General features: G+C 62.0%; 108 protein-coding genes (2 of these 108 only partly in view). 58 read left to right on the top strand and 50 right to left on the bottom strand.

The features are described from left to right. On the top strand, positions 1 to 245 hold the end of the coding sequence (locus tag SynMEDNS5_RS12325; RefSeq protein ID WP_186583629.1) for a hypothetical protein. Its footprint begins 481 nt before the window's first position; the window shows 245 of its 726 coding nt (coding positions 482-726); its start codon lies beyond the left edge, outside the window; its stop codon occupies positions 243 to 245. Here SynMEDNS5_RS12325 and SynMEDNS5_RS12320 read toward each other — a convergent pair. After that, the gene (locus tag SynMEDNS5_RS12320) at positions 233 to 1,144 is read right to left on the bottom strand and encodes a fatty acid desaturase (protein ID WP_186583628.1); all 912 of its coding nucleotides are present in this window, start codon (positions 1,142 to 1,144) and stop codon (positions 233 to 235) included. The two genes, SynMEDNS5_RS12325 and SynMEDNS5_RS12320, sit on opposite strands and share 13 nt — an antisense overlap. Before the next feature lie 120 nt (positions 1,145 to 1,264). Between SynMEDNS5_RS12320 and SynMEDNS5_RS12315 the strand changes: the two genes are divergently transcribed. The 4 genes from SynMEDNS5_RS12315 (at position 1,265) to SynMEDNS5_RS12300 (ending at position 6,347) form a co-directional block, all read left to right on the top strand. After that, positions 1,265 to 2,584, top strand: a complete 1,320-nt coding sequence (locus tag SynMEDNS5_RS12315; protein WP_186583627.1) for a methionine gamma-lyase family protein — start codon at positions 1,265 to 1,267, stop codon at positions 2,582 to 2,584. A 21-nt stretch (positions 2,585 to 2,605) separates the two neighbouring features. Further along, positions 2,606 to 2,995 (top strand): glycine cleavage system protein GcvH, encoded by a 390-nt coding sequence (gene gcvH / locus SynMEDNS5_RS12310; RefSeq protein ID WP_186586008.1) that lies wholly within the window; start codon positions 2,606 to 2,608, stop codon positions 2,993 to 2,995. Between the two features lie 57 nt (positions 2,996 to 3,052). Further along, positions 3,053 to 5,989, top strand: a complete 2,937-nt coding sequence (gene gcvP / locus SynMEDNS5_RS12305; RefSeq protein WP_186583626.1) for an aminomethyl-transferring glycine dehydrogenase — start codon at positions 3,053 to 3,055, stop codon at positions 5,987 to 5,989. A 97-nt stretch (positions 5,990 to 6,086) separates the two neighbouring features. Continuing rightward, positions 6,087 to 6,347: a hypothetical protein gene (locus tag SynMEDNS5_RS12300; protein ID WP_186583625.1), complete on the top strand. Its 261-nt coding sequence runs from the start codon at positions 6,087 to 6,089 to the stop codon at positions 6,345 to 6,347. A 6-nt stretch (positions 6,348 to 6,353) separates the two neighbouring features. On the opposite strand, the gene SynMEDNS5_RS12295 is transcribed toward SynMEDNS5_RS12300, so the two are convergent. From SynMEDNS5_RS12295 to SynMEDNS5_RS12270, 6 genes are all read right to left on the bottom strand, one after another. Further along, positions 6,354 to 6,560, bottom strand: coding sequence for a hypothetical protein (locus SynMEDNS5_RS12295; RefSeq protein WP_186583624.1), 207 nt, complete (start codon positions 6,558 to 6,560; stop codon positions 6,354 to 6,356). Positions 6,561 to 6,797: 237 nt separating this feature from the next. Next, positions 6,798 to 7,811: a DMT family transporter gene (locus SynMEDNS5_RS12290; RefSeq protein WP_186583623.1), complete on the bottom strand. Its 1,014-nt coding sequence runs from the start codon at positions 7,809 to 7,811 to the stop codon at positions 6,798 to 6,800. 5 nt (positions 7,812 to 7,816) lie between these two features. Beyond that, positions 7,817 to 8,566 carry a pirin-like bicupin family protein gene (locus SynMEDNS5_RS12285; RefSeq protein ID WP_186583622.1) on the bottom strand — a complete coding sequence of 250 codons (750 nt, stop codon included), beginning with the start codon at positions 8,564 to 8,566 and terminating at the stop codon, positions 7,817 to 7,819. Between the two features lie 23 nt (positions 8,567 to 8,589). Continuing rightward, positions 8,590 to 9,117, bottom strand: a complete 528-nt coding sequence (locus tag SynMEDNS5_RS12280; protein ID WP_186583621.1) for an NAD(P)H-dependent oxidoreductase — start codon at positions 9,115 to 9,117, stop codon at positions 8,590 to 8,592. 74 nt (positions 9,118 to 9,191) lie between these two features. After that, the gene (locus SynMEDNS5_RS12275) at positions 9,192 to 11,021 is read right to left on the bottom strand and encodes a diflavin flavoprotein (RefSeq protein WP_186583620.1); all 1,830 of its coding nucleotides are present in this window, start codon (positions 11,019 to 11,021) and stop codon (positions 9,192 to 9,194) included. Beyond that, positions 11,021 to 12,775 (bottom strand): diflavin flavoprotein, encoded by a 1,755-nt coding sequence (locus SynMEDNS5_RS12270; protein ID WP_186583619.1) that lies wholly within the window; start codon positions 12,773 to 12,775, stop codon positions 11,021 to 11,023. The genes SynMEDNS5_RS12275 and SynMEDNS5_RS12270 overlap by 1 nt, the downstream gene beginning before the upstream one ends. A 72-nt stretch (positions 12,776 to 12,847) precedes the next feature. Here SynMEDNS5_RS12270 and SynMEDNS5_RS12265 point away from each other — a divergent pair, with 72 nt between their 5' ends. Next, the gene (locus SynMEDNS5_RS12265; RefSeq protein ID WP_186583618.1) at positions 12,848 to 14,152 is read left to right on the top strand and encodes an NRAMP family divalent metal transporter; all 1,305 of its coding nucleotides are present in this window, start codon (positions 12,848 to 12,850) and stop codon (positions 14,150 to 14,152) included. Positions 14,153 to 14,226: 74 nt separating this feature from the next. Here SynMEDNS5_RS12265 and SynMEDNS5_RS12260 read toward each other — a convergent pair whose 3' ends face one another. From SynMEDNS5_RS12260 to SynMEDNS5_RS12240, 5 genes are all read right to left on the bottom strand, one after another. After that, entirely contained in the window at positions 14,227 to 14,640 is a 414-nt protein-coding gene (locus tag SynMEDNS5_RS12260; RefSeq protein WP_186583617.1) for an Hsp20/alpha crystallin family protein, read from the bottom strand. A gap of 174 nt (positions 14,641 to 14,814) precedes the next feature. Then, positions 14,815 to 15,294, bottom strand: coding sequence for an MEKHLA domain-containing protein (locus tag SynMEDNS5_RS12255; RefSeq protein ID WP_186583616.1), 480 nt, complete (start codon positions 15,292 to 15,294; stop codon positions 14,815 to 14,817). Further along, positions 15,287 to 16,189: an SWIM zinc finger family protein gene (locus tag SynMEDNS5_RS12250; protein WP_186583615.1), complete on the bottom strand. Its 903-nt coding sequence runs from the start codon at positions 16,187 to 16,189 to the stop codon at positions 15,287 to 15,289. The genes SynMEDNS5_RS12255 and SynMEDNS5_RS12250 overlap by 8 nt, the downstream gene beginning before the upstream one ends. Further along, positions 16,186 to 19,398, bottom strand: a complete 3,213-nt coding sequence (locus SynMEDNS5_RS12245; protein ID WP_186583614.1) for a DEAD/DEAH box helicase — start codon at positions 19,396 to 19,398, stop codon at positions 16,186 to 16,188. The genes SynMEDNS5_RS12250 and SynMEDNS5_RS12245 overlap by 4 nt, the downstream gene beginning before the upstream one ends. Next, positions 19,395 to 19,820, bottom strand: a complete 426-nt coding sequence (locus SynMEDNS5_RS12240; RefSeq protein WP_186583613.1) for a hypothetical protein — start codon at positions 19,818 to 19,820, stop codon at positions 19,395 to 19,397. Before SynMEDNS5_RS12240 ends, SynMEDNS5_RS12245 begins: the two co-directional genes overlap by 4 nt. Before the next feature lie 35 nt (positions 19,821 to 19,855). Between SynMEDNS5_RS12240 and alaS the strand changes: the two genes are divergently transcribed. Further along, the gene (gene alaS, locus SynMEDNS5_RS12235; RefSeq protein ID WP_186583612.1) at positions 19,856 to 22,534 is read left to right on the top strand and encodes an alanine--tRNA ligase; all 2,679 of its coding nucleotides are present in this window, start codon (positions 19,856 to 19,858) and stop codon (positions 22,532 to 22,534) included. Here alaS and SynMEDNS5_RS12230 read toward each other — a convergent pair. Genes SynMEDNS5_RS12230 through speA form a run of 3 tightly spaced genes read right to left on the bottom strand, consistent with a single transcriptional unit; the run spans position 22,520 to position 25,740 of the window. Next, positions 22,520 to 23,104, bottom strand: coding sequence for a Crp/Fnr family transcriptional regulator (locus tag SynMEDNS5_RS12230; protein ID WP_186583611.1), 585 nt, complete (start codon positions 23,102 to 23,104; stop codon positions 22,520 to 22,522). The two genes, alaS and SynMEDNS5_RS12230, sit on opposite strands and share 15 nt — an antisense overlap. Before the next feature lie 59 nt (positions 23,105 to 23,163). Next, the gene (locus SynMEDNS5_RS12225) at positions 23,164 to 23,826 is read right to left on the bottom strand and encodes a Coq4 family protein (RefSeq protein WP_186583610.1); all 663 of its coding nucleotides are present in this window, start codon (positions 23,824 to 23,826) and stop codon (positions 23,164 to 23,166) included. A 3-nt stretch (positions 23,827 to 23,829) separates the two neighbouring features. Beyond that, positions 23,830 to 25,740, bottom strand: coding sequence for a biosynthetic arginine decarboxylase (gene speA, locus SynMEDNS5_RS12220; RefSeq protein WP_186583609.1), 1,911 nt, complete (start codon positions 25,738 to 25,740; stop codon positions 23,830 to 23,832). A 137-nt stretch (positions 25,741 to 25,877) separates the two neighbouring features. On the opposite strand from speA, the gene ndk reads away from it, so the two are divergent. Further along, the gene (gene ndk / locus SynMEDNS5_RS12215; protein WP_186583608.1) at positions 25,878 to 26,336 is read left to right on the top strand and encodes a nucleoside-diphosphate kinase; all 459 of its coding nucleotides are present in this window, start codon (positions 25,878 to 25,880) and stop codon (positions 26,334 to 26,336) included. 113 nt (positions 26,337 to 26,449) lie between these two features. Further along, entirely contained in the window at positions 26,450 to 27,751 is a 1,302-nt protein-coding gene (locus SynMEDNS5_RS12210) for a glutamine synthetase (protein ID WP_255440172.1), read from the top strand. Here the strand turns inward: SynMEDNS5_RS12210 and SynMEDNS5_RS12205 are convergent. Further along, entirely contained in the window at positions 27,744 to 28,871 is a 1,128-nt protein-coding gene (locus SynMEDNS5_RS12205; protein WP_186583606.1) for an FAD-dependent oxidoreductase, read from the bottom strand. The two genes, SynMEDNS5_RS12210 and SynMEDNS5_RS12205, sit on opposite strands and share 8 nt — an antisense overlap. A 68-nt stretch (positions 28,872 to 28,939) precedes the next feature. Here SynMEDNS5_RS12205 and gatB point away from each other — a divergent pair, with 68 nt between their 5' ends. Next, a complete protein-coding gene (gene gatB, locus SynMEDNS5_RS12200; RefSeq protein WP_186583605.1) occupies positions 28,940 to 30,424 on the top strand; it encodes an Asp-tRNA(Asn)/Glu-tRNA(Gln) amidotransferase subunit GatB in 1,485 nt (494 codons plus the stop codon). Between the two features lie 7 nt (positions 30,425 to 30,431). Here gatB and coaE read toward each other — a convergent pair whose 3' ends face one another. Further along, positions 30,432 to 31,043, bottom strand: coding sequence for a dephospho-CoA kinase (coaE, locus tag SynMEDNS5_RS12195; protein WP_186583604.1), 612 nt, complete (start codon positions 31,041 to 31,043; stop codon positions 30,432 to 30,434). On the opposite strand from coaE, the gene argJ reads away from it, so the two are divergent. Continuing rightward, positions 31,042 to 32,334 carry a bifunctional glutamate N-acetyltransferase/amino-acid acetyltransferase ArgJ gene (gene argJ, locus SynMEDNS5_RS12190; protein ID WP_186583603.1) on the top strand — a complete coding sequence of 431 codons (1,293 nt, stop codon included), beginning with the start codon at positions 31,042 to 31,044 and terminating at the stop codon, positions 32,332 to 32,334. The two genes, coaE and argJ, sit on opposite strands and share 2 nt — an antisense overlap. Here argJ and SynMEDNS5_RS12185 read toward each other — a convergent pair. After that, the gene (locus tag SynMEDNS5_RS12185) at positions 32,322 to 32,480 is read right to left on the bottom strand and encodes a hypothetical protein (protein ID WP_186586035.1); all 159 of its coding nucleotides are present in this window, start codon (positions 32,478 to 32,480) and stop codon (positions 32,322 to 32,324) included. The genes argJ and SynMEDNS5_RS12185 overlap by 13 nt on opposite strands. Here SynMEDNS5_RS12185 and SynMEDNS5_RS12180 point away from each other — a divergent pair. From SynMEDNS5_RS12180 to SynMEDNS5_RS12170, 3 genes are read left to right on the top strand one after another with little or no spacing between them, the layout of a single operon-like run. Continuing rightward, positions 32,479 to 33,021, top strand: a complete 543-nt coding sequence (locus tag SynMEDNS5_RS12180; protein ID WP_255440171.1) for a hypothetical protein — start codon at positions 32,479 to 32,481, stop codon at positions 33,019 to 33,021. The genes SynMEDNS5_RS12185 and SynMEDNS5_RS12180 overlap by 2 nt on opposite strands. A 56-nt stretch (positions 33,022 to 33,077) precedes the next feature. Next, entirely contained in the window at positions 33,078 to 33,392 is a 315-nt protein-coding gene (locus SynMEDNS5_RS12175; protein ID WP_186583601.1) for a hypothetical protein, read from the top strand. Between the two features lie 17 nt (positions 33,393 to 33,409). Next, on the top strand, positions 33,410 to 35,071 hold the full coding sequence (locus SynMEDNS5_RS12170) for an AarF/ABC1/UbiB kinase family protein (RefSeq protein ID WP_186583600.1): 1,662 nt from the start codon (positions 33,410 to 33,412) through the stop codon (positions 35,069 to 35,071). On the opposite strand, the gene SynMEDNS5_RS12165 is transcribed toward SynMEDNS5_RS12170, so the two are convergent. From SynMEDNS5_RS12165 to eno, 3 genes are read right to left on the bottom strand one after another with little or no spacing between them, the layout of a single operon-like run. Then, a complete protein-coding gene (locus tag SynMEDNS5_RS12165) occupies positions 35,060 to 35,824 on the bottom strand; it encodes a hypothetical protein (RefSeq protein ID WP_186583599.1) in 765 nt (254 codons plus the stop codon). The two genes, SynMEDNS5_RS12170 and SynMEDNS5_RS12165, sit on opposite strands and share 12 nt — an antisense overlap. A gap of 3 nt (positions 35,825 to 35,827) precedes the next feature. Further along, entirely contained in the window at positions 35,828 to 36,349 is a 522-nt protein-coding gene (locus SynMEDNS5_RS12160) for a hypothetical protein (protein WP_255440169.1), read from the bottom strand. A 58-nt stretch (positions 36,350 to 36,407) separates the two neighbouring features. Next, positions 36,408 to 37,700, bottom strand: a complete 1,293-nt coding sequence (gene eno / locus SynMEDNS5_RS12155; RefSeq protein ID WP_186583598.1) for a phosphopyruvate hydratase — start codon at positions 37,698 to 37,700, stop codon at positions 36,408 to 36,410. A gap of 146 nt (positions 37,701 to 37,846) precedes the next feature. Here eno and gloA point away from each other — a divergent pair, with 146 nt between their 5' ends. The 8 genes from gloA (at position 37,847) to rplL (ending at position 44,601) form a co-directional block, all read left to right on the top strand. Continuing rightward, positions 37,847 to 38,248 carry a lactoylglutathione lyase gene (gloA, locus tag SynMEDNS5_RS12150; protein ID WP_186586006.1) on the top strand — a complete coding sequence of 134 codons (402 nt, stop codon included), beginning with the start codon at positions 37,847 to 37,849 and terminating at the stop codon, positions 38,246 to 38,248. A gap of 11 nt (positions 38,249 to 38,259) precedes the next feature. Continuing rightward, complete coding sequence (locus SynMEDNS5_RS12145; protein WP_186583597.1) at positions 38,260 to 40,995, top strand: ATP-dependent Clp protease ATP-binding subunit; 2,736 nt, start codon at positions 38,260 to 38,262, stop codon at positions 40,993 to 40,995. Between the two features lie 93 nt (positions 40,996 to 41,088). Next, the gene (gene secE / locus SynMEDNS5_RS12140; RefSeq protein WP_186583596.1) at positions 41,089 to 41,337 is read left to right on the top strand and encodes a preprotein translocase subunit SecE; all 249 of its coding nucleotides are present in this window, start codon (positions 41,089 to 41,091) and stop codon (positions 41,335 to 41,337) included. A gap of 63 nt (positions 41,338 to 41,400) precedes the next feature. After that, positions 41,401 to 42,069, top strand: a complete 669-nt coding sequence (gene nusG / locus SynMEDNS5_RS12135) for a transcription termination/antitermination protein NusG (RefSeq protein WP_011934262.1) — start codon at positions 41,401 to 41,403, stop codon at positions 42,067 to 42,069. Between the two features lie 110 nt (positions 42,070 to 42,179). Next, complete coding sequence (gene rplK / locus SynMEDNS5_RS12130) at positions 42,180 to 42,605, top strand: 50S ribosomal protein L11 (protein ID WP_186583595.1); 426 nt, start codon at positions 42,180 to 42,182, stop codon at positions 42,603 to 42,605. Between the two features lie 80 nt (positions 42,606 to 42,685). After that, positions 42,686 to 43,393, top strand: a complete 708-nt coding sequence (gene rplA / locus SynMEDNS5_RS12125) for a 50S ribosomal protein L1 (protein WP_186583594.1) — start codon at positions 42,686 to 42,688, stop codon at positions 43,391 to 43,393. A gap of 240 nt (positions 43,394 to 43,633) precedes the next feature. Then, a complete protein-coding gene (rplJ, locus tag SynMEDNS5_RS12120) occupies positions 43,634 to 44,161 on the top strand; it encodes a 50S ribosomal protein L10 (protein WP_186586005.1) in 528 nt (175 codons plus the stop codon). A 47-nt stretch (positions 44,162 to 44,208) separates the two neighbouring features. Continuing rightward, on the top strand, positions 44,209 to 44,601 hold the full coding sequence (rplL, locus tag SynMEDNS5_RS12115) for a 50S ribosomal protein L7/L12 (protein WP_186583593.1): 393 nt from the start codon (positions 44,209 to 44,211) through the stop codon (positions 44,599 to 44,601). 260 nt (positions 44,602 to 44,861) lie between these two features. On the opposite strand, the gene SynMEDNS5_RS12110 is transcribed toward rplL, so the two are convergent. Next, a complete protein-coding gene (locus SynMEDNS5_RS12110) occupies positions 44,862 to 45,566 on the bottom strand; it encodes a DUF3747 domain-containing protein (RefSeq protein WP_186583592.1) in 705 nt (234 codons plus the stop codon). Between the two features lie 60 nt (positions 45,567 to 45,626). On the opposite strand from SynMEDNS5_RS12110, the gene SynMEDNS5_RS12105 reads away from it, so the two are divergent. The 6 genes from SynMEDNS5_RS12105 (at position 45,627) to SynMEDNS5_RS12080 (ending at position 52,355) form a co-directional block, all read left to right on the top strand. Then, positions 45,627 to 46,349, top strand: a complete 723-nt coding sequence (locus SynMEDNS5_RS12105) for a ribonuclease H (protein ID WP_186583591.1) — start codon at positions 45,627 to 45,629, stop codon at positions 46,347 to 46,349. Positions 46,350 to 46,363: 14 nt separating this feature from the next. Beyond that, a complete protein-coding gene (locus SynMEDNS5_RS12100; protein ID WP_186583590.1) occupies positions 46,364 to 47,542 on the top strand; it encodes a quinone-dependent dihydroorotate dehydrogenase in 1,179 nt (392 codons plus the stop codon). A 51-nt stretch (positions 47,543 to 47,593) separates the two neighbouring features. Next, positions 47,594 to 48,505, top strand: coding sequence for a hypothetical protein (locus SynMEDNS5_RS12095; protein ID WP_255440167.1), 912 nt, complete (start codon positions 47,594 to 47,596; stop codon positions 48,503 to 48,505). Next, on the top strand, positions 48,505 to 49,197 hold the full coding sequence (locus SynMEDNS5_RS12090; RefSeq protein WP_186583588.1) for a PilN domain-containing protein: 693 nt from the start codon (positions 48,505 to 48,507) through the stop codon (positions 49,195 to 49,197). Before SynMEDNS5_RS12095 ends, SynMEDNS5_RS12090 begins: the two co-directional genes overlap by 1 nt. Then, positions 49,194 to 49,940 carry a hypothetical protein gene (locus SynMEDNS5_RS12085; RefSeq protein ID WP_186583587.1) on the top strand — a complete coding sequence of 249 codons (747 nt, stop codon included), beginning with the start codon at positions 49,194 to 49,196 and terminating at the stop codon, positions 49,938 to 49,940. The genes SynMEDNS5_RS12090 and SynMEDNS5_RS12085 overlap by 4 nt, the downstream gene beginning before the upstream one ends. 90 nt (positions 49,941 to 50,030) lie before the next feature. Next, positions 50,031 to 52,355 (top strand): type II secretion system protein GspD, encoded by a 2,325-nt coding sequence (locus SynMEDNS5_RS12080; protein ID WP_186583586.1) that lies wholly within the window; start codon positions 50,031 to 50,033, stop codon positions 52,353 to 52,355. Positions 52,356 to 52,364: 9 nt separating this feature from the next. On the opposite strand, the gene SynMEDNS5_RS12075 is transcribed toward SynMEDNS5_RS12080, so the two are convergent. Next, the gene (locus tag SynMEDNS5_RS12075; protein ID WP_186583585.1) at positions 52,365 to 53,189 is read right to left on the bottom strand and encodes a pentapeptide repeat-containing protein; all 825 of its coding nucleotides are present in this window, start codon (positions 53,187 to 53,189) and stop codon (positions 52,365 to 52,367) included. A 94-nt stretch (positions 53,190 to 53,283) separates the two neighbouring features. Here SynMEDNS5_RS12075 and SynMEDNS5_RS12070 point away from each other — a divergent pair, with 94 nt between their 5' ends. Beyond that, positions 53,284 to 54,393, top strand: a complete 1,110-nt coding sequence (locus SynMEDNS5_RS12070; protein WP_186586004.1) for a histidinol-phosphate transaminase — start codon at positions 53,284 to 53,286, stop codon at positions 54,391 to 54,393. On the opposite strand, the gene SynMEDNS5_RS12065 is transcribed toward SynMEDNS5_RS12070, so the two are convergent. Beyond that, complete coding sequence (locus SynMEDNS5_RS12065; protein WP_186583584.1) at positions 54,390 to 55,466, bottom strand: glycosyltransferase; 1,077 nt, start codon at positions 55,464 to 55,466, stop codon at positions 54,390 to 54,392. The genes SynMEDNS5_RS12070 and SynMEDNS5_RS12065 overlap by 4 nt on opposite strands. A 55-nt stretch (positions 55,467 to 55,521) precedes the next feature. Here SynMEDNS5_RS12065 and SynMEDNS5_RS12060 point away from each other — a divergent pair, with 55 nt between their 5' ends. Next, a complete protein-coding gene (locus SynMEDNS5_RS12060) occupies positions 55,522 to 56,265 on the top strand; it encodes a hypothetical protein (protein ID WP_255440166.1) in 744 nt (247 codons plus the stop codon). A 2-nt stretch (positions 56,266 to 56,267) separates the two neighbouring features. Here the strand turns inward: SynMEDNS5_RS12060 and SynMEDNS5_RS12055 are convergent, their stop codons facing one another. Further along, positions 56,268 to 57,176: an NAD(P)-dependent oxidoreductase gene (locus SynMEDNS5_RS12055; protein WP_186583583.1), complete on the bottom strand. Its 909-nt coding sequence runs from the start codon at positions 57,174 to 57,176 to the stop codon at positions 56,268 to 56,270. Between the two features lie 44 nt (positions 57,177 to 57,220). On the opposite strand from SynMEDNS5_RS12055, the gene SynMEDNS5_RS12050 reads away from it, so the two are divergent. Continuing rightward, complete coding sequence (locus SynMEDNS5_RS12050; protein ID WP_186583582.1) at positions 57,221 to 57,631, top strand: hypothetical protein; 411 nt, start codon at positions 57,221 to 57,223, stop codon at positions 57,629 to 57,631. 13 nt (positions 57,632 to 57,644) lie between these two features. Here SynMEDNS5_RS12050 and pgk read toward each other — a convergent pair whose 3' ends face one another. Next, the gene (gene pgk / locus SynMEDNS5_RS12045) at positions 57,645 to 58,853 is read right to left on the bottom strand and encodes a phosphoglycerate kinase (protein WP_186583581.1); all 1,209 of its coding nucleotides are present in this window, start codon (positions 58,851 to 58,853) and stop codon (positions 57,645 to 57,647) included. Positions 58,854 to 58,953: 100 nt separating this feature from the next. Here pgk and SynMEDNS5_RS12040 point away from each other — a divergent pair, with 100 nt between their 5' ends. From SynMEDNS5_RS12040 to SynMEDNS5_RS12030, 3 genes are read left to right on the top strand one after another with little or no spacing between them, the layout of a single operon-like run. Then, on the top strand, positions 58,954 to 59,337 hold the full coding sequence (locus SynMEDNS5_RS12040) for a universal stress protein (RefSeq protein ID WP_186583580.1): 384 nt from the start codon (positions 58,954 to 58,956) through the stop codon (positions 59,335 to 59,337). After that, positions 59,334 to 60,200, top strand: coding sequence for a ribosome biogenesis GTPase YlqF (ylqF, locus tag SynMEDNS5_RS12035; RefSeq protein WP_186586002.1), 867 nt, complete (start codon positions 59,334 to 59,336; stop codon positions 60,198 to 60,200). The genes SynMEDNS5_RS12040 and ylqF overlap by 4 nt, the downstream gene beginning before the upstream one ends. Then, positions 60,197 to 61,195: an RluA family pseudouridine synthase gene (locus SynMEDNS5_RS12030; RefSeq protein WP_186583579.1), complete on the top strand. Its 999-nt coding sequence runs from the start codon at positions 60,197 to 60,199 to the stop codon at positions 61,193 to 61,195. The genes ylqF and SynMEDNS5_RS12030 overlap by 4 nt, the downstream gene beginning before the upstream one ends. Positions 61,196 to 61,231: 36 nt before the next feature. Here SynMEDNS5_RS12030 and SynMEDNS5_RS12025 read toward each other — a convergent pair whose 3' ends face one another. The 3 genes from SynMEDNS5_RS12025 to SynMEDNS5_RS12015 form a co-directional block, all read right to left on the bottom strand. Further along, entirely contained in the window at positions 61,232 to 63,781 is a 2,550-nt protein-coding gene (locus tag SynMEDNS5_RS12025) for a cellulose binding domain-containing protein (protein ID WP_186583578.1), read from the bottom strand. Positions 63,782 to 63,972: 191 nt separating this feature from the next. Continuing rightward, positions 63,973 to 64,665, bottom strand: a complete 693-nt coding sequence (locus SynMEDNS5_RS12020) for a response regulator transcription factor (protein WP_186583577.1) — start codon at positions 64,663 to 64,665, stop codon at positions 63,973 to 63,975. Between the two features lie 4 nt (positions 64,666 to 64,669). Beyond that, positions 64,670 to 66,274: an ABC transporter ATP-binding protein gene (locus SynMEDNS5_RS12015; protein WP_186583576.1), complete on the bottom strand. Its 1,605-nt coding sequence runs from the start codon at positions 66,272 to 66,274 to the stop codon at positions 64,670 to 64,672. A 58-nt stretch (positions 66,275 to 66,332) separates the two neighbouring features. On the opposite strand from SynMEDNS5_RS12015, the gene SynMEDNS5_RS12010 reads away from it, so the two are divergent. Further along, on the top strand, positions 66,333 to 68,666 hold the full coding sequence (locus tag SynMEDNS5_RS12010) for a bifunctional (p)ppGpp synthetase/guanosine-3',5'-bis(diphosphate) 3'-pyrophosphohydrolase (protein ID WP_186586001.1): 2,334 nt from the start codon (positions 66,333 to 66,335) through the stop codon (positions 68,664 to 68,666). Positions 68,667 to 68,732: 66 nt separating this feature from the next. Here the strand turns inward: SynMEDNS5_RS12010 and SynMEDNS5_RS12005 are convergent, their stop codons facing one another. Further along, a complete protein-coding gene (locus SynMEDNS5_RS12005) occupies positions 68,733 to 69,182 on the bottom strand; it encodes a DUF2062 domain-containing protein (RefSeq protein ID WP_186583575.1) in 450 nt (149 codons plus the stop codon). A 77-nt stretch (positions 69,183 to 69,259) separates the two neighbouring features. On the opposite strand from SynMEDNS5_RS12005, the gene mnmE reads away from it, so the two are divergent. Beyond that, positions 69,260 to 70,642, top strand: a complete 1,383-nt coding sequence (gene mnmE, locus SynMEDNS5_RS12000; RefSeq protein ID WP_186583574.1) for a tRNA uridine-5-carboxymethylaminomethyl(34) synthesis GTPase MnmE — start codon at positions 69,260 to 69,262, stop codon at positions 70,640 to 70,642. A 6-nt stretch (positions 70,643 to 70,648) separates the two neighbouring features. Here mnmE and def read toward each other — a convergent pair whose 3' ends face one another. Then, positions 70,649 to 71,182, bottom strand: a complete 534-nt coding sequence (gene def / locus SynMEDNS5_RS11995) for a peptide deformylase (protein WP_186583573.1) — start codon at positions 71,180 to 71,182, stop codon at positions 70,649 to 70,651. A gap of 24 nt (positions 71,183 to 71,206) precedes the next feature. Next, a complete protein-coding gene (locus SynMEDNS5_RS11990; RefSeq protein WP_186583572.1) occupies positions 71,207 to 72,796 on the bottom strand; it encodes an NCS2 family permease in 1,590 nt (529 codons plus the stop codon). A gap of 139 nt (positions 72,797 to 72,935) precedes the next feature. On the opposite strand from SynMEDNS5_RS11990, the gene SynMEDNS5_RS11985 reads away from it, so the two are divergent. Genes SynMEDNS5_RS11985 through SynMEDNS5_RS11970 form a run of 4 tightly spaced genes read left to right on the top strand, consistent with a single transcriptional unit; the run spans position 72,936 to position 77,139 of the window. Continuing rightward, positions 72,936 to 73,442, top strand: coding sequence for a hypothetical protein (locus SynMEDNS5_RS11985; RefSeq protein WP_186583571.1), 507 nt, complete (start codon positions 72,936 to 72,938; stop codon positions 73,440 to 73,442). After that, complete coding sequence (gene nadC, locus SynMEDNS5_RS11980; RefSeq protein WP_186583570.1) at positions 73,442 to 74,317, top strand: carboxylating nicotinate-nucleotide diphosphorylase; 876 nt, start codon at positions 73,442 to 73,444, stop codon at positions 74,315 to 74,317. The genes SynMEDNS5_RS11985 and nadC overlap by 1 nt, the downstream gene beginning before the upstream one ends. Positions 74,318 to 74,347: 30 nt before the next feature. After that, positions 74,348 to 76,141 carry an arginine--tRNA ligase gene (gene argS, locus SynMEDNS5_RS11975; RefSeq protein WP_186583569.1) on the top strand — a complete coding sequence of 598 codons (1,794 nt, stop codon included), beginning with the start codon at positions 74,348 to 74,350 and terminating at the stop codon, positions 76,139 to 76,141. Then, positions 76,138 to 77,139, top strand: a complete 1,002-nt coding sequence (locus SynMEDNS5_RS11970) for an asparaginase (RefSeq protein WP_255440165.1) — start codon at positions 76,138 to 76,140, stop codon at positions 77,137 to 77,139. The genes argS and SynMEDNS5_RS11970 overlap by 4 nt, the downstream gene beginning before the upstream one ends. Here SynMEDNS5_RS11970 and SynMEDNS5_RS11965 read toward each other — a convergent pair. Beyond that, complete coding sequence (locus SynMEDNS5_RS11965) at positions 77,131 to 78,840, bottom strand: protein adenylyltransferase SelO family protein (RefSeq protein WP_186583568.1); 1,710 nt, start codon at positions 78,838 to 78,840, stop codon at positions 77,131 to 77,133. The genes SynMEDNS5_RS11970 and SynMEDNS5_RS11965 overlap by 9 nt on opposite strands. Positions 78,841 to 78,912: 72 nt before the next feature. Between SynMEDNS5_RS11965 and SynMEDNS5_RS11960 the strand changes: the two genes are divergently transcribed. Continuing rightward, complete coding sequence (locus SynMEDNS5_RS11960; RefSeq protein WP_186583567.1) at positions 78,913 to 80,385, top strand: peptide ligase PGM1-related protein; 1,473 nt, start codon at positions 78,913 to 78,915, stop codon at positions 80,383 to 80,385. Between the two features lie 12 nt (positions 80,386 to 80,397). Next, positions 80,398 to 81,510, top strand: coding sequence for a histidinol-phosphate transaminase (locus tag SynMEDNS5_RS11955; RefSeq protein WP_186583566.1), 1,113 nt, complete (start codon positions 80,398 to 80,400; stop codon positions 81,508 to 81,510). A gap of 7 nt (positions 81,511 to 81,517) precedes the next feature. Here the strand turns inward: SynMEDNS5_RS11955 and SynMEDNS5_RS11950 are convergent, their stop codons facing one another. From SynMEDNS5_RS11950 to SynMEDNS5_RS11915, 8 genes are all read right to left on the bottom strand, one after another. Further along, positions 81,518 to 82,261, bottom strand: a complete 744-nt coding sequence (locus tag SynMEDNS5_RS11950; RefSeq protein ID WP_186583565.1) for an MBL fold metallo-hydrolase — start codon at positions 82,259 to 82,261, stop codon at positions 81,518 to 81,520. Positions 82,262 to 82,286: 25 nt separating this feature from the next. Further along, a complete protein-coding gene (locus SynMEDNS5_RS11945) occupies positions 82,287 to 82,895 on the bottom strand; it encodes an aminodeoxychorismate/anthranilate synthase component II (RefSeq protein ID WP_186583564.1) in 609 nt (202 codons plus the stop codon). A gap of 3 nt (positions 82,896 to 82,898) precedes the next feature. Continuing rightward, positions 82,899 to 83,372: a diacylglycerol kinase family protein gene (locus SynMEDNS5_RS11940; RefSeq protein WP_186583563.1), complete on the bottom strand. Its 474-nt coding sequence runs from the start codon at positions 83,370 to 83,372 to the stop codon at positions 82,899 to 82,901. Continuing rightward, the gene (ybeY, locus tag SynMEDNS5_RS11935; RefSeq protein WP_186583562.1) at positions 83,350 to 83,952 is read right to left on the bottom strand and encodes an rRNA maturation RNase YbeY; all 603 of its coding nucleotides are present in this window, start codon (positions 83,950 to 83,952) and stop codon (positions 83,350 to 83,352) included. Before ybeY ends, SynMEDNS5_RS11940 begins: the two co-directional genes overlap by 23 nt. Continuing rightward, the gene (locus SynMEDNS5_RS11930; RefSeq protein WP_186583561.1) at positions 83,949 to 84,122 is read right to left on the bottom strand and encodes a DUF3285 domain-containing protein; all 174 of its coding nucleotides are present in this window, start codon (positions 84,120 to 84,122) and stop codon (positions 83,949 to 83,951) included. Before SynMEDNS5_RS11930 ends, ybeY begins: the two co-directional genes overlap by 4 nt. Positions 84,123 to 84,124: 2 nt before the next feature. Beyond that, a protein-coding gene (prfB, locus tag SynMEDNS5_RS11925) for a peptide chain release factor 2 (protein ID WP_186583560.1) occupies positions 84,125 to 85,253 on the bottom strand; the annotation gives its coding sequence in 2 pieces (ribosomal slippage) (positions 84,125 to 85,177 and positions 85,179 to 85,253; 1,128 coding nt in all). A gap of 33 nt (positions 85,254 to 85,286) precedes the next feature. After that, positions 85,287 to 86,318: an aromatic acid exporter family protein gene (locus SynMEDNS5_RS11920; RefSeq protein ID WP_186583559.1), complete on the bottom strand. Its 1,032-nt coding sequence runs from the start codon at positions 86,316 to 86,318 to the stop codon at positions 85,287 to 85,289. Continuing rightward, positions 86,315 to 87,109: an FUSC family protein gene (locus SynMEDNS5_RS11915; RefSeq protein ID WP_186583558.1), complete on the bottom strand. Its 795-nt coding sequence runs from the start codon at positions 87,107 to 87,109 to the stop codon at positions 86,315 to 86,317. The genes SynMEDNS5_RS11920 and SynMEDNS5_RS11915 overlap by 4 nt, the downstream gene beginning before the upstream one ends. Before the next feature lie 52 nt (positions 87,110 to 87,161). Between SynMEDNS5_RS11915 and grxC the strand changes: the two genes are divergently transcribed. From grxC to SynMEDNS5_RS11900, 3 genes are all read left to right on the top strand, one after another. Then, complete coding sequence (gene grxC, locus SynMEDNS5_RS11910; protein ID WP_186583557.1) at positions 87,162 to 87,416, top strand: glutaredoxin 3; 255 nt, start codon at positions 87,162 to 87,164, stop codon at positions 87,414 to 87,416. 23 nt (positions 87,417 to 87,439) lie between these two features. Beyond that, a complete protein-coding gene (gene gshB, locus SynMEDNS5_RS11905; protein WP_186583556.1) occupies positions 87,440 to 88,363 on the top strand; it encodes a glutathione synthase in 924 nt (307 codons plus the stop codon). A 110-nt stretch (positions 88,364 to 88,473) separates the two neighbouring features. Further along, positions 88,474 to 90,420: a S9 family peptidase gene (locus SynMEDNS5_RS11900; RefSeq protein ID WP_255440164.1), complete on the top strand. Its 1,947-nt coding sequence runs from the start codon at positions 88,474 to 88,476 to the stop codon at positions 90,418 to 90,420. Here SynMEDNS5_RS11900 and SynMEDNS5_RS11895 read toward each other — a convergent pair. Then, the gene (locus tag SynMEDNS5_RS11895) at positions 90,373 to 91,812 is read right to left on the bottom strand and encodes an isochorismate synthase MenF (protein WP_186583554.1); all 1,440 of its coding nucleotides are present in this window, start codon (positions 91,810 to 91,812) and stop codon (positions 90,373 to 90,375) included. The genes SynMEDNS5_RS11900 and SynMEDNS5_RS11895 overlap by 48 nt on opposite strands. Before the next feature lie 70 nt (positions 91,813 to 91,882). Here SynMEDNS5_RS11895 and menA point away from each other — a divergent pair, with 70 nt between their 5' ends. The 3 genes from menA to SynMEDNS5_RS11880 are packed head-to-tail and all read left to right on the top strand — an operon-like array spanning position 91,883 to position 95,155. Continuing rightward, positions 91,883 to 92,863 (top strand): 2-carboxy-1,4-naphthoquinone phytyltransferase, encoded by a 981-nt coding sequence (gene menA, locus SynMEDNS5_RS11890; RefSeq protein ID WP_186583553.1) that lies wholly within the window; start codon positions 91,883 to 91,885, stop codon positions 92,861 to 92,863. 4 nt (positions 92,864 to 92,867) lie between these two features. Then, positions 92,868 to 93,884 carry an o-succinylbenzoate synthase gene (locus SynMEDNS5_RS11885; RefSeq protein WP_186583552.1) on the top strand — a complete coding sequence of 339 codons (1,017 nt, stop codon included), beginning with the start codon at positions 92,868 to 92,870 and terminating at the stop codon, positions 93,882 to 93,884. Next, complete coding sequence (locus SynMEDNS5_RS11880) at positions 93,881 to 95,155, top strand: AMP-binding protein (protein ID WP_186583551.1); 1,275 nt, start codon at positions 93,881 to 93,883, stop codon at positions 95,153 to 95,155. The genes SynMEDNS5_RS11885 and SynMEDNS5_RS11880 overlap by 4 nt, the downstream gene beginning before the upstream one ends. A gap of 27 nt (positions 95,156 to 95,182) precedes the next feature. On the opposite strand, the gene SynMEDNS5_RS11875 is transcribed toward SynMEDNS5_RS11880, so the two are convergent. Then, positions 95,183 to 95,644 carry a thioesterase family protein gene (locus SynMEDNS5_RS11875; RefSeq protein ID WP_186583550.1) on the bottom strand — a complete coding sequence of 154 codons (462 nt, stop codon included), beginning with the start codon at positions 95,642 to 95,644 and terminating at the stop codon, positions 95,183 to 95,185. Next, complete coding sequence (locus tag SynMEDNS5_RS11870) at positions 95,634 to 96,818, bottom strand: NAD(P)H-quinone oxidoreductase subunit H (protein ID WP_011934201.1); 1,185 nt, start codon at positions 96,816 to 96,818, stop codon at positions 95,634 to 95,636. The genes SynMEDNS5_RS11875 and SynMEDNS5_RS11870 overlap by 11 nt, the downstream gene beginning before the upstream one ends. 44 nt (positions 96,819 to 96,862) lie before the next feature. Here SynMEDNS5_RS11870 and rsmH point away from each other — a divergent pair, with 44 nt between their 5' ends. Beyond that, entirely contained in the window at positions 96,863 to 97,801 is a 939-nt protein-coding gene (gene rsmH, locus SynMEDNS5_RS11865; protein WP_186583549.1) for a 16S rRNA (cytosine(1402)-N(4))-methyltransferase RsmH, read from the top strand. Here the strand turns inward: rsmH and SynMEDNS5_RS11860 are convergent. Continuing rightward, positions 97,787 to 98,545 (bottom strand): hypothetical protein, encoded by a 759-nt coding sequence (locus SynMEDNS5_RS11860; protein WP_186583548.1) that lies wholly within the window; start codon positions 98,543 to 98,545, stop codon positions 97,787 to 97,789. The genes rsmH and SynMEDNS5_RS11860 overlap by 15 nt on opposite strands. A gap of 88 nt (positions 98,546 to 98,633) precedes the next feature. Then, positions 98,634 to 99,812, bottom strand: a complete 1,179-nt coding sequence (locus tag SynMEDNS5_RS11855) for a cysteine desulfurase family protein (protein WP_186583547.1) — start codon at positions 99,810 to 99,812, stop codon at positions 98,634 to 98,636. A gap of 23 nt (positions 99,813 to 99,835) precedes the next feature. On the opposite strand from SynMEDNS5_RS11855, the gene SynMEDNS5_RS11850 reads away from it, so the two are divergent. Genes SynMEDNS5_RS11850 through SynMEDNS5_RS11835 form a run of 4 tightly spaced genes read left to right on the top strand, consistent with a single transcriptional unit; the run spans position 99,836 to position 102,653 of the window. Then, on the top strand, positions 99,836 to 100,351 hold the full coding sequence (locus SynMEDNS5_RS11850) for a hypothetical protein (RefSeq protein ID WP_186585999.1): 516 nt from the start codon (positions 99,836 to 99,838) through the stop codon (positions 100,349 to 100,351). Between the two features lie 33 nt (positions 100,352 to 100,384). After that, positions 100,385 to 101,098 (top strand): response regulator transcription factor, encoded by a 714-nt coding sequence (locus tag SynMEDNS5_RS11845; protein ID WP_186583546.1) that lies wholly within the window; start codon positions 100,385 to 100,387, stop codon positions 101,096 to 101,098. Positions 101,099 to 101,148: 50 nt separating this feature from the next. Then, positions 101,149 to 102,039: an RluA family pseudouridine synthase gene (locus SynMEDNS5_RS11840; RefSeq protein WP_186583545.1), complete on the top strand. Its 891-nt coding sequence runs from the start codon at positions 101,149 to 101,151 to the stop codon at positions 102,037 to 102,039. A gap of 41 nt (positions 102,040 to 102,080) precedes the next feature. After that, positions 102,081 to 102,653 carry a hypothetical protein gene (locus tag SynMEDNS5_RS11835; RefSeq protein WP_186583544.1) on the top strand — a complete coding sequence of 191 codons (573 nt, stop codon included), beginning with the start codon at positions 102,081 to 102,083 and terminating at the stop codon, positions 102,651 to 102,653. Here SynMEDNS5_RS11835 and bchM read toward each other — a convergent pair whose 3' ends face one another. Next, complete coding sequence (gene bchM, locus SynMEDNS5_RS11830) at positions 102,654 to 103,370, bottom strand: magnesium protoporphyrin IX methyltransferase (RefSeq protein ID WP_186583543.1); 717 nt, start codon at positions 103,368 to 103,370, stop codon at positions 102,654 to 102,656. Positions 103,371 to 103,396: 26 nt separating this feature from the next. After that, positions 103,397 to 104,551 (bottom strand): N-acetylglucosamine-6-phosphate deacetylase, encoded by a 1,155-nt coding sequence (locus tag SynMEDNS5_RS11825; protein WP_186585998.1) that lies wholly within the window; start codon positions 104,549 to 104,551, stop codon positions 103,397 to 103,399. A gap of 115 nt (positions 104,552 to 104,666) precedes the next feature. On the opposite strand from SynMEDNS5_RS11825, the gene purE reads away from it, so the two are divergent. Both purE and SynMEDNS5_RS11815 read left to right on the top strand, forming a co-directional pair. After that, complete coding sequence (gene purE, locus SynMEDNS5_RS11820) at positions 104,667 to 105,188, top strand: 5-(carboxyamino)imidazole ribonucleotide mutase (RefSeq protein WP_186583542.1); 522 nt, start codon at positions 104,667 to 104,669, stop codon at positions 105,186 to 105,188. Next, entirely contained in the window at positions 105,185 to 106,264 is a 1,080-nt protein-coding gene (locus SynMEDNS5_RS11815) for an AI-2E family transporter (protein WP_186583541.1), read from the top strand. The genes purE and SynMEDNS5_RS11815 overlap by 4 nt, the downstream gene beginning before the upstream one ends. Here SynMEDNS5_RS11815 and cysC read toward each other — a convergent pair. Next, a complete protein-coding gene (gene cysC, locus SynMEDNS5_RS11810; protein ID WP_186583540.1) occupies positions 106,245 to 106,868 on the bottom strand; it encodes an adenylyl-sulfate kinase in 624 nt (207 codons plus the stop codon). The genes SynMEDNS5_RS11815 and cysC overlap by 20 nt on opposite strands. A 38-nt stretch (positions 106,869 to 106,906) precedes the next feature. Continuing rightward, positions 106,907 to 107,233, bottom strand: a complete 327-nt coding sequence (locus SynMEDNS5_RS11805; protein WP_186583539.1) for a translation initiation factor — start codon at positions 107,231 to 107,233, stop codon at positions 106,907 to 106,909. Positions 107,234 to 107,271: 38 nt separating this feature from the next. Here SynMEDNS5_RS11805 and SynMEDNS5_RS11800 point away from each other — a divergent pair, with 38 nt between their 5' ends. The 3 genes in view from SynMEDNS5_RS11800 to SynMEDNS5_RS11790 are tightly spaced (at most 45 nt apart) and all read left to right on the top strand, a layout consistent with a single transcriptional unit that may run on beyond the window. After that, positions 107,272 to 108,231, top strand: coding sequence for a class I SAM-dependent methyltransferase (locus SynMEDNS5_RS11800; protein WP_186583538.1), 960 nt, complete (start codon positions 107,272 to 107,274; stop codon positions 108,229 to 108,231). Positions 108,232 to 108,269: 38 nt separating this feature from the next. Continuing rightward, complete coding sequence (gene trpB, locus SynMEDNS5_RS11795; protein WP_186583537.1) at positions 108,270 to 109,520, top strand: tryptophan synthase subunit beta; 1,251 nt, start codon at positions 108,270 to 108,272, stop codon at positions 109,518 to 109,520. Positions 109,521 to 109,565: 45 nt separating this feature from the next. Next, positions 109,566 to 110,109: the 5' portion of a hypothetical protein gene (locus SynMEDNS5_RS11790; protein WP_186583536.1), read on the top strand. It continues 680 nt past the right edge of the window; 544 of the gene's 1,224 nt are visible here — the first part of the coding sequence; the start codon lies at positions 109,566 to 109,568; its stop codon lies off the right edge, out of view.

Below are 110,109 nucleotides of genomic sequence, written 5' to 3'. Positions count from 1 at the left end.
GACTCTGCCGCGGGCAGTCCTGGCGTCAGTGCCGTGATCTGGTGATGGAGGCTTATCCAGTTAGCAAAAACCAGCGCCGCGAGCGTTTTGCGGAGGTGATGGCGGGGATGCGTGACTACAGCGCTGAGGAACTCGACGGCGAGTTCCTCGATCTTTATGCCACGCACCTCAAGCTGGAGGGCCGCCAGGGCCTCAGTGCTGAAGCCTTTCTCGCCGAGCTTCGCGCGACCACTCAGCCGGGGTAACGCGCCTGGCGAACACGGCGGGTCAGTCCCAGTTTCTGCAGCAGACGAATATGCAGCCAGGTGATGTCCACTTCGAACCAGCGCAGGCCATGACGGGCGCTGGCCGGATGGGCGTGATGATTGTTGTGCCAGCCTTCGCCGAAGGACAGCACTGCCACCCACCAGCAGTTGCGGGAAAGGTCTGGGCAATCGAAATTGCGGTAGCCAAATGCGTGGGTGGCGGAATTCACAAGCCAGGTGACGTGATACACGACCACCAGGCGAAGAGGAATGGCCCAGAGCACAAGTCCGAGTCCGCCGCCGTGCACGTCGGCCGCATTGCCATACCAGTACAGCGCTAGACCCAGGGGGATCTGCAGCAGCAGGAACCAACGGTCGAGCCACACATAAAACGGACTGCTGAGCAGATCCCCGGCGTAACGCTCCTTGTGTTCCAACGCCGGGATGTCGTGAAGCATCCATTCGCTGTGACTCCACCAGAGGCCGCGACCGGCGTCGTGGTGATCATTGGGCTGGTCGGAGAAGCGATGGTGATGGCGGTGGAGTGCAATCCACTCGATCGGCCCGCTCTGGCAGGCCAGGGTGCCCATGAGCACCAATGTTTTCTCTAGCCATGACGGCACCTCGAAGCTGCGGTGTGCCACCAGGCGGTGCAGACCCAGGGTCACACCGAGCACCGTCATCCAATAAAGAACAGCGAAGGTGGCGATGCCTTGCCAGCTCCAAAACCGGGGAAGCAAGGCCACGGTGGCGAGCACGTGCATCACCACCATGAAGCTTGTGGTTCCTCCCTTCAGACGTCGCTGCCGGCGCGGCAACGGCGCTCTGGGCGCCATGACGGCTGCGCGCATGCGCAGGTCCCGTTGGCTGCCGGTGTCGGCTGGGCTGGTGGTAACCAAGAAGAATCTCCATGATCCGTTCCAGCTGCAGTCCGAACGGACACAGAAGGAAAGGAAACAGACGGTTGGAGATGTGAATGTAAAAGAACGCAGCAGGTTCTCCGCGGGTTTCCGATGGCAATGGATTCAGAATCGTGGGGGATACACCCCCCCCAACCTCCTTTGGAACCCAGCGAGGCACTGGCTTTAGCGCGAGCACGCGTTCAAGCTGTTCGCGAGCGCTTGGAACCAATCGCCAGAACGCGAACCGCCGCTGTTGCTCCCCGGTTGCGACGGGTTCTGGACGCTTTTGCGGCGGAACGGGTGGGGGTTCAGCACTTCGCCTCGGTGAGCGGTTATGGCCACGGCGATCAGGGGCGGGAGGTGATCGATCGGGTGTTCGCCCGGGTGTTAGGTGCAGAAGCCGCAGCGGTCCGATTGCAATTCGTCAGCGGTACCCATGCCATTGCTGCAGCCCTGTTTGGAGTGCTTCGTCCGGGCGATCGCATGGTGTCCATCACTGGGCGTCCCTACGACACCTTGGAAGAGGTGATCGGTCTGCGGGGTGAGGGGCAGGGATCCCTTCGGGACTTCGGCGTTGCCTACGAGGAACTGCCTCTGCGTCCGGATGGTTCGGTGGATGAGCAGGGAGTGGATCACATGCTCGATCAGCCCTGCGGATTGGTGTTGATTCAGCGCAGTTGTGGGTACAGCTGGCGCCCCTCTCTCAGCGTGCAGACCATCGGCAGGCTTTGTGAGCGGATCCACCGCCGGCAGCCCGACTGCATCTGCTTCGTCGACAACTGCTATGGCGAGCTCGTGGAAGAGCAGGAGCCGCCTGCAGTGGGAGCGGATCTGGTCGCCGGTTCACTGATCAAGAACCTCGGAGGCACGATCGCTCCAGCAGGTGGTTATGTGGCCGGCCGCAGCGATCTGGTGGAGCAGGCCTGTTGTCGTCTCACGGCTCCAGGAATCGGCCGTGAGGGCGGCACAGGCTTCGATTTGCATCGGTTGCTGCTCCAGGGGCTGTTCCTGGCTCCGCAGATGGTTGCGGAATCTCTGATCGGTGCCGATCTGGTGGCCGGAGTGTTCGCGGATCTTGGCTTTCGCGTGCAGCCTGTTGCCGGAGCCTTGCGCAGTGATCTGATCCAAGCTGTGCAGTTGGGTGATGCTGAGGCGTTGAAGGTGGTGTGCCGTGCCTTTCAGGCCTGTTCACCGGTGGGCTCCTATCTCGATCCGGTGCCTGCAGCGATGCCTGGTTATGCCAGTGATCTGGTGATGGCTGGCGGCACGTTCATCGATGGCAGCACCAGTGAATTTTCCGCTGATGCCCCCTTGCGGGAACCTTTCAATCTCTATGTGCAGGGCGGCACGCACCGAGCCCACGTTGAGTTGGCTCTGATCGATGCCCTGCAGGCACTGGCTGCGGCAGGACGGCTAGATCTGGCCCACACTGGGTGAACATTGCCCAATGCCGGCCCGATGGCCTTCGACTTCCCCGATTCGTACCGTTACGCCGACAGCCACGAATACGCCTGGCAGGATGCCGATGCAGTCCGGATCGGACTCAGTGCCTACGCCGTCGACCAGCTCGGGGACATTGTGTTTGTGGATCTGCCAGAGGTAGGGGCTGAACTCAACCGCGGCAGCAGCTTCGGAACCGTGGAGTCGGTCAAGGCCGTTGAAGAGATGTACGCGCCCCTCACTGGTGTCGTGCTGCAGCGCAACGATGCCTTGTTGGCGAATCCGGAAGAACTTCAAAACGACCCCCATGGCGAGGGTTGGCTGCTGGTGATCCAACCCAGTGACCAGGATCAGATGGATCAGTTGATGGATGCGGCCACCTACGCAGCCAAAGTGGCGGCCATCTGACGCCCCGAGCCGTTCGATCTGGAAGTTTCTTACAGTTCCGGCGATTGCTTGGGCCCCATGACCCTGCTCGACCAGCGGACGGTGGCCTCCAGCGCTGTTGAACCGATTTCTCCTTTTGTCCGCCGCCACATCGGACCTGAATCCCAGGCTGTGGATCGGATGCTGCAAGCCCTTGGATTTGCAGACCTTGATGCTTTTATCCAAGCGGTAGTTCCCGGCGACATTCTCGACGCTCAACCGCCCTGTGCTGATCTGCCTTCAGGGGTCGATGAGGCTCCTGCCCTGGCTGAATTGAGAACGATTGCCAGTCGCAACCAGCTGACCCGTTCCCTGATCGGTCTGGGTTATTTCGATACCGTCACCCCGGCTCTGATTCAGCGTCAGGTGCTGGAAAATCCCTCCTGGTACACCGCCTACACCCCTTATCAGGCAGAGATTGCTCAGGGGCGCCTGGAGGCACTGCTGAATTTTCAGACCCTGATCAGCGAGCTGACGGGACTGCCGATCGCCAATGCGTCCCTGCTCGATGAAGCCACGGCCGCTGCTGAGGCGATGTCGATGAGCTTTGGTGTGTGCAAACGCGAAGGGGCATGCCGTTTCCTAGTGGATGCTGCCGTGTTGCCGCAGACCTTGGCAGTGCTGCGTACCCGCTGTGAGCCCATCGGTGTGCAGCTGGAGGTTGCTGAGCCGGATGCCTTCCGCTGGGGAGACGACGTTTTTGGGGTTTTGCTCCAGCTTCCCGGACGTTGCGGGCGGCTTTGGGATCCCCGCACCTGCATTGAACAGGCTCATGCGCACGGAGCTCTGGTCACCGTTTCAGTTGATCCACTGGCGCAGGTTCTTCTTGAGCCAGTGGGTGCACTTGGTGCGGATATCGCTGTGGGCAGTGCCCAACGCTTTGGAGTTCCGATGGGAGGGGGCGGACCCCACGCAGCGTTCTTCGCCACCCGGGATGCCTACCGCCGTCAGGTGCCTGGCCGGTTGGTGGGCCAGTCCCGCGATGCTGAGGGGCGTCCTGCTTTGCGCCTGGCCTTGCAAACCCGCGAGCAGCACATCCGCCGGGACAAGGCCACCAGCAACATCTGCACCGCCCAGGTTTTGCTCGCGGTGATGGCGTCCTTCTACGCCATCCATCACGGCCCCGAGGGTCTTGAGACCATTGCCAGCCGGATTGTGTTGTTGCGTTCCCGTCTGGAGCTGGGGTTGGCTGCGCTTGGTTTTCCTTTGCCAGGTGGTGCTCGCTTCGACAGCCTCGACGTGCATTGCCCCCAGGCTCCCGAAGTGCATCGCCTGGCGGCCTGCGAGGGTTTCAACCTGAGGGTGCTGCCTGACGGTGTGCCGGCGGACCAGGCCCTCGGGTTTGGGATCAGCCTCGATGAGCTCAGTGATGAAGCCGAGATTCAGAGCCTGCTCTCCATCTGCGCGGAGGTTGTTGAGAAGGTTCCACCGGCATCGGCGCAGCCATCAACTCCAGCGGAGGTGATGGCCGGGGTTCCCTTGCGCCAGCGTCCCTGGCTTCAGCAGAGCGTGTTTCATCGCTACCGAAGCGAGACCGAATTGATGCGCTACATCCAGCGTCTCGTCAGCAAGGATCTGTCGTTGGTGCACGGCATGATCCCCTTGGGGAGCTGCACGATGAAGCTCAACGCGGCGGCTGAACTGGCCCCTGTGAGTTGGCGTGAGTTCGCTGCGATCCACCCATTTGCCCCCTTGGCGCAACAGGAGGGATTCCAGGCGCTGATCCGTGATTTAGAGCGTTGGCTTGCAGCCCTGACAGGTTTCGCCGATGTTTCATTGCAACCCAATGCCGGATCCCAGGGGGAATATGCCGGTTTGTTGGTGATCAGGGCGTGGCATCGGTCCCGCGGGGAGGCTCAGCGGGATGTGTGCCTCATTCCAACCAGCGCCCATGGCACGAACCCCGCCAGTGCAGTGATGGCTGGACTGCGCGTGGTGGCCGTGGCCTGTGATGACGACGGCAACGTGGATGTTGAGGACCTCCGATCAAAAGCCATGGAGCACGCCGATGTGCTCGCTGCCCTGATGGTCACCTATCCCTCCACCCATGGTGTATTCGAAACCAGGATTCGAGAGATCTGCTCTCTCGTTCATGAACATGGCGGCCAGGTGTATCTCGATGGCGCCAACCTCAATGCTCAGGTGGGGCTGTGCCGCCCCGGTGCCTTCGGTGCTGATGTCTGCCATTTGAATCTGCACAAGACCTTCTGCATTCCCCACGGTGGCGGTGGCCCCGGGGTGGGTCCGATCGGGGTCGCTGCCCATCTCCAGCCTTTTCTGCCAGGCCATCCGCTGATGCAGTGCGGAGGCGATCAGCCGATTTCATCGGTGTCAGCAGCAGCCTGGGGGAGTGCCGGAATCCTGCCGATCAGTTGGATGTATCTGCGCATGATGGGCGCTGAAGGCTTGCGCACCGCCACGGCGGTGGCCCTGCTGTCAGCCAACTACCTGGCCCATCGCCTTGATGCGCACTATCCCGTGCTGTTTCGTGGTGAGGGAGGCCTGGTGGCCCATGAATGCATCCTTGACCTGCGTGGACTCAAACGCACTGCAGGGCTTGAGGTGGATGATCTCGCTAAGCGTTTGATGGATTACGGCTTCCATGCCCCCACCGTGAGCTGGCCTGTGGCCGGCACTGTGATGGTGGAGCCCACAGAGAGCGAGAGCCTGGAAGAACTCGATCGTTTCTGTGACGCCATGATTGCCATCCGGGCGGAGGTGGCTCGCATTGAGAGCGGAGAAAGCGATCGTGACAACAATCCCCTGAAACGCTCCCCCCACACTCTGGCGGCAGTGACAGACGATCACTGGCAGAGGCCCTATTCGCGACAAGAAGCCGCTTTCCCGTTGCCTGGCCAGCAGCAGATCAAGTTCTGGCCTGCCGTGGCCCGCATCGACAATGCCTTTGGTGATCGCAACTTGATTTGCACCTGCCCGAGCGTGATGGATCTGGCTGAATCGCCCTCAGTGCGATAAATTTTCATTGAAATCGAAAATTAAACGTTCGATTTTTGTTTGTGCCGATGGTTTCATCACCACACTGCACAGCATCTCGTCGCATTCAAGAGGATTCATGATCAGCGACACACCCAACGATTCATTGTCTGCCAAGCAGGAGGGTGAGGGGCTCCAGCTTCCTGAAATCCCAGGATGCCTCGAGGAAGCGCTCGGTCGCGGTCATACCCTCCCCATCGAGGGCACCAATGTGTTGCGGGTGCCGTTTGGTGTGCGCCAAGCCCGTCGTCAGCGCCCTCAGCGTCCCGAACGTTGGGCCACCTTGGTGCTCCCTTTCCAGCCCCAGGGTTCACCCACCCCGCCCCCGCAAGCCGCCTGAGCGGCTTCAGGCAGCTGAAAGCAGGCTTGTTTCCTGCTGAAGTCGCCAATCAACCAGTGCTTTGACATCCTCTAGCGAGCAGGTGGGTGTACGGAAGGGAAGAAGCGTCATCGGGCTGCGTTCTGGTCGGACCAGCCAGCTGTGGTTGCGCTGTTGCAGCAAAACAAAACCGCGGTAACGAACCGCGTACTGAGGCTCTTCCTGGAATCCCATGCTCGAGGGGACAATGTGTGGTGACGATGCCATTTCAGGGCACAACATGTGGCGTGTGTGCGAATTACCGATTCTCTTTGGGATCGGGTTTAGATTTGTTTATCACCTCCCCGCTGGCTTGCTATGAAGCCGTGCTATCTCGTGTTTGCTGATTAATTCCTGGCAAAAATTGCTTGTCTTGCTGGCTGGAATTTCGGAGGCACTTTGGGGATGGAGGCTCTACAGGTAGTGTCCTGATCAGGGGCATGCGCATCCGCCAATCGGGTGGTGCGAATCCGCCAGAGTCACTTTCTTTTCAAGCGCTTCGTCATGGCTGCTCGACTCAGGGCGGGTCGGTCTGAATGTGGTGATCGTTACGCCGAGGATGATCACGGCCGCTCCAAGTAGTTGTGCTGTCGTCGGTCGGTCCCCAGTGACCAGGAAAGCTGCCAGCAGTCCGATCAGCGGCCCTGGTGCGGCCCACCGGCCCATGCTGATTGTGCTTAGAGACCGAGAAGAGTGGTACCAGAGGTATTGCGAGACAACGATCAGAAGCGCTGCATACAGAAGCATGATCAGCCAAAAGAGTCCATGGCTGAGGGGCTCAAACTGTTGAAAACCAAGCAGTGATCCGGCAACTACAAAGAACAACAGGCTGGACACAACATTGCGTGCGAACAGCAGCAGTTCAACCTCCACAGCATCTTTGACAGCCGCTTTGCCGATGCTGGACGAGAGTGCAAACACAACGGTGGAGACCAGGATCAGGAGATCTCCCCGGCGGATCATCTCGTGATTGCCGATCAGCACGATTCCCATCACCCCCACGATGATGAAGCCATAGCCGAACCATTCTTGGGCCAACACCCGAGAGCGGAAAAACACAGCACCAAGCAGGGCATAGAGCACTGGAGCCAGGCGGCCGATGAGGATGGCATTGCTGGCTGTGGTGGACTCCAGCCCCACGAAGATCAAGGCTGATAAAGAAGAGGCCAGTGCGGCATCAATCAAGATCAACAGCCAGGATCGCCAGGATGTTTGGCGAGCTTGTTGCAGCATCAGGCGCGGTTTGTGCCACACCAGCAGGAGCAAGGCAGCACAGAGGTTTCCAGCGAGCAAGGCGTTCCATGGGTTCCACGGCACAAGTACATGGGCCACACCAGGGCCCAGCGCCATGGCATTGATCACAAACAAGGAGATCACCACCGGTCGCATTGATGCCATGGAGCGCGACACCAGCACTTCGAGCTGAGGCGAGATCAGCCCTTTCATCGCCATCACTGCAGTGCGAACAGCAGCACATCGCTGTTGTCGCTCTGGTTTTGCAGGATCTTGAGGTCGGAAGATGATCCCTTGAATCCCAGCCCGTCACCTTTGCGCAAGCGAATGCTTGCTGCCGATGGTCGCGGCAGCTCAATCTCGCCCTCAATCATCTGGATCCAGCCATGCTCGATGGATTTGGCAGGCCACGGCAGGCTCTGACCAGCTCTGGGCTGCGCGCGCCAAAGGCTCACTGGTCGTTCGATTGCCATCACCGAGGGGTCGTTCGGCGCCAGCAGTGGTGTCCAGGTGTCAGATCTGATGCTGAGCGTCCGCTGGTCGTAGGCCGGTGAGAGTCCTGCTGCGCTGGGCTCGATCCAGATCTGCAGCAGTCGGCAGGCTTCGTTTCCTTCATTCATCTCGGAGTGAACGATGCCGGTGCCAGCACTCATGCGCTGAACATCGCCGGCTCTGATCACTCCGGTGTTTCCCATCGAATCCCGATGGTTCAACTGGCCCTGGATCATCACCGTGATGATTTCCATCTCGCGGTGCGGGTGCATGCCGAAGCCACGACCCGCAGCAATCGTGTCGTCGTTGATCACGCGCAGGGGGCCATAGCCCATCCAGTCAGGGGAGTAGTGGCCCGCGAAGGAGAAGCTGTGCCAAGACTCGAGCCAGTCGTGCTGGCTGTGGAAGCGTTCCGCGGCGGGGCGAAGCAGCACATCGGGAACGCGATCGGCTGGAGTTGGATCCGGTTCACGCATGGGGGAGTGGAGGAATCGATCGCTCAGAGACTCAGCGGTGCCATCTGCATCAGCCGGTTCAGCAGATCCTGCAAGGAGCTGTCCCTGGGCGGACGGTTCTGGTTGCCCGCCAGGGTGCGGCCCACAACCTGGGCGCCGAGATGGGTGAGCTGGGTGCGCAGCACCATCAGCAGTTCGATGCCAGGGCCTCCGGAAAAGCTGGCCATGGCCATGGGACGGCCGTTGAACAGGGAACGGAAATCGTCCCCCTGCACCGACAGCCAGGCAATGGCGCTGGTGAGCACCGGGGGAATGGACCCGTTGTACTCAGGGGCGCAGATCACCCAGCGCGGGGCTCCCATCAGTTGCTCATGCAGGGGACGCACACCATCAGGGATGCCTGCTTCTTTCACCCGAGGGGTAAACAGCGGCAGATCCAGGGTGGTGAGATCCAGCAGGTCAGCGGACTTGCCTTGCGCTTTGGCTTCGTCGACAAAACGCTGCGCCAGCTTGAGGTTCTCGCCATTGCTGGCAGCGATCACCAGAACATCTGGATGGCTGGTGGTGCTCATGGCCGGATGATCCATTGAAGACACTGCATTTTGTCGGGTTTTGCCAAGGCCTGCCCGATTTCATTCAGCCAGGCTCAGTAGTTCGCGCCACTACGGCGATGGTGCACGGCTGTGTTGGCGTCATTGTCAAACAGGCCCCCATGGAGAACCTCCGCATACACAAGCCAGTGATCACCGCATTCCATCCGCTGCTTCACCTCCCCTTCCATCCAGGCCAGGGCCTCGGGCAAGAGCGGTTGCTCGGAAGGACTCGACTGCAGGTCAAGCCCTTCAAAACGGTCGGCTCCGGGTTCGAAGGGTTGGAGGAACTGCTTCATCGGCCCACTCTCCCGACCTTCCGCCAGCACGTTGAGGGCAAAGCGATCGCCTTTGTGAAGCAGGGCCTCCACAGCCCGATCTTTGGCCACCGCCACGGTGATCCCCGGAGGCGCAAAGCTGGCCTGACTGACCCAGCTGGCCACCATGGCGCCACTGAGGGAGCCCTTGCGCGTCGTGAGCACGCAAAGGGAGCCCACCACGCGTCCGAGGGCTAGCACTGCCGGGTCACTGCGACTCTCACGCAGACCACCACCACCGCGCCGCTGTTGTTTGCGCTGTTCCTGGCGCAGGGAACGGCCGAAGCGCGTTCCGGTTTCCTCCAGGGTGCGCACGGTGGCCGCATCAGGGCTGAATTTGATCCGGATCGGCTCGAAGGCGAAACGGAACCCCCCGTCCCTGAGTTTGGTTTCCAGGAGGTCGATGGCCTCGCCGCTCCAGCCGAAGCTGCCGAATACACCAACGGGCTTGCTGCGGTCTCCTTCAGCCAGAAGGGTGCCGAGGGCCGAGACGATCGGCGTGGGGGCATGACCGCCCAGCGTGGGCGAGCCGATCAACAAGCCATCGGCTGTCTGAATCGTGCGCACCAGTTCATCCGCTGGGGTGAATTCGCAGTTCAGGCTTGTGACGCGTACCCCTGTTCGGCTGACGCCCTGGGCGAGGGCATCGGCGATGGCCGCGGTGTTGCCGTAGGCACTGGCAAAGAGAAGAGCCACCGAGAGCGAGGCCTGCTGCTGGCTTTCACCCCAGCGCCGGTAGTCGTTGAACAGGCTGCGCCAGCTGGTGTCGATCACCGGTCCATGGCCGGGGGCCACGGTGCGGATGTCCAGTTCCTCAAGGCGCTCCACCAGGGCATCCACCTGGCTGGCCATCGGTGCCATGAGGCAGTCGTAGAAATGGCGGCGTTCCTCTTCGGTCTCGCTGCGGTTCAACTCGGCCCATTCCGATGTACAGATGTGGGCACTGAAGAGCTTGTCGCTCATCAGCAATCCGAGGGTCTCCTCAAAGGCCAGCAGTCCACCGGGCCAGCGAGGGGTCGGGGCTGGAAGCACATGCAGTTGATAATCGTGGCTCACGGAGAGCGTCTGCTCCTGACGGATCACCTGGATCTCCGGTAGATCCGGCAGCGGCGGCTGGGGGGTGTCATCCCCGGGGGCCGGCGGGCGGCGCAGGTTCCACAACTCCCTGAGCAGCTTCGCCCCTGCATTGGAGGCCACCAGTTTCAGGCCGGAATAGGCCGAGGCCAGATCCCTGAGCAGAGCCACGCGGTTGGGATTCACATGACCTACAACCACAACCAGCTTGAACGCTGGGTCTGGCAGGGCCTGGTGAAGCACCGGCAGGAAGACGGATGCATAGGCCGCTCCCGGTGGGTGCACCAGAACGGCGGTTTGGGTGACTCCTGTCCTGTCAGGACCCGCTGCAAACAGAAAGCTATTGGCCGTGCTTCCCCGTTCCAGCGCGTATTCCAGTTCAAACCGCGACCGCTTGGGGCTCAGGCCGCGAAAGCAGGTGAGACCCTCTGCGATCGGCAGTGTGATCATCTGCCGCTCCGCGCTGGCCGCTGCGGGAGACACGGATGTCGCCATCAGTAGTGATTCCCCACTTTGCGGTGGTGCACCGCTGTGGTGGCATCGGCATCGGCCACATTGCCCTGCTCCACCTCGGCGTAGATGATCCAGTGATCTGGACCTTCGAGACGCTGCTCAACCCGGCACCCCAGGAAGGCGAGTGCATCACCCAGCACCGGTCCGCCTTTGGCCTCATGCTCAAGCAGATTCACCCCTGCAAACCGATCGGCCCCGGGTGGGAAGCGCTTGAGGAAATGCCGCATCAGCTGTTGGTGGTTGTCTTCGCGCAGGATGTTGAGCACAAAGCGGTCGCCGACCTGCATGAGCGCTTCGATCGCCCGGTCCTTGGCCACCGCCACAGTGATTCCCGGTGGCGAGAAGCTGGCCTGACTGACCCAGCTGGCCACCATGGCGCTGCGCCGCAGGCTTTCACCTTCCCCCTGACTGGCGGTCACCACGTAAAGCCCACCACTGAGACGGCCCAGGGCCTTGTCCAGGTCACCATCGAGACTTTTCATGGCCGCGATGGTTTTCTCCCGCGTGAGCAGTTGTCCGAGATCGGTCCCCGCTTCTTCGCAGCGTTGGTAATCCCCTCCTGAGGGGAGCTGACGGATCCGCAGGGGGGCAAAGGCCGTTTTCTGGCCCTGGGCCCGCAGCTGATCCGCCACAGCATCGATCGGCTCGTCGTTGCCGCCGAAGGCGTCATACACACCCACCAACTGCTTGCTGTGAAGGGCCGCCAGCAGGGTGCCAATGCTGCTCTGCAGCTCCGCATCCGGCTCTGCCGGCCAGGTGGGAACGACCACCGCTTTGGCTTCTCCCACCAGGGCCGTCAGTTCCTGGGCATCGGTCGCACGCAGATCGACGAGCTGAACCTGGGCGTCGGCCTTGCCGATACCGTGGGCGATCGCCTGACTGAGGCGATCACTGAATCCGTATTGACTCACGTAACAGACCGCCGCGTAACTGTCGCCCTTGCTGCGCTGGCTGCTCCATTCCCGGTAGTCATTGAGCCAGTGACTGAGATGCTGACGCAGCAGTGGCCCGTGGCCTACAGCGATGGTATTGATCGCTGGCAGTGAATCCATGCGTTTCATGGCTTGCAGCACGCTGCGGGCGTTGGGACCCATCAGGCACTCGTAGTAGAAGCGAAAGTCCGGTGCGATGGCACCGGGATCACTGTCGAACAGATCCTCTGAGCAGTAATGCAAGCCGAAGGCGTCACAGGTGTAGAGGATGCCGCTGCCGTGATCAAAGGAAAAGATCGTGTCGGGCCAATGCAGGTTGGGAGCGCTGAGAAACTCGAAGCGATGCTCCACCCCGCTCTCTGGATTCGTTCCGAGATCCAGGGTGTCGCCACTTTTCACGGCAAGGGAGCGGAACGGACGGTGCACCTGATCTTTCAGGAACTGAAGCGCCACCTTCGATCCCACAATTTCGATGTCGGGATTCAGATCGAGCAGATCACCGATCAGACCCGAGTGGTCGGGCTCCGTATGGCTCACGATCAGATGGTCGATGGCCTGCGGGTCGATTTGCTCCTGAAGCAGGGGAAGCCAGGTGTCCCGGAATTTGGCGTGACTGGTGTCGATCAGCGCCGTGCGCTCGCCCTGCACCAGAAAGGCGTTGTAGGTGGTGCCGTTGCGGAGGCCGAACTCGATGTCGAAGCGGCTGCGATCCCAGTCAAGGGAACGGATGGCTGTGCTGTCGGATGCGATGGTCTGGCACTGAAGGCTCAAACGTCCGGCGACGGCCTGAGTGGAGGCGGCCATGGCAGCAATCTCGACGGTTCTCGACTGTAAGAACTCCGGGTTGGAAGATGGCATGCAGTGCGATTTGCTGTCATGACCTCAAGCGCCGCTGCCGCGATCTCGGGATTGCGGCGCAGCATTGGCCCCGGGATCCTGCTTGCGGGGGCCTGTATCGGCGGATCCCACCTGATGTCCTCCACCACGGCAGGGGCCCGTTTCGGCTTCGCACTCTTGGGCCTGATCCTGCTCACCAACCTGATCAAGTACCCCTTTCTCAGGGTGGGCAGTCGTTTCACTGCCGCGACAGGTCTCTCGCTGCTGGAGGGATTCCAGCAGCGCAACAGGACCTACCTGCCTGTGTATTTGCTGGTGAGTCTGTTCACCGGCACATTCACGATCGCTGCGGTGAGCTTTGTGGCCGGCCTGTTGCTCACCAATGTGCCGGTTCTGGCCCAGTTCGACCCTTTTGCCTTGGCGATTGCCGTGCTGGCTGGCTGCGGATTGATCCTGCTCATGGGCCACTACAAGGTTCTGGATCGGCTCTCGAAGCTGCTGGTGGCTCTCCTCACCCTGCTCACCGGAGTGGCGGCGTTGTCGCTGCTGGTGCGGGGGCCTGCAGGGGATGTGGCGTCCAGTTGGCTGGCGGCCGATCCATCCCCCTGGCAGATGGCTGATCTTGGTTTTCTGATTCCCCTGATGGGCTGGATGCCAGGGCCTGTGGAAATGTGCGTATGGCCGTCGCTTTGGATGTTTTCCAGGGCTCGTGACAGCCAGCACACCGCTTCACTGCAGGAAGCGGAAACGGATTTCAATCTCGGTTACGGCATCACGGTGCTCACGGCAGTCTTTTTCGTGATCCTGGGTGCTTACACCATGTATGGCAGTGGCGACGGCCTGCTCCAGGGCAGTGGAGTTGCCTTTGCCCAGAATCTCATCCGCCTTTACACCGAGGCGATGGGTTCCTGGGCGGCCTGGATCATCGTTCCAGCTGCCTTCGCCGCCATGTTCAGCACCACGTTGACCTGCCTGGATGCCTACCCCCGCAGCATCTCAGCGATTCAGGGGATCTTGCAGGGAGTGGACCGGGGCGATTCCGCTCCAGGGCCCCAGCGTCGCCGTCTCGGACTCTGGATTGGTCTGCACCTGCTGGCGGCCCTGGCGGCGCTGCTCTGGGCCTATAGCGGTGGCATCGGTGTGAAGGATTTTGTGTTCGGGGCGATGACGGGCAGCTTCCTGGCGGCTCCAGTGTTCGCCTGGATGGCGATGGACACGATGAACTCTGAGCTCGTGGCACCAGACCATCGCGATGGGCCATTGATGCGCGGTCTCAGTTGGTTTGGTCTGGTGTTTCTGATCGGTTTCAGCTTGCTGTTTCTCATTTGGTCCCTGACGCGCTGAGACCCAAAAAAAAACCCATCGTGCGATGGGGGTTTGGATCTCTCGTTCTCAGGCCTCCACCTCAGGTTTCCATTTCAAGCGTCCACGGCCACCGTCACACTGGTGTGGCTCTGGGCCTTGGCGGCGGTGATCTCCAGCACGCCATCCCGGTAATTGGCCTGAACGGCATCCCGGTTCAACCCCTGGCCGAAGCGGAAGCTGCGGCTCCAGGTGCCGTAGCGGAATTCGCTCAGCCGGGCCGTGTCCTCGCTTGGCTTCTCCTCAGCAGCGTTCTTGCTGTTGGGATGACGGCGTTCGGCGCTGACGCTGAGCGTGCGATCGGTGGCTTTGACCTCGATCGATTCGCGGCTCACTCCGGGCAGCTCCAGGCGCACGGTGTAGTGATCGGCCGTCTCGTGGATCTCTGCTGCTGGAACACGCTCAGCTTGCGACAGCTGCTGGTCCAGCCGTTCAAATAGATCAAATGGTGATTGACGAAGGGTGATCATGAGTGACTCCTCAGGAAGGGTGTGTGGTGGGTGTTTGCATCACCCGCAACGACAATCTGCGTGTTGTTGATCAATCTGATCAGGATGAGAACCGTCCTTTTTTGTACGGTCTCAACCACTCAGTTCGGTTGTCACGACTGGGATGTCGTGTGAACCGAACAGTTGATGAGCTGATTACAGCCACCACCAACTGGAGAAAGCAGCCGCCTGGCCACAACGACGTCCTTCCTCATCCCAGAGCGTCCAGATCCGGGCGTTGCGGATCATGAATGGATGCCCGTGGCGATCAACGCGAAGGCCTGAGTAATTTTTGATTGCATCGTGCGCGAGGGCCTGCTTGAGAGAGGCCGCCCGTTCCCGCCTCTCCGACTGCGCTGCGGTCAGGCGCGAGGGCATGCCGATCATCTGCGTCCAGGTGCGTTGCCAGAGTTTCAGGGCGGTGGAATTGGCGTAGGTCAGGGCTGGGTCGCCCGTGTTGTCGTGAGCCAGCACGGCCATGCTGCTGTTGAAGAGCTCCTGTGCGTTCAGGCGCCGCGATGTTCCCGGTCGGTCGCTGGCCAGCAGGGGGCTGTCGAAGGCACGCCGATGGGAGAGCAGAAGAATCGTCACAAGGCCCTGGATCTCCAAGGTCTGCCAGGGGGCGGATTCAGTCACCTGCTGTCATTGCTTCCACCATGGCCCGTTGCGCAAGCGCTTGTCCTTGCTCCCGTAGATGCGAGAGGAAGCGAGGCCGCGCCTCTGGAAAGCGCGGCTCTTCAGCGAGGGGCAGATCTCCAGCTGCATCAAGGCCGGTGTCGCCCTCCATGGCCGGTGTGATCACCACCAGATCGCCGTCCAAGGCGGCGTCGTAACGCCACCAGAGCGTGGGATCGAGCACGGCGGGATGGGGAGGCGGCGGTGTGTCGTCCGTTGGGGTTGTGGCCTCCGTGGTTAAGCCACCGCTTTCTTGCTCATCGCTGGCCAGCCTGGTGTTGAGAGCCTGCAGCCGATGTGCGGCCAGGTCTTCCAGCAACTTCGCCCGTGTGCGTCCCCGCAACTGGAACAGCACGAACGGATCCTCGCTGAACCGCTCCCCCATCAGGAAATACACGGCACTGATGTGTTTGCAGGGATTGGCTTTGTCGGGGCAACTGCACTCGCTGCGCACCTCCTGAAGCTTGAAGGGAAACAGACGCCGGCCGCTGGCGGCAAAGGCACGCTCGATGTCGGAAGGCATGATGCCGGCGAGCAACTGGGCGGACCAACGGGCCTTCTGGGTCAGAGCCTCCAGCACGTAGCCCCAGTCCTCGTCGCTGAGCACGTCGAGCCAGAGCTTCACCTTGTAAGGGTCTTCGCCGGTGCCCTGCACCCTGGCGTGCACCCGTCGCCCCTCGAAGCGAATCGAGGTCACATGTCCCTCCCGGGCATAGGCCCAGGCGCGCTCCAGCCGTTTTTTAAAGCGGTATGAGTTGATCAGCTCCATCCACTGCTCTACCCACCAGGGCTGCTGACCGAGGCCGTCGTCCCCGAGTGAAGTGTTGATGCCGTTTCCGTTGGGAGTGATGGTCATGGGTTGCGCGTCTCGTTGTCCTCCAGGCTCACCAGCTCCTTGAGTTGGCCCATATCGAAGCCACCGAGCCACTCCTCGCCGGAACCGACGATGTCTTCCGCCAGCCTGGACTTCTCCCGGATCATCCGGTCAATTTTCTCCTCAACGGAGCCGCTGGTGATGAACTTATGCACCATCACCCGGTTCGTTTGGCCGATGCGATAAGCACGGTCCGTGGCCTGGTTTTCAACCGCAGGATTCCACCAGCGGTCGATGTGGAACACGTGGCTGGCCCGGGTGAGGTTCAATCCCACTCCGCCGGCCTTGAGGGACAGCAGGAAGAGCTGGGGGCCGCGCGGGTCGTCCTGGAAGCGATCCACCATGGCCTGACGTTCTCCTTTGCTGGTGCTGCCGCTCAGGAACGGCACCTCGCTGCGCCAGCGGCGCTGCAGGTAGCCCTGGAGCAAGTGCCCCCATTCCGCAAATTGGGTGAACAGCAGGGCCCGATCCCCCGCTTCGATCACCTCATCGAGGATTTCCTCTAGCCGCTGCAACTTGGCCGAACGTTGAAGGAAGTCATCGCCGGCTGCTTCTTCCTTCAACGCAAGCGCGGGATGGTTGCAGATCTGCTTCAGCTTGGTGAGTAGGCCCAGCACCTGGCCATGGCGCTTGCCGCGGGGGGCTCGGGCGATGGCATCGAGGGTGTCCTCCACGGTCTTCGCGTAAAGGGACTTCTGTTCCTTGCTCAGACCCACCCATTCACTCAGCTCCACTTTTTCGGGGAGGTCGGAGATGATCGCCTTGTCGGTTTTCAAGCGCCGCAGGATGAACGGCCCCACCCGCGATTTGAGATCGCGCAGGGACGACATATCGCCGTAGCGCTCGATTGGCATGCGGTAGCGCTGCCGGAAAAATTCCTCTTCCCCAAGCACGCTCGGATTGAGGAAATCCATCAGGGCCCAGAGTTCACTCACCCTGTTCTCAACCGGTGTGCCGGTGAGAGCGATACGAAACCTGGAGCCCTTGCGGGTTCGAGCCAGATCACGGGCCGCCTGGCTTTGCTTGGCCGAAGGGTTCTTGATCGCCTGGGCTTCATCGATCACGGTGCCCTGCCAGTCGAAACTATCAAGCAGCTCACTGTCTCTCTGCAGGAGCCCGTAGCTGGTGAGCACCAAGTCAACGTCTTTCAGGGCTTTTTTGAGTGCCGCGGGAGTGGAGGGGCGCTTGGGGCCGTAGTGCTCATGGACAGAGAGCTCGGGGGTGAAGGCCGCGGCTTCCCGCTTCCAGTTGGTGAGCACGGAGGTGGGAGCCACCAGCAGCACCGGCCGTTTCAGTTCTTTCTCCATCTTCAGGTGCTGGAGGAAGGCCAGCAGCTGAATCGTCTTGCCTAAGCCCATGTCGTCCGCCAGGCAGGCTCCTTGATCGAAGCGGTGCAGGAAGGCCAGCCATCCCAGGCCACGTTCCTGGTAGGGACGAAGCTGGCCGCAGAAGCCCTCGGGCGCAGGCAGCGGATCCGGTGCTTTCTGCTGGTGGTATTGCTCCAACACCCCTTGAAGGCGAGGGCCAGCATCAAAGGCATGCACGGGGAGGCGCATCAGCGTGTCCCCTTCGCTGGCCGTCAGGCGAAGGGCATCGTCCAGGCTCAGATCAGGGTTGGCGGCACAGAACCGTTCTGCGTTCTTGAGATCATTGGGCCTGAGTTCGATCCAGGCTCCCTTGTGGCGCACCAGGGGGCTGCGCTTGCCGGCCAGCCGTTCCAGCTCCCGCAGCGTCAGGGTGACGCCGCCGATCATCAGCTCCCAATCCCAATCGAGATTTTCCCCGAGCGTGAACCCCCGTGAGCGTTTGGGAAGCTCGGCCTTGATCGCCAGACCGAGGCGGCTGGCCAGGCCTCCCGAGAGGCTTGGGGGAAGGTCCACACCAACACCCACGTCCCGGAGTTGACGGGCGGCGGTGCGCACCAGCACGAAGGCTTCCGCAGGGGTGAGCTGCATCGCTTCCGGTGTGGCGCTGTCCAGGCCCCGTTCGATCGGTGCGAACACCGTGAGAGCACGACCCATGCCCTCGAGCAGCACCTCGCCGGGATGCTCCACAGGAATCTCTCCGAGTTGAAGGCCTTCGGGTCCAGCGGCCCAGGCTGCTCCCGCAGGCACTTTCAGCGTGGGATCGGCTTCGGCCTGCAGGTAGAAGCGCAGATCCCAGAGGTCCTCACCGTCGTTGGGGGTGGCGAGTTCAAGGCAGGCTCTGGCTGCCGCCACATTGCCAGCGACTCCCTCGCGCCAGTGGTGGCTGGCCGTGGCCAGTCGTTCGGCATCTTCGTCGTTCAGATCGATCACCCCGTTGTCTGAACTCAGGGCGTTTTCCCAGGCGCAGAGCAGGGGGTCGAGCCCTTCGTCATCGGGGTGGAAGCCCTTACGCAGCTGGGCATCTACCAGATCCTCAAGCAACGTGGCCACCCGCAGGCGACCGCTGCGGGGACGACAGCAGGCCACGGGATTGGCAGCGCGCATGGCCTCTGGGCGCAGCCTTGTGATGCGATTGCTGCGTTTCCCTGTGGGCTCTCTCCAGGGCAATGCACAGGTAGCCACCAGGGGCAGCCGGGCGGCGAGGTCCTCCAGGCGGCGCCTGTCGTCCTCACGGTTGAGAAGCGCGACCCAGCGAGCGCGGTGGGGATACCCTTCACCCCGACTCAATTCCACCTGGGGCAGCCAGCGCCCCCGGGCTACCAGGCTGAGGGCCCATCGCTGCATATGACTCCACCAGCGCAGCTCATCGGCCAGGTCGGGGTGATGGCCAGAGAGAGGAAGTTTGGCCAGCCATGCTGTGGCCGCCATCGGTTCGATCGCCAGCCCCTGCACCTGCCAAGGCCACCATTCGGTGGTTTTCGGAATCGGTTCGCCGGCTTGCAGCGGCAGCCCGCACCAGGGGGGCTGCTCCTCTGATGAGGGGGTGGCGGCAGCTGAGCCACGGGGCCGCCGTGGTTTCACACTGCGGCTCGGCAGGGTGAGGCATGCGGTCGCATCGATGATTCCTTCCGGAAGGAGATCGCGCTCTGTGAGCCAGGCGCGCAGATCCTCCGCGCTCAGGGTGAACGGATGAAGGGCGGGTGTGGCCCCGGGGCCGAGGGGCTCGGCCACACGCCAGGTATCAGCCCATACCAGCAAAGCAGCCCTTCCGGAGCTGCTGGGGGTGCGGATGGCGGGTAGCCAGGTGGCGTGCAGCAGGCTCATGGCCGCGACGCAGACAACATGCGTTGGGTTCCGTGGAGCAGGAGTGCGCTGCCGATCAGAGGCAGCCACCCCACGAAAAGATCCACTCCTAATGATGCCAGGGCGCCGGAACCCCCCCAGGGAACCGCAAGGGGCATGCCAAGGCTGCGCACCCCGCAGATCGCGCCCACCAATCCAGCTTGCAGGTGGGAATCCTCTGGATCAACCCGTTCGAGATGAAAGGCGAGCAGCCCATAGAAGAGCCCACAGCCCGTGGATCGAACAGCTTGCTCCAGTCCAAAGGGGAGGCTGATCAGTCCCGCGCTGAGTCCGGCCAGCAGGGCCCAGCACAGGGAGCGCCAGCGCAGGTTCGCCCGGTTCAATTCTTTGCTGCTTTCCGCGCTGCTATCGGCCAACGTCATCGGCGGCTGAAAGGCGATCATGGCTGCTGGACCCGCTTTTCGAGCCCGAACCCGCCATGGCTGTTGCACGACCGTCGCGAACCGAGTCCGCGAGTCCCCGCACAGGTGCGGAGATCCGAGAAGCATTTCTGTCTTTTTTCGAGCAGCGCGGTCACCGGCGCATGCCCAGCGCCTCCTTGGTGCCGGAAGACCCCACGGTGCTGCTCACGATTGCAGGGATGCTGCCGTTCAAACCGATTTTCCTTGGCCAGCAGGAACGGCCAGCACCCTGTGCCACCAGCTCCCAGAAGTGCATCCGCACCAACGACATTGAGAACGTGGGGCGCACCGCCCGTCACCACACCTTCTTCGAGATGCTCGGCAACTTCTCGTTTGGTGACTACTTCAAGCAGCAGGCGATCGAGTGGGCCTGGGAGCTGAGCACCCAGGTGTTTGGTCTGGATCCCAAGAATCTGGTGGTGAGCGTCTTCCGCGAGGACGACGAAGCCGAGCAGATCTGGCGTGAGGTGGTGGGGGTGAACCCCAAGCGGATCATCCGCATGGATGAGGAAGACAACTTCTGGGCCTCCGGTCCCACCGGACCGTGTGGGCCCTGTTCGGAGATCTATTACGACTTCAAGCCGGAACTAGGTGATGACGGCATCGATCTGGAAGACGACGACCGCTTCATCGAGTTTTACAACTTGGTGTTCATGCAGTCGAATCGCGATGCGCAGGGAACGCTCACGCCGCTGGCGAACCGCAACATCGACACCGGCATGGGCCTGGAGCGCATGGCGCAGATCCTGCAGAAGGTTCCCAACAATTACGAAACCGATCTGATCTTCCCGCTGATTCAGGCGGCGGCTGATCGGGCGGGTGTGGACTACCACCAGCTCGACGAGAAGGGCAAAACCTCACTCAAGGTGATCGGTGATCACAGCCGTGCGGTCACCCAGCTGATCAGCGATGGTGTCACCGCCAGCAACCTGGGCCGCGGCTACATCTTGCGCCGTTTGCTGCGCCGGGTGGTACGCCATGGCCGCCTGCTTGGCATTGACAAGCCCTTTCTCCAGGCCATGGGTGAGGCATCGATTGCCCTGATGCAATCCGCCCACCCGCAGCTGATTGAGCGCCGTGAGGTGATCCTGGCCGAACTGCAACGGGAAGAAGCCCGTTTCCTGGAAACGCTGGAACGCGGCGAGAAGCTGCTCGCAGATGTGCTGGCTGCCAAGCCGAAGCAGATCAGTGGTGAACAGGCCTTTGAGCTCTACGACACCTATGGCTTCCCCCTGGAGCTCACCCAGGAAATCGCTGAAGAGTATGGCCTGGTGGTGGACCTTGCCGGCTTTGAAACGGCGATGGAGCAACAGCGCCAGCGTGCGAAAGCCGCTGCGGTGAGCATTGATCTCACCCTGCAAGATGCGATCGATCAGGTGGCTGCAGGTCTGCAAGACACCGAATTCCGGGGCTACGAGCAGCTGGAGCAGAGCAGCAGCATTCAGGCTCTGGTGGTGAATGGTGACCCGGCCCAGAGCGCTGCAGCGGGTGATGCCGTTCAGGTGGTGCTGGATGTCACGCCGTTCTACGGCGAAGGTGGTGGCCAGATCGGTGATCGCGGCACCCTGGTGGCGGATGGCCAGGCCGGTGATGGCCTGATCGTGATGGTCGAGTCCGTGAGCCGCAATCGCAGTGTGTTCGTGCACAGCGGTCGTGTGGAGAGGGGCTCGCTTTCGGTGGGGGATGTGGTGCATGGCCGGGTCGATCGTGCCTGCCGCCGCCGGGCCCAGGCCAATCACACCGCCACCCACCTGTTGCAGGCAGCGCTCAAGCAGGTGGTGGATCCCGGTATCGGTCAGGCTGGCTCTCTGGTGAGTTTTGATCGCCTGCGTTTTGATTTCCACTGCCCGCGTGCCGTCACTGCCGAAGAGCTGGAGCGCATTGAGAGCTTGATCAACGGCTGGATCGCCGATGCCCATGCTCTTGAGGTGCAGGAGATGGCGATCGAGAAGGCCAAGGCTGCCGGAGCTGTGGCGATGTTTGGTGAGAAATATGCCGATGTGGTGCGTGTGGTGGATGTGCCGGGCGTGTCGATGGAGCTCTGCGGCGGCACCCATGTGGGCAACACCGCGGAAATCGGCCTGTTCAAGATCGTGAGTGAAAGCGGTGTCGCCGCCGGGATTCGCCGTATTGAAGCGGTGGCTGGCGCTGCGGTGCTGCCCTATCTCAATGAGCGTGATGGGGTGGTAAAGCAGCTGGGTGAGCGCTTCAAGGCCCAGCCGGCCGAGATCATCGAACGGGTGACGGCCTTGCAGGACGAACTCAAGGCCACCGGCAAGGCTCTGGCCGCGGCGCAGGCCGAACTGGCGGTGGCCAAGTCAGCGGCGCTGGCGTCGAAGGCGCTGGCGGTGGGCGACTTCCAGCTGCTGGTAGAACGGCTTGATGGTGTGGATGGCACTGGGCTGCAGGGGGCTGCGCAGAGCCTTGCTGATCAGCTCGGTGATGGTGCTGCGGTGGTGCTGGGTGGTCTGCCGGACCCTGCCGATCAAGGCAAGGTGATCCTGGTGGCGGCCTTCGGCAAGGCGGTGATTGCCGCCAAGCTCCAGGCCGGCAAATTCATTGGTGGCATCGCCAAGCTCTGTGGCGGCGGAGGCGGCGGTCGGCCGAACCTGGCGCAGGCGGGTGGTCGCGATGGTGCCGCCCTCGATGGCGCGCTGGAGGCGGCACAGGAGGAGCTTTATTCAACGCTGGCCTGAGCCCCAGGCTGCGCCCTGCTGGTGCAAACGCTGTAACTGACGACTGGCTTTAGCAATGCAGAAATGGATGCCTCCCAGCTCCTGGGTTGTCTGTTCGAGTCGCTCTGTTTCGTTGTAATGCACTGCTTCGATGCCGCTCAGCAGCAGCCCGATTACCCGGTTGCCCCGTCGGCAGCGCTCACTCACCAACGCGAGCATCTCCACAGCCAGGTCGCTGTCGAAGAGCATCGCTCGTAGGAGATCTTCACCAGGCATCGCCAGGAGCTCAGCGGGACCATCCACAACGCGGAAATCGGCGTAGTGCCGGCCGTTTGCGAAAAAGCCCACTTCTCCTAGTAATTCCAGGGCTTCCACCACGGCCAGGGTGTGCCGCTCATTTCCTTGGTGCACTTCCACAGCCACCTTTCCACTGGTGAGCAGCAGCAGAGTGTCAACCGGCTCACCCTGGCGAAACAGCACATCTCCTTCTGCAGCGTTGATTCGCTTTGGATTGAGCTCCTGCTGGTGCGCCTCAAGCAGCAGTTTCAAACGCTCCCGGAACGCCTGAAGCTGTGGTTCATCTCCCCACATGAGTGGATGTCGGCTTTTCCTTTGATAGACCCGGCATGGGTGGACCATGCATTTTCACGCTAGAAGGTCATTGCGGAAGGAAGTTTGAGCTCTTTGCGCCAGTCGGCCAGCGGCCGATCCCAGCCATCTTCAAGTTTCCGGGCAATCACCAGGTCTGCATCCAGGCCCATCTGAAAGCCCTGTGCCAGGGCCCGCAGCATCGGCGCCAGCGGTTCGTTGTTCTGAAGGGCTGAGAGCATCCCGCCGAAGATCAGCATCACGGCCAGCGGTGAGCGGTTCTGGGCAAGGTTGAACCCCTGAAGCCCTAGTTCACTGGCTCCATCGATGCCGAATCCCGTCAACACATGGGCGATGTCGTGAGTTTCCTTGAGCCGGTGCACGACAAACTCCTGGGCGTTGGTCACCGGAGCGGGATCGATCAAGCTGTCGGGTGTGATGCCCTGGCTGATCAGTTGATCCGCATACACCCGACCCAAGCTGCCCTCGGGAAGCTGTTGCAGCTGCTCGAGATTGATCGGCGCTGGTCGCCAGCCCTCGTCCACCAGTGATCGGAACTGTTTGTCAGCCAGCAGATGTTGCACCATTTGCTTGCCGAGAGGGCTGTCCTTGAGGCTGGCTCCCACAGCAAAGACGCTCTCTAGGGATCCTGGATTTTTGAGAAAAGCAGCAAGACCGGCCAGCAGTTTCAGGCTCTGGAGGCGTTCCTGCAGTTTGATGCGCATGGATCAGCTCTGGAGATAGGTGGCCTGCTGGAGACTGCTGGCCACGTGGCTGATCAACAGCCTGGCATCGTTGACCGACAACCGCTGTTCGCGGATCGCCTCCTCGCTGGCCAGGCGGAGGCGTTCGAGCATCAGATCAGGGTCGTGCTCCATCGCTTCGAGCACATCGGAATTGGTGTCGCCGCGGACCACGTGGTCCAGCAGGTAGCCACCGCCTGGGGCCAGGCGGATATGCACGGCATTGGTGCTCCCGAACAGGTTGTGCAGGTTGCCCATCACCTCCTGGTAGGCACCGGCCAGAAACAAACCAATGAGGTAAGGCTGATCCGGCTGGGGGCTGTGCAGTTCCAGTAGGGGTTTGCTTTGCCCGCCCTGAATGAAGCGCGCCAGCTTGCCATCGGAGTCACAGGTGAGATCCGCAATGCTTCCGAGCTGGTCGGGCTGTTCATCAAGCCGATGGATCGGCATCACGGGAAACAGCTGATCGATCGCCCAGGTGTCCGGTGCTGATCGAAACACCGAAAAATTGCCGTAGTAGGTGCTGGCCAGGCTGGCGCGCAGGTTGCGCAGCTCCTCGGGGCTGCTGTCATCAGCGGGCAACAGGCGACTGATGCGCCGCGCACAGGCCCAGGCCAGTTGTTCGGCCCGCGCCCGTTCCGGAAGGCTCAGGTATCCGAGGCGGAAGGCGCTCAGTGCATCGCCCTTGAATTTCAGAACGTCGTTCCAGGCTTCCTGCAGGTTCGCTGTGGTGATGCCATCAAAGGTTTCATGCAGATTGCGCAGGATCAGCGGATCGTTGTCCATCGGTTCCGGCCGCTCATCCGGTGCGGCACCGGTGCCGAGGATGTCGAACACCAGCACGCTGAAATGGCTGGCCAGGGCGCGACCGCTTTCGCTCACGAGCGTGGGCATGGGAACACCGCTGGGTTCACAGCATTCCTTCACGGTGGCAACCACGTCGTTGGCGTAGTTCTGGAGGGAGTAATTGGTGGAGGCAGCGGTGGCGCTGCGGCTGCCGTCGTAGTCGATCCCCAGGCCACCACCCACGTCGAGGAAGCCCATCGGAGCACCCAGCCGGTGAAGTTCGCCGTAAATCTGTCCCGCCTCCTGCAGGGCATCTTTCAGCACGGCGATGTCGTTGATCTGGCTGCCGATGTGGAAGTGCAGCAAGCGCAGCTCCTTCAGAAGGCCTGCGTCGCGCAGGGCTTCGGTGGTGTCGAGCAGTTCGGGGACGGAGAGTCCGAACTTGGCGCGATCTCCCACGGAGCTGCCCCAGCGGCCAGTACTGCGGGTTGAGAGGCGTGCCCGGATTCCGATCATCGGAGCGGCACCCAGGTGATCGCTCGCCCGGATGATCCGTTCCACCTCGTCGGGCTGTTCGATCACCACCACGGGCTGACGCCCGAGTTTGCGCGCCAGGATGGCCGTTTCCAGGTACCGCTGATCCTTGTAGCCATTGCAGATCAGTAGAGCTTCTGGATCCTTCAGCAGCGAGAGGGCGATCAGCAGTTCCGCCTTGCTCCCAGCCTCCAGGCCGAAGTGCCAGCGCTGGCCGCTCTCCACAAGCCGTTCAACCACATGGCGCTGCTGGTTGCACTTCACAGGGAAAACGCCCTGATACCGGCCCGCGTAGCCGTAGTGAGCGATCGCTCGGTCGAAGGCTGCGTGCAACCGCTCGAGCCGATCTTCGAGGATGTCGTCAAAGCGGATCAGGAGGGGAAGGCCGAGATCCCGTGCCTGCAGGCCTTCCACCAGCTCGATCAGGTCGATGCTGCCGCCGCGATCACCCTGGGGTTGCACAGTGATGTGTCCGCGGGAGTTGGTCGAGAAGTAAGGATCCCCCCATCGATCCAGTCCGTAGAGATCGGCACCGTCCTGAACGGTCCAAGGGCCAGCGGTGCTGGTGTGGGCCATCAGCGTCAAACGGTGGTCTCCAGTTTCTGTGCCGCGAATCTAGGTGGGGTTCATGGCTTCAACAGCTCGGCGCAGCCTGCTTGCTTGCCAGGCGGGCCGGCTGCCACGGACGATGGCGACGGTTTTTTTGTTTTTCCATGGCCTCGGAACGCACCTTCATCGCCATCAAGCCCGACGGGGTTCAGCGCGGACTCATCGGCGAGATCCTCGGGCGTTTTGAGCGCAAGGGCTTCAAGCTCGTGGGCCTCAAGCAGCTCACCCCCAGCCGTGAGCTGGCGGAGCAGCACTACGGCGTTCACAAGGAGCGTCCCTTCTTCGCTGGACTGGTGGACTTCATCACCTCTGGCCCTGTGGTGGCCATGGTGTGGGAAGGCGACGGTGTGATCGCCAGTGCCCGCAAGCTCATCGGCGCCACCAAGCCTCTGGAGGCAGAACCCGGCACCATTCGCGGTGATCTGGCGATCAACATCGGCCGCAACGTGATTCACGGGTCTGATGCTCCTGAAACCGCTCAGTTCGAGATCGGTCTCTGGTTCCAGGCTTCTGAGCTGAGCGACTGGATTCCGGCTGATCAGGGATGGCGCACTGAGGGCTGAGTCATCAGCCTTCGCCGGATCCTCTCCATGAGTGCAACGCATCATGAGAGGACTCGGCAGACCGCGTTTTGAGTAGTGCTCATTCCCACGCGCTGCAGCCCTGGCTGAAGCGCGTGGCGATCACATTCGTGAATCACGCCGGGGCCCCGTTGGTGAAGGTGGTGCCCCGCCGCAATCTCGACAAGGCTGCCGATCTGGGTGTGGGGTTTTCGCCAGTGGCCGATGCCTTCCGGGTGGATGGATGCATCGCTGCTGCGCACCGTTGCGCCCGACCGGATGAAGACCTGCGTCTCCATGCTGTGGTGGAGGCGTTGGTTCCGCTCGAGCCCGATCGCGGATGGGCCTGGGCCCCTGGGGAGCGGCGTTGGCGCGATGGACGGGTCTACGAGGCCGACCAGCGCAGTTTTTGCCGGCTACAACAGGATCGTCTGCAGCAGCAAGGGCTGACGCTGCAAGCGGGCTTTGAGCTCGAGTGGATGGTGTTGGCAGCGGATGTGGGACCCCAGGGGTCTCCCGCATTTCACGGCGGGCCTTATGGGGCTGATCGCTTGGTGGAAGGCCTCGACTACGCCTCTGAGATCTGTGACGCCCTGGACGCCGCCGGGCTGGACTGGCTGCAGTTTCATCCCGAATACGGCGCGTCCCAGTTCGAGTTGTCGCTGGCCCATGCGTCAGCTGTGGAAGCCGCCGATCGCCTGGTTTTGGCTCGCTTGGTGATTCAGCGCGTGAGCCGGCGACTGGGGCTGCATTGCAGCTTCACGCCCAAGCTCACCAGCGATCAGGTCGGCAATGGCGGTCATGTGCACTTCAGTCTTCTCCGGCATGGTCAGCCCGTGCTGCAGGGAGGCGATGGTCCAGGTGGCGTGTTGCCGGAGGGTGCGGCTCTGATTGCCGGTGTGCTGCATCATCTGCCGGTGTTGCTGCCGATTGCCTGCCCGCTCATGGCCTCGTACGCCCGGCTATCGCCCAGTTCCTGGTCGGCGCCTTATCAGGTGTGGGGGATTGAAAATCGAGAGGCGGCCTTGCGTTTGGTCCCCACCTCGGTGGATCGAGTGCCCGCCCATCTCGAACTGAAAGTTGCCGATCTGGGGGCCAATCCCTATTTGCTGCTTGGATCGTTGCAGGTGTTGGCGTTGGCAGCTCTCAGCGAGGCCGTGCCCCTGCCGGCGCCGGTGTGCGGTGATCCGGCGCGCCTTGACGGCACGACAGCGGCCCATGCCCGTCTGCCCCAGTCCTTGGCGGAAGGGCGTACAGCGTTGGCCTCCAGTGCAGTGCTGTCGGCGGCGATGGGAGAGCTGCTGCATGGGAGCGTGCTCGACAGCATCGATGCCGAGATCACCCGTTGTGCGGGCTGGCCCCCGGATCAGGTGATCGCCAGCACCCGCTGGTGGCCGCTGGTGGGAGGACTCAGCTGACGCCGGCGTCAAAGCGCTGCCATTGGAAACAGGGCAGCAAGAGGTCGAGGTCATCGCGGGCACGGCCCATGCTCACGCAGTCTGCGATCGCTTCGGCTGTGGCCGCAGCCATCAGCACCCCGTTGCGGTGATGGCCGCAGGCCAGCCAAAGCCCAGGGAGAGGACCCTCTCCAAGCAATGGCCCTTCATCCGGTGTGCAGGGCCGGAATCCCCACCAGCGTTCCATCGGGGGCCAGCCCGAGGCTTCCGGAAGCAGGGAGGCAATGCCCTGCTTGAGGATGCTCTGCCCCTGGGGGGTGAGGCCCTCTGCGAAACCGGCCTCACGCTCCGATGTGGCGCCCACCACCACCAGACCGTCTTCCCTTGGTACCAGGTAAGTGCCGGGTCCGAAGATCACGCGCTTGAGGGCGCCTCGGGGAGCCTGGAGGGAGAGCATCTGCCCTTTCACAGGGAAAATCGGCAGCTGAGGCAGGAGCTGGCTACTCCAGGCTCCGGAGCAAAGCACGGCAATGGCACTGCTTCGTTCCGTGATCGTTCCTTCAGCGTCACGGATGCGTGCTTCAATGCGTTGGTTGTCGCTTTGAAGCAGCTCCAGCACTTCCACGCCCTCCAGGAATTGCACCCCCCGCTCCACGCAGGCGCTTTCCAGGGAGCGCATCAGTTGGCGGCGGTTGTCGATCTGGCCGTCCTGCTCGAACAGCAGACCGGCCTGCCACGTCGTGGCGATGCCCGGTACTTCCCGCTCCAGTTGCTGGCGGTTCAGGGCGGTTCCGAAGCCTGCCGTGGGGTAGCGATCCCGCTGTTCGCTGGTGGTGAATGGCACCACAATCCCTGTGGAGCGAAGCCCGCAGGGCAGGCCGCTGTCGGCCTCGATCTGGGCGACCCAGCTCGGTACCCGCTCCAGGCTCAGTTGACCGAATCGCAGCTGGTCACCGCTCAGGCCTTCAGCGTGGGGAGCCAGCATGCCTGCGGCCACGAATCCTGCGGCTTCTCCGCGCCGCCGGCTGATCACGCACACCGGATGGTCCCGCCGGGCCAGCTGATGGGCGATGGCCAGGCCCATCAATCCGCCGCCAAGGATCAACGCAGCGTCAGCGGCGGGAGGGCGCAAGGCGGTCATGGCTGATGGGGGCTGCGGTTCGCGGTCTTTCCATAGGATTGCCTTGCTCTGAACGTTCCACACAGCGGATGGCGGCACCTGCAGCAACAGACCAGGCCTGGGAAGCGGTGATCGGTCTCGAGACCCACGTTCAGCTGGGCACCAACAGCAAGATTTTCACGGCTGCATCCACGGCGTTCGGGGATGACCCCAACACCCACATCGACCCTGTGGTGTGCGGGCTGCCGGGAACGCTTCCCGTTCTCAATCAGAAGGTGCTGGAGTACGCCGTAAAAGCGGCGATGGCACTCAATCTGAACATTGCCGAGCACAGCAAGTTCGACCGCAAACAATATTTCTACCCCGACCTGCCCAAGAATTATCAGATTTCCCAGTACGACGAACCGATTGCGGAGGAGGGCTGGATCGAAGTGGAGGTGGCCGAGAAGGGAAAGGACACCTACCTGAAAACCATCGGGATCGAGCGCCTTCACATGGAGGAGGACGCCGGCAAGCTGGTGCATGCCGGCAGTGATCGTTTGGCTGGTTCCACCCATTCGTTGGTGGATTACAACCGCGCCGGCGTCGCTCTTGCGGAGATTGTGAGCAAGCCGGATCTGCGCACGGGCCGGGAAGCAGCGGAGTACGCCTCGGAGATCCGTCGGATCATGCGCTACCTGGGTGTGAGCGACGGCAACATGCAGGAAGGCTCCCTGCGTTGCGATGTGAACATCTCCGTGCGCCGGGGGCCGGAGGCGCCTTTCGGCACGAAGGTGGAGATCAAGAACATGAATTCGTTCTCGGCCATTCAGAAGGCCTGCGATTACGAAATCCAGCGCCAGATCAAGGCCTACGAAACCGGTGAGCCCATCGTTCAGGAAACGCGGCTCTGGGATGAGAGCAAGCAGCTCACCAAGAGCATGCGCAGCAAGGAGGGGGCCAGTGATTACCGCTATTTCCCAGATCCGGATCTCGGACCGATCGAAGTGAGTGCTGATCAGCGTGAATCTTGGCGGGCAGAGCTACCGGAGCTGCCGGCGGCCAAGCGCCACCGCTACGCCGAAACCCTTGGGCTGTCCCAGTACGACGCCCGGGTGCTCACCGACGAGAAGCCGATGGCTGATTACTTCGAGGCGGTGGTGGTGGTGGGTGCGGACGCCAAGCTTGCAGCCAACTGGATCACCGGCGACATCGCCGCTTATGTGAACAGCAACCGTCTCAATTACGCCAACCTGCCCTTCCGACCCGACCAGCTGGCGGAGATGGTGCAGCTGATTGATGGCGGCAAGATCAGCGGCAAGATCGCCAAGGAAATTCTTCCGGAGCTGCTCGAGAACGGCGGCTCACCCAAGGCGATCGTCGATGAACGCGGCCTCGGCATGATCAGCGACCCGGCTGCGATTGAGGCCATCGTTGATGAACTTCTGGGAGCGCATCCCGATGAGGTGGAGGCGTTCCGCGGCGGCAAGACCAAGCTGCAGGGCTTCTTCGTTGGCCAGCTGATGAAGAAAACCGGCGGCAAGGCCGACCCCAAGCTCGCCAATCAGATCCTCAGCAAGAAGCTCAAAGGCTGAGCTCGCCTCAGGGGCTTCTTCGTTCCAGCAGAGAGGCCACGGTTGTTGTCCAGGCATCCGGCTTGCCGCTGTTGTCGATCACCTGATCCGCCAGTTGGCATTTGCGTGCCAGCGGCCATTGCGCCTCGATGCGTTGATCGGCCTGCTGAGGCGAGAGCCCGTTTCGCTGAATCAGCCGCTGCTGTTGTTGGTCCCGTCTGCAGTGCACAACCCACACTTCTGAGCACAGACCCTCCAGGCCGGACTCATAAAGCAGAGGAATCATCAGCACCACCATCGGTGTTTGCTCAAGCCCGTGCAGGGCGGTGTTAAAGGCCTGCCGGACCACAGGGTGGACGAGCTGTTCGAGCCACTGCCGTTCCACCGCATCGGTGAACACGATGTCAGCCAGCGCCTGTCGGTTCAGCTCCACCCTGTCGGTTTGTGCCGTATGGGCGGCAACGGCGGGTCCGTACCGCTCCAGGACGGCTTGGCAGGCTGCACTGCCAGGGGCGAGGGCGTCATGGGCGTAGCGATCGGCATCCAGAACAGGGAGGCCACGGTTGCTCAACCAGCGCCCCACGCTGCTTTTGCCGGATGCGATGCCGCCGGTGAGACCGATCCGGCGTTGGCTTGGCATGGTGCGGCGGCAGGATGCCTTCAGTGTCTCGCGTACATCCGTGGTTGACGCCGCTCGCAGAGTTTCATCCGACTGGTTGCCGGTTGCTGGGGGGATCACCGCGCCGCAAGGATTTCAGGCTTCAGGGATCACCGCTGGGCTGAAGGCTTCTGGCAAGCCTGATCTGGCCTTGGTGCTGGCCCCCGAAGGTGCGGTCTGCGCAGGGGCTTTCACCCGATCGGTGGTGCGTGCCGCCTGTGTGGATCTCTGCGATTTGCGGCTGCGGGACGGGGGCGGCCAGGCGCGGGCGGTGCTGATCAATTCGGGCCAGGCCAACGCCTGCACTGGCGATCGCGGTTTGATCGACAGCCAGCGCGCTACCCAGGCGCTGGCGGATCGCCTGGGTGTGGATGGGGAGGCGGTGCTGATCTGTTCCACGGGGGTGATCGGTGTGCCGATCCCGATGGAGGTGCTGTTGGCAGGCCTGGATCCGTTAGTGGACGGGCTGAGCCCGGATGCGGGAGCCGCCGCTGCTGAAGCGATCCTCACCACGGATCTGGTGGAGAAGCAGATCGCCTTTGAGGCCGAACTCACTGGCCGCACTGTGCGCATCGGTGGCATGGCCAAAGGTTCTGGAATGATCCACCCCGACATGGCCACCATGCTCGGCACCATCAGTTGCGATGCGGCCGTCCCCCCTCTGAAGTGGAAAGCCATGGTGCAGCGGGCGGTGGACCGCTCCTTCAACGCCATCACCGTGGATGGCGACACCAGCACCAACGACACCGTGCTGGCCTTCTCCGCCGGTGAGTCCCTGCCCGATTCCTGTGACGACAAGCTTGAGGATGGACTCACTCTGGTGGCACAACATCTCGCTCGGGCCATCGCCCGGGATGGGGAAGGGGCCACCTGTCTGATCGAGGTTCAGGTGGAGGGAGCCTCCACTGAGGCCGGAGCACTCCAGATCGCGCGCACGATCTGCGGCTCCTCGCTGGTGAAGACGGCCGTTCATGGTCGTGACCCCAACTGGGGCCGCATCGTGGCAGCGGCCGGTCGTTCCGGAGTGGCATTCGATGCCGACGCCGTCGCCCTCTGGATCGGGCCCCATCAGCTCATGGCAGCGGGTCAGCCTCTCGTGTTTGATCGTTCAGCTGCTTCGGCTTATCTCAGTGAGAGGGCCTATGGCCGCTACCTCGTGGACGACTCGGTGCAAATTCGTCTTGTCGTCGGTTCCGGGAAAGGACAAGGCCTGGCCTGGGGGTGTGACCTATCGGATCAATACGTGCGCATCAACGCCGATTACACAACTTGATTGCCGCCTTGGATGCGCTCCTGGCATTCAGGGGCGAGGATGGTCTCCAACATCAGGGTGATGTTGACTCTGTGAGTTCCAGTGATGGCCCCCTCCGCATCTGAACAGCAACGTCCCAAACGCCCACGGTTCTGGGTCGGTCCCATGGTGGCAGGAGCTTGCTTTGCTTTGGGTTACGGCATCACCCAGCGCGTGGTGCTGATGCGGGCCGCCTGGAAGCAGCCCCAGCAGGAAACGTTCCGCCAGCAGGCTTTTCCCGGTGAGACGCTCGAGGGTTTAAGGCGTCGCCATGGGGAGAGCCAGGCGCTGCTGGGTGATGTGGCGGCGCTTGAAGCTGTGGAAGCAGAAAAGCGCAAGCTCGAGCAGGCCAAGGAGCAGGCAGAGGCGATCGCTGCCGAGGCTGAACGTCGTGACGCTGAGCAGCAGGCCGCACTGGTTGAGCCCGTTTTGACTGCTCCTGCTGTTGAGCTCCCTGCAGCCGAACTCGAGCTCCGGCAGTTCGATGACACCGTTGTTGCCCCTGACCCTCAACCGGTTGTCGAGCCACAAAACAACGAGATTGTCGATGGACCTGCTCAGGACTCCCCTGGGGCTCTAGAGCCCATCGCTGAACCTGAATTCATGGAACCGTTGGCTGTTGATGTCCAGGAATTCCCTGCTTTCCCATCGGCACCACCCAGTCCTTAGAACTGCTCACCGGATGGGGTTTTGATCTGCCACAGTTTGCACATCGGCAGAGAGCCATGACACCTCCTGATGCCTTGCTGCGCGCGGCCATGAATCGTCTGGTTGCACGGGTGGGAGAGGGATTGGCGGATGCAGCCGCAGGCCTCGCGGTTGCTGTTCAGGATGTACCTGACCGTCTCCGCCAGGAATGGGATCTCTTCCAGGAAGAGGTGAAGGCTGAAGCCGAACGGCTGCAGAACGAGAACGCTGCACCCCCTCCCCAGGGCACCCAGGCTCAAAAGGATGGATCTGCTGAGCCTTTGCAAGACCGCATTGATCGCCTGAGGGCCCAGGTCGCAGACCTCGACAACCGCTTGGAGGAGCCCACTTGAGTCGCCTGGTGTCGTTGATGGCGCCCTGGCGTCGCGGCCTCCGTGCCTTGCGCATCTGGCGAGCTGTGGTGGTGTTGCTTGTGCTCCTCTGGTGGGATGGGCAGGGCTGGACCTACGCCGGTGGGCCTACCTCGGAGCGCAGGGAACAGCGCCAGCAGCAGCGGGCCCGTTGGCTCACTCAGGAACTTCTGGAGCTGGGCTCTGCGTTCATCAAGCTGGGACAGTTGCTATCCGCCCGCCCGGATGTGCTTCCTGCGGGTTGGGTGGCCGAGCTGGCTGATCTTCAGGACAAGGTACCGGCCTTCCCATTTGATCAGGCCCAGGCGTTGTTGGAAGAGGAACTGGGTGCCCGCTGCGCCGAGATCATCGATCTTGATGAGGAGCCGCTCGGTGCGGCCTCCCTGGCCCAGGTGCACCGTGCCAGCTTGCGCAGCGGCCGTCAGGTGGTGCTCAAGATTCAGCGACCCGGCTTGGAGTCTGTGTTCCGCCTGGATCTGGAGGTGATGCAGCAGGTGGCGGCTGTCCTGCAGCGTCACCCCCAATGGGGGCGAGGTCGTGATTGGGTGGCAATTGCCCAGGAGTGCCGGCGTGTTCTTCTCAGGGAGTTGGATTTCCGCCTTGAAGCGCAGCACGCGGCACGGTTCCGGCAGCAGTTTCTCGATGAGTCCCGCATCCGCGTCCCTGGGGTGATCTGGGAGCTGAGCTCCCGTCGGGTGTTGTGCCTTGATTACCTACCAGGGATCAAGATCAACGATCGCCAGGCGTTGATTCAGGCGGGAATCAATCCTGGTGAGGTTGCTGAGATTGGAGCGGCCAGCTATCTCCAGCAACTGGTGCGCTACGGCTTTTTTCACGCCGATCCCCACCCCGGCAATCTCGCCGTTGCGGCCGATGGGGCGCTGATTTACTACGACTTCGGAATGATGGGGCAGCTGTCCGAGCGTCTGCGTCGGCGGCTGGGAGCGATGGTTCGCGCTGCGGCGTCAAGGGATGCCGCCGCCCTTGTGGAGGAGATGCAGGCGGCGGGAGTCATCGCCGGTGATGTGGATGTGGGACCGGTTCGCCGCCTGGTGCGTCTGATGCTCCGTGATGCCCTCACGCCTCCGTTCAGCGCGAACGTGATCGACAAGTTGTCGGGTGATCTCTACGAACTGGTTTACGGCCAACCCTTCCGGCTGCCGGTGGAGATGATCTTCGTGATGCGAGCACTCTCCACGTTTGAGGGCGTGGGCCGCAGCCTCGATCCTGGCTTTAGCCTTGTAGGGATTGCCAAGCCCTATCTGCTGCCTCTCATGACATCCAGTGGATCCGGTTCCAATGACCTCTTCAACGAGCTCGGTCGACAGGTGGGGGCATTGAGTTCCCGTGCTGTGGGGATCCCCCGGCGCCTGGATGAGAGCCTTGAGCGTCTGGAGCAGGGCGATCTGCAACTGCAGATCCGCATGGGCGAGTCCGACAGACAGTTCCGTCGCATGGTGACGGCTCAACACTCCATCGGTCAGTCGGTTCTGCTCGGGGGGTTGGCCGTGGCCGCGGCATTGATGGGTGCGAGCGCTCGGCCGCTGTGGGCGCTGTTGCCTTTGGGTGCAGCTGTTCCTGTTGGGATGGGTTGGCTGAAACTGCAGGTGAAGTTGCGCAAGGATGCCCGCATTGAGGGGTTGTCGGGTTCAGGTCGTTGAGTCCCGCATTGCTAGAAGTTTGTGGCGTAGGTCCTGCTGGAAGCTTTTGTGGCGTTCGGCTGAAAGCGTCAGGCTGGGCATGGCCGGGATCAGTTGATCAAAGCGGCGCTTGAATGCGTCGGAAAAGTGGCTGCTGTTGGCACGGGTGGGCATCACGGTGTTGGCGTCCGTGACCAGGCAGCGCTGGCTACTTCTCCATTCCGGTGCGTGAGTGTCGAGCCATTGCTGATACAGCAGCCATACCGGCATCCAGAAACGCACCGCACTGCTGAGGTCGTCCAGCACAGAAGGCATCGTGGCGGCGAGGTCCGTGTCGCGCTGATCCACGAAGTGGCGGTAGGCCTGATGCCACGTCTCACGCAGAGGATGGTCGGAGTGTTGGAAGCTCCAGTGGCTGATGCTGCGTAACCACGGCCGCAGGGATCGGTTGAGCAGCAGGCGATGGTGCCCCCACTGCTGCAGCTGTGCATCCGACAGCTCTGCAGTGAGCAGGAACAGGCTGGTGCACACATCAATGGCGGTGCCCAGGGCCTGACGGCGTTCACTGAGCCAGCTCCAGCGCAGGGCATCAAAGTCGGGTTGAGCCCGGTGCTGCATTAACAGCGGAGCCCCGTCCATGTTCACTTCATGCTCAGCATGACTGAGACTGCAACTGAGGGCCGTCGACCCCATTTTCGGGAGGCATTGCACGAACACATGGCCGCCCCGCTCTCGATCAGTCTCGGCCGCAGCAGCGAAGTCGGGAAAAGCCATGCCTTAGTGCCGTGGATGCCGGGAACCCCGCACGGTTTTCCCTTCAGCGTCAGAGCCAAACAGGGTGCGTAGGGTTGTGGCTCGCACAGTGGCACCAGCCGCTCCCGAAAACCCAGGCGGATGGCTGCAAAGACGGGTGCCATCCGCCACGTAGGCCACGCTGAGGGCGCGCCGCCAGTGGGGCGTGGCATTGGCAGGTCCGTAGTGCCAAACCTGTCCCTTATGAATGTCCACATCCTCTGGCTGCATGGCTGGAAGAGCTTGCATCGGAGCTCCATGCTGTTCCAGAAGCTGCTGCACGGCGTCAAGGCCGCTCACGTCTTTCACAGCCGCCACCAAGGCTGGGTCGGTCAGTAAGGCAAACAGCTCCTGATTGAAGCGATCAGCCTGCAGGTGGGCACCGTCAGCCTGAATTCTTAGCAGAGCTTGGTGACCAGGCTGCAGGCCTGTGGCAGTGGCCTGGGCCCGTAGTTGCTGGTTGATCAGCGCTATTCGCTGGGGATCAAAGAGCTGTTTTTCAGCCAATGGCCTGCCCCCATGGCCAGGGAGGAAGGCCCATTTTCTGTGGGAGTCTGTGGTTTGATCAGCCGTTTCCGCGAGGCCCCTGACCAACGGCACCGGCATAAACGGCCTGGCTGCCCAGTTCGTCTTCGATGCGCAGCAGCTGGTTGTACTTCGCCACGCGCTCGCTGCGGCTGAGGGATCCTGTCTTGATCTGACCGGCGCGGGTGGCAACAGACAGATCTGCGATGGTGGTGTCTTCCGTTTCACCACTGCGGTGACTGATCACACTCGTGTAACCCGAGCGGCCGGCCAGATCGATCGCTTGCAGGGTTTCGGTGAGTGATCCGATCTGATTCACCTTGATCAGGATCGAATTGGCGGTGCTGCTGTCGATGCCCTGTTGCAGCCGTTTGGTGTTGGTCACGAACAGATCGTCACCCACCAGCTGCACCTTGGCGCCGAGGCGCTCGGTGAGCAGCTTCCAGCCCTCCCAGTCGTCTTCAGCAAGGCCATCTTCGATCGACACGATCGGGAACCGCTCAACAAGTTGCTCGAGCTGGCCCACCATTTCCTCGCTGTTGAAGCTGCCGCCATCAAAGGCGTAGCGGCCATCGGCGAAGAACTCGGTGCTGGCCACATCCAGAGCCAGGGAGATTTGCTCTCCAGGTTTGTAACCGGCTTTCTCGATGGCTTCCACCAGGATTTCACCGGCTTCCACGTTGCCCAGGTCGGGGGCAAAGCCGCCCTCATCCCCCACCGAAGTGCTCATGCCCTTGTCCTTAAGCAGACCCTTGAGGGTATGGAACACCTCGGTTCCCATGCGCAGGGCTTCCCGGAAACTCGGGGCACCGTGGGGAACCAGCATGAATTCCTGGAAGTCCAGGCTGTTGGCTGCGTGAGCGCCCCCGTTGATCACATTCATCAGGGGAACGGGTAGCAGGGTGGCCATCGGGCCGCCCAGGTAGCGGTAAAGGGGCAATCCAAGACCGTTGGCCGCAGCGCGGGCATTGGCCATGCTCACCGCCAGGATGGCGTTGGCACCCAGGGACGACTTGTTGTCACTGCCATCAAGTTCCAGCATGGCGGCATCCACGGCGGCCTGGTCCAGTGCTGAAAGCCCGCAGAGAGCGGGAGCGATGCGCTCTTCAATGTGGTTCACGGCCTGGATGACGCCCTTGCCCATGTAGCGATCGCCGCCATCGCGCAGTTCATGGGCTTCGTGGGCCCCTGTGCTGGCGCCGCTGGGCACGATCGCCCGGCCGCTGGCACCACCCTCGAGGAGCACTTCGGCCTCCACGGTTGGATTTCCGCGGGAGTCGAGCACCTCACGGGCCACGATGGTATCGATGACGAGGTCGAGAGAATCGAACACGTGCGGTGAATCGAAGACTGGGGGATCCTATGGGTCGCCCTGCTCACTGCAACTGTGCCCTCCGGCACGAAAATCAAGCGTCCCTGCACGCGCTTCCGCCAGCCAAGGGAATGCACCATGCTGGGGAGGAGCTGCTGAACCTGTCGATGCGCATGCTGCACACCATGCTCCGGGTGGGCGATCTCGAGCGTTCTCTGGCCTTCTACACCGACGTTCTGGGCATGCGCTTGCTGCGGCGCAAGGACTACCCAGGCGGACGCTTCACCCTCGCCTTCGTGGGTTACGGGGATGAGTCGGACTCCAGCGTTCTTGAGCTCACCCACAATTGGGATACAGCTGAGTACGACCTCGGAAGTGGCTATGGACACATCGCCCTGGGCGTGGACGACATCCAGGCAACCTGCGCAGGGATTGCTGGCCAGGGGGGTCGGGTTGTTCGTGAACCCGGCCCGATGAAACATGGCAGCACCGTGATCGCCTTCGTGGAAGATCCGGATGGATACAAGATTGAGCTGATTGAACTGGCGTCCCGTTCCCCGTCTGCCTGAGCCACCCCTTGATGACGTCTGTATACGAAGGGAGTTCCCAGCCTCCAGCCAGCCTCACTGCCGAACCTGAGCGTTTCAGCGATCAGGCCTGGGATCTGTTGCTCAGTTCCCAGGATGTGGCGAGGCGTTGGCGCCATGGAGATCTCGATGTGGAGCATCTGCTCCAGGTGTTGTTCGCCGATCCTCGTTATCAGGCGGAGGTGGCTGTGCTCTCTCTCCCCCGCGACCGTCTCCTTGATCAGCTCGAATCGTTTCTTGTTGAGCAACCCACCGTCAGGGGCCAGGATCTCTTCATTGGCGAAGATCTCGAACGCTTGCTGGAGTCGGCGGATCGTGTGCGGGGGCTTTGGGGCTCTCGCCTGATTGATCTGTCTCACTTGATGATTGCGATCGGTCGTGATCCGCGGATTGGAGAAGATCTTCTCTCCCGTTTCGGACTGACGCCGGATCGTCTGGAGGCTGAGCTGCGCAGGGCTCCGGACCCTGGCCCTGGAACGACGATCCAATCCCCTTCACAGGTGCCTTCAGTCCAGGTTCCCTCCACCCCTGCATCGCCGCCTGCGCCAGCGCCGGCCCAGACGGCCGAAGCCATGCCTGAACCGGTTCCTGCCGCGGAAGCAACAGCCCTGGAGCGATTTGGGCGGGATCTCACTGCGGAAGCCGCTGACGGCCAGCTGGATCCAGTGGTGGGTCGTGATGCCGAGATCCGCAGCTTGATCAAGGTGCTCTCCCGCCGCGGTAAGAACAACCCCGTGCTGATCGGTGCTCCGGGTGTGGGAAAAACGGCGATTGCTGAACTGTTGGCCCAGCGCATGGTGGCCGGTGAAGTGCCTGAATCACTTCAGGGCCTGCGGCTTGTGGCTCTGGATGCCGGGGCGCTGATCGCCGGTGCCAAGTTCCGTGGACAATTCGAGGAGCGCCTGCGCGAGGTGTTGCAGGAGGTGAGTGATCCGGAAGCAGGTGTGGTGCTGTTCATCGATGAACTGCACACGGTGGTGAACAGTGATCGCAGCAGTGCCGATGCCGGCAGCCTTCTCAAGCCTGCGCTGGCGCGGGGTGATCTGCGCTGCATCGCCGCCACGACACCCGAGGATTACAGGCGCACTGTTGAGAAAGATCCTGCACTGAACAGGCGTTTTCAGCAGGTGCCCATTGCGGAGCCCTCCATTGATCACAGCATCGAGATCCTCCGAGGGGTGAAGGAGCGCTATGAGCTGCACCACGGCGTCACGATCACGGATGCTGCGGTGACCGCCGCTGCTCGTCTGGCAGACCGCTACATCAGCGACCGCTGCCTGCCCGACAAGGCAATCGATCTGATCGATGAGGCGGCCGCTCAGCTCAAGATGGATGTGACCTCCAAGCCCCAGGTGGTGGAGGACGCCGAGATGGCGCTGCGCCGGGTGGAGTTGTCGGTGCTTGCTGCCGAACAGGCTCCCGAGGCGGAACGTGTTCAACTGCAGCGTCAACGGCTGGAGGCCACAACGCATTTGTCGCGTTTGCGGGACCGGTGGCAGGCCGAACGGGGGCAGTTGGAGGAGCTACGTCAGCTGCTGCAGGAGGATGAGGATCTGCGCCACGCCATCGCCGACGCTGAACGCCAGGGCGATCTCGAGGAGGCTGCTCGCCTGCAATACGACCAGCTGCATCGACTCCAGCAGCGCCGCAATGACCTCGAGCAGTCTCTCAGTGATGCCCAGGCTGCTGGAACCGCGCTGCTGAGGGAACAGGTGGAGGCCGCGGATATCGCCGACGTGGTGGCGCGCTGGACCGGGATCCCGGTCCAGCGGCTGCTGGCTGGCGAGCGTCAGAAACTGCTGGAGCTGGATCAACGGTTGCAAGAGCGGGTGATCGGCCAGCCGGAGGCCGTGCAGGCTGTGGCGGCTGCAATCCGCAGGGCTCGTGCCGGGATGAAGGATCCGCGCCGGCCGGTGGGGTCCTTCCTTTTCATGGGGCCGACCGGTGTGGGCAAGACCGAGCTGGCCAAGGCCCTGTCGGGTCAACTCTTTGATGAAGAGGAGGCGATGGTGCGTCTCGACATGAGTGAGTTCATGGAGCGCAACGCCGTGGCCCGCTTGCTCGGTGCCCCTCCCGGTTATGTGGGCTACGAGGAAGGTGGTCAGCTCACGGAGGCCGTGCGTCGCCGTCCTTATGCCCTCCTGCTGCTTGATGAGGTGGAGAAGGCCCATCCGGATGTGTTCAATGTGTTGCTCCAGGTGCTGGACGACGGCCGGCTCAGTGATTCCCAGGGGCGGACCGTTGATTTCCGTCACACGGTGGTCGTGATGACCAGCAATCTCGCCAGTCGGGCCATCCTCGAGGCTGCACGCCTGGGAGGGGAGTCTGAGGCTCAGGAGGCATCCCCGTCATTGGATGTGGCGGTGGATGAAGCGCTCAGCAGTCACTTTCGGCCTGAATTTCTCAACCGCATCGATGAGGTGATTCGGTTTCGACCGCTCGATCAGAAGGATCTGAGCCGGATTGTGCGCTTGCAATTGGCGGATCTGTCCAGTCTTCTCCAGGAGCAAGGACTGGCTCTTCAGGTGGATGACGCGGTGATCGACACCCTCGTGAGCCTGGGCTACGAGCCTGAGTACGGCGCCAGGCCCCTGCGCCGTGTGTTGCGCCGTCGGTTGGAGAACCCCTTGGCGACGGAATTGCTGGAAGATCGCTTCCACGGTGCCAAAACCGTGCGGGTGCATGCCGGATCTTCACCGGCTGATCCCTTCCGGTTTGAACCTGGATGAACGCAAAAGGCGTCCGGTAGGATCTTTGTTTGCTGTCACGTGCCATCTGAGCCTGCGTCAGCACCGGCCCAATGACTCCGTGCCCAGCGATTCGTGACAACGCCTACCTCCGAGGACACTGCAGCAGCCAAGTCACCGGCTCCTACCGGCTCTGACCAGCCGGGAAAGAAAGGTGGATTCTTCCCTGCGACCTACGAGGAGCTCAAGCTGGTTGTCTGGCCAAGCCGGCAGCAGCTCTTCAGTGAGTCGATTGCGGTGATCCTGATGGTGAGCCTCTCAGCCGCTGCCATTGCTGCACTGAGTCGTTTTTACGGCTGGGCTGCGTCCCAGGTGTTCCGTTGACCGACTGGTTCGTCCCCCACGGCGTCGATCCGCATCGATGCTCTGTTCTTCTCATCCTGCCCCGTGTCTGATCTCGATCTCAGCCAGTCGGATTCCAGCGAAGTGCTGGATCTTCCGGCCCCGAATGACGGCGAGGAAGGAACGCTCGAAGTCCCTGAAGTTCGAACGGGTATCGCCCGCTGGTATGCGGTGCAAGTGGCGTCAAGCTGCGAAAAGAAGGTGAAGGCCACCCTCGAGCAACGGGCGGTCACCCTTGGAGTGAGCAACAGAATTCTCGAAATCGAGATTCCGGAAACCCCTGCCGTGAAGATCAAGAAAGACGGCAGCCGGCAGTCCACGGAGGAGAAGGTCTTCCCTGGATATGTTCTTGTGCGAATGGTGCTCGACGAAGACACGATGATGGCTGTGCGCAGCACCCCGAACGTCATCAACTTCGTGGGAGCGGAGGATCGCCGCGCCACAGGCAAAGCTCGCGGTCACATCAAGCCTCGACCCCTGAGCCGCTCCGAGGTTGATCGCATCTTCAAGCGGGCTGCGGAGAAGAAGACCGTCGTCAAGGTTGATCTCACCGAGGGTGATCAGATCCTGGTGACGGCTGGGCCGTTCAAGGACTTCCAGGGCGAAGTGATTGAAGTATCGGGCGAGCGCAGCAAGCTCAAGGCCCTTCTCTCAATCTTCGGCCGGGAAACGCCTGTGGAGCTCGAGTTCTCCCAGGTGAGCAAGCAAAACTGAAGTGTTGTGGCGGCCGTCTCCCTGCGGAGGGCGGCCTCAGGAGTGGTTCCCGCTCCGCCGCACCTGCCCCGAGGGTCAGGTGATCCGCAGATGTACAACTCCGTCCGCCGATGGCCAAGAAAGTCACAGCAGTCATCAAGCTGGCCCTTCAGGCCGGCAAAGCCAACCCCGCACCGCCCGTGGGCCCTGCCCTCGGTCAGCATGGGGTCAACATCATGGCGTTCTGCAAGGAGTACAACGCCCGTACCCAGGACAAGGCCGGTTTTGTGATCCCGGTGGAGATCTCGGTCTTCGAAGACCGCAGCTTCACCTTCATCACCAAGACGCCTCCAGCGTCGGTGCTGATCACCAAAGCCGCCGGAATCGAGAAAGGGTCCGGCGAGTCCGCCAAGGGAAGTGTTGGCTCCATCAAGCGCTCTCAGCTTGAGGAGATCGCCAAGACCAAGCTGCCCGATCTCAATTGCACCAGCGTTGAGTCAGCCATGCGCATCATCGAAGGCACCGCTCGCAACATGGGCGTCGCCATCACCGACTGACGCCTCAAGCGCCAGTTCTCACAGCTTCAACTGTCCTTTTTCGGGGGAGACCCTGCGGTCGCCTGCACCCCATTCCTGCCATGCCTAAAACATCCAAACGCCTGGCCAGCCTCGTCAACAAGATCGAGGAACGGGCCTATGAACCCCTTGAAGCCATTCAGCTGGTCAAGGAGAACGCCACTGCCAAGTTTGACGAGACCGTGGAAGCCCACGCCCGTCTTGGCATTGACCCCAAATACACCGACCAGCAGCTGCGCACCACGGTTGCACTGCCCCATGGCACCGGTCAGACGGTGCGGATTGCTGTCATCACCCGCGGTGAAAAGGTTGCTGAGGCCAAGGCGGCCGGCGCTGAACTCGCTGGTGATGAGGATCTGGTGGAAACCATCAGCAAGGGAGAAATGGATTTCGACCTGCTGATCGCCACCCCCGACATGATGCCCAAGGTTGCCAAGTTGGGTCGGGTGCTTGGTCCCCGTGGTTTGATGCCGAACCCCAAGGCGGGAACGGTGACAACGGATCTGGCGGCCGCCATCAACGAATTCAAGGCAGGCAAGCTGGAATTCCGTGCTGACCGCACGGGAATCGTGCATGTGCGTTTCGGCAAGGCCAGCTTCTCAGAAGGCAATCTTCTGGACAATCTCAAAACGCTCCAGGAGACCATCGACCGCAACAAGCCCAGCGGCGCAAAGGGGCGTTATTGGAAGAGCCTTTACGTGACGTCCACCATGGGCCCGTCTGTGGAAGTTGACATCTCTGCGCTGCAGGACATTAACAAGGACGGCTGATCACTCTGTGATGTAATTTGATGAACTGGCGAAAGCCAGTCCACGGGCACGTGCCCGGCCTGAGACAGCAGGTTGCATCAGCCAGTTCTCCCGAACCGGCCCGATCGCATAAGTCCTGCCGAGGCAAACGCGACGATTTCGCTCCCTTAGGGATTGGATCGATACGCGGCCTCGTCTCTCCTCTGGGGAGCACTGATCGGCCGCGTGTCCAGCTTGTTCCCCCGATCCGATCCAATTCCTATGGGCCGCACTCTGGAGAGCAAGCAACAGATCGTCGAAGAGCTCAAGCAGCTCCTCGGTGAGGCCGAAATGGCACTGGTCCTGGATTACCAGGGTCTCTCCATCAAGGAAATGTCTGATCTGCGGACCCGTCTGCAGGCAGCCAACGGTGTGTGCAAGGTGACCAAAAACACCTTGATGCGTCGCGCCATTGATGGTGACAGTGCTTGGTCAAACCTTGATTCCCTTCTCACCGGCACCAACGCTTTCATCCTTGTCAAAGGGGATGTGGGTGGTGCAGTGAAAGCCGTTCAGGCTTTCCAGAAGGACACCAAAAAGTCTGAAACCAAGGGCGGTCTTTTCGAAGGCCAGCTTCTGTCTCAGGACGAGATCAAGGCCATTGGTGATCTTCCCTCCAAGGAAGCGCTCATGGCACAGATCGCCGGTGCCATCAATGCCGTTGCCACCAAGGTTGCAGTCGGTATCAACGAGGTTCCCTCCGGCCTTGCTCGAGCGCTCAAGCAGCACGCCGAATCCGGCGAAGGCTGATCGTCTTCGACTCGACTGTTTCTCTGATCTGTTGCTGATTCCCAACCATGTCTACAAAAACCGACGAAATTCTCGAATCACTGAAAACTCTTTCGCTGCTTGAGGCTTCCGAGCTTGTCAAGCAGATCGAGGAGGCTTTCGGTGTGTCCGCTGCCGCATCTGCTGGTGTGGTGATGGCCGCTCCTGGCGCTGCTGGCGCTGGCGGTGGCGAGGTTGCTGAAGAGAAAACCGAATTTGATGTTGTGCTGGAGAGCTTTGAAGCTTCAGCCAAGATCAAAGTCCTCAAGGCTGTGCGTGAGGCCACTGGCCTGGGTCTTGGTGATGCCAAGGCCATGGTCGAGGCTGCACCCAAGGCCATCAAGGAAGGCGTGTCCAAGGACGAAGCCGAAGCCCTTAAGAAGGCCATCGAAGAAGTGGGCGGAAAGGTCACCCTCAAGTGACCCTCTCGGGTTGGCCTCCTCCGGGATGTCGACCCTTCCTTCCTTCCATTTCATTGCATTCAACCGACCCGAGGGTCGGTTTTTTGTTGTCGCAAAAAAAAGCCCTGCCAAAGGCAGAGCTCAGAAGTGAAACGCATTGCAGGAGTCTGTCCTTGTTTCGACCCTGAAGAGGCGCTTAGCACTCCTCACACGAATGCAACTTAAGAAGTGATCCCAGCTGTGTCTTGCTCGCGGAGGTCGCTCCCTCAACTGTCCCCGCGTCAGGGACGGTAGGGAATCACTTCCAGTCGGATCGGTCCCCGCCTTCCCTGGCCCCTGCCTCCTGCCTGAGGCAGTCCTGGAGCGCTGGGCAGATTCGCTGAGAAGCTGCGGCTCTGGCGGTTGCTGCCCCGACTCGAGGCCATGAGCGTGGGCATCGGCTTGGAATTGGCGAAATACACATGGCTCAGCGTGCGGCCCTGGTAGGCCCGACGCTCCAGAGTCCACCCTGGCTCCAGGGTCAGTTTCACGAATGCATTCTTGTCCCGCCGCACCCGAGTGGCTCGTGCCACAACCGTGCTGTCTCCCCTCACTGGATCCATGGCTTGCAGCATCAGTGCATCGCGGTTCTGCTCCAGCTTCAGGCGAAAGCGTTTGTCGGAATCCGTGCCTCCCGTGCGCAGGGAATAGCCATTGCTGTCGAGATAGCGGCTGCAGATCCCGCTGAAGTCGAAATCATTCAAAGAAGGTTTCATCAGACCGTCCCTGCGCTCTTCCCAACACAAAGGACGGGCCTTGATCTGTTCCAGCACCAGCAGTTTCCAGCGGCTGTCACCCACGGCCTGGGCTAGGATCGCAAAGCGTTCCTGTTGCAGAGGCCGACTGTCGAACAAAGCCCGGCTCAAGCCAGGAACTCCTGCACCCAGACCGGCCAGCCCCAGGGCGGTGGCCGCTAAGGCAGTCCTGCGGAAGTAGGTTCGGCCCATGGCCCAGACCTCCTGGGTGCTCAAGAACCGAGTTGTACCGAACACAGGGTGAGGTGACAAATGGCTGATGGCGATCGCAGGGGACGTGTTGTCGCGGCGGCCACCGATGGAGCCTGCAGCGGCAACCCAGGCCCTGGGGGCTGGGGCGCGTTGATTCGCTTTGAAGACGGAAGTGTGGAGGAGTTCGGTGGATCCGATCCGGCCACAACCAACAACCGCATGGAGCTGCAGGCAGCCCTCGCCCTGCTGGAGCGCTTGGCGGAGCTGCCGCGCCATCCCGATCTCACCTTGCGGACCGACAGCAAATACCTGATCGATGGGCTTGGCTCCTGGATGGCCGGATGGAAACGCAAAGGCTGGAAGACGGCCGCCGGTAAGCCTGTGCTCAACCAGGACCTTTGGCAGGCTCTGGATGCGGCACGCCTGCCCGATGTGCCGCTCACGTATGTGAAAGGGCATAGCGGTGATCCCGACAACGACCGGGTGGATGCCATCGCAGTGGCCTACTCAAAAGGGGGGGGACCACCGCGTCGTGCCGTGCAAACGCAACCCTCGGATCCGGCACCGGAGCCCCTTCGCACGTTGCTCACACGCCTGGAGCTGGCGGATCGTTTGGCCAGCGGTGGTTTCACTCTTACGGCCGTCGAGCTGGCTCAGTTGGTGGAACAACCGCTCTCCAACGTGCTTGAACGCCAGCAGCCGTGGCGTTGGCGCGACTGGATGGTGGAACCGATCGACGGGGATCGCTGGCGCTTGCGGCGTGCCGAGGCAGGATCGAGATAGAAGCAGGAAACCAGATGGCCCAGTCGTCATCGTCCGGGGCGTTGTCCACCGCAGGTTTCTATCGCCGCTGGCTGGGCCCCGTGCTGGCCAACGATGAGGGCGTTGATGCCGAACAGCTCAGTCGTGCGGCCTTGCAGGCTCTCGCTCAACTCAGCCTTCGGCGTCGATGGCCCGGAGTCTCCGGAGTGCTGGAGGGAATCGGTGCGGAGCTTCAACGCAAAGACATGCGCCTGGAACAGGTGCTGTTCGGCTGCCGCTTCAGCAATCCAGTGGGCCTGGCGGCTGGCTTCGACAAGAACGGTGTCGCCGCCGGGGTGTGGGATCGCTTCGGGTTTGGCTTTGCGGAAGTGGGAACCGTCACCTGGCATGGGCAACCAGGCAATCCGCGACCGCGGCTGTTCCGGCTGGCCCAGGAGCGGGCCGCTTTGAATCGCATGGGCTTCAACAATGGGGGTGCGGAGGTGCTGCGCCGCACGCTTTTGCGTCAAGCTCTGCCGGCTCGGGGTCAGCGCCCGGCGGTGCTGGGGATCAATTTCGGTAAATCCAAAATCACGCCCCTCGATCAGGCGGCCGACGACTATGCCTCGTCGCTTGAGCTGCTGGCGCCCCAGGCGGATTACGCCGTGATCAACGTCAGTTCTCCGAATACTCCAGGTCTGAGGGACCTGCAGGACGCTTCGCAACTGCGGCGCCTGGTGGAGCGTCTGCGCCGTTTGCCCGGCTGCCCGCCCCTGCTCGTGAAGATCGCCCCCGATCTGGAGGATGACGCCATCGATGGTTTAGCTCGCCTTGCTTATGAGGAGGGCCTCGCGGGGGTAATCGCCGTGAACACCAGCCTGGACCGTCTTGGCCTGGAGCAGCGTGTGATCGCCCAGACAGGGCGCACCCTGGCGGAGGAGGCTGGGGGCCTCAGCGGCGATCCCTTGCGTCGACGGGCTTTGGAAGTGTTGCGGCGGTTACGCGCCACCGCCGGACCTGCGCTTCCCCTTGTCGGTGTAGGCGGAATCAGCACGCCGGAAGTGGCCTGGGAGCGGATCACGGCTGGTGCGTCCCTGATTCAGCTGTATACAGGTTGGATTTATGAAGGCCCCGATCTGGTGCCCCGGGTTTTGGAGGGACTGCTGCAGCAGCTGGACCGCCATGGATTCCGCCATATCAGTGAGGCGGTGGGGAGCGGCGCCCCATGGCGCTAGCGGATACCCTTCCGGCAGGTCGTTGATGACGCCGGTAGGGGGGCAACCGTGGTGCTGGCAGGACTGAATGATCGCTTCCCCGCGCTTGAGGGCTGGATTCGTCAGGCCCAGGCCCTGCTGGATCCCGTGCGGGTCGTGCTGGCCCCATCCGACGATGTTCTCACACTCACCTGGAGCATGCAGGGAGAGCAGCAGGTCACCAGCGTCCCGCTTCCCCAGGATCTGGTCCGCGCTGGGGTTCCCTTGCAGCGCGAGGTGCTGGGTGACACCCTGGCTGATCTGCTCCTGGATCAGGGATTGGTGGCAGTACAGGTGGAGGTGGAGTTGTTGCTGCCCTTGCCGTGCTGTCAGTGGCGGCGGCTTCAGGGAGCGGCGGCGGCCACGCTCAGCAATGGTGATGATCTGCGGGCGCTTGGCCCAGACCTGGGCTGGTCTCTCTCGCTGCAGGAGAGTTACCTGGACCTGCTGCCTGACGCCAGCACTGAGACGGTGATGGTGGTGGGTGTGGAGCGCTTGGTGCTGCAGGCCTGGCTGGACACCCTGGCTTTGGCCGATCTCAGCGTGCGTCGGGCTGAATGGCTGCTCTGTGCCGCCTGGAGGGGACTGGCCTGCTTGCACGAGCAGGACCTGCAGCAGCCTCTGATCTGGTTGGTGGAGCACAGCGGCAGCTGGCGTCTCCTGCTGCTGTTGCATGGATGGCCTGAGTTGGATGTTGCCCTGGAGGCCAGGGATCTGGCGGCCTTGCGCGTGGAAGTGCTGGGGTTGGTGAATGCCTGGATGGAGCAAAACTGTGAACCAGGATCTGCAGCCCTGCCCCTGCCGGGCTGGCGCGTGACAGCCGATGCTTCTTGGAGAGGCTGCTGGGGAGACAGCCATGACTCGCTCACGCTGGGGCCATTGCTTGGGGATGCCGAAACGTCCCTGGTGGAGCTGGCGCTGATGGCGCCAGCGGAGGTGCCGTGATGAGCCGCCAGCAGCAGCGTTTGCCAGATCTGTTGCGCGAACGGCGCTTGGAGCTTGGTCTCCCCCAGGACTCCCCACAGTTGGTGCCCAAGGGGCCTCTGCTGCTGCGGGGGGCGTTGTTGGGAGGGGCGGCCGTGGGTGTTGCGTTGGCCTTTGTGGTTGGCTTGGGCTGGATTGAGGCTGCTCAGAAGCGCGAGCTGGAGACGCTGTTGCCTTTTGAGCGTCAGGTCCGCTCCCTTGAAGGCCAGATCAAGACGAACAAAGGCAAGTTGTCCTCTCTTAAGAGGGACACGCTTCAGATCGCCGAGCAACTCGTGGCGGTCCCCGCAGGATCGCCTTTATTGGAGCAGCTGCGGCGCGTCACTCCCGCCGGCATCCAGCTGGAGGACGTGTCGGTTCAAAGCGACCGGATCAAGGTTTCTGGTAAGGCTGCCGTGGGAACCACTCCGGGGCCTCTGGAGCGCATCAATGCTCTGGCCATCACCTTGGCGCGCCTGCCCATCTCCCAGGCAGACGGTGTGAAGGTGCTCAAGCTCACCCGCGAGGATGGTGACACCCCGGTGGTGAACTTCAGTCTCGACTGGGGGCTTGACCCCAAAGCGCGGCCGTCGATCAAGCAGTTGGAGGCTTTGGGTGCTGATGGGCTGGCCGAGCGCTACCGGTTGCTTGAGCAGCAGGGAGTGCCGCTGTGACCAACCTCAGTCCGGATCAATCGGTCTGGCGCCGCCGGTTTAGCCGGGGGCGGATTCTGGTGGGTGCGCCTGCGGCCTTCGGGGTGGTGCTGGCTGGGGCGCTGTTCGCCGGGCTGGCTTGGCCGCGGCTGGGGGTGATCGAAGAACAGCGCCAGCGCATGGATGACTTGAAGGCCAAAGAGGCATCCCTGCCCCAGTTGAAACTGCAGCGCACCAAAACCCAAGTGGAGTTGCAGAAAGCGCAGCAGCAGCAGAGCTTGCTCATTGAACTGGTGGCTGGTCAGGGGGAGATCGACACGTTTCTTGCTCAGCTCAGCCGCGAGTCGGCTGCCACCGGAGTAACGATCACGCTGTATGAGCCTGTGCCGGCTGTCTCTGCGGATGCCCCCTCGGAGGCAACGAACAAGGCGTCCAAGCCAGGACAGACTCAGGGGAAAGGCAACAAGCAGGCAGCACCAAAGGACCCCCTTGCCAAGCTCGGGTACCAGAAAACGGCGGTTCTGCTCCAGGCGGAGGGCCCCTATCCCGGCTTGCTCGCTTTTCTGAGGCGGATGGAGGCGTTGAAATTGCTGGTGCAGCCCAGCGACCTGGAATTGGTGGCTATTGACGATGCTTCCCAGGCGTCTGACGAAGACGATCAACAACCCGCTGGGCCACCACGCACTCAGCTGAAGCTGAAGCTGACGTTCTTCGACAAAACCGCAGTGCCGGTTGACCAGAAGGCAGAGTCAACGCCCTCCTGAACTGCTGGTGAGTTCTCGTTGTTGAGGGCTGGTTGGGTCGAGATTCGATCGATACCATCCGCCCATGGTTTGTGGCAGTTCGGCCCGGGTATGCGATTTCCTCCTTCCCGGCTGACGGCCCTTGTGTTGATGGCTGGCCTCTCGGCTGCCGACGTGGGGGGACTCGATGGGCTGATGAAGAACGTCTCCCGTCAGGCTCAGGCGCAGGGTTCCCTGGCATTGCGCGTCCGCCGTGGCCCAAGCGGTGTGGAGGTGGTGGTTGAGGGTGTTGGCGCCCAGCCGGTGCTGCAGCAGCGCCTCAACGGCGGGGTGTGGGAGGGGCGTCTGCAGACCCAGGGTCAGCCGGGGGTGCGCAATGGTGGCCAGCAACTGGCCGATCCAGGCGCGAGCCTGGCCAAGGTGGCGATCAGTGGCTCGGGGCAGACCTATCAATTGGAAGTGGTGCCGGTGCCGGGGCAGACGCTGCAGGAACCGGTGGTGAGTGCCGATGGCAGAAATCTGATTCTTCAGTTCAACGGTCTGACCACAGCGCCCACCCTGCAGACGGGGCGCCTGGATCTGAACACCCCCGGGACTGTGCCCCAGGAGCGTTACGCCCCACCCCTGCGTCCCCGCGCCGTGGCACCGCCGCTAGGAGACATGGCCGTGGGCACGATGGTGCTGCAGAACCGCAGCTTCGTGAATGTGAGCGGACCGCCGGTGACGCTCACCTTGAACAACGCCCCGGCGAAAGACGCTTTGATGGCCCTGGCCCGCTTGGGGGGGTATGGGTTTGTCTTTGTCGGTGAAGACCCGGCAGCCAGTGGTTCTGCGAACCCGTCGTCGGCCAGCGGCACCGTGTCGATGGCATTCCAGAACGAGAGTTATGCCCGTGCCCTGAATGGGGTACTGCTGGCTTCAGGTTTGCAAGGCAAGTTGGACGGCCGCACATTGCTGGTGGGTAAGGCAGCTGCGACCAAAACCTTTGGACCGCAGATGTCCAAGGTGATTCGGCTGAATCAGGTGAGTGCCCGCTCCGCTGCGGAGTATCTGGGCAATCTTGGGGCAACATTCAATCTGACCAATACGATCACCACCACAACTGGAGAGCCCGCATCCGCGGGGACAGCGCAGCTTAGTAACCAGACATCACAGACCAATTCAACACTATTGGAGAGTGAAAGTTTCGGTGCCTCCACCGGACCTCTGAGGGGCCTCGTTGTCACGACTGATTCACGCCTTTCGACTGTGACGTTGGTCGGCGATTCTCAGCTTGTTTCCATTGCCGAAGGCTATCTAAAACAGATCGATTTGCGCCAAAGGCAAGTTGCCTTGAGCGTGAGGATTCTGGATATTGCATTATCCAATGATTCGCAAATCAATAATAGTTTTGCCTTCCGCTCTGGTAACGCATTCATTGTGAGCGAGAATGGGCAATTACTTGCTAATTTCGGAGCCTACAAGCCGCCTGGTAGTGAGCAGGGCGGCTTGCCGGGTCGATATAGCGCTGCCGAAGGAACAACTCCTGTTCCGGGTACGGGCTCTTTGGACGGTGGTGCAGGGTTTGTTGACAGTCCAACATCGCCATTTCCGCTTCCTGGCTCAGGCACACGTATTGGACCAGAGGGTACATTTGAGCGAGGGCCCTTTCGGCCCGATTTTGGAACGTTTGATAATCCACTGCAGCCCGGAATTGACGAAATTGATGAGGATGGGCGAGTTACATACAGGTCGCCCACGCGTTTTCAGTATCCGGTCAATCAGTTTTTCGACTTTCTGACGGCTCAAATTCAGTCGTCGTCGACCAAGCTCTTGGCCAGTCCGACTTTGATTATTCAGGAGGGATCTGAGTCCGCCCAGGGTTCCGACTCGTCGAAGATTTCCGCTGACGGAAAAGTTGGTCGTGAGCAGTCTAACGAGGCTTTAGTTTCCGTTGGCACGAAACTTGTAACCTCTTTTGAGGTAAAACAGGATGAGAACGGAAATGCTTTTTGCGTGCCTGTCTTTGGCAATGCTGGTCTAACATTTGGTGCAAGAGTTGAGAAGATTGATGATAATGGTTTTGTTACATTCTCGTTGTCTCCTGAAATCTCAGCTGAAGTCGGGTCCACGGAGCAAATTGGTAATTGTGGAAACATCAGTATTATCAACAGCCGAACGCTTGATACTGGAAAGATTCGCGTTCGAGATGGGCAGACACTCATCCTCACCGGTGTGATTTCCGACACTGATGTCCAAGCTGTTACGAAATGGCCAATCCTTGGAGATATTCCATTCATTGGCCAATTTTTCAGAAGTTCGAGTGGTGATCGCAGGAAGAATGAGCTTGTTATCCTCGTCACCCCACGCATCATTGATGACACCCAGGGAGGAAGTTATGGCTATGGCTATCGCCCTTCCCTACCGGCCGCGCGGCAGATCATGAGCGGCTCTTAAGCGGCGCTCTTAGAACCCCAGCCCCAGTGGAACAAGGGCTTTAGCTGCAATCGGTGCCAGCATGCGCAGTCCGGCCATCGCCCCCTGCAGGAACTGGCCGCCCATGCCTTTCCCTTCGTTCGGTGCGTCGCTCTCAAAACGTCGCTTGTTCACCGAGTCGGCAGCAGCCATCAGTTGGTTCGCCCAGTCCTGGGATCCTTTCGCTTGATACAGCGAAGCCGCATAGCGGAAATCGGAGGCGGCCAGCTCGTCTTTGGCCTGTTCGCTGCGGCTGATGCCCCTGGCCACCCAGCTGAGGGGTTCATTGGGATCGCTGCGGATCGCATCACTGAACATCTGCTCAGCGTCCGGCCAGCGTCCGGCTTGAAAGGCCGTAACGCCGGCGTTGTGCAGGGCCGCGTGGCTGCGCGACCCAGTGGCAATCCCCTGCGCTCCCTGCCAGTGGGCTTCTTCTAGGGCCCGGGGGCTGAGCCGAGCACCACTGAGATCCGCGTCTCGCAGGTCGGTGCCGTAGAGCTTGCTGCCGGTGAGGTCGGCGCCGCGCAGGGAGGCACCGCGCAGGCTGGTGAAACTCAGATCTGCATTTCTGAGGTCGGCCCCATCCAGCTGGGCCTGACCCAGGTTCGCGCGCATCAATTTGGCGTCGCGCAGGCTGGCGTCGCGCAAATCAGCGTGCACGAGATCGGCATCGGCGAGGCTGCAGCCCTCACAACTTCGCTCGTGCAGCACTTTGATCAGGGACTCATTGGCGTGTGCTTCCGCATTCACCATCAACGCGGTGCCCAGCATCAGGCCCCAAGGTGCCCAGCGAAGTCGGCAGGTGGATCGAGGCATCACGCGGGCTCAGCGAGCTCCCGGGTTGTATCGGTGTCTGCACCCGTCGTCGAGGCTTGCTGGGCAGGATGGATCTGTGTATTCGGCAGTCGCTTTGGGCCCCAGACCACCGACCCATGGCGGCAATCTCAGTCAGGAAGCCGCGCGGATGGGCCTGAGGCCCGGGCAATTGCTGGATGCCAGCGCCTCCCTGGTTCCTTTTCGACCTCCGTCTCTTCTGCTTAGGGCTCTGGAACGAGGCATCCGTGGTGGTGCCCTGCGTGATTATCCAGACCGCAGCCAGAAGGAGCTGCGAGGGGCCATCGCGGCCTGGCATGTGATTGATGCTGACGCGGTGCTGCCTGGCAATGGCGCTGCCGAGCTGTTCACCTGGGCGGCCCGTGATGCTGCGGCGTGTGGTGTGAGTGGCTTGCTGGAACCAGGCTTTGCGGACTATCGCCGGGCGCTGGCCTGTTGGGGTGGTGCTGTTCAGGGCCTGCCTATGGACCTGAGCTGGTCCGGCCAGGGGGCCGAGCCTTGGCCGGTGCTGATGGATCAGCACGCCCAGGCTCAGGTGCTTTGGATCACCAATCCCCACAACCCCACAGGGCAGCTCTGGAGCCGCGCGTCCCTGGAGCCGCTTCTGGCTCGTCATCGCCTGGTGATCTGCGATGAAGCCTTCCTGCCCCTAGTGCCGGAGGGTGAACGGCAAACGTTGATACCGCTCGTCGCCGAATATCCCAACCTGGTAGTGATCCGCAGCCTCACCAAGCTGTTTGCGGTGGCGGGGTTGCGACTGGGTTATGCCATCGCTGCGCCTGAGCGGCTTCAGCAGTGGAGTCAGTGGCGCGATCCCTGGCCAGTGAATGGTTTGGCGCTCGCCGCTGGCACCGCTGTGATGGCCGACCAACAAGGCTTCGAGCGCTGGCAGCAGCGCGTGCAGCACTGGGTGCGCAACGAGGGTGCTTGGTTGCAGCACCAGTTGCGCCAGCTCCCTGGCCTGAACCCACGCCCCTCCAGCGCCAACTATCTGCTTGTGGAGGGCCAAGCGTCGTTGCTTGCGGTGCGCGAACAGGTGGCTCAGCGTGGCGTGCTGCTGCGCGATTGCCGTTCGTTCGAGGGCCTGGGGGAGCGCTGGCTGCGGATTGGTCTTCAGGATCGCCGCGGCAATCGCAGGATCCTGAAGGCGCTGCGCGGCGCCCTGCGGCATCAGCCTTTGGCTTAAGTCACCAGCCCCTGCAGCAACGCGGCCAGCTGCTGATCAGCATCCGCTTCCGCCAAGGTGCGCATCGCTTGCGCCATCGACACCAGCGGATCAGCGGCTGGATCGCAGCCCCGCAGTCTCGGTCCGAGCAAGCGCCAAAGGGTCTGGCGCAGAGCTGGTTCGGTGGGCGTGTGTTGATGCACGATCACCGCAGCTCCCAGAGCGGCGGCGCAGGCGGCGTTGGCATCCTGATGGCGATCCGCGGCCTGGGGAAACGGCACCAGCACGCTGGGTGTGCTGCTAACGGCGAGTTCACTCAAACTGCCTGCCCCGGCCCGGCTGATGGCCAGATCGGCATGCTGCAGCAGCGCTGGAATGTCATCGCTGAAGGGTCGTTCGGCGAACCCGGGATGCTCGATGCTGTTCACATCGGGATCGTTGCTGCCGGTGAGATGCACCACCCGGCAGCCTTCGCTCAGCAGCATGGGCAGCAGGGGGCGCACCATGCGGTTCAGTCCCAGCGCGCCTTGACTGCCGCCCATCACCACCAGGAGTGGCCCTGGACCCTGGGGGACCCAGTCAGGCAGTGACTGGGTCTGAAGAAAGCTGTTGCGCACAGGCGTTCCGGTCACGATCGCCTCGCAGCCGGGGATGCGCCTGGCGGCGGCCGGCAGACCGATGGCCACCTTTGTGCAGGCGCGTCCCAGCAGCCGGGTCACCCGGCCGGGGATGGCATTGGATTCATGCAGCACCACCGGAACGCCGCTCCAGCGGGCGCCGAGGATGGCCGGGGCGGCGATGTAGCCCCCCGTTGTGAACACCACGTCGATGCCGTTGCGTCGGATCAGCCTGCGAACGTCGCGACTGGCCGCCAGCAGGCGGAGCAGCTGAATCACTTTCTTCAGGCCCCGCCCCTGCAAGCCGCCAGCCTTCACGGTGGTGAGCGGGTAACGCTCGGGAACAAGGGTGGTTTCGAGCCGATCCGGTACCCCGAGCCAGCGCACGGTCCAGCCGTCCGGAAGTGCATCCGCAACCGATAAAGCTGGAAAAAGGTGTCCGCCGGTGCCGCTGGCGGCAATCAGAAGCCGGGGCATGAGGGGCGGATCATAAAAACGGGGCTTAACTTAAATGGATTCCAGAGGCAGCTTCATGGTCCCGTTCCTGCGTGTCGCAATGGCGTCATGGATGTGCGGGACGGCGCTGTTCACAGCGCTGCCGCTGCGGGCTCAGACTGGAGCCGATCTCAGCAGCCGTCTGCAGCAGGCACTCAATGCCGACGACAGCAGCAAGCAACTGGAGGCGTTGATGCTTCCAGAGCAGGCGAGCGCCCTCGCTGATCGCTTCCGCCGCTTCACTGGCAGGTTCCCGGAAACCCGTTGGGCAGTCAGGGGCGGTCAGCTTTTGGATGATGGCCGCCAGACCGTGGAATTTGCGGTGAGTGGGACCCGCCAGCAGGACGGACTGAGTTACTCCTTTCAGGCCCAACAGACGGTTGCCCTCGCTTTGGAGAACGGCCTGATCGCTGATCAGGAGATCCTCAGCGATCAATCGGTGCTCACCAGTGCCAGCAAGCCCCTGCCGATCTCACTGCTGATTCCAGACACTGTGCTCACCGGCAGTCGTTACGACGTGGATGTGGTGGTGGATCAGCCCCTCGGTAAGTCGTTGCTGGCCGGAGGACTGATCTCCGTGACGCCGCAGCAAGTGCTGGAGCAGCAAAGCCCTGACATCCAGTTGCAACCGTTGGGCGGCGGCGGTCTTTTCAAGTCTGTGCAGGCTCCTTTTCAACCGGGATCGCAGGTCTGGGCTGCTTTGCTGGTGCATCCCGATGGCGTTGTCACGGTGAGTAAGCGGGTGCAGGTGGTCGACGACCGCAGCAAGCTCAAGCCCTGACATCACACCCTGGGCAGGTGTCTGCGCAGAGCTGACACATCAGCGTCACCCAGGCCTGCGTCCATCAGGGTCTGTTCCTGAGCCTGCACAGCCTGGGTGATCGGTAGGTCCAGACCGGCCTCGGCTGCTGCGTGAAGAGCGATGCCCAGATCCTTGTGATGGAGCGCCAGCTTGAAGCCGAGTGGATAGTGATCGATGAGCATGGCGTTGGATCGGTGCTCGAGGGCCCAGGATCCGGCGGCGCCGTGCTGGAGAGCATCCACCACCTGCTGCATCGGCAGCTGCAGGTGCTGCCCGAGGGCGATGGCTTCCGCTACGGCGGCATAGCTGCCGGCCACCAGCACCTGGTTCACCGCTTTCACCTGTTGGCCGCTGCCAACAGCGCCGAAGTGGTGAATCGAGCCACCGATCGTCGCAAGCAATGGCATGGCGCGATCCAGGTCGGCGTCGTTGCCGCCACAGAGCACGGTGAGCGTGCCGGCGTTCGCCCCTTCCGTTCCTCCGGTCACGGGGGTGTCGAGATAGCCCACGCCTCGTTTTGCCAGGCGTTGTGCCATTCGCTGGGATGTGGCTGGGCTGATGGTGGAGCAGTCGATTACCAGGCTTCCTTCCACGAGTGCAGGCCCCGCACCGTTTTCGCCCCAGAGCACAGCTTCCACGGCGGCGTCATCACTGACGCAGAGCATGAGCGCCTGGCATCCCTGAACAGCATCAGCGGGGGACGCGCAGCAGAGGGTCGCTGCGGCTGGGTCCCCTTGATGCAGGCTTGGATCGTTCTCGGCGCTGCGGCTGCGGGTGTGCACCTGCAGTGGATAGCCCGCACGGTGCAGGTTGGCGGCCATCGGTCGGCCAAGGGCACCGAGGCCTATGAAAGCGAGTCGACTGGGTGCTTTGAGATCAGATCCGGTCATGGTTTACGCCCATCTCAGTCAGATCCTGGCGAACCGGCCAACGCATGCTTCCTTGCGCCCTGCTGGTTGCGTTGAGTCTTCAGGTCGGTCACGTGCAGGCCGAGCTCAGCCAGCACCCGCCGGGTTGGGAACGGCTTCAACCAGCGCAACAACGGGAGCTTGCCCAGGTGCGACGACGGTGGGAGCTGGAAAGCCACAGCCGCCGGGTGTTCATCCTGCAGATGTCGGAGCGCTGTATCCGTTCTGCTTTCACGGCGGAGGCCTATCGCGCTTGTAAACGCAAGGAACGGCAAGAGACATTCGCGCTGCGTCTGGAAGGCCTGGAGCACATCAACGCCCTGCGCACGCACTACGGCCTGGCTCCCCTGCTGGATCCGCAACTGGACCTCAGGCCGCCTCAGTTCTCAGTGCTACCCATCAAAAAAGCCGCCCCGTCAGGGGCGGCCACAGCATGAACTTGTGCGCGAATCAGGCGGCGTCGTTGAGGGCGGCCACACCAGGCAGAACCTTGCCTTCCAGCAGTTCGAGGCTGGCGCCGCCACCGGTGGAGATGTGAGACATCTTCTCGGCCAGACCGGCCTTCTCAACAGCAGCTACGGAGTCACCGCCGCCGATGATCGTGCAGCAGCCCTTGCTGCTCAGCTCAGCCAGGGTGGTGGCGATGGCATTGGTGCCGTTGGCAAATTTTTCAAATTCGAACACACCCATGGGGCCGTTCCAGATCACGGTCTGACAATCCGCCAGTGCTGCCTGGAACACCTTCACGGCATCGGGACCGATGTCCAGACCCATCCAGCCATCGGGAATGGCGGTGACATCAGCCACCTGGCTGTTGGCATCAGGGGCGAAGTTGTCGGCCAGCACCACGTCGGTGGGCAGCAGCAGCTCAACGCCCTTGGCCTTGGCCTTGGCTTCCAGCTCTTTGGCCAGTTCAAGCTTGTCTTCTTCCACCAGGCTCTTGCCCACCGAGAGGCCACGGGCCTTGTAGAAGGTAAAGATCATGCCGCCGCCGATCAGCACCTTGTCGCACTTGTCGATCAGGGCTTCGAGCACGCCGATCTTGGAGCTCACCTTGGAGCCACCCACGATGGCGGCCAGCGGACGCTTGGGCTCATCCACGGCACCCTGGAGGTACTGAAGCTCCTTCTCCATCAGGAAGCCGGCAACGGCAGGCTTGAGGAACTTGGTCACGCCCTCGGTGGAGGCGTGGGCGCGGTGGGCGGCGCCGAAGGCATCGTTCACGTACACCTCAGCCAGGCCAGCGAGCTTCTCGGCGAAACCTGCGTCGTTCTTTTCTTCTTCGGCAAAGAAGCGCACGTTCTCCAGCAGCACCACATCGCCATCAGCCATGGCAGCCACCTTGGCCTCGGCATCAGGGCCGATGCAGCTGTCGGTCTTGGCCACCGGCTTGCCCAGCAGCTCGCTCAGACGGGTCGCCACAGGGGTGAGACGCATAGCGTCGTTCACTTGGCCCTTGGGACGGCCGAAGTGAGCGGAAAGAATCACTTTGGCGCCCTTGCCGATCAGGTCGTTGATCGTGGGAAGGGCGGCACGGATGCGGGTGTCGTCGGTGATCGCACCTGCATCGTTCAGGGGCACGTTGAAATCAACCCGCACGAGAACGCGTTTGCCGCTCAGGTCACCGGTGTTAAGGCCGGCCAGGGAACGCTTCGCCATGGGGTTGTGTCGTGCGGTAGGAAAACGGGGTGAGGTTAACCCGAGTTCCCGCCCAGTGGCGCTAGGACTAGTAGAGCGCTGTCTGCAGGAGGCCGTCGCGATGTTTGAAACCGTTCTGTTCCCGATCGATCAGAGCCGGGAGGCTGTGGAAACGGCTAGTAAGGCGCTTGAGCTGGCGCGTAGTCACAACAGCCGACTCGTCGTGCTTTCGGTGGTGCAGCCCGAGCGGCCGGAGATGCACGATCCTGAAGCAGTGGCCTTGCTGTTGGCGGAGGCCAGATCCCGTTTTGAGCAGGCGGGGGTGGTCTGCGAGGTGGTGGAGCGTGAAGGCAAACCGGCGTTCGTGATCTGCGATGTGGCCGACGAGTTGAATGTGGATGTGATCGTGATGGGAACGCGGGGCGTGAATTTGCAAGCCGAAAGCGGCAGCACGGCATCGCGGGTGATTCAGTTGGCCCCATGCCCTGTGTTGGTGGTGCCGTGAGTTCACCGCCGATTCAGTGGTATCCGGGCCACATCGCCAAAGCGGAGCAGCAGCTCAAGCGCAATCTCGACAAGGTGGACCTGGTGATCGAAGTGCGTGATGCGCGCATTCCCCTGGCGACGGGGCACCCTCATCTCAATCGTTGGATCAGCGGCAAGCAGCATCTCCTGGTGATCAACCGGCGTGACATGGTCACCCCTGAAGCACGTGTTGCATGGGAAACCTGGTTCAAAGCCCGCGGCCAGCGCACTGTGTGGTGCGACGCCAAGGCGGGCACCGGTGTGAAGCAGGTGCAGCAGGCAGCGATCCGCGCCGGCGATCAGCTCAATGAGCGGCGGCGCAACCGCGGCATGCGTCCACGTCCGGTGCGGGCGCTCACTCTGGGGTTCCCCAATGTGGGCAAATCGGCCTTGATCAACCGGCTTGTCAAACAGAAGGTGGTGGCCAGTGCCCGGCGTGCCGGTGTGACCCGCACGCTGCGCTGGGTGCGTCTGGGCCAGGATCTGGATCTGCTTGATGCGCCCGGGGTGCTGCCGCCGCGGTTGGATGACCAGCAGGCTGCGCTCCATCTGGCGTTGTGCGACGACATCGGCCAGGCCGCTTATGACGGCGAGCTTGTGGCCCAGGCGTTTCTGAATCTCCTGAAGGGATTGCAGCCGCAGGAGGCCTCAGGCGTGGGCTTGGCGCTCCTGGAGAGCCGCTATGGCGTTCCTTTGGACGGGACTACCGAAGATCCTGCCTACTGGCTGGAGGCGGTGGCGGAGCGTCACACTTCAGGGGACACAGCGCGGATGTCTCAACGGCTTCTTGATGATTTCCGTAAGTCGGCATTGGGCAGCATTGCCCTGGAGCTGCCGGCATGAGCCCCGTCTGGCGCAGGCCGCCGCTGCCGGAGGAAACCTTCACGAGCAGCTTTGGCGAAGGGGAAGGCGAGCTGGTGACGCTGATCTACCCCAAACCACTGCCGATGCGTTTGGACCGCTGGTTGGTGAGTCAGCGCAGCGAGCAGAGCCGCGCCCGGATCCAGAAATTCATTGATGCCGGGTTTGTGCGCGTGAACGGCAGCACCGGCAAGGCCAAAACCCCCCTGCGTCAGGGCGACGAGGTGCAGCTTTGGATGCCTCCGCCCGAGCCCCTTCCCTACCTGAAGCCTGAGGCCATGGATCTGGATGTGCTCTTCGAAGACGAGCACCTGATCGTGATCAACAAACCGGCCGGCCTCACCGTGCACCCCGCCCCTGGCAACAAGGACGGAACCCTGGTGAACGGTCTGTTGCACCACTGTCCCGACTTGCCGGGGATCAGTGGCAAGCTCAGGCCGGGGATCGTGCACCGGCTCGACAAGGACACCACAGGCTGCATTGTGATCGCCAAATCCCAGGAGGCACTGGTGAAGCTGCAGGTGCAGATTCAAAAGCGCATCGCGTCGCGGGAGTACCTGGCCGTGGTGCATGGGGTGCCGGCAGGAGACAGCGGCACGATCGTGGGGGCGATCGGCCGCCATCCCGCCGATCGCAAGAAATACGCGGTGGTGAGTGGTGAGAACGGGCGCTATGCCTGCACCCACTGGAGCTTGCAGGAGCGGCTTGGTGATTACTCGCTGCTGCGTTTCAAGCTCGACACCGGGCGTACGCACCAGATCCGCGTGCATTGCGCCCACATGAATCATCCGGTGGTGGGGGATCCCACCTACAGCCGCTGCCGCAAGCTGCCGATGGAACTCCCCGGTCAGGCCTTGCACGCTTTTCAGCTCGGTCTGGATCACCCGATCACGCGGGAGCGGATGCTGTTTGAAGCCCCGATCCCGCCGGTGATGGACAAACTGTTGGCGGTGCTCAGGCGCCGGCATGCAGCCTGAGCACGATCCCTGCCGGAGATCCCCTGTGCTCCTGGCCTAGACCACCACCAGCTCGCTGTTCAGCGCCAGCAGGATCTCAGGGGTCAGTGCACCGTCGCTGGTACCGGTGTCATCCGATCGCGCGTTGAAGCCCACGCTGATGGTTTCACCGGCCTCGATGGACTGTCCCCAGGCGGCACCCGTGAGCTCGTAGCGGTACAGACCATCCTCAAGCCTCTCGGTCTGGATCGTCGCCCCCCAGCTGTTTCCATCAAACTGATGAGGGCTGATGAAATTCAGTCCCCAGTTGTCAGTGCGTTGCGCGCCAACGTTGGTCACCGCCAGTGAGGCCGTCAGACCTCCCCACCAGAGATCTCCGCTGATCTCGACAGCAAGCGATGCACCAGTGATTGGATCGTTGGTTGTGGACTCCGTCTCAGTGGAGGGAGATGGAGTGCTCGGAAGCGATGGTGTTTCGGTCAGTCCAGTCCCTGCTGGTGCCTCCAGAGACTCCAGTTGACTGCTGAGTGGGTTTCCCAGCGTCACGATCGACTGGAAGTAGTTGATCACCGTGTCATCACTCACCTCCAACGCAGGCCACTGCGGCCAGTCGAAGGTGTCATTCATGAAGGGCTGCTGCTGATCCCAGCCCAGCACCGTCAGGTGGTTGATGTCGTGGTTGATCGCCACGCCTTCGATGTCGAGGAAGCCATGGGTGCGGCCATGCATCCAGCCGCCGTAGTGGGGCTCCATTTTCAGGGTGTTGACGAAGGTGTCCACGAGCGCATTGCTGCGCAGATGGCTGGCGAAGCCCTCATGGCCGAAGGTTTCAACCATCGCCATCACCGCATCGGTGTCGCCTTGGCGGGCGGTGCGTTGGATGTCCGCCAGGATCTGCGGGTTGTAGGTCTCATCGGCGATCCACCCCACCTTGGCTCCCTGCATCGCGTACCAAAGGCCAACCCCCTTGGTGTCATCGCCCCAGGCCTGCGCGTTGTTGGTCAAACCCTGGGCATAGGCCCACTCACCAACCGCCTCGAGCTCAACCGCCTCAAGGCCGGCAAAGGCGCGCAAGCCGTTGTAGGCCTCCATCGCTTCGGTGGTGATCGCCGTGCGGCCCCCCACCAGTTCGTTGTGCTCGGAGTTGTTGTTAGAGCCATGGAAGCTCCCCCAGGTGGTGATGTCCGTGTAGCGGCCAGCCATCGTGCTGTGGTCATGGGGCATCGAAGTGTTTTCAGCAGCGTTGGCATCACCGAGCACTTCATCGTGCGCTTCAGAGGGCGTTAGCACCGATTCGCCCATGGGCCTTTCAGCAATCAGCATGGCTTCGGTCAAGGCGCCATCTCTGCCGAGATCGACGCTCTGAGAGCCATTGATTGGATCGTTGGTTGTGGACTCCGTCTCAGTGGAGGGAGATGGAGTGCTCGGAAGCGATGGTGTTTCGGTCAGTCCAGTCCCTGCTGGTGCCTCCAGAGACTCCAGTTGACTGCTGAGTGGGTTTCCCAGCGTCACGATCGACTGGAAGTAGTTGATCACCGTGTCATCACTCACCTCCAACGCAGGCCACTGCGGCCAGTCGAAGGTGTCATTCATGAAGGGCTGCTGCTGATCCCAGCCCAGCACCGTCAGGTGGTTGATGTCGTGGTTGATCGCCACGCCTTCGATGTCGAGGAAGCCATGGGTGCGGCCATGCATCCAGCCGCCGTAGTGGGGCTCCATTTTCAGGGTGTTGACGAAGGTGTCCACGAGCGCATTGCTGCGCAGATGGCTGGCGAAGCCCTCATGGCCGAAGGTTTCAACCATCGCCATCACCGCATCGGTGTCGCCTTGGCGGGCGGTGCGTTGGATGTCAGCCAGGATCTGCGGGTTGTAGGTCTCATCCGAGATCCACCCCACCTTGGCTGCTTGCATCGCATACCAGAGGCCAACGCCTTTGGTGTCATCACCCCAGGCCTGCGCGTTGTTGGTCAAACCCTGGGCATAAGCCCACTCACCAACCGCCTCGAGCTCAACCGCCTCAAGGCCGGCAAAGGCGCGCAAGCCGTTGTAGGCCTCCATCGCTTCGGTGGTGATCGCCGTGCGGCCCCCCACCAGTTCGTTGTGCTCGGAGTTGTTGTTAGAGCCATGGAAGCTCCCCCAGGTGGTGATGTCCGTGTAGCGGCCAGCCATCGTGCTGTGGTCATGGGGCATCGAAGTGTTTTCAGCAGCGTTGGCATCACCGAGCACTTCATCGTGCGCTTCAGAGGGCGTTAGCACCGATTCGCCCATGGGCCTTTCAGCAATCAGCATGGCTTCGGTCAAGGCGCCATCCCTGCCGAGATCGACGCTCTGAGAGCCATTGAATCCCACGCGAATCTCCCCTCCTGCGGGAATGCTTTGTCCCCAGGAGGTTCCCGTGAGTGTGTAGCGGCTGAGGCCATCCCCCAGGGGTTCACGGGTGATCTCCACCCCCCAGGCTTCAGGGTCCAGGTCGTGGGCACTGATGAAACTGGTGCTCCAGCTCTCCAGCGGCTGGTCGGAGGGATTGCGTACGGTGATTTCAGCAGTGAAACCACCCCACCAGAGGTCTCCGCTAACGGAAACCTGCAACGTGTTGGAAGGGGGCATGGGTTGAAGGAGGCATCAACCGCTTCAGTTCAGCGGGAAAGGATGCAGCAAATGCAACGGGCCGCCATTTCTGTGTGACCAGAAGCAACCGTGATGCGGACTGAATGCGGTGGTTCGGCTCACCCATTCAGATCTGTAAGGCCGTGATTCACCATCCTCCAAATGGGGGGTTTGCACACCGTGCCTCTGGTTCAGGGCATCAGTCCCCGCCGCAGGGCGGATGACACCGCGCTGGCGCGGTTGTTCACCTCCAGTCGCAGCATGATCTCGCTGAGGTGATCTCTCACGGTGTTGCTCGAAATCTGAAGCTGTTGGGCGATGTCCCGATTGCTGAGACCGTCCGCCACGAGAGTCAGAATCTCCAGTTGCCGGCCTGAGAGCGTCTTGTTGCTGGTGTGCGTCGCTTCAAAGTCGGCTTGCAGCCTTGGATCTTCGTAGCGCGAACCCTCCCTGAGGGCTGTCAGCGCCTGAATCAGTGCACCTGAACGCTTCTCCACACTGCGCTCGTCCAACAGGGAATCCACCTCAAGCTGACGGGCGATCTTCAGGGTTTCAGCGCTGGGGCGGTTGAGCAGCAGCAGACTGCGATGGCTGGGGATGAGCCGTCGACAGTCGCCGAGCAGCGACAGTCCCGAGCCATCGCTCAAGCGTTCGGACACCAGGATCCAAGGAACGGTGGCCATGGTTTCGAGGTGGCCCAGAGCGTCGGCTCTGCTCTCAACAAACACCCGTTGCCGTCGGCTGTGCATTCCGGCTAGTCGTGCCATCTGTTTCACAGCGAACAGATGGGGATACAGGCAGATCAAAAGATCCTGATCTGCGATCAGTGCCCGGATCGACCGCGCACGCTCCAGATCACTCCTCAAGGACGTGCCAGCGGCCATAGCGTCAGACCGGCAGCCGCGGACAGGCATCCACCAGGGTTCGCGTGATCTCTGCCTTTGGGTTGCTCAGCAGTTGATCACCTGGACCGCTCTCCACGATGTGGCCGTGATCCAGCACGATCAGGCGGTGACAGAAGCCGCTGGCCACCGAGAGGTCATGGGTGACGAAGATCATCGCCAGCCCCAGCTCCTGCTGCAGTTGGCGCAGCAGACCCAGCACGTCGGATTGGATTTCCGCATCCAGCATGCTGACGCTCTCATCGCAGATCAGCACCTTCGGGTCCAGGGCCAGCGCCCTTGCGATCGCTACCCGTTGCTGCTGGCCCCCGGACAGCTGGCGAGGCAGGCGGTTCTGAAAACGTTCCGCTGGTCCCAGGCCCACCCGTTCCAGTAGCTCCCGGGCCCGTTCCCTCGCCGAGGCACGGGATTCCAAGCCATGAATCAGCAGAGGATCGGCGATGGCATCTGCCACCGTCATGGCGGGATTGAGGCACGCCAAGGGGTCCTGAAACACCATCTGGATGGAGCGACGCATCGCTTTGGCATCCCGTCCCCGGGACAGCAGCAGGTCCCGTTCGAACAGCTGCACTCGTCCTCCGCGAATGGGTGTCAACCCCATCAGAGCGCGGCAGAGCGTGCTTTTGCCGCAGCCGGATCCGCCCACTACTCCCAGGGTTTCGCCTGCTTTCAGCTGAAAGCTGACCCCATCGACCGCCTTCAACCAGTTTGGGGCCCAGGGCGGCCCGCCCAGGTTGTGCCAGCAGCGCAGCTCCTGCACGTTCAGCACCATGGTTGCTGAAGGGGCTGCCGGGGTTGCCCCCCCCTCCCGAGCTCGGGCCGCCGCCAGCAGTCGCTGCCCCACCCGCGAACTTGGATAGGTGAGCACCACGTCGCTGCGATTGATTTCCGCCACCTTGCCTCCGTCCAGCACTGCCATGCGTTCACACCAGCGGTGGGCCATGGCCAGGTCGTGGGTGATCAGCAGCAGGGCGCTGCCGAGGTCGTCACAGAGTTCACGCAGGGCGGCCATCACCTGACCGGCCACAGCCACATCCAGGCTGGTGGTGGGTTCATCAGCGATCACCAGGGGTGGGCGCAGAACAATGGCCAAGGCGATGGCCAGGCGCTGGCGCATGCCGCCGCTGAATTCATGGGGGTAGGCCTTGAAGCGTTCAGCACCGATGCCCACCTGTTCCAGCAGCTCTTCGGCCCGTTGCCGCCTCGATGGTGCGTCCATCTCCGGATGGTGGGCCCTAAGGGTGTCCAGAAGATGCCCCCCCACAGTCATCAGGGGATTGAGCCGGGTCATCGGGTCCTGGAACACCAGGCCGACCGAGTCTCCCCGGAGTGCGCGCAGATCGGGAATCGCCAGGCGGCGCGGATCATGGCCATTGAGAGACAGGCCTCCCTCGCAGCGGCTTCCCTGGGGCAGCAGTTGTATGGCAGCACGGGCAACGGTGCTTTTGCCGCAGCCGGAAGGCCCTACCAGCGCCAGCCGCTCCCCGGCTTCCAGGCGTAGATCCAGGCCGTCGAGGGTCCAGGCGGGGCTGCCCGGGTAACGCAGGCGCAGCTGTTGGAGTTCCAGAACGGCCCCAGGTGCGTCGGTCATGGCAGAAGGAGGCGCTGGGGCTGACGGCTACATACCATGGATTGAACTGCCAGGACGGATGCTCAACGCCACCTCCGCACCGGATGTTCAGCCGATCGACCAACGATCGACTCACCCCGCTTGCGGTTTGGTGGCGTTACGCGACCGTCAGATCCGCTCTCCAGACGATTACGGCATCGAGCTGCCGCCCTGGCTGCGTGAATGCATCAACCATGTCCCCCCGGGGATTGGCCATAGCTGCCCGACCGATTCCGAGGCCTTGCTGGCCGCGGCTTTCGATTTCGCTTTCCAGCTTCACGAAGGGCAGTTCCGCGCCAGTGGTGACCCTTACATCGTGCACCCTGTGGCTGTGGCTGATCTGCTGCGCGATATCGGTGCCAGTGCCAGTGTGATAGCCGCCGGCTTCCTTCACGATGTGGTGGAAGACACCGATGTGACTCCAGAGCAGCTGGAGAGTCATTTCGGCCCTGAAGTGAGGGAGCTGGTGGAGGGCGTCACCAAGTTGGGTGGACTTCACTTCACCAATCGCACCGAAGCTCAGGCAGAAAACCTGCGCAAGATGTTTCTGGCCATGGCCAGCGACATTCGCGTTGTGTTGGTGAAACTGGCTGATCGCTTGCACAACATGCGCACCCTCGGGGCCTTGCGTGAGGAGAAGCGGCAGCGCATTGCCCGTGAAACCCGCGAGATCTATGCCCCATTGGCTAATCGCCTTGGGATCGGCCGCTTCAAGTGGGAACTCGAGGATCTCTCGTTCAAGCTGCTCGAGCCCGAGGCCTTCCGGGAGATGCAGCAGGAGGTGGCCACCAAACGCAGCGAGCGGGAGGAGCGTCTTGGTGTAACGGTGCAGCTGCTCAGTGACAGGCTGGCGGCGGCGGGTCTTGAGAACTGCGAGGTGAATGGACGACCCAAGCACCTCTATGGCATTTGGACCAAGATGCAACGCCAGCAGAAAGCCTTCCACGAGATCTACGACGTGGCGGCCCTGCGCATCCTCACGCCGAGCGTGGAAGCCTGCTATCGAGCTTTGGCTGTGGTACACGACACCTTTCGCCCCATCCCAGGACGATTCAAGGACTACATCGGTTTGCCCAAGCCCAACGGTTACCAGTCGCTGCATACGGCGGTGATTGGCCGGCATCGGCCCATCGAGGTGCAGATCCGCACCCTCGAGATGCACCAGGTGTCGGAGTTCGGGATTGCCGCCCACTGGAAATACAAGGAGGGAGGCTCACCTGCCGCAGGGGGCGACACCGAACGCTTCAACTGGCTGAGGCAACTGGTCGACTGGCAGCAGGAGGGAGGTTCTGATGATCACAACGACTATCTCGCTTCCATCAAGGAAGATCTCTTCGATGAGGAGGTGTTCGTGTTCACCCCCAAGGGTGATGTGCTCGGTTTGCGCAAGGGGTCAACAGCTGTGGATTTTGCGTATCGCATTCATTCCGAGGTGGGTAATCACTGCCATGGCGTGAGGATCAACGATCGCCTCTGCCCGCTTTCCACACCACTGCAGAACGGCGACTTCATCAACATCCTCACCAGCAAAACCGCCCACCCCAGCCTCGATTGGCTCAACTTCGTGGCCACGCCAACGGCTCGGAATCGCATCCGCCAGTGGTACAAGCGCAGCCATCGCGATGAAACGATTCAGCGCGGCAAGGAGCTGCTGGAGCGGGAGTTGGGGCGCAACGGTTTTGATGCATTGCTCAACAGCGAAGCGATGACGCGTGTCGCTGAGCGTTGCAATCTGCATTGCACCGACGATCTCCTGGCTGCCCTCGGTTTCGGTGCAGTTACTCTCCATCAAGTGCTCAATCGGCTGCGGGAAGAAATTCGCCTGCAATCGGAGGCAGAGGCCCAACCCCTCAGCAATGAGGATGTGGCTCGAAAGCTGGTGGAACAAGCTGAATCAACGCCGGCTCGGCAAGACCATGCCGGCGTCATGCCGATACTCGGCGTGGAACGGCTTGACTATCGCCTCGGCGGTTGCTGCAGCCCGCTCCCCGGTGAGGCGATTGTGGGCACGGTGGCACTCGGCAACCATGGCATCACCATTCACAGGCAAGAGTGCGCGAATGTGGAGGCGATTCCAAGTGAACGACGTCTGCCGGTGCGTTGGAATCCGGCGAACGACCGCAATGGTCAGCGCTTTCCTGTGCAGTTGCGAATCGAGGTGATCGACAGGGTGGGCATTCTCAAAGACATCCTGATGCGTCTTTCAGATGGATCGATCAACGTCAGCGATGCCCGAGTTAAAACGGCCTACGGCAAACCGGCCCGCATCGATCTGCGTGTAGAGCTGGCTGGAGCCGATCTGTTGCAGCGCACCATGGATCAAATTCGCTCGATGGCGGACGTGCTCGACATTGCCCGTACTGGCCAGAGCTGAGTCGTTTGAGCGGTTGGGGGGCCAGCGTTGAGGCGATCAGGGCCGCCGGCAGCATGGCGCTGATGTTCATGACCCGGCGCGCTGCAGCCAGCGCAGGCTCAACCACCAGCCCAGTGCGGCACAGACAGCACCTGTGATGGTCGAGCCCAGTGCCAGACGGGTCAGAACGCTCCAACCCACGTCGCTGAAGCCCTCCTGGCGCACCGCGTCGAACCCTGGCCAGGGCCGTCCCGGACCCAGCACCAGCGATCCCACTCTGAAGTTGAACCAGTAAAGGGGCACGTAGGTGAAGGGATTGCTGATCCAGGTCCCGGCTGCGGCCAGAAGGTGATTGCCGCGCACCACACTGGCCAGGGCAATACCCAGAAGTGTTTGGAAGCCAAAGATCGGAAAGCAGCCGCAGAAGATCCCTGCAGCCAGTCCACGGGCGCGTTGGCCGGGTGTGCCCTCCTGTTGCCACAGCCACTGCAGCGCGTCTTGCACGCGTTGGCGTGCCTCCGTCAGCATTCGGCCCATGGGAGTCGACTGCGGTCCCTTCACCGCCTTGAAGGGTGTAATCGTAGGAAGGAGAGCAAGGGCTGGTGAGCCGCTCGATGCAGGAGATCAACCGAGACGCGCAGACGATTGCCGCGGTGGCCACCGCGGTGGCTCCTGGACAGGGGGGGATCGCCGTGATTCGACTTTCCGGTCCCCAGGCTCAGGCCGCAGTGCAGTCCGTCACGCGCATTCCTGGCCACCAGTCCTGGGAGAGCCATCAGGTGCTTTACGGCCATGTGTTGGCGGCGGCAAGCGGTGAGCGGATTGATGAAGTGCTGGTGCTGTTGATGCTGGCGCCGCGCAGTTTCACAGGGGAGGACGTGGTGGAGATTCACTGCCACGGCGGGGTGATCGCCGTGCAACGGGTGCTGGCAAGGGTGCTTGAACAGCCCGGGGTGCGTCGCGCGCTTCCGGGAGAGTTCAGCCAGCGGGCTGTGCTCAACGGTCGCCTTGATCTCACCCGTGCGGAGGCCATCAGTGATCTGGTGGCGGCGCGCAGTCAGCGTGCTGCTCAGCTGGCGATGGCCGGCGTGGATGGGGGAATTCAGAAACGGATCACGGTCCTGCGTGAACGCCTGCTGGATCAGCTCAGCGAGTTGGAGGCCCGGGTGGATTTCGAGGAGGACCTGCCACCGCTGGATGGAGCGGACCTGCTCGAGGAGTTGCAGATGGTGCGTGGCGAGCTGTTGCAGCTGGTGGAGGACGGTCAGGTTGGTGCCGCTCTGCGCAATGGGCTGAGAGTGGCCTTGGTGGGACGTCCGAATGTGGGCAAGAGCTCCTTGCTCAATCGGCTCAGCCGTCGGGAGCGGGCGATCGTGACGGACCTGCCCGGCACTACCCGTGATCTGTTGGAGAGCGAGATCGTGCTGGAGGGGGTGCCGATCACCCTGCTCGATACCGCTGGCATCCGGGCGACGAGCGATGCGGTGGAGCGGCTCGGCATTGCCCGCAGTCACGACGCCCTGGTCAGTGCTGATCTGGTGCTGCTCCTCTTTGATCTGAGCGTGGGCTGGACGCCTGATGATGAAGCCCTTCGGCAACGCATCCCCGCCGCGGTGCCCTATCTGCTGGTGGGCAATAAGCTGGATCTTGCTGGCACGGATGCCCTCGCGCGGCCCAACGGCTCTGCTGTCGATATCCGTCTCAGTGCCAGCACCGGAGCTGGGGAGGCTGAGCTGGTGCAAGCCATGTTGGAGCGTTGTGGAGCCCTCACAGACGGCTCCCTGCTGCTGTCCCTGAACCAGCGCCAGGGTGATCTGGCTCAGCAGGCAGCCGATGCCCTGGCCCGCAGTGCGCAGGTGGCGGCCGACGGCTTGCCCTGGGACTTCTGGACGATCGATCTACGTCAGGCGATCCATAGCCTCGGTGAAATCACTGGGGAGGAGCTCACCGAATCGGTGCTCGATCGGATCTTCTCCCGTTTCTGTATCGGCAAGTGACCCCCCTCAGGGGATCCGTCCGTCCGACAGCAGCTCGGCTTCAAATCCAAAGGCCGTGGGATCGCGCAACCGATCCGGGAACAGCACGCCATCGAGGTGGTCGCATTCGTGTTGCACCACACGGGCATGGAATCCTTCCAGCTCTTCCTGATGAGAGCAACCGTTCGAATCGCGCCAGGCGAGGCGGATCCGCTGCCAGCGCTCCACCTCGCCGCGCAGCCCTGGCACACTGAGGCAGCCTTCCCAACCGGCGGTGGTTGCGTTGCTCAGCGGTGTGATCTCGGGGTTGATCAGCACCCGCTCCGGCACTGGCGGTGCCTGGGGGTAACGGGGGTTGGCCCCCATGCCCACCACCACCACCCGCCAGGGCTCATCGATCTGCGGAGCAGCCAGCCCGGCGCCGGAACGGGCTGCTTTCGTTTCGAGGAGGTCGTCGATCAGTGTTTGCAGCCGCTGGGTTCCGAACACCTCACCCTGGATTTCACGGGCTCGTTGGCGCAGGGCCGGGTGGCCAAGCCTGAGCACGGCGCGGATGGTCATGGCAGCGTTTGGGAAAAAGCGTCATCACGCCTCAGTCTGTTTCGGGAGCCAGTGGGCGATCAGCATCACCAGGGTGACCGCTCCATAGCCGATTGCCCATGGTTGTCCCGTGCCCCAACCGAGATTGAGCGTGGTGTCGGACACGCTGAAAGTCCAGGCATGGATGACTCCGAACCAGGCAAGGAGGGATGCAAGAGCGCTCATGGCTGCTGCTGCGAGGAATCGTTGTTCGATGACGTTCACGAGCATTGCGGCCAGGAGCATGGCGGTGATGATCTGACCTTGCTCCAGTGCAAAGAGTCCATCGGCCCAGACATCAGCCCCGGCCAGGGTCTTGACGAGGTCTGGGCCAAACGGTTGTTCAGCTGTGCCTGCACCACCGGCGCGTAATCCAGCTTTCAACAGGTGTGCTCCCCAGCCGGCAAGGCCAGGGAGTAGGCCCAACACCACCGCAGGCGCGTGGCGCAGGGGAGTGGCCTGGAAGGCCTGAGCGCTGACGGCGAGACCCACATACAAAACAATCGCCATACCCGCTTCGATGGGGATCACTTCCGCCATGAGGCCAAACAGACCCAGCAGGCAGCCTGAGGCCATCACCAGGCCATTCAGCACCGAATATCCCGACCGGGCACCGAGGGCTTTCCAAGCGGGGTGGCCGATGTAGATCGTGGTGGGGAAACAGGATCCCAAAACGGCCGCGACAAGGGTTCCGATTCCGTCAATCAGCAAGGCGGGCCTGGCGGGATAGCGATCCCCTGCCGCCGCCGCACTTTCAAGATTCTGAAGGGAGCCGATCACATTGAATAGCCCCATCGGCAGGATGATTCCAAGCCAGGGAATCAGCTCGCCACGCCCCTGCCAGAGCGTGCTGAGCTGAAGGGTGGGTAAGTGAAGGCCTACCGCAGCAAAGGCAGTCCTGACCGCCTCATGATCGAGCTGGATCCTGCCGCTTGCCCACGCCAGCATCGCTCCGATCAGAACGGCACTCAGGCCCGTGGGTAGGGGCCAACGAACCCTGCCGAAATAGCCCACGAGAATCACTGCCAGGCTGCTCAGCCCGATCAATGGGAAGGAATACGTGCGCAGAAAAAAGGCCAACACGAGAAAGCCCAGCGCAATGCCCGCCAGAGTGGAGAGCAGCGCCGCTCGAGGAAGCCAGCGCTGCAGGCGGGTCACCGTGAAAGCTCCTGCAACTTCGATCAGGCCGGATCCAAGGCAGGCCATCACTCCTGCCTGCCAGGAGCGCGTGATGGCTTCGGTCTCGCTCAGTCCACTCCCGAGAGCAGCCAGCTTCACGGGCAACATCACTAGAAAAACGTAGGCCAGCAGGCTGATGGTGTTGATGCCGTAAGGCAGGGCCGTGCAATCGTCCCGCTGCTCTCGCCGGGCCAGTTGAAGGGCCTGATTGGCGTAAGCCAGATTGCCTACCAGCAGGCTGATTCCTGTCGCAGGCAGGATCACAGCGAAAAGAAGGCTGTCGGGATAACCGAGCACCGTCCTGCACAGCCCGAGGATCAGAAGGATCTGAATCAGGTTGTCGAGCCCCAGAGCGAGAAAGCCATCCAGGTCGCCGGGCCGCCAGCTACCGAAAAGGCGCAGCGGGAATCCAGCCATCACGAGCCCTTCACGAGTGCATGCTCAGCTTGGTCCAGCGAGGCGAGGGTGCCTTTCAGTAAGGAGTGCATTGCCATTGCACCGGGACTGATCGACCAAGGTGCTCCCAGAATGGAGGCCTTCCCCTTTGGCGTTTTCGATGACTGATCCACTGGCTGCTCTCAAGCCCTCGCAGTGGGCCCAGTTGAAAGTGCTGTGCTGGGTGGCGAGTGTGGATGGTGATGTGGCTTCGGAGGAGCGGGCACTGCTCAGCAAGCTCTCGGCTCGCCTGCTGCCGCTGGAGGACCCGGAGGATGCGCTTGTGGCGTTGCAGGCTGAGCAGGAGACGGAAGTGGAAACCTGGGTGGCTCAGCTCCAAGGCAGTGACGAACGCATGGCCATGGTGTCCCTGGCCTTTCAGATGGCCTGCAGCAGCCAGGGTGAGGAGGATGCCAGTGCCATCAATGCGGATGAGCGTGTGGCCTATCGGCGCCTCCTCGATGCGCTCGACCTGCCTGACGCCCAGGTTCAGGAGGCTGAATGGGCTGCTCGCCAGGCGCTGAAGGAGACGCCGGCCTTGCTTGACCGCCTGAATCAGCTCCTGTTTGGCTGGGGCGCCTGGCCGTCCGTTGCCGCTCTGGAAGCATCCGGGACCAGTTGGCTCTGATGGTGGTTCCCTTGCCGATCACTCCCCAGCTCCAACGGCAGCTGGAGGCCTGGTTGCTGGAGGATCTCGGCCGCGGCGATCTCACAGCTCCAGCACTTCAGGGGTGCCATGGAGCGGCTCATTGGATCGCCAAAGCAGACGGACAGTTCTGCGGTGGGGTGTTTCTCGAACCCTTGGTGTGTGCGCTTGATCCGTTGGCCCAGGTACGGCTGCTGGTGGCTGAAGGAGAGCGGGTCGCGTCAGGGAAGCGTGTGCTGGAGGTGGAGGGTGCGGCCACGGCCCTGGTTGCTGTTGAGCGCACGGCCCTGAACCTGGCCATGCGGCTGTCGGGCATCGCCACGGCCACGGCAGCCTTGGTGGCTGGGCTGGATGGAACCGGTGTGCGGCTCGCGGATACCCGTAAAACAACGCCTGGCCTGCGGCAGCTCGAGAAGTACGCCGTGCGCTGCGGAGGCGGGATCAATCATCGGCTCGGCCTGGATGATGCCGCAATGCTCAAGGAGAACCACCTGGCCTGGGCCGGTGGCGTGGAGGCGGCAATCACTGCGGTGAGGGCCTCTGCGCCTTGGCCGGCCCGGGTGATCGTTGAAGCGGAAACCGAGGCTGAGGCGATGGCCGCGGTGCAGGCAGGAGCTGATGGTGTGCTGCTTGATGAGTTCAGCCCGGAGGAGCTGGCGACGCTGGTGCCGAGACTGCGGGACCAAGCGCGCGGCCGTGATCATGCTGCACCTGTGGTGCTGGAGGCTTCGGGGATTCATCCGGATGCCCTTGCTGCCTATGCCGCCACCGGCATCGATCTGATCTCCACCAGTGCGCCGGTCACCCGCAGCAGCTGGCTCGATCTGAGCATGCGCTTTGCCGGCGCCGCGGGATGATCAGGGCTTGCCAAGCCCCTCGCGTCTTCCATGCTGCGCATCGCCCATTGTCTGGATCTTCAGCTGCGTGCGGCAATGGACCGGGCGTTTCCGGAGCAGGCAGCGGCCGCCCGACAGTCGTCCCAACCGCTCGACCCCCAGCTGGCCCCAGCCAGTAAGCCGGAGTTCGGTGATTTCCAGGCCAATGGAGCCTTGCCCCTGGCCAAACCTCTGAAGCAGGCTCCGCGGCAAATCGCCACGGCGATTGTGGAGCAGCTCCAGGCCGACCCCGACTTCAGCGCTCTCTGCCTGGAACCTCAGATTGCCGGCCCTGGGTTCATCAACCTCACGGTCCGTCCGGAGCGATTGGCGGCGGAGGTGGCTGGCCGTCTGGGAGATCCACGGCTCGGTGTACCAGCGGTGGAGCAGCCGGCCCCGGTGGTGGTGGACTTCTCCAGTCCCAACATCGCTAAGGAGATGCATGTGGGGCATCTGCGTTCCACGATCATCGGCGACTCCCTGGCGCGGGTGCTGGAGTTTCGCGGCCATCCCGTGCTGCGCCTCAACCATGTGGGCGACTGGGGAACCCAGTTCGGCATGCTGATTACCCATCTCAAGCAGGTCGCCCCGGACGCGCTAGAGACCGCCGATGCGGTGGATCTGGGCGATCTGGTGGCCTTCTACCGCGAGGCCAAAAAGCGCTTCGACGATGACGAAGCGTTCCAGACCACCTCCCGCGATGAGGTGGTGAAGCTGCAGGGGGGTGATCCGGTGTCGCTTAAGGCCTGGGGCCTGCTCTGCGATCAGTCGCGGCGCGAGTTCCAGAAGATCTACGACAGGCTCGACATTCGCCTCAACGAGCGCGGCGAGTCGTTTTACAACCCCTTCCTGCCCGGGGTGATTGATGGGCTGAAGGACGCCGAGCTGCTGGTCACCGACGACGGTGCTCAGTGCGTCTTCCTCGAGGGCGTTCAGGGCAAAGACGGCAAGCCCCTGCCGGTGATCGTGCGTAAAAGCGACGGCGGCTTCAATTACGCCACTACTGACCTGGCGGCGATTCGCTACCGCTTTGGCGCCGCACCGGAAGGGGATGACGCCCGCCGGGTGATTTATGTGACCGATGCCGGCCAGGCCAATCATTTCGCTGGTGTGTTCCAGGTGGCCCAGCGGGCCGGTTGGATTCCGGAAGGCGCTCGCCTCGAGCATGTGCCCTTCGGGCTGGTGCAAGGGGAGGACGGCAAGAAGCTCAAGACCCGCTCCGGCGACACGGTGCGGTTGCGGGATCTGCTCGATGAAGCGGTGGAGCGGGCCGAAGTCGACCTGCGCTCGCGTCTGAAGGAGGAGGAGCGCAGCGAGTCCGAGGAGTTCATTCACCACGTCGCCGCCACCGTGGGCCTGGCGGCAGTGAAATATGCCGACCTCAGCCAGAACCGGATCACCAACTACCAGTTCTCCTTCGACCGGATGTTGGCGTTGCAGGGCAATACGGCTCCTTACCTGTTGTATGCGGTGGTACGCATCGCCGGCATTGCCCGCAAGGGCGGTGACCTGGAGGTGTCGACGGCACAGCTGCAGTTCAGCGAGCCCCAGGAATGGGCCCTCGTGCGGGAGCTGCTCAAGTTCGATGCGGTGATTGCCGAAGTGGAGGAAGAGCTTTTGCCCAACCGCCTCTGCAACTACCTGTTCGAGCTCAGCCAGGTGTTCAACCGCTTCTACGACCAGGTGCCGGTGCTCAAGGCTGACGCGGAGGCCCTCCCCTCCCGGTTGGCGCTCTGCCGGCTTACCGCCGACACGCTCAAATCGGGCCTCGGCCTTCTGGGCATTCCCACCCTGGACCGCATGTGAGTGTATCCAGCATTCCTCGGCTCCTCCTGTTCGGCACCGGTGGCACCATCGCCGGAACAGCACCTGAGTCGACTCAGCTGAATCGCTATGCCGCGGGGGTGATCGATGCCGAGGGTCTGCTGGACGCCTTGCCGGAGTTGGCCTCACTCGCCGAGATCCGAGTGGAGCAGATCGCGAATGTGGACAGTGCCGACCTCAGTTTCAGCCACTGGCGCTCTCTGGTGGAACGGATCCGGCAGTCCCTGGCGGATGATCCTCGCCTCGCGGGCGTGGTGATCACCCATGGCACCAACACCCTGGAGGAGACGGCCTGGCTACTGCAACTTCTGATCGACGATCCCCGGCCTGTGGTGTTGGTGGGGGCCATGCGGCCTGCGTCCGCTCTCAGCGCCGATGGCCCCCTCAACCTTTACCAGGCTGTTCAGGTGGCCGTCAGTGCAGAAGCTCGTGGCCGCGGCGTGCTGGTGGTGATGGACGGACAGATTCACAGTGCCCGTCAGGTCAGCAAACGTGCCACCCAGGGGGTGGGTGCCTTTCACAGTTCAGGCCGAGGTCCCCTGGGCTGGGTGGATGATCTCGGTGTCCATCTGCCCGGAATGGAACGAAATCGACTGGTGCCTTTCGCCGGACTGGCGCTTCCGACGTACTGGCCACAGGTGGTGATCCTGCATGGATGCGTGCAGCCTCCGGAGGCGCTGATTTCAGCGTTGCTCTCTGCTGGGGTGCAGGGTCTGGTCTTCACAGGCACTGGAGCTGGGCAGCTGTCGTTTGTGGAGCGGGATGCCCTTGTGCAGTGGCAGGGTCCCCGGCCCTTGATGCTCCGCGCCAACCGTTGCGGGATGGGACCTGTGCACCGCTGTGAGGACCACGCCAAGCTTGGTTTGCTTCCCGCGGGTGATCTCAGTCCTCAGAAGGCGCGGGTGCTGTTGCTGTTGGCGTTGATGGCGGGAGACGATCGCGATGCCTTGGCGGCACGGCTCAAAACACTCTCAGGATGAGCAGCTGTAGTGCGAAAGCCCTCCGGCGTTGAAGAGCTCTCGAGGTCTCAGCTGGTCGTAATGGCTTGCCAGGTCAGCTGGTAGTGAGCTGTACGGATCCCTGAACACCGCCTGCAGCTCATGGATGAGGCTCATGTCTCCGAGCTCTGCTCGCTGATAGGCCGGAGCGATCAACCATTCGCGCCAGGTGATGGCTGGATTGATGCGCTGCATCCTCTCGGCCGTCTGGTGGAGGTCACCCTGGGTTTCAAGGCTGCTGCGCCAGCAACGCAGCCAGCCCTGCCATCGGCCGGCGAGTTCGTCAGGACAGGGCACATAGAAACTGGGATCCAGCTCGGAGACGTCCCTGGGAAGCGTCGACAGGATGCGGAAGGCCTTGCAGTAGTCAGCTCCAGTTGCTGCCAGCAGCTGCAACAGTTCCGTCACCAAGGTTTCGTCATAGGTGGTCAGGCCCAGCTTGCTGCTCCACATCGCCTCCATGTCCTCCTGCATCGCCCTGGCAAAACCGTCATGCAGCGCGTCAAGCTCTTCCTGAGCCTGGGTGTCGCCATCCAGCAGCGTGCGCAGGGACGACCAGAGCATCTTGTAGTTCGTTTCTGCGGCCACGGGCTGATTGAAGAAACAGAAATGGGTCCCGCCACCGGTCCAGGGTTGGAAGCGCGGGTCGAACAGTTCGCAGAATCCAAAGGGGCCGTAATCGAGGGTGTAGCCGCCGCCGGCGCAGTTGTCGCTGTTGAAGTTGCCCTGGCAGTAGCCGACGCGCATCCAGTGGGCGACAAGCGATGTGAGCCGTTCGCGGAAGAGGCGTGCCAATGCGATGACCTGCTGCTGGAAGGGCAGGCCCGGATCAATGTCAGGCCGGTAGTTTCTCTCGATCAGGTGCTCCACGATCAGCTGCAGCTCATGGCGTGCTTCGGGGTGGGCGTTGCTGCGGGCACGGCGGGCGAACAGTTCGATCTGTCCCACGCGCAGGAAGGAGGGGGCCACGCGGGTGCTGATCGCAGCGGCATTGCTCACCATCACGTCCGGATCGAAGGAGCGTGAGTTCTCCGAGTACCAGGGCCTAGCCACCGTCTCGGATTGGGAGACGTAGAGCGTCAGCGATCGGGAGGTGGGTACACCGAGGGCGTGCATGAACTCCTGGGCCAGGAATTCGCGCACGCTTGAGCGCAGAACGGCGCGGCCATCGGCGCCGCGGCAGTACGGCGTCGGTCCGCCGCCCTTGAGTTGCATCTCCCAGCGCTGGTCGTTGAACACTCCCTCAAAGACGGAGATGGCCCGTCCGTCGCCATAGCCGTTGCCGGTTCCGAACGGACACTGCTGGATGTACTCGGTGCCGTAGATCGACAGGGCATAACCGGTGGCCCAGCCCCAGGGACGCATGGGATCGGCGGCCGCAGCGTGATCTCCGGAAAACAGCCTGCGAAACGCATCGTCATCAACCAGCGCTTCACTCAGTCCAAGCTCATTGAAGAGGGCGGAACTGTGGGCGACGTAGGAGGGATCGGGGAGCGGTGTCGGCTGCACCGGCACGTAGTGGCCCGACTGCACCTGCCGGGGTCGGTGATCGCGTCCGTCCGCTGTGGACTGGGGATCCGCCTTCAACTGGTTCAGCAGCGAGTAGTCCGCTCTCTCTGCGAACGCTCTGAACGTTGCGGTGGATGGTGAGTCTGAGAATTTGGAGCTAGCTCCCATGGGCATGGCCCCGACACCGTTCCATCATGAAATGAGGAGCTAAAGGATCAGATTGATCAGGTCTGTGGAGGTGTGGGGTTGACGTTGTCCTTTCAGGATCTGCAGCGCCAGCTGCAGCCAGACATCGCTCAGGTGGGACCCGGGAGTGACCCCTGGGATGTGCTGGTGATGCCATCTCTCAATATGAGCCAGGAGCAGATGGCGCTGGTGGAGGGGGCGCATCATTACGAGGAACGTCAGCTGTTCGAGCTCATCCGGTTGCGGCAGCCGCGAGCGCGCATGGTGTTTGTCACCAGCAAGCTGCTGCCTGATCTGGTGGTGGATTCCGTCTTGGAGTTGCTGCAAGGGGTGCCGATTTCCCATGCCCGCCAGCGCCTGCAGATGTTCGATACCGATGACGCCAGCCCCCGCCCTCTGGCTGCCAAGTTGCTGGAGCGACCGCGGCTGCTGAAACGCATCCGCGACAGCCTGCGGCCGGGGCGCAGTTACCTGAGTTGCTACAACGTCGGTGATCTCGAATGCCGCTTGTCCGAGGCGTTGCAGCTTCCCCTGATGGGGTGCGATCCCGAGCTGTCCAGCTGGGGCCACAAGGCCGGTGGTCGTGCCCTGTTTCGTCGCTGCGGGCTTCCTCATCCGGATGGATCGGAGTTGGTGTATAGCTTCGTTGGCCTGCTCGAAGCCAGCCTGGATCTGCTGGATCACAAGCCGGGGTTGCGGCGGGCGGTGGTGAAGCTCAATCAGGGGTTCAGTGGCGAGGGCAATGCCAGGCTCGAGCTGGAGCCGCTGCAGCTTCAGGCCTGTTCACCGCAGGAGCGCCGTGACCGCCTGCGGCTCGCGCTGGAAACCCTGCCCATGCCTGCGGCTGGATGGCGCAGCCAGCTGCAGGATCAGGGGGCACTGGTTGAGGAATGGCTGGAGGGTGGTGAGGCAATCACCTCCCCTAGCGTGCAGGGTGTGATTCATCCCGGCGGCTGCGTGGAGGTGCTCTCCACCCATGAGCAGCATCTCGGGGGCGAGTCCGGCCAGGTGTATCTCGGTTGTCAGTTCCCGGCCGATCCGGCCTACCGGCTCGAGCTGCAGCGCTGGGGGGAGGCGGTTGGCAACGCTCTGGCTGAGCTGGGGGCGTTGGATCATTTCTCGGTGGATGGTCTGGCTCGGCGTTTCGGCGATCGCTGGGATCTCCAGGCCATTGAGATCAATCTCCGCAAAGGTGGCACCACCCATCCCCATCAGGTGCTGCGCTTTCTCAGCAATGGCCACATGGATGCCATCACCGGTGCCTTCCTGTCTCCCCAGGGCAGTGAGCTGCATTACCTGGCCACAGACAACTTCATGCATCCCCGTCTCCGTGGCTTGCTGCCCATGGATCTGATCGATGCTGTGGCGGAGGCCGGCTTGCATTACGACGCTCTGAAGGAGAGCGGAAGCGTGTTTCACCTTCTGGGTTGTCTTTCAGAACACGGCAAGCTGGGGATGACCTGCATCGGCACCACCCTGGCGGAGGCCCGGGAGGTGGATGCCCGCACGCGGGCCCGGCTGCTGGAGATGTGACGCGCTGAGGCCATGACCGGATCAACTCCACCTTTCCCTCCCCCTGGATCCCGGCCCGAGGTGGAACGCCTCAAGGGCTACAGCGCTCCCCTTGAAGGACGTCGCGGTCTGTTGCGCCTGGATTTCAACGAAAACACCCTGGGCCCCAGCCCGAAGGTGGTGGCTGCGATTCGAACGTTCCCTGAGGAACTCATCGCGGTTTATCCGGAATACGACGGACTTCGCGAGGCGTTCATCACCAATCTGGAGGCGTCGAAGGAGGGCCTGCTGCATCCCCTGACGTCGGAGCAGGTGGGGGTGTTCAACGGCGTGGATGCGGCAATCCATGCGGTGATTCACGCCTATGGGGCTCCAGGCGACACCCTGCTCACAACGAGTCCCACGTTCGGCTACTACGCCCCCTGCGCCGCAATGCAAGGGATGGCACTAGAGGCGATTCCCCATGGCATGCCTGGGTTCGTGGTTCCTCTGGATGCGCTTCGCGCGGCCCTGGAGCGCAAACCGCGGATTCTGATGCTCTGCAATCCAAACAATCCAACCGGCGCCCGCCTTGCGGCGGATCAGGTGCTGGCGCTCGCGGCATCTGCCCCGGACACGCTGGTGGTGGTGGATGAGCTCTATGAAGCCTTCACCGGAGACAGCGTGCTGCCGAGCGTTGATTTTCAGACGCAGGCCAACGTGCTGGTGCTGCGGTCCCTCGCCAAGACAGCCGGTCTGGCTGGTCTGCGACTGGGCTTTGCCATTGGCCACCCCGGAGTTGTTGACAGGGTTGGCCGCGTCACCGGCCCCTACGACGTGAACAGTCTGGCGGTGGCGGCGGCGTTCGCGGCCCTGGAGGACCAGGCCTACACCAACAATTATGTGAGCGAGGTGTTACGCGCGCGAGACTGGATCGTGTTGGAAATGACACGTTCGCGTGTTGTTTTTCACTGTGACGGCGGCAATTACCTGTTGGTTTGGCCAGAGCGGCCTGCTGATGAGGTGGAGCAGGCTCTGCGCTCTCGAGGAATCCTCGTGCGCTCGATGACCGGCAAACCCCAGCTCCATGGATCCTTGCGGGTGAGCATCGGCACCCCCGAGCAGATGCAGCGGTTCTGGCGGGCTTACAGCAGCATCTGCGTCTGATCCAGGCTCAGCGCATCACATCGATCACGGTGTTGTCCCCCAATGTTCCTGGCAGGGACAGCGTTGTGCCCACGCGTCGAACTTTCGTGCCACCCATGGCATCGAGGAAGGGCTGCACGCCTCCTTGGTCGCAGCCCTGGGGCGCATCGCCGCTGACGTACTGCACCGGAATCACGCGCCGTGGGTTCAGCTGCCTCACCACCTCGGCGGCTTCCTTGCCGTCGTACACCTTGCCGCCGCCGCCCACGCCGATGATCAGCACATCAGGGCGGCCGAGAAGCACCTTGTCTTCGCCGCTCAAAGGAGCCGCGCTGCCGCCGAGATGGGCGAAGCTGAGGCCACCCTGCTGCCACCGCCAGATCGTGGCGTTGCCGAACCGTCGGCCCCCGACACGGTCATGGGGCGCCGAAAATCCCTCAAGGTTGAGCCCACCGACTCGATAGGACCCGGGTTTCACCAGATAGGTCCCGCCTCCGATCCGCGCCCCTTCGTCAGGCAGCTCAGAGCTGGCGAGCGTCACTGTGGCATTCACGCGCGGTTCGCGCAGTCCTTTGGCGCACCCAACGGCTTTGAAAGGATTCACCAGCACGGAACGTCCCCCTCCGCTGATCAGCAGGGCGCTGTGTCCATAGCTGGTGATTGTTACCCCCGCGGCTCGGGCAGCAGGGGTTGAGAGTGCGCTGAGCAGAGCCGTCGCCGCCAGTGCCGAGGCCATGCGGCCAGCACTCCGTTTGTGCAGGAGATCGGTCATGGGGCCTACCGGAGGGCTTTGGAAGCTAGCAGTGCTGCAAGCGACTTTCCGCTTGGTGCAGGAAGTTGGCCAACAGGTTGTGGCCGGCCTCGGTGAGCACGCTCTCGGGGTGGAACTGAACCCCTTGAAGATGGTGGTGGTCGCGGTGGCGCAGCCCCATCACCGTGCCGTCCTCCAGTTCGGCGGTGACTTCAAGGCAGGCAGGAAGGCTGCTGCGTTCTGCGATCAGGCTGTGGTAACGCGTGGCCGTGAGTGGTTGAGGCAAGCCTGCGAACACTCCTTCCCCCCGGTGCTGCACGGGGGATGTCTTGCCATGCATCAGTTCAGGCGCACGGATGATCCGGCCGCCGTAGGCCTGAGCCAGGGCCTGATGCCCCAGGCACACGCCCAGGGTTGGGATCTGCGGAGACAGCTGCTTGAGCACATCCAGGCATACGCCGGCCTGATCGGGATCTCCAGGTCCTGGGGAGAGAAGGATGGCATCGGGCTTGAGTGCACTGATCTCCGCGACGGTGAGGGCGTCGTTGCGCTCCACCCGCAGCTCGGAGGCCAGGGGATGCTGGGCTGCTAATTCGCCGAAATACTGCACCAGGTTGTAGGTGAAGCTGTCGTAGTTATCGATGACAAGGAGCATCGTTCAAAGACTGAGGCGAAGGGTCAGAGGAGGTAGCAGGAGCAACAGGGCGATCAGCAGCGAGCTGATGGCCGCCACCAGCACTGCAGCAGCAGCGCAGTCCTTGGCGATCCTTGCCAAGGGGTGGAAGCGGCGGCCGATGGCCAGATCCACCACCGATTCGATGGCCGTGTTGAGCAGCTCGAGCACCAAGACAGCAGCCACGGTGAGCACCAGAACGGCCAGCTGAATGGGGGGCAGTTGAAGCCAGACTCCCAGGCCGAAGACCACCGAACCGATGCACACATGGATGCGGAAGTTTCTCTGACTGACAAACCCGTAAACCAGTCCCTGGGTGGCATACCGGAAACTGGCCGGCAGGTCGCCGGCAATGCGCCAGGCGCCTCGTTGGGCAGCTCGATGGGCCTGGTGGGTGCTGCGCTGGCTGATCTCCTCGGACAACGGCGCTCCGTCTTCAGGGTTCAGCAGTGATTTCATCTGCTTTTTCACAGTTGATCTCACCGTGGGACTGAACATTACCGGCCATGGCAAGCAAACGCTCCTGACAGGCAATCATCGCGTTCAGAGTTGTCTCATCGGGGTGATCCCAGCCGAGGAGATGCAACAGTCCGTGACTGACGAGCCATTGCAGCTCTCTCTCCAGGCTGTGTCCCTGCTCGATCGCTTGGCGTGCTGCGGTTGGGACAGACACGATGATGTCCCCGAGCTCCAGGGTGGTTGCCTGCTGGAGCGGCATCTCCGACTCAAGTGCTGCAAACGACAACACATCCGTTGCCTGTGGCAGGCCACGCCAACGGCCATTGAGCTCGGCGATCTCTCGATCTCCGGTCAATTGCAGGCCCAGGCTCACCTCCACACAGCTCCGCAGTTGGGGTGCTGTTGGCTGCTCCCACCTCTGCTGTAGCGCCTCAAGCCAACGACACAGGTCGCTCTGCCAGGGCTCCGGGTTCTGCAGCCGTCCGGTTGAAGCCAATGGTCCCAGGGTGTTGATCTGGGCGTCGTCAGCAGCTGTAAAGGCGAGGTCGAGAACGACCGGATCGCGCCGTCGTGCGCTCATTGCGGAAGGGTTGGCCGTCCCAGCCAGGCCACCACAAGGATGAATCCGATGAAGCCAGCGGCGGTGAGTCCGAAGTGGAACAGGCTTTTGCTCCCTTTGCGCACCATGTTGCGCATCGCCTGTTTGACGAAACTCGGCGGTGGAGTGGTGGGTCCTTCCTGCTCGGGCATGATCAGCTGTCCTCATCCTGTCCAGGGCTGTCCACACCCTGGCGCAGCAAGGCCTGGATAAACGCGTCCAGGTCGCCATCCATCACGCCCTGAACATCGTTGGTTTCCTCCTGGGTGCGCAGATCTTTCACCATCTGGTAGGGGTGAAACACATAATTTCTGATCTGGTTGCCCCAGGCCGCTTCCACGATGTCGCCGCGGATATCGGCGATCTCAGCAGCACGCTGTTCCTGGGCGATCACCAGCAGCTTCGCCTTGAGAAGGGCCATGGCCTTTTCTTTGTTCTGAAGTTGCGACCGCTCCTGGGTGCAACGCACCGCCAGGCCTGTGGGGATGTGCTGGATGCGAACCGCGGTTTCCACCTTGTTCACGTTCTGGCCGCCAGCACCTCCGGATCGTGAGGTGGTGACTTCCAGATCCTTGTCGGGAATGTCGATGTCGACATCTTCCTCCAGTTTGGGCATCACCTCCACTCCGGCGAAGCTGGTTTGACGCTTGTCGTTCGCGTTGAACGGCGAGATGCGCACCAGGCGGTGTGTGCCCTTTTCGTTGCGCAGATAGCCATAGGCGTAACGACCCTCGATTTCGATCGTGGCGCTCTTGATGCCCGCTTCTTCTCCTTCACTGAGTTCGTCCACAGTCACTTTCATGTCGCGGTCCTCAGCCCAGCGCGTGTACATGCGCAGAAGCATCTGGGCCCAGTCCTGGGCATCGGTTCCTCCAGCACCGGCATTGATGGAGAGCACGGCTCCCTCTTTGTCGTACTCACCACTGAGCAGGCGTTCCAGTTCCCAGCGATCCAAGTCACGGCGCAACTGGTTCAGGCCACCCTGGGCCTCGCCCAACATGTCCTCGTCGGGTTCAAGGTCGTAAAGCTCAAGCGTGGCCTGCGCGTCAGAGACAGCTCCCTGCCAGGCTTCAAGCTGTTGCAGCATTGCCTTCACCTCATCGAGGCGCCGCATCTGCTTCTGTGCGTTCTGTTGGTCGTCCCAGAAGTCAGGCTGAGCGGCCAGTTGTTCGAGGTCCTGCTGGCGTGCGTTCAGAGCAGGAACGTCAAAGACAGTCCTGGGCATGGCCCAGGCGGTCAGTGAGCTCGGAGAGGTCGCGCTTGAAGTCGGTGAGATCGAGCAATGGTGCGCTGAGGCAATGTTTTCAGACCTTATCTCAGGGAGCCACGCCCTTGCCCGACGGCAAACAGGGCATCTGCTCGAGGGCATCGCTGAGCAGCAACAGACGGCTGGCCAGCAAGCGCCTCTGCTGGAGCTCCGGGTCTTCGAAACGGGGACTCGTTCCAGTCGGATGGAGCAACGACGCTTCCACCGCCTGTTTCAGCTCAAGGCGAAGGCGAGACCATTCGTTGTTCTGTGCGGCGTTCTGCATGGAGATGTCCTGTCCCATGGCTTTCAGGCGCTCGCTACCCAGGCGCTGCAACCCATGCACGGATTCGTTCAGGGCTGGAGTGAGCTCGGTTTGGCGATGAAGCAGGGCGCTGAGGTCCCTGCAACTGCTCATCACGGTGCTGCAGTGTTGCAGCACTTCCTGGGCCCAGCGCACGCTGTCCTGCCTGCTGCGGGTTACGGATTGTTCGGCGATCAGCTGGGGGAGACTGCGACGCAACGCATTGCGGCGCTCACGAAGGTCCAGAAAAAAACGCTCCCGGTCAGGGATGTTGTTGAGGTGGAGAAGGGCGTGCGCCAGATCCCCGGTCCAGCTCCGGCATTGTTCTCGCCAACGGCTGACTGACCGTTGGCTGTACAGATGACGTGAGATGTAGACGCCGATCAGAACGCCGAGGATTGTCATCACCGTGCGCCAGAAAGCGTAATACCACCAGTTGTCGGGATGGTGGAGCAGGCTGCCGGCCACCATATGGCCGCCCACGATGAATCCACTGCTCAAGCCGGCCGCGAAGCCAAACAGGCGCACCAGGAGCAGGCCGATGAACACCCTGGCTGGCAGTGGCAGCACCAGAGTGATCCCCGCGGTGATCACCACGGCAAGCAAGCCCATCAGTGTTCCGATCACCCGCTCTCGGCCGGCGATGACCCCACCACCGAGATCAGCCTCGAGAATCACCAGGATGGCGAGGGCCAGAAACAGGCCTTCGGGCAGACCGACTCTGTCTACGGCTGCCAGGGACAGCATCAGCAACAGTCCGTTGCGTAGCACCAGGGCCAGTTGAGGCGTCGCTGTCATGCAACCCCACCGATGGATCCGAGCTGACGCAGAGCATCCCGGCATCCGTCCGCATCAATTGATGCCAACTGCAGTGGTACCCGCTGCCGGGCCACGCCATGGCGCACGGCCCGTTCCAGCCATTCCTGCCGCTGCTGGGATTCAGGGGTGCCGAGCATCGCGGCCTGATCACTCTTGAGCACGATGCTGCGCAGGCTGCAGTGGGATGCATAGGCACTGATCAACTCCGGAGCCCGCTGCGCCGGCTCTTGATTCAGCAAATCGTGCAGCTGGCCGATTAGCTCCGATTCGCTGCGCTGCAGTCGCGTCAGCAAGGGAGTGAACCAGAAGAGCCGTTCAATCGCCATGCCGAGCATCAACCCAATCAGATGCCATCCGGTCCGATACAGCACGTACAGCCCGCCCTGGTTCTGGTAATCAGGAATCGCTACCAGCAGCACCGCCATGAGCACTGCGTTCATCAACGTGGCTTGATCCAGCCCCAGTCGACGACCCAGCAGTTTCACCAGCACGTAGCCGATGCCCACGGCGAGCCAATTGCTCACCGCTTTGATCAGCATCATCACCACGAGGCCACCGAACAGGGTGCCCACAACCCTTGCCCGTGCTGCCTTCAACGAGGCCTCAGGGGTGGGCAGCAGGCTGCGGGCCACGCCATACACCACATAAAAAGCATCGATCCTTGTGGCTTCAGCCCCTGCAAGCAAGAGGAGGCCGGTGGCGAGGAAGCCCGCGAACCCCACCTGCAGGGCGTTGCGGATCTGTCGGGCGGATGGTGGGTGGATAGCCATCGCTCCGAAGCGGTCAGCTCTGCATAAGATTCAGGTTCATGTTGAGTGCTCCATGCCGAGCGTCGAGATCTACACCTGGCGCACCTGTCCATTTTGTGTGCGCGCCAAGCAGCTTCTGGATCGCAAGGGCGTCACCTACACCGAGCACTCCGTGGATGGTGATGAGCCGGCCCGCGATGCCATGGCAGCACGGGGGAATGGTCGTCGCAGCGTGCCCCAGATCTTCATTGCTGATCAGCACATCGGAGGTTGCGACGAACTTCATGCGCTTGAACGGGCCGGGAAACTCGATGCCCTGCTCTCCTGAGCCAAGGATTCACCGGTCTGGTTATGCGCCATCTGTTCGTGCTCGATCCGCTGGAGCGGATCAACCCCGCCAAAGATTCCACAGCGGCACTGATGCAGGCGGCCTTTCGCGCCTCCCTGGAGGTCTGGGCCTGTACGCCTTCGGATCTCATCGCCCTCGGTGATGAGCCTCTGGCGATGGCAGCCCCGGTCCAGCCCGATCCCTGGGTGAGGGCCGGAGAGCGCGAGCGGTTGCCGCTCAACACCTTCAAGGTGATCTGGATGCGGAAGGATCCGCCGGTGGATGAGGCCTACCTTTATGCCACCCATCTGCTGGATGTGGCTGAGCGTGCGGGTGTGTGTGTGCTGAACAGGCCGTCCTCCCTGCGCAGCTGGAATGAAAAGCTGGGCGCCCTGCGGTTCAGCCGTTGGATGGCTCCAACCCTGGTCTCAGGTCGGGTTGGAGAACTGCAGGCCTTTGCTGAGGATCAAGGTGAAATCGTGCTCAAGCCTCTGGGCGGCAGGGCGGGTCTTGGGGTGATTCGGGTGTCATCGCAAGCGCCGGGGTTGGGAGCCCTGCTGGAACTGGTCACCGAGCAGGAACGACTTCCCGTGATGGCCCAGCGTTTTCTCGCCTCGGTGTCCGAAGGCGACAAACGCATTCTTCTGGTGGATGGGGAGCCGTTGGGGGCCATCAATCGCCGTCCCGCAGCTGGGGAGTTCCGCAGCAATCTGGCTGTGGGAGGTCAGCCGGAGGTCACTGAACTCAGCGAACGGGAACGGCAGATCTGTGCCGCGTTGGCGCCTGCCCTGCGCGCCGAGGGGTTGTTCTTCGTGGGCATTGATGTGATCGGCGGGATGCTCAGCGAAATCAACGTCACCAGCCCAACAGGGATCCGAGAAGTGGAACGTCTGATGCATCAGCCCCTCGCTGATCAGGTGATCGAGCGACTGCAGCAACTCGCCTGAACGAGCACAATCCACGTAACTGTGGAGCGTCTGTGTTGAGAAGGGGATTTCTGCTTGGCACAGTTCTGTTGGTGGGAGTGATTGGGACCATCTCCTCCCCAGGGCGACCGGTGCTGGCGGGGTCCCCCCCGCCTCTCATCCCTCGGGAGGTGTTGTTCGGCAATCCCGAGATCGCAGGGGTCTCTCTCAGCCCTGATGGCCAGCGCATTGTCTACCTTGCGCCCTCCGATGGCGTGTTGAATCTCTGGGTTCGAGATCTTGATGGCGACGCTCCGGCCCGCGTTCTCACCCAGCAACGGGAGCGTCCACAGCGTGCAGCCAGCTGGACTGCGGATGGCCGTTATCTGATCTCATCCCGGGATGCTGATGGCGATGAGAACACCGTGTTGGTTCGCATCGATCCCAGTACCGGAGAAACCACCGACCTCACCCCTGCCAAAGGCGTCAAGGCGATTTTGGTATCTGGTGATCAGGACGCTCCCTCCGAACTTGTGGTGGGTCTCAATGATCGCGACCCCCGTTTTCACGATCTCTATGTGATCGACGTGAACAACGGCCAGCGCCGCCTGCTGTATCGCTCCACCGATGATGGACGCAATGTGTCCGTGGATTGGATCGACGGGGTCTGGCAGCCGGTGTTGCGCTCTCAGGTGCTCGCAGACGGCGGCAGTGCCTGGGAACTGCGGCTGCCGGGTGAGGCCGACTGGAGACCCTTCCTCACGTTCAGTTTCGAGGACACGATCAGTGGGTCGGGACCGAGTGCGTTCACCCGGAATGGCCAGTGGCTTTACGGGATCCTGAGCACGGACGAGGAGATTCCCCGTCTCGTGCGTTGGAGTCGGGATCACCTCAAGACCTGTGGTGACGACTGCACCCCAGAGTTGGTGTATCGCTCTTCAGCCGGTGCCCTTGGGGGTGCCTTGAGTGATCCGGAAACCGGTCTGCCCGTTGCCCTGAATGAGGTGGATCTACGCCGTCGTCTCGTGGTGCTGGATCCTTCCATTCAGCAGGATGTCGATCAGCTGAAGCGGCTGGCAGGGACCAATGACTTCAGCGTGGTGGATCAGGATCTGAACGATCGCCGCTGGCTGGTGGTGGTTGGCTCCGATGACCAGGGTCCGCAATACCTTCTTTGGGATCGGGACCGACAACAGAGCCGGCGCTTGTTTTCAGTGCAGCCGCGGTTGGATGATTACGAGCTTCGTCCCATGGAGAGTCTGAATCTGCGGGCTCGTGATGGCAGGCGTTTGCCCAGCTATCTCACCCGCACGGCCCTGGGCGCCGATGACAGCCCTCGTCCTTTGGTGTTGCTTGTGCATGGGGGTCCCCAGGCCAGGGATTACTGGGGACTGAATCCGACGCATCAATTGCTGGCCAATCGTGGTTACCACGTGCTCAGCGTGAACTACCGAGGGTCCACCGGTTTTGGCAAAGCTCATCTCCTCGCGGGTGAGGGCGAGTGGTACGCCCGCATGCAGGACGATCTGGTCGATGCCGTCCGCTGGGCTGTCGAGGAAGGCATTGCGGACCCTGATCGCATCGCCATCATGGGTGCTTCCTATGGCGGTTATGCGTCACTGGCAGGATTGACACGGGACCCGGAGCTCTTCGCTGCTGCGATTGCGGAGGTGGGGCCATCCAATGTGCGCACCCTTCTGGAGTCGATTCCTCCCTATTGGGAATCCGTCCGCGTCATCTTCGAACGCATGATTGGCGTGGGCACTGTTGATCTCGACGCTATTTCACCGATTCGTCATGTGGATCGGATTCAGCGCCCGCTCCTGCTGGTTCATGGTGCCAACGACCCCAGGGTCAAGCTCAGCGAAAGCGAAACCATCGCTGAGGCGATGGTCGCTCGGCAGTTGCCCGTTGATTTCGTGGTGTTCCCCGATGAAGGCCATGGCCTGTCCAATCCTCGCAATGCGCTGGCGCTGACCGCTCTGGTGGAAGCTTTTCTCAGTGAGCATCTTGGCGGCCGGGCGCAGCCGTTCGGAGACGTGCTCGATCAGTCATCCATGCAATGGCGGCAACGTGCCCTCCAGCGCTCCGGATCCTGATTGCAGGTCCAACTGATCGGCCAACACGGTCAGTTTGAGTGCGACTTCCTGAAGCTCCCGCTCTGCCACCGAACCCCTCACGAGTCCGGCTCCAGCGGTGAGGTCGAGTTGAGAACCATGGGCGTGGCCGCAGCGGATGGCAACCCGCAGTTCGGAGTCGCCGGCACTGTCGATCCAGCCGATTGGAGCGGCATACCCTCCGCGCTCGAAGGGTTCAAGGCTGCGCAGCCAACCGATGGCCTGGCGTCTGGGCAGCCCGGCGACTGCCGGTGTGGGGTGCAGGGCGCCAGCCAGGAACAGCGGCAACTGGTTCTCGGCCGCCGCAGTGATCGGCGTATGGAGATGCATCAACTGTCCGTGCCGTGCGAGTTGGGGGCGCCTTGGTCTGCGAGGGGTCAGCCCGAGGCTCCTCAGGTGATCCGTGATCGCCTGCACCACCAATTCATGTTCCCTGCGGTCCTTTTCAGAATTCAGGAGCGACTCCCCGGTTTCAAGTCGACCGGCTGTTCCTGCCAAAGCATCGCTGCGGATCTGTCCGTTGCGCAGGCTGAGCAACCGTTCGGGAGACGCTCCAAAAAAGGAGTCCTGCGCGTCCCGCTGCCAGAGAAAGCGGCAGCTACCGGCCTGCTGGTGACGCAAGCGATCAAGCAGCGGCAGGGGATTGAGGGGCGCGCTGAGCTGAATCGATTGCCGAACGGCCAGCACGAGCTTGTGGAGTTCACCCTGGTCCACCAGCTCCAACCCCCGTTCAAGGGCCGACGCATAGCGCGATTCCCAATCGCCGGGGCTGACACTGCCGCGCACCGTTTCCGGCCACGGCTCTGACTGCTGGGGCTGGGCTTGAAGCTGCTCGGCCATCAACCAAAGTGTTTCGATCAGCAGACGGACGTCATCGGTTTCGTGGGCGACCCCGTGGATCCGAAGCCAGCACTGGTGACCCTGACGACTCAGTTGCCATCGGGGCAGCACGGCCTGCACGGAGGGCATGCCTCCCATGGGCTGCTGTTCGCTTGGCTGCTCGAAAAACGAGAAGGCCAGCAGGATCCGGGATCGGGCCTGCGCCGGCGCATCCGAAGAGCCTTCCACGACCCTGCCGAGGGTGGCATCGCAGAAACGCTGTGCCAGTTCGAATCGTTTCGGACCCGCGAGATCCAGATGGTGGCAGCGACCGGATGCGGCCAGGCACAGACCTGGAGCCCCGTCCCAAAGGAAGCGGAAGGGGTCGGAGGACCGCAGGCCTGGCAGGTGCCGCAGGGGGTCGAGGCCGCCGATGGGGACGGCCAGACTCATCACACAGTCCTCACCCTGGCGCTGCTCCCAGGCCTGCAGTGCCTGCTGGAGCCGATCGCCGAAGCGCATCGCCATCGAGCTGGGGAAGGACTTGGCCGACATCCGGGCGGCAGTGTTGAAAGGGTGCTGCTCAAATGTATGAGTCTTGATGAGGACTCCAGGGGTCCAGTCCATGTCAGATCGCCAGGCTGTTGCAACCCTTCACTCCCCGGATGCTGAACGGCGGCGTCTTTGGAAGGCGGCCATCAAGTGGCCGATGTACTCCGTGGCGGTGATGCCGATGCTGCTGGCCCTGGGCTGGAGGATCGGTGCCGGTCTTCCGGTGCGTTGGGGACAGGCCATCGCATTTCTTGTGGCAGCAGTTTTGCTGCTGCTCTGGGAAAATCTCAGCAACGATCTGTTCGATGCTGAAACCGGGGTGGATGTTGAGGGAAAACCCCATTCCGTGGTGGCGTTGTTGGGACGCCGCCGGCCGGTCCGCCGGCTGGCGGATGGCGCCCTGGTGGCGGGATTGCTGTTGATGGCGGTGATCGCCTTGCGCAGCAGCATCTGGGTGCTGGCCCTGGTGCTGCTGTGCTGCCTTCTGGGTTATCTCTATCAGGGTCCTCCCTTTCGTTTGGGATACCTCGGACTGGGTGAGCCCCTGTGCTGGATGGCCTTTGGTCCACTGGCCACTGCAGCAGCTCTGATGGTGCTCACCCCAATACAGCCTGTCGCCACGACGGCAACGGTGCCCTGGGCCTCAGCCCTGGCGCTCGGATCGGGTCCTGCGATCGCCACCACCCTGGTGCTGTTCTGCTCCCATTTCCATCAGGTGGAGACGGATGCTCGGCACGGCAAGCGCTCGCCCGTGGTGCGGATGGGAACGGCCCGGGCTGCGGCGCTCGTGCCCTGGTTCATTGCGGGCACCCTCGCTCTGGAATGGCTGCCGGTTCTTGATGGACACTGGCCGCTGACCGCTTTGCTGGGAGTCCTGGGCTTGCCTGCAGCTTCTGCTCTGATCCGACTGCTGCGCGACCATCACCGGAATGCTGAGAGGGTCGCCGGCAGCAAATTCCTGGCCTTGCGCTTCCAGGCGCTCAATGGGGTGGGGCTCAGCGTCGGTTTGGCGATCGGACCCCGGTTCGAGGCCGCTATTCATCAGCTGATCTGAGGGCATGACCCTGCAGCTGGTGTTCCGTCCTTATTCCTTCGCTCTGAGTCGGCCGCTTGTGACCTCCCGCGGGAGCTGGCAGAGGCGCCGAGGCTGGTTGCTCCGGATCGTTGATCCTGGTTCCGGTTTGGCGGGATGGGGGGAAGTGTCCCCTCTCGATCCTGGCGAGCAACGCTGCTGTGAGCGTGTGATCAGTGCTTGGTGCCTGCATGTGTGCCGCTCAAGTGAGGAGCTTGAGGCGCTGCTGCCGTCACTTCCCGCTGCCCTGGCCTTCGCGATCGGAGCTGCGCTGGCAGAGCTCGACGGTGTGGTGGGTGATGCCCATGCCAACGGTCAGCGTTGGCGCCCGCCGCCGCGATCGGCCCAACTGCTCCCCGCGGGGCATGCCATGCCCGCAGCGCTTGAGGCCCTGCTCGCGCAGCACGGGGAGGCTTCGGGCGAGTCGCCAATGGTTGAGTTGCTGACGCTGAAATGGAAAGTGGCTGCTGCCGAGCCAGCTTTGGAATGGAGGCTTCTGAGCCAGCTCCTCAAGCGTCTTCCCGCAAAGGTCAGGCTGCGCCTGGATGCCAACGGTGGCTGGGATCGGGCTACCGCTGATCGCTGGGCTGATGCCGTCGAGGGCGATCCGCGTCTGGACTGGCTGGAGCAACCGCTGGCCGCCGACGATCTTGAGGGGTTGTCGCGGTTAGGGGAGAGGGTCCCCGTGGCGTTGGATGAATCCCTGGGCCTGAACCCTGAGCTTCGTGAGTACTGGACGGGTTGGCAGGTTCGGCGTCCCGTGTTGGAGGGTGATCCGAGGCCCTTGCTTCAGGATCTGCAGCGAGGACGTCCAAAGCTGATGCTGAGCACGGCGTTTGAAACCGGCATCGGTGCTCGCTGGCTTGCTCTGCTGGCTCAGTTGCAACAGCAGGGTCCCACACCTGTCGCTCCCGGTCTCGCGCCTGGATGGACCCCTTCAGGACCGTTGTTCGCCTCCCAACCTGAGCAGGTCTGGGCCCATGCGGCGGAGGCAAGGCCATGACCTCCGCTGTCGCCGTTCTGTGCGACCCCCTGAGCCCTGAGGACACCGCGATCCGCCTGCAGAGGGCCTTGGGCAAAGGACAGTGGGTGCGGCTGCTCGGCCGTGATCCTTCGACGGACCCGGCATCTGTGCCTCTGCCGGCTGTTGGGTGGCTAGAGGCTGTTGGGTGGCCAGAGGCTGTTGGGTGGCCAGAAGGCCCTGGGCTGGTGTTGTCCAGTGGAGGCAGCACCGGAGGGCGATCCCTCTGCCTGCACCCTGTCGGCAATCTGGAGCGCTCGGCCCAGGCAACCGCTCACTGGCTTTGGGGCATCAACATCGATCCCACCACGGCCTTGGTCTGGAATCCGCTTCCGTTTCACCATGTGAGCGGACTCATGCCCTGGTGGCGGGCACGCCAGTGGGACGCTGCCCACGTCTGGTTGGCTCCCGAGCTGACCAAACATCCTGCTCAACTGCTGGAACGCAGCGTGCAACACCCTGCCTGGCGGCAGCGGCCGATGCTGCTGTCGTTGGTTCCTACCCAGCTGCGGCGTTTGCTGAGCGATCCCCGCGGTTGTCGTTGGCTGCAAGCGATGGATGTGATCTGGGTTGGTGGGTCGAGCTTGCCGGAGGATCTGGCTGCCGCCTCCCGCGAGGTCGGCCTGAAGCTGGCTCCGTGTTACGGCGCAACGGAAACTGCTGCGATGGTGACGGCCCAACGGCCCAGGGATTTTCTGATTGGGGGCGATGGCTGTGGTCAGCCCCTCGAGGGCGTTGATCTCCAGGTGGATGCGGATGGAGCCCTGGCTGTTCGCTGTGATCGCTTGGCTATGGCCAGGGTCGACCCTGCCGGCGAGCTGCATCCGCTCTCCGATCCAGAGGGCTGGTGGTGGAGCGGAGATCGGGCCCTGCTTTTAGAAACGGCTGCTCAGCTACACCTGCATGTTCTGGGGCGCAGGGATGGCGCAATCCTCTCGGGTGGGGTCACCGTGTATCCACCCCAGCTCGAGGAGCGCTTGCTGGTGATGGCTCGGCATGGAGGCCTGCCGCTCGAGGCTGTTTTGATGCTCGGGGAACCTCAGCTGGAGTGGGGCGAGCAGTTGGTTGCCTTGTTTCGTTGGTCGATCAGCTGTGGATCCGAGCCTCCGCTGGAGTCTTTGAAGGCCTTGGTCTCAGGCTGGCCTGCCGCTGAACGTCCGAGACGTTGGCTGCACTGCCCGGATCTGGAACCCACAGCGGCCGGTAAGTGGGAGCGTCAGCGTTGGCGCCAATGGCTGGCGTCGCAGCACTAGCGAGCCGTTTTTTCTGGTTCAGCCCGTTCAGAGCTCGCTGATCTGGCCGATCTGCGCCGCTTCCAGCCAGCGTTCAATCGCATCGGGCAAGGCACAGCGCTGTCGCGTCTCCGTGCTGATAGCGACGTGACGGATCCATCCACGGGCGACATCCTGTTGCCCCAAGAGGAAGCAGTGGTGCACCTCAAAGCTGCTGGGATCCAGGCGTTGTGGGGTGAGATGCACGCTGAGTTGATCGCCGCCATGCACCGGCCGGAGAAAGTCGGCACGGCAGTGCACCACCGGTAAGGCAATCGCTGGCCAGCGCTCCTGGCCGCGGCAGCCTGGAAACACAGCATGGGCTTCTACGCCGTAACGCTCAAGGCTCTCCTCCCAGGCCTCGTGGCACCAACGCAGCAGCTGATGAAAATGCATCACGCCAGCAGCATCGGTGTCACCGAAGCGCACCTTTTTTGAAAGTTGCAGCCAGCTGGAAGAGTCAGCGATCAACGGATCCCATGATCACGTCGATCGATCCAAGGATCGCCATGATGTCGGCCACCTTGTGTCCCTTGAGGATGTGGGGAAGGATCTGCAGGTTGTTGCTGTCGGCTGCCCGAATCTTGAACCGCCAGGGAGTGACGTCGTTATTCCCTTGGATGAAGATTCCGATCTCACCCTTGCCTGATTCCAGGCGGGTGTAGAGCTCACCATTCGGGATCTTGAAGGTGGGGGCAACTTTCTTGGCCACGTATTGGTAATCGAAGCCTGCGAATTCGCTGTCTTTGCCCTCGGCCATGCGACGGGCTTCCACGTTTTCCGTGGGTCCACCGGGGATCATGTCGCAAGCCTGACGAAGAATCTTCAGGGACTGGCGCATCTCCTCAATGCGCACCCGATAACGCGCGAAGCAGTCACCTTCCTTCTCCCAGGCCACATCCCAGTCGAAGTCGTCGTAGCACTCGTAGTGATCCACCTTGCGCAGGTCCCAGGGCACGCCTGACGCTCTGAGCATCGGTCCAGAGAGGCTCCAGTTGATGGCTTCCTCCTTACCGATCACACCCAGGCCTTCAATGCGACGCCGGAAGATGGGGTTGTTGGTGATCAGTTTCTCGTATTCATCGATCTTCGGACCAAACCAGTCGCAGAAATCACGGCACTTCTCCAGCCATCCCCAGGGAAGATCAGCGGCCACGCCTCCGATGCGGAAGTAATTGTTGTTGATCAATCGCTGACCGGTTGCTGCTTCCCAGAGGTCGTAAATCATCTCCCTTTCCCGGAAGATGTAAAAGAACGGAGTCTGGGCGCCAACATCAGCGAGGAAGGGCCCAAGCCAGAGGAGATGGTTGGCGATCCGGTTCAGTTCCAGCATCAGCACCCGGATGTAGCTGGCACGCTTGGGCACTGGAATGTCGGCCAGTTTCTCCGGGGCGTTGACCACGACGGCCTCGTAGAACATTCCCGCCGCGTAGTCCATGCGGCTCACGTAGGGCACGAACATCACGTTCGTGCGGTTCTCTGCGATCTTCTCCATGCCGCGGTGGAGATAGCCGATCACCGGCTCACAATCCACCACGTCTTCGCCGTCAAGGGTTACCACCAGCCGCAACACCCCGTGCATGGAGGGGTGATGGGGGCCGAAGTTGACCACCATCGGCTCCGTGCGCGTTTCCAGCTGCGTCATGGGGCCGGTACAAAACGTTCGTGTAGGGATCTTAGGAAGGACCCATGCCCGATCAGCTCCCCGATCCCGATTCAACCTTTCAGCATGTGCCGGTCCTGGCCGATGTTCTGTTGAATGTCTTGGACCAGGAACCCAGTGACCACTGGCAGTCTGGCCGGGCTGTGGATGCCACGCTGGGCGGAGGGGGGCACAGCAGTCTGTTGCTGGAGCGTTATCCCGGGTTGCGTTTGATCGGGCTCGACCAGGACGCCACTGCGAGAGTAGCTGCCGCAGAACGTCTCCGCCCCTGGCAGGAACGGGTCACCATCGTGGCCGCCAACTTTGCTGATTACAGCCCTCCTGAGCCGGTATCCATGGTCCTGGCGGATCTTGGCGTCAGTAGTCCACAGCTCGATGTGGCGGAGCGCGGGTTCAGCTTTCGCCGCGATGGCCCCCTCGACATGCGCATGAATCCGGAGGGTGGGGGTGAGACGGCGGCGGAGTTGATCGAACGGTTGGAGGAGTCCGACCTGGCCGATCTCATCTACGCCAATGGCGAGGAACGTCTGTCCCGCAGGATCGCTCGCCGGATCAAGGCCGATCTGGCGGCACAGGGGGCCTATGCAGGCACCGCCGCCCTCGCTTACGCGATCGCCGGTTGTTATCCACCCAAGGCCCGGCGTGGGCGCATTCATCCTGCGACCCGCACGTTTCAGGCCCTGCGCATCGCCATCAATGACGAACTGGGGGTGTTGGAGAAACTCTTGAGCTCAGCTCCTGATTGGCTGCAGCCGGGAGGTCTGCTGGCGATCATTAGCTTTCACTCCCTTGAGGACAGGCGCGTGAAAACGGCATTTCTCCAGGATGAGCGGCTGGAGAGGATCACCCGTCGCCCGCTGGTGGCCTCTGAAGAGGAACAGGAGCAGAACACGCGCAGCCGCAGCGCCAAGCTGCGCATTGCCCGGCGACGATCAGCTGAAGACGCCAGATCAGAGCGAGGTTGAACTCTCGCCTCCCAGCAAGCTGGTGTGATCGGTCGTTCCGAAGAGCTGGCGGTAAGCCGCCGTTGTAATGCAGGCCACGATTGGAGCGGCGGCCAGAAGGCCGACTCCGCAGAGCAGGGTGCCAATCACGATGATCACAGCATCAACGATCAACAACAGCACCACCCACCACCAGGAGGGGTCCACAACATCCCTTCCCCGTTGGATGGTTTCGAAGGGGGCTTGCCTCTCCATTAAGGCCACATAGGGCAAGAACAGTTGGTTCACCGAGAGATAGATGAATAGAATCAAAGTGATGATTCCAGGGATCCAAATCAAGGCTTCGTTGACCTTGCCAAGTCCGAAGGCCACACCCACGCAGATCGCCAGGATCAGCAGAAACACAATGTTGAGGGCGATCGAACGCACAAACAGCCGACCTGCAGCGGAACTATCCCAACGGGAGAAGTGTGAGAACTCAGGTTTTCTTCCTTCAAGAGCGGTCCATGAACCCCGGACCATCCCGATCACTCCCCAGAGGTTGATGATCACCGATCCAATCACCCCAACAATGGTCAGTAAGGTTTGGACTGAACTCTCGAACCATAAATTGAAGACATTGGCAAGCAATTGAAAGATTGCCGAGAGAATGCCAACCAGCAGAGTGAAGAGAATGAATTGCCAGGGAGCTTTGGTGAAAGCTGTCCAGCCATCTTCAACAGCCTTCAGAACGTGGAGGCGACCGTTTTCAGGTACTGCTGTCATGGACAGGCTAATTAATTGCCCGAAAGGTAACCGTTTTGACGGACTTTTCCAGGTTTTGTGATGAGCGGCAAACGCTTAGTCATTTGTCTCAGCTTCCGTGAAGCTGGTTGATGCATGCAGAGATCACGTCCACAGCGCGATCGATCTCGGCCGCTGTTGTCGTTCGCCCCAGGCTCAGGCGTAAGGAGGCTTCCGCTTCGCGGCGGCTTCGGCCGATTGCCTGCAGAACATGGGAGGGTTCTCCCCTGCTGCATGCGGAGCCGCTGCTGCAGGCCAGAGAGCGCTTCAGGCAGCGATGCAAACGTACGCCTGAGACATCGGCAATCGTGATGTTGAGGTTGTGAGCCAGCCGCGGCTGATGGGCTCCATTCATCTCCAATTGGGGATGGCGTGACTTCAGGCCCTGCCAAAGTCGGTCCCGCAGCAGGGTGAGCTGCTGCTGCCAGGTTTCCAGGTCGGCGTGTGCCAGGTCTGCCGCCGCAGCGAAGCCCACAATCAGAGGCACGGGCAACGTTCCTGGCCGGAGCTCCTGTTCCTGGCCTCCTCCCCAGAACAAAGGCTGGATGGAGACGCCGCGGCGTTTCACCAGCGCGCCGATTCCCTTGGGGCCATTCAGCTTGTGGGCGCTGAGGCTGATGAGATCGCAGCCCAGCTCGTCCCGATTCAGGCGGAGGTGCCCAAAGGCCTGGGCCGCATCGGTGTGCAAAGTGATGCCCCTGCTCCTGCAGAGGTCCGCAAGCGCGCGCAATGGCTGGACCACGCCGATCTCGTTGTTGGCCGCCATCACGCTCACCATTTGCGTGTCGTCGCGAAGCACGTCGTTCAGCATGTCTGCATCGATCAGGCCGTTGTCCTGGGGACGCAGCACGGTCAGCGCAAAGCCTTCCCGCTGCAGTTGGTGCATGGGATCCAGCACCGCATGGTGTTCCGTGGCCAAGGTGATCACGTGGCCGCAACGCCCTTCAGCCTTGGCGCGGGCGCGGGCATGGCCCAGCAGAGCGAGGTTGTTGGCTTCCGTTGCCCCGCTGGTGAAGATCAGCTCGTCATCCTCCACTCCCAGATGGGAGGCCAGCCTGTGGCGCGCTGAAGCCACGGCTGCCGCTGCGGTGAGTCCCAGGCGGTGTTGCCGACTCGAGGCATTTCCCCATTCCTGCTCCCACCAAGGCTTCATCGCCTGCACCACCAGTGGATGGCAGGGAGTTGTGGCCTGATGGTCCAGCTGGATCAGGTCGCCTGGGATCAAATCGGCGCTTGTTGTTGGCAGCATGGTGTGACGTTGTGATCGATGCGATGCGTGCCTTGTGCTTGATCTCCAGTTTGGGCCTGATGGCGGCATCTGCTGTTCAACCCGTGATGGCCGAGGGGATCAGCCGCGACGAAATCCTCGAACAGATGAAATCCATGCGTCCCCCGGATCTGGTCGTCCTTGAAAAGCGGGATGTGGGCGGTGAGTACACCCTGGGGATTTTTGCGATCAAGCGCGACCCGGCCAATCCAGAGCTGCGCAAATTCAAGTTGTGGCAGGAGTATCCCGACAACCTGTTGATTCCCAGTGAGTCGGTGGATTGCAGTGTCGAGGAACCGGTCCGGGTCACCCGGGATAAGGAAGCGCTCTACATCCGCAAACTCAACCCCGGTGGCCCGGTGCGCGCCACAGCAAGGGAAGATCATCTGGTGTGGTGGGCGGCTTGCCATCCCGAACTGGCTGGTCAGGATCCCGGTTCATTGACGGATAAGGCCAGGGAACTCGGTTATTCCACTCTGCTGATCGAATCTCAGGAAGTGCTGCGGTTGCCTGGGGGCTGACCCACTTAGATTCCGCCCAGACTCGATCTGGTCATGACTGCCTCAGTGCCCGAGCAGCCACCCGTTCGTCTGTTGCTGGTCGACGACGAACCCGGTCTGCGTTCTGCCGTTCAGGCTTACCTCGAGGACGAAGGTTTCGAGGTGGCCACGGCTGTGGATGGTGAGGAAGGTTTCAATAAAGCCCAGCAGATGCTCCCGGATGTGGTGATCACCGACGTGATGATGCCCCGCCTCGATGGTTATGGGCTGCTCACGCGTCTGCGGGCCGACGAACGGCTGGGGGGCACACCTGTGATTTTCCTGACGGCCAAGGGAATGACCGCTGACCGCACGCAGGGGTATCTCGCGGGAGTTGACGATTACATCCCCAAGCCCTTTGACCCCGATGAACTGGTCGCTCGGGTTCGCAACGTGGCACAGCGCCAGCAGCGCCTGCTTCAGGAAGCAGCTCGCTTTGCAGACGCAGACATGGGGCAGATCGCGAAGCAGATCACTGAAATCCGTTCGCTGCTGGCCCAGGCGGAGGCCCTTCCCGCTCAGGACCCCGTGCAGCACAGCTTCACGCCACGCGAGAGCAGTGTTCTCCAGTTGGTCGCCGAAGGGTTGATGAACAAGGAAATCGCCAGGCAGCTGGAAACGTCGATTCGTAACGTCGAGAAATACGTGAGTCGTCTGTTCATCAAGACCGGGACCTCGAGTCGCACAGAGTTGGTGCGCTACGCCCTGCAGCATCGCCTGGTGGAGTGAAGGGTTGGCGGCCAGCCTCATTGAATCAGGGCTGGACCTATTCGGATCGCATGGAAAGGTCCGAGTCGGGTCGGATGTTGAGTGCAGTGATGGCCAGCCGCTATGGCCACTCACCCAGGGATGTCTGGCAGCGCCGGATCCAAACCGGTGAAGTGTCCCTCAACGGACAGTCTCTTCACCACGATGTGCTTGTTGGTGCAGGGGATGTCGTGCAATGGCGACGACCTCCATGGCTTGAGCCTGCGATCCCGGATCAGTGGTCCGTCGTCTACGACGACGGTGACATGCTGGTCGTTAACAAGCCCTCAGGTTTGCCGGTGATGCCTGCCGGCGGATTTCTGCAGCACACCCTCTCGGCCTTGTTCATGGAGACCAGTCGATTGGCAGGCGCTGGCCAGGTTCCCAAGCCGGTGCATCGTTTGGGACGATTCACCTCAGGGCTTCAGGTGTGCGCGCGCCGACCACAAACGCGGGCCAAACTGTCCCGGCAGTTCCGTCCGGAGGGCGGTTGCCGCAAGACCTATCTGGCCTGGGCCCATCCGGTGAGCGGGTTGATTGCAGATGAGCCGATGGTGGTGACCACCGATGTGGTGGAGCGTTCCCATCCGCTACTGGGATGGGTCTGGGGGCCTGATCCTCAGGACGGAGAGACTTTGCGCAGACGCCTGCATGCCCGCAGTGAGCTTCGCCTTCTGAAGCGCTGCGATCAAGGCGATCTTGTGAAGGTGGCCATCAGCACCGGCCGGCCGCATCAGATCCGCATTCACTTGGCTCAGCTGGGGTCACCCTTGTTAGGGGATCCTCTTTATCTGCCGCAGCAACGGATTAATGCTGCCGCTGTGCCTGGGGATGGTGGCTATCGCTTGCATGCCCACACGCTGGTGTTTGAGAACGGCCTGCATCTCAGCTGTGAGGCCGGGTCTCGGTTTACCCCGGGTTAACCGCTGCTTGCCAGGATTCCAAAGTTGTAGGGCCGTTGGTTGTGCGTCGCTCACTGTCTGTTGTTGCTTTGAGTTCACTCCTGTTGGCCGCCGGGTGCTCAACGGGTGAAAGAGAGGCTTCGAAGCCTGAAGCCAAAACCTTGGAAGTGGCCTTTTGCAGCATCGAGAAGGGAACCTTCATTGATGCAAATAACGACGGTCAGTTTGATGTTGGCGATACCGTTTCATACAAACTTGTTGTTGCTAAAACTTCAGACGATGGAGGTTGCGACGATTCTGATGGCTCGTTTTTTGGTATCGAGCAGGTTGTCGAGCGGCGGGACGTTGATGGTGAAGATGTTTTCTTGACGAGCGCTCAGGGAACCTTTGTTTTCAAAGACGGCAATCTGCAGGTCCGCTCGATGGGACATCTCCAGGCTGATGCAGCCCAGATGCAGGTCATGACAGAAACCGGGGCAATGGATTTGGCAATCAGCGACATCATTCCGGTGAAGCACCAAGCCACTGTTGTTGGACAGGGAGGCATCTATGCCGGTTTCATCGGAACGGCAATGTTCTTCCCCGGCAATCCCCCTGTCGCTGAGTTCAAGCTATTCAATCGCTTCGGCTCCTGATCATTCTTTCTTTCGAAATTCGATCAGCCTTGAGAAATAAAACGGTGCTTTATTCAAGCTCCGTCGAACAGGCTCGTAGCCACAGTCCATCGCAGCCTTGACGATGCCTTGCTCCTTCAAGGTGTAGGCACGGGTTGTTTTGCTGGGGCCTGGAAACAGCTGGCCGATGCTCTTCAGCAGCGCCAGCAGTGGGGTGTAGGGGGCAAAGCTCACAATTAACCGCTGCTCGCTGAGGCTGCAGAGGTGTTTCACCATCTCTTCAGCGGCTGCCTGGGGGTAATGGATGAAGACATCCAGGCAGCACACCGTGTGGAAGGAGCCGCTCAGGCTTTCCAGGTCACTGGCGAAGAAGTTGAGTTTGGTCATGTTGAGGCCGGCCTCGCGGGCCCGGCGTTCCGCTTCCTGGGCCATCGCTTCGGAGATGTCGCTGGCGCTGATCGAGCCTGCGCCCATCGCCGCCAAGGGCAGGCTGAGACTCCCCACACCGCACCCGGCGTCACAGAAGCTCACGTCGCTGAGTTCGCCGCTGTCTTTGATCCAGGCCAGCACTTCATCCACGGTTTTCTGATGGCCGATGCGGATGTTGCGCTGCACCTTGTTCACGTCGTCGGATTCGCTGTAGATGCGATTCCAGCGATCGAAGCCAGTGGTTTCGAAATACCCCTTCACCTCCTGCTTCTCGGCCAGCTTGTCCTTCAGCTGCTGTTCAGGGGTCATTGGCTTGGTGGTGCGTCGGCGGGATCTTAAGCAGCTTCTCGCCAGGCAAGGGATGCCCCCTCCTCGCTCAGCTCCCAGCGCAGCAGCTGGTCCATGGGTTGCCCCACCAGCCCTTCAAGGCTGTGATCCATGCCGATGACCCGTCTCGGTGCCATCGTTGCGGCCCAGATCGCCCCATCCGCATCGCCGCTCCAGCGGGCGAGCCGGCAACAGCCTTCGAGCAAGGGCAGGGTCACGCCCGCGAGGGTTCCGTCCTCCAGCCGGCAGGTTCCGTCTTGCACGTGCAGCACGCGCTCGTCCCAGCGGTGCTCACCATCCGCCAATCCATAGGGCGCGAGCGCATCACTGACCAGCACAAGCTGGTCGCCGGCCATGCGTTGCAGCAATACCGCCATGGTGGGGTGCACATGAACGCCATCGGCGATCAGGCCCAGGGCAATGCCGCCGCGACGGCAGGCCTCTCCTACGGGGCCAGGCGCCCGGTGATGCAGGCCAGGCATGGCGTTGAACGCATGGGTCAGCATGCCGACCCCCTGATCGAAGGCGGATGCGGCCTGGTCAGCGCTGGCTGTGCTGTGGCCCAGGGCCACCGTGATTCCGAGGGCGTTCAGCTGGTGAATCACGTGGTCTGCGCCCGGTTGTTCCGGGGCGAGCGTCACCAGGCTGATTTCGGTTTCAAAACCGGCGATTCGCCTCTCCAGCTCCGCAAGGCTGGGTGGGGCGATGTGTTCGCTCGGGTGAGCGCCCCGGCGCTCTGTTGCCAGGAAAGGACCTTCCAGATGCGCCCCCAGCAGGCGGCAGCGGCCCTGTTTGTGCAGGCCCCTGGCCTGGCGCAGCACGGAGAGTGCACGGCGCAGGGGTTCGACGCCACAGGTGACCAGGGTTGGAGCGATGGCCTCGACACCATCACGCCACAACTGCTCGAGAAGCTGCAGCAGTCGGGGGAGATCGTCGTCGCAGAGTTCAGGGAAGGCAAGACCGAGCCCACCGTTGATCTGCAGGTCAATCCCCCGTGGACTGAGCCAGTCGCCGTTCCAGCTCTCTCCTGCCATCGCCGCCATCGCCGGCATGGGACCGATCTTGGTGATCACACCTTGATCACTCAGAATCAGCCAGTGCAGACCATGGCTTGGTGTTGATCCAGGGCATTGAGGCAGTCGCACGTGGGTGATCCGGCGCATGCGGGCGGTCTGGTGCGGGACGATGGAAGTCTCGCCTTCCCTGCGCGTTTTGCCTGTTGCCGTGACGCCTTCCAATCCAGTCCAGTCACCGATGTCACCGCAGGTGGCCGTGATCATGGGAAGTGATTCCGATCTCCCCACCCTTCACCCGGCGATTGAGGTTCTGGAGAAGCTCAACGTTGCTGTCGAGGTGCGCGTGTTGTCGGCCCATCGCACACCCTTGGAGATGGTGGACTTTGCCCGTGAGGCCCATACCCGCGGTTTGCAGGTGATTGTGGCCGGTGCCGGCGGCGCGGCTCACTTGCCGGGAATGGTGGCGTCTCTCACCACCCTGCCCGTCATCGGCGTGCCGGTGCGCAGCAAGGCCCTTTCAGGCGTCGACTCCCTGCATTCGATTGTGCAGATGCCGGGTGGCATTCCCGTAGCCACGGTTGCCATCGGCGGCGGGCTGAATGCGGGATTGCTGGCGGCGCAGATCCTGGCGCTCCAAGATCACGCCTTGATGGAGCGTCTCGGGGCTTATCGACGTCAGCTTCATGACGTTGTGACCGCGAAGGATCAACGCCTGGTCGAGCTCGGGTCTGCGGCCTATCTGGAAGCCATGGCCACAATGCGTGCAGCAGACAATGCCCCATGAATGGTCCCGCCTGTATGCGCTGGAGCCTGGCGTTGCCTCTGCTCACTCTCAATCTTTTCGTGCTGCGGCAGCTCACGGTTCCGCTGGCTCCGTTTCCCGGCCTCTTTCTCACGGCGGCACTGATCGCTTTTCTTCTTGATATTCCCTGCGTCTGGCTCACCGGCCGCGGCCTGCCCAGGTGGCTGGCGATCGTGATGGTGACCGTATTCACCATCAGCGTGCTGGTGTTCGCTGGGATCACCCTGGTGCCTCTGCTGATCGACCAGCTTGGACAGCTCATCAATGCCCTTCCAAGCCTGCTCAACAAGGCCGAGGGCTGGATCACAAGCCTTCAATCTTTGGCTGATGCGAGGGGATTGCCGAGTGAATTCGGTGACCTGAGCAGTGATCTCCTCACCCGCGCCGGTCGGGTGGCCAGCCAGATCAGCCAGAGGCTGCTCGGCATCCTTGGGGCAACCCTGGGAACCACCATCAACACCGTGATTGTGTTGGTGCTGGCGGTGTTCTTCCTGCTGGGTGGCCGCTCGATTGCGGCGGGCCTGGCCCGATGGCTTCCCACGGCCTGGCGTGAGCTGGTGATCAGCACGCTTTCACGCACATTCCGGGGATACTTTGCCGGTCAGGTCTTGCTGGCTCTGATCCTGGCGGTGGGGCAGATCGTGGTCTTCACTGTTCTCCAGATTCCTTACGGCGTTCTGTTCGCCGTTTTGATCGGTTTCACCACCTTGATTCCCTACGCGAGCGCCCTCACGATCATTGCGGTTAGTGGGCTTCTGGCCTTTCAGGATCCCAAGACAGGCCTTGAGATCCTGGTGGCGGCGATCCTGGTCGGTCAGCTGGTGGATCAGGTGATCCAACCTCGGTTGATGGGCAGCATCGTGGGACTCCAGCCGGCCTGGTTGCTGATCGCTCTCCCCCTCGGTGCCAAAGCCGGAGAGCTTTATGGCTTTGGCGAGCTGCTGGGTTTGCTTCTTGCCGTTCCGGTGGCCAGTTGCTTCAAAACGCTGGTGGATGCCTGGGCAGAGCGTCAAGGCATCCCTGCCAGCAGTGAGCTGATCAAGCCTGAGCGGGGATGATCCCCCGACTCACCAGTGCAGCCACCACTTCGTTGACACAGGTATCGAGCTCGCCAGCGCCCGTGTTCACGGAGAGTTCGGGATGCTCCGGGGCCTCATAGGGGCTTGAAATCCCTGTGAATTCTTTGATTTCGCCCGCCCTGGCTTTGGCGTAAAGGCCCTTGGTGTCGCGTTCTTCGCAGACGCTCAGGTCAGCTGAGCAGAAGATCTCCAGAAAGTCACCGTCTCCGACCAGCGCTCGGGCCTTGTCGCGATCAGCACGAAACGGGGAAACGAACGCTGTGAGAACGATCACACCGGAGTCAAGGAAGAGCTTGGCCACTTCGCCGATGCGGCGAATGTTCTCCTCCCGGTCAGCGTCCGAGAAGCCAAGATCGCGGCAGAGACCATGCCGGACGTTGTCGCCATCCAGCACATAGGTGGCCAGGCCGCGTTCAAACAGGGCTTGATTCACGGCATTGGCAAGGGTGCTCTTGCCTGCTCCACTCAGGCCTGTGAACCAGAGGATGGCGCTGCGATGGCCGCGCTGCTCAGCCCTCGCATCGCGGTCTACCGAGGCCTGATGCCACACGATGTTGGTGGCCTTCGTAGACGCTGAGCTCATGGCAGAGGTGAGGGGAACAATCGAGGGAGCATTGTCGCTCAACCGCCGGCCCGCTTCGGTCGGTATCCCTCCTTCGTTAAAAGCTCCAAGGCCAGATCCACCTGGTCACCCTGCAGTTCGATCAAATCTTCTTTCACCGTGCCGCCACTGCCGATCCTGGTTTTCAGCTTTTTGAGAAGGGATTTGAAGCCGGCAGGGTCGAGATCCAGTCCGCGGATCACGGTGACGGTCTTGCCACCCTTGCCCCCCCGGGTGGGCTGGACCCGCACCCTTTGCTCTGCCTTGGGTGTGGGCTCCGACGACGCTGCCATTGGTCGCTGCAGACTGTCGATGTTGCTGAATTCCTGCCAGCCTCCCTTCGGCATCGTTCCCCCTGATCCCTCACCATCCTGCCGTCTCTGAGATGAATGATTCAGCATCCACCCCGCAATGGGCTGATTCGAGTCAGGGTGTTGGGCTGTGGATTGAGCGGCTGATCAACATTGGCTGGCTGCGACGACCCTTGTTCTTTCAGGCTCGTCAGCTGATCATCCGCACGGCTGAACGCAACGGCATCCCCTGGAGGGAGCGCCGCAAGACGCTGCGTGATCAAGCGAGCTCGCTTCTGTCGGGGGTGAGCTCGTCTGGCTTGGTTCCGCCCGACTACTACTGCGTTCGATTCCATGCCTATGAGCAGGGCAACCTCTGCTGGCAGGCCGCAACGGAGGCTGAGCAAGCCACTGATGCCATGGCTCTGCGCATCTGGCCCGAGGAGACCCTGACCCCCCTGATCGCCCAGACCCGTCTGCGGGATTCGATTCATCAGGTGGTGGAGCCATTGCTGACCACTCCAGTGCAGCAGGCCTTGGATCTGGGGTGTTCTGTGGGAGTGAGTACCCAGCACCTCAGCCGCTGGCTGTATCTGCGTGCCGAGAGTCGACAGGAGTCATCGGTGTGCACTCGCGGTCTGGATCTTTCCCCCGAGATGCTCGCTGTAGCCAGCGTGCGAGATCAAGAGGGGGTGGTGGATGGTTGGGTGCATGCCGCTGCTGAGAACACAGGCCTGGAGTCGTCTTCGATCGACCTGATCAGTCTTCAGTTTGTGTGCCATGAGCTGCCTCAGAACGCCATTCATGCCGTGCTCGCTGAGGCGTTCAGGTTGCTTCGACCTGGGGGTGCCCTTGTGATGGTGGATCAAGACCCCGCGTCGTCGGTTCTGCAGCGTTTGCCTGCTGCGATCGCCACGTTGTTGAAGAGTACGGAGCCTTACATCGAGCAGTACTTCAGCCTTGATATGGCCGCAGCCTTGCAATCCGCAGGCTTCAGAGATCTACGGATCAAGGCCTGTGATCCACGGCATCGCGTGATCGCCTGCTTACGCTGAGTCAACGCTCAAGGGTCGCGCGCGCGGTCCGTTTTTTCGTGACCAGCACCCTGCCTTCTAAACCCTCTGCCTCTGATCTCGCCGTTAGCTCGCGTCCGGCGGCAGCCGGACGTTTTGGGCGTTACGGCGGTCAGTACGTACCTGAAACACTGATGCCGGCACTGGCCGAGCTGGAAGTGGCGGCTGCTGAGGCCTGGAAGGATCCCGCGTTCACCGCGGAACTCAATCGGCTCCTAAAGAACTACGTCGGTCGGGCCACACCGCTGTACGAGGCGGAACGGCTCACAGAGCACTACCGCCGTGCCGACGGTGGCCCCCGCATCTGGCTGAAGCGGGAAGATCTCAATCACACCGGCGCCCATAAGATCAACAACGCGCTGGGTCAGGCCCTTCTGGCTCTGCGCATGGGCAAGAAGCGGGTGATCGCTGAAACCGGTGCTGGCCAGCACGGTGTGGCCACTGCCACGGTTTGTGCCCGCTTCGGTTTGGAGTGCGTGGTGTACATGGGCGCCGAAGACATGCGCCGTCAGTCCTTGAATGTGTTCCGCATGCGTCTGTTGGGCGCCACCGTGCACCCTGTCACCGCAGGAACGGCCACCCTCAAGGACGCCACCAGTGAGGCGATCCGTGACTGGGTCACCAATGTGGAGACCACGCATTACATCCTCGGGTCCGTGGCGGGTCCCCACCCCTACCCAATGCTGGTGCGTGACTTTCACGCGGTCATCGGCCAGGAAACCCGGCAGCAGTGCCGGGAGGCATTCGGACGGTTGCCTGATGTGCTGATGGCCTGCGTCGGCGGGGGATCGAATGCGATGGGACTGTTCCACCCCTTTGTTGAATGCACCGATGTGCGTCTGATTGGCGTGGAAGCCGCTGGTGACGGCGTCGCGACAGGACGCCATGCCGCCACCATCACTGAAGGACGGGTAGGCGTGCTGCACGGGGCGATGAGTCTCCTCTTGCAAGACCAGGACGGTCAGGTGCAGGAAGCCCATTCCATCAGTGCTGGTCTGGACTACCCAGGTGTCGGCCCTGAACACAGCTACCTGCGTGAAATCGGGCGAGCTGAATACGGTGCCGTCACTGACGCCGAGGCGCTGGAAGCCTTGCAGCTCGTGAGTCGTCTGGAAGGGATCATTCCCGCACTGGAAACGGCTCATGCCTTCGCCTGGCTGGAGACGCTTTGTCCCACGCTCTCTCCCGGAACTGAGTTGGTGATCAACTGCTCAGGCCGCGGCGACAAAGACGTCAATACCGTGGCGGAACGCCTCGGAGACGCCCTCTGATTCAGCCATGCCTTTTCTGAGCTTGGTCTCTGAAGGGGATTGCTTATGAAGCGCATCGTTAACCGCCTGCGCCTTCTTCTGCCGCGGCTCCCAGACCAACGTCAAAAACGTTGGAACGTTCTGTTGCTCATTGTGGTGGCGACCTCAATGATTTTGCTTGGTCGATTCCTGGGTTATGAATCGACCGACATTGTTCAATCAAGAGAGCTTCTGCGCCTCACAAGTACGCCGCATATTGTGAATGAAGCTTCGGGTGTGGCCTCTCGAGGTAAGCCGCTTCAGGGTCTTGAGGTGAAGCGGGATGCGGAGCTTCTGGAAAAAGCTCCTTACAAGGTATATGCGGGTATATATGTGACAAATAATTTTGACGTTGATCTTGAGATTCCCGCTTTTTCAAGCAAGGGCTATCTTTGGATGCAGTGGGATCAAGCTTTTCAAGACTACCTGTCTGGGCTAGAGCTGAGTATTGAGGAGGTCATTAGTTTCGAGAACGATATCAATCCCGAAACCACTGCGATTACACCTCTTCGCGAGTCGCGTGAGCTTGGGAAAGGGTTGTTTTCCCAGGGATTTGTTTATACAGGTCAGT

Source organism: Synechococcus sp. MEDNS5, from assembly GCF_014279875.1.
Lineage (GTDB): Bacteria > Cyanobacteriota > Cyanobacteriia > PCC-6307 > Cyanobiaceae > Synechococcus_C.
The sequence above is the reverse complement of the archived record's forward strand: the minus strand, read 5'-3'. Positions and strand labels throughout refer to the sequence as shown.

Bases quoted from the DNA above. Each gene is read 5' to 3' on its own strand.
- SynMEDNS5_RS11985 (WP_186583571.1), top strand. From the start codon at position 72,936: ATGACTGATCCACTGGCTGCTCTCAAGCCCTCGCAGTGGGCCCAGTTG.
- SynMEDNS5_RS12265 (WP_186583618.1), top strand. From the start codon at position 12,848: ATGACCTCAAGCGCCGCTGCCGCGATCTCGGGATTGCGGCGCAGCATT.
- def (WP_186583573.1), bottom strand. From the start codon at position 71,182: ATGACCATCCGCGCCGTGCTCAGGCTTGGCCACCCGGCCCTGCGCCAA.
- cysC (WP_186583540.1), bottom strand. From the start codon at position 106,868: ATGAGCTCAGCGTCTACGAAGGCCACCAACATCGTGTGGCATCAGGCC.
- SynMEDNS5_RS11930 (WP_186583561.1), bottom strand. From the start codon at position 84,122: ATGCCCGAGCAGGAAGGACCCACCACTCCACCGCCGAGTTTCGTCAAA.
- argS (WP_186583569.1), top strand. From the start codon at position 74,348: ATGCTGCGCATCGCCCATTGTCTGGATCTTCAGCTGCGTGCGGCAATG.
- SynMEDNS5_RS11920 (WP_186583559.1), bottom strand. From the start codon at position 86,318: ATGACAGCGACGCCTCAACTGGCCCTGGTGCTACGCAACGGACTGTTG.
- SynMEDNS5_RS11880 (WP_186583551.1), top strand. From the start codon at position 93,881: ATGACCTCCGCTGTCGCCGTTCTGTGCGACCCCCTGAGCCCTGAGGAC.
- SynMEDNS5_RS12030 (WP_186583579.1), top strand. From the start codon at position 60,197: ATGAGCCCCGTCTGGCGCAGGCCGCCGCTGCCGGAGGAAACCTTCACG.
- SynMEDNS5_RS12240 (WP_186583613.1), bottom strand. From the start codon at position 19,820: ATGATCGCCTTTCAGCCGCCGATGACGTTGGCCGATAGCAGCGCGGAA.
- gshB (WP_186583556.1), top strand. From the start codon at position 87,440: ATGCGCCATCTGTTCGTGCTCGATCCGCTGGAGCGGATCAACCCCGCC.
- SynMEDNS5_RS12040 (WP_186583580.1), top strand. From the start codon at position 58,954: ATGTTTGAAACCGTTCTGTTCCCGATCGATCAGAGCCGGGAGGCTGTG.
- SynMEDNS5_RS11955 (WP_186583566.1), top strand. From the start codon at position 80,398: ATGACCGGATCAACTCCACCTTTCCCTCCCCCTGGATCCCGGCCCGAG.
- SynMEDNS5_RS11915 (WP_186583558.1), bottom strand. From the start codon at position 87,109: ATGGCTATCCACCCACCATCCGCCCGACAGATCCGCAACGCCCTGCAG.
- SynMEDNS5_RS11855 (WP_186583547.1), bottom strand. From the start codon at position 99,812: ATGCTGCCAACAACAAGCGCCGATTTGATCCCAGGCGACCTGATCCAG.
- menA (WP_186583553.1), top strand. From the start codon at position 91,883: ATGTCAGATCGCCAGGCTGTTGCAACCCTTCACTCCCCGGATGCTGAA.
- SynMEDNS5_RS11885 (WP_186583552.1), top strand. From the start codon at position 92,868: ATGACCCTGCAGCTGGTGTTCCGTCCTTATTCCTTCGCTCTGAGTCGG.
- SynMEDNS5_RS11990 (WP_186583572.1), bottom strand. From the start codon at position 72,796: ATGGCTGGATTCCCGCTGCGCCTTTTCGGTAGCTGGCGGCCCGGCGAC.
- SynMEDNS5_RS11870 (WP_011934201.1), bottom strand. From the start codon at position 96,818: ATGACGCAGCTGGAAACGCGCACGGAGCCGATGGTGGTCAACTTCGGC.
- speA (WP_186583609.1), bottom strand. From the start codon at position 25,740: ATGGCCCACACCAGCACCGCTGGCCCTTGGACCGTTCAGGACGGTGCC.
- SynMEDNS5_RS11895 (WP_186583554.1), bottom strand. From the start codon at position 91,812: ATGTCGGCCAAGTCCTTCCCCAGCTCGATGGCGATGCGCTTCGGCGAT.
- SynMEDNS5_RS12060 (WP_255440166.1), top strand. From the start codon at position 55,522: ATGGTCCCGTTCCTGCGTGTCGCAATGGCGTCATGGATGTGCGGGACG.
- SynMEDNS5_RS12105 (WP_186583591.1), top strand. From the start codon at position 45,627: ATGGCTGATGGCGATCGCAGGGGACGTGTTGTCGCGGCGGCCACCGAT.
- ndk (WP_186583608.1), top strand. From the start codon at position 25,878: ATGGCCTCGGAACGCACCTTCATCGCCATCAAGCCCGACGGGGTTCAG.
- rsmH (WP_186583549.1), top strand. From the start codon at position 96,863: ATGCCCGATCAGCTCCCCGATCCCGATTCAACCTTTCAGCATGTGCCG.
- grxC (WP_186583557.1), top strand. From the start codon at position 87,162: ATGCCGAGCGTCGAGATCTACACCTGGCGCACCTGTCCATTTTGTGTG.
- nadC (WP_186583570.1), top strand. From the start codon at position 73,442: ATGGTGGTTCCCTTGCCGATCACTCCCCAGCTCCAACGGCAGCTGGAG.
- SynMEDNS5_RS12300 (WP_186583625.1), top strand. From the start codon at position 6,087: ATGATCAGCGACACACCCAACGATTCATTGTCTGCCAAGCAGGAGGGT.
- SynMEDNS5_RS12025 (WP_186583578.1), bottom strand. From the start codon at position 63,781: ATGCCCCCTTCCAACACGTTGCAGGTTTCCGTTAGCGGAGACCTCTGG.
- argJ (WP_186583603.1), top strand. From the start codon at position 31,042: ATGGTGCGGCGGCAGGATGCCTTCAGTGTCTCGCGTACATCCGTGGTT.
- SynMEDNS5_RS12055 (WP_186583583.1), bottom strand. From the start codon at position 57,176: ATGACCGGATCTGATCTCAAAGCACCCAGTCGACTCGCTTTCATAGGC.
- gcvH (WP_186586008.1), top strand. From the start codon at position 2,606: ATGGCCTTCGACTTCCCCGATTCGTACCGTTACGCCGACAGCCACGAA.
- purE (WP_186583542.1), top strand. From the start codon at position 104,667: ATGGGAAGTGATTCCGATCTCCCCACCCTTCACCCGGCGATTGAGGTT.
- mnmE (WP_186583574.1), top strand. From the start codon at position 69,260: ATGCAGGAGATCAACCGAGACGCGCAGACGATTGCCGCGGTGGCCACC.
- gloA (WP_186586006.1), top strand. From the start codon at position 37,847: ATGCGCATGCTGCACACCATGCTCCGGGTGGGCGATCTCGAGCGTTCT.
- SynMEDNS5_RS12245 (WP_186583614.1), bottom strand. From the start codon at position 19,398: ATGAGCCTGCTGCACGCCACCTGGCTACCCGCCATCCGCACCCCCAGC.
- SynMEDNS5_RS11840 (WP_186583545.1), top strand. From the start codon at position 101,149: ATGGAAAGGTCCGAGTCGGGTCGGATGTTGAGTGCAGTGATGGCCAGC.
- SynMEDNS5_RS12100 (WP_186583590.1), top strand. From the start codon at position 46,364: ATGGCCCAGTCGTCATCGTCCGGGGCGTTGTCCACCGCAGGTTTCTAT.
- SynMEDNS5_RS12110 (WP_186583592.1), bottom strand. From the start codon at position 45,566: ATGGGCCGAACCTACTTCCGCAGGACTGCCTTAGCGGCCACCGCCCTG.
- SynMEDNS5_RS11860 (WP_186583548.1), bottom strand. From the start codon at position 98,545: ATGACAGCAGTACCTGAAAACGGTCGCCTCCACGTTCTGAAGGCTGTT.
- SynMEDNS5_RS12205 (WP_186583606.1), bottom strand. From the start codon at position 28,871: ATGACCGCCTTGCGCCCTCCCGCCGCTGACGCTGCGTTGATCCTTGGC.
- SynMEDNS5_RS12170 (WP_186583600.1), top strand. From the start codon at position 33,410: ATGGCGCCCTGGCGTCGCGGCCTCCGTGCCTTGCGCATCTGGCGAGCT.
- SynMEDNS5_RS12010 (WP_186586001.1), top strand. From the start codon at position 66,333: ATGCTCAACGCCACCTCCGCACCGGATGTTCAGCCGATCGACCAACGA.
- SynMEDNS5_RS12090 (WP_186583588.1), top strand. From the start codon at position 48,505: ATGAGCCGCCAGCAGCAGCGTTTGCCAGATCTGTTGCGCGAACGGCGC.
- SynMEDNS5_RS12290 (WP_186583623.1), bottom strand. From the start codon at position 7,811: ATGAAAGGGCTGATCTCGCCTCAGCTCGAAGTGCTGGTGTCGCGCTCC.
- SynMEDNS5_RS12080 (WP_186583586.1), top strand. From the start codon at position 50,031: ATGCGATTTCCTCCTTCCCGGCTGACGGCCCTTGTGTTGATGGCTGGC.
- SynMEDNS5_RS12065 (WP_186583584.1), bottom strand. From the start codon at position 55,466: ATGCCCCGGCTTCTGATTGCCGCCAGCGGCACCGGCGGACACCTTTTT.
- SynMEDNS5_RS12250 (WP_186583615.1), bottom strand. From the start codon at position 16,189: ATGACCATCACTCCCAACGGAAACGGCATCAACACTTCACTCGGGGAC.
- SynMEDNS5_RS12165 (WP_186583599.1), bottom strand. From the start codon at position 35,824: ATGGCTTTTCCCGACTTCGCTGCTGCGGCCGAGACTGATCGAGAGCGG.
- SynMEDNS5_RS12225 (WP_186583610.1), bottom strand. From the start codon at position 23,826: ATGCGCATCAAACTGCAGGAACGCCTCCAGAGCCTGAAACTGCTGGCC.
- rplA (WP_186583594.1), top strand. From the start codon at position 42,686: ATGCCTAAAACATCCAAACGCCTGGCCAGCCTCGTCAACAAGATCGAG.
- SynMEDNS5_RS12050 (WP_186583582.1), top strand. From the start codon at position 57,221: ATGCTTCCTTGCGCCCTGCTGGTTGCGTTGAGTCTTCAGGTCGGTCAC.
- SynMEDNS5_RS12020 (WP_186583577.1), bottom strand. From the start codon at position 64,665: ATGGCCGCTGGCACGTCCTTGAGGAGTGATCTGGAGCGTGCGCGGTCG.
- coaE (WP_186583604.1), bottom strand. From the start codon at position 31,043: ATGCCAAGCCAACGCCGGATCGGTCTCACCGGCGGCATCGCATCCGGC.
- SynMEDNS5_RS12285 (WP_186583622.1), bottom strand. From the start codon at position 8,566: ATGCGTGAACCGGATCCAACTCCAGCCGATCGCGTTCCCGATGTGCTG.
- SynMEDNS5_RS12075 (WP_186583585.1), bottom strand. From the start codon at position 53,189: ATGCCTCGATCCACCTGCCGACTTCGCTGGGCACCTTGGGGCCTGATG.
- SynMEDNS5_RS12185 (WP_186586035.1), bottom strand. From the start codon at position 32,480: ATGGGACCGACCCAGAACCGTGGGCGTTTGGGACGTTGCTGTTCAGAT.
- SynMEDNS5_RS11845 (WP_186583546.1), top strand. From the start codon at position 100,385: ATGACTGCCTCAGTGCCCGAGCAGCCACCCGTTCGTCTGTTGCTGGTC.
- gcvP (WP_186583626.1), top strand. From the start codon at position 3,053: ATGACCCTGCTCGACCAGCGGACGGTGGCCTCCAGCGCTGTTGAACCG.
- SynMEDNS5_RS11940 (WP_186583563.1), bottom strand. From the start codon at position 83,372: ATGAAATCACTGCTGAACCCTGAAGACGGAGCGCCGTTGTCCGAGGAG.
- rplL (WP_186583593.1), top strand. From the start codon at position 44,209: ATGTCTACAAAAACCGACGAAATTCTCGAATCACTGAAAACTCTTTCG.
- rplK (WP_186583595.1), top strand. From the start codon at position 42,180: ATGGCCAAGAAAGTCACAGCAGTCATCAAGCTGGCCCTTCAGGCCGGC.
- ybeY (WP_186583562.1), bottom strand. From the start codon at position 83,952: ATGAGCGCACGACGGCGCGATCCGGTCGTTCTCGACCTCGCCTTTACA.
- SynMEDNS5_RS11825 (WP_186585998.1), bottom strand. From the start codon at position 104,551: ATGCGCCGGATCACCCACGTGCGACTGCCTCAATGCCCTGGATCAACA.
- SynMEDNS5_RS11945 (WP_186583564.1), bottom strand. From the start codon at position 82,895: ATGCTCCTTGTCATCGATAACTACGACAGCTTCACCTACAACCTGGTG.
- SynMEDNS5_RS11950 (WP_186583565.1), bottom strand. From the start codon at position 82,261: ATGACCGATCTCCTGCACAAACGGAGTGCTGGCCGCATGGCCTCGGCA.
- pgk (WP_186583581.1), bottom strand. From the start codon at position 58,853: ATGGCGAAGCGTTCCCTGGCCGGCCTTAACACCGGTGACCTGAGCGGC.
- SynMEDNS5_RS11800 (WP_186583538.1), top strand. From the start codon at position 107,272: ATGAATGATTCAGCATCCACCCCGCAATGGGCTGATTCGAGTCAGGGT.
- SynMEDNS5_RS12275 (WP_186583620.1), bottom strand. From the start codon at position 11,021: ATGGCGACATCCGTGTCTCCCGCAGCGGCCAGCGCGGAGCGGCAGATG.
- SynMEDNS5_RS12180 (WP_255440171.1), top strand. From the start codon at position 32,479: ATGGTGGCAGGAGCTTGCTTTGCTTTGGGTTACGGCATCACCCAGCGC.
- SynMEDNS5_RS12280 (WP_186583621.1), bottom strand. From the start codon at position 9,117: ATGAGCACCACCAGCCATCCAGATGTTCTGGTGATCGCTGCCAGCAAT.
- gatB (WP_186583605.1), top strand. From the start codon at position 28,940: ATGGCGGCACCTGCAGCAACAGACCAGGCCTGGGAAGCGGTGATCGGT.
- SynMEDNS5_RS12260 (WP_186583617.1), bottom strand. From the start codon at position 14,640: ATGATCACCCTTCGTCAATCACCATTTGATCTATTTGAACGGCTGGAC.
- SynMEDNS5_RS12295 (WP_186583624.1), bottom strand. From the start codon at position 6,560: ATGGGATTCCAGGAAGAGCCTCAGTACGCGGTTCGTTACCGCGGTTTT.
- SynMEDNS5_RS12005 (WP_186583575.1), bottom strand. From the start codon at position 69,182: ATGGGCCGAATGCTGACGGAGGCACGCCAACGCGTGCAAGACGCGCTG.
- SynMEDNS5_RS12145 (WP_186583597.1), top strand. From the start codon at position 38,260: ATGACGTCTGTATACGAAGGGAGTTCCCAGCCTCCAGCCAGCCTCACT.
- SynMEDNS5_RS12315 (WP_186583627.1), top strand. From the start codon at position 1,265: ATGGATTCAGAATCGTGGGGGATACACCCCCCCCAACCTCCTTTGGAA.
- rplJ (WP_186586005.1), top strand. From the start codon at position 43,634: ATGGGCCGCACTCTGGAGAGCAAGCAACAGATCGTCGAAGAGCTCAAG.
- SynMEDNS5_RS11815 (WP_186583541.1), top strand. From the start codon at position 105,185: ATGAATGGTCCCGCCTGTATGCGCTGGAGCCTGGCGTTGCCTCTGCTC.
- SynMEDNS5_RS11805 (WP_186583539.1), bottom strand. From the start codon at position 107,233: ATGCCGAAGGGAGGCTGGCAGGAATTCAGCAACATCGACAGTCTGCAG.
- bchM (WP_186583543.1), bottom strand. From the start codon at position 103,370: ATGACCCCTGAACAGCAGCTGAAGGACAAGCTGGCCGAGAAGCAGGAG.
- SynMEDNS5_RS12230 (WP_186583611.1), bottom strand. From the start codon at position 23,104: ATGTGGGGAGATGAACCACAGCTTCAGGCGTTCCGGGAGCGTTTGAAA.
- SynMEDNS5_RS12015 (WP_186583576.1), bottom strand. From the start codon at position 66,274: ATGACCGACGCACCTGGGGCCGTTCTGGAACTCCAACAGCTGCGCCTG.
- SynMEDNS5_RS11965 (WP_186583568.1), bottom strand. From the start codon at position 78,840: ATGCCCATGGGAGCTAGCTCCAAATTCTCAGACTCACCATCCACCGCA.
- SynMEDNS5_RS12175 (WP_186583601.1), top strand. From the start codon at position 33,078: ATGACACCTCCTGATGCCTTGCTGCGCGCGGCCATGAATCGTCTGGTT.
- SynMEDNS5_RS12270 (WP_186583619.1), bottom strand. From the start codon at position 12,775: ATGGCCGCCTCCACTCAGGCCGTCGCCGGACGTTTGAGCCTTCAGTGC.
- alaS (WP_186583612.1), top strand. From the start codon at position 19,856: ATGGCTGTTGCACGACCGTCGCGAACCGAGTCCGCGAGTCCCCGCACA.
- SynMEDNS5_RS11850 (WP_186585999.1), top strand. From the start codon at position 99,836: ATGCGTGCCTTGTGCTTGATCTCCAGTTTGGGCCTGATGGCGGCATCT.